Annotated in this window: 87 protein-coding genes and 1 pseudogene (1 of these 88 running past the window's edge); 33 read left to right on the plus strand and 55 right to left on the minus strand. The window is 62.3% G+C overall.

The annotated features are described in order from the left end of the window. The 3 genes from ABIB66_RS34890 to ABIB66_RS34900 form a co-directional block, all read left to right on the plus strand. On the plus strand, positions 1-117 hold the 3' portion of the coding sequence (locus ABIB66_RS34890; protein WP_354207447.1) for a L,D-transpeptidase family protein. 1,428 nt of this gene lie to the left of the window's left edge; the window shows 117 of its 1,545 coding nt (coding positions 1,429-1,545); its start codon lies beyond the left edge, outside the window; the stop codon is at positions 115-117. 148 nt (positions 118-265) lie between these two features. Then, positions 266-496: an AbrB/MazE/SpoVT family DNA-binding domain-containing protein gene (locus ABIB66_RS34895; protein ID WP_354207445.1), complete on the plus strand. Its 231-nt coding sequence runs from the start codon at positions 266-268 to the stop codon at positions 494-496. Further along, the gene (locus ABIB66_RS34900) at positions 493-906 is read left to right on the plus strand and encodes a PIN domain-containing protein (RefSeq protein WP_354063412.1); all 414 of its coding nucleotides are present in this window, start codon (positions 493-495) and stop codon (positions 904-906) included. The genes ABIB66_RS34895 and ABIB66_RS34900 overlap by 4 nt, the downstream gene beginning before the upstream one ends. Before the next feature lie 118 nt (positions 907-1,024). Here the strand turns inward: ABIB66_RS34900 and ABIB66_RS34905 are convergent, their stop codons facing one another. The 7 genes from ABIB66_RS34905 to ABIB66_RS34935 all read right to left on the minus strand — a co-directional run bounded on the left by ABIB66_RS34905 (position 1,025) and on the right by ABIB66_RS34935 (position 8,600). Next, positions 1,025-1,720, minus strand: a complete 696-nt coding sequence (locus ABIB66_RS34905) for a branched-chain amino acid ABC transporter ATP-binding protein (protein WP_007599215.1) — start codon at positions 1,718-1,720, stop codon at positions 1,025-1,027. Beyond that, a complete protein-coding gene (locus ABIB66_RS34910; RefSeq protein WP_007599214.1) occupies positions 1,713-2,447 on the minus strand; it encodes an ABC transporter ATP-binding protein in 735 nt (244 codons plus the stop codon). Before ABIB66_RS34910 ends, ABIB66_RS34905 begins: the two co-directional genes overlap by 8 nt. Then, the gene (locus ABIB66_RS34915) at positions 2,434-3,540 is read right to left on the minus strand and encodes a branched-chain amino acid ABC transporter permease (RefSeq protein WP_354207442.1); all 1,107 of its coding nucleotides are present in this window, start codon (positions 3,538-3,540) and stop codon (positions 2,434-2,436) included. Before ABIB66_RS34915 ends, ABIB66_RS34910 begins: the two co-directional genes overlap by 14 nt. 6 nt (positions 3,541-3,546) lie before the next feature. Next, entirely contained in the window at positions 3,547-4,764 is a 1,218-nt protein-coding gene (locus tag ABIB66_RS34920) for a substrate-binding protein (RefSeq protein ID WP_007599205.1), read from the minus strand. A 4-nt stretch (positions 4,765-4,768) separates the two neighbouring features. Then, positions 4,769-5,626, minus strand: a complete 858-nt coding sequence (locus ABIB66_RS34925) for a branched-chain amino acid ABC transporter permease (protein ID WP_275172720.1) — start codon at positions 5,624-5,626, stop codon at positions 4,769-4,771. A gap of 96 nt (positions 5,627-5,722) precedes the next feature. After that, entirely contained in the window at positions 5,723-7,237 is a 1,515-nt protein-coding gene (locus ABIB66_RS34930) for an amidase (protein ID WP_275172719.1), read from the minus strand. Between the two features lie 175 nt (positions 7,238-7,412). After that, complete coding sequence (locus ABIB66_RS34935; protein WP_275172718.1) at positions 7,413-8,600, minus strand: substrate-binding domain-containing protein; 1,188 nt, start codon at positions 8,598-8,600, stop codon at positions 7,413-7,415. A 178-nt stretch (positions 8,601-8,778) separates the two neighbouring features. Between ABIB66_RS34935 and ABIB66_RS34940 the strand changes: the two genes are divergently transcribed. Further along, positions 8,779-9,213 carry a MarR family winged helix-turn-helix transcriptional regulator gene (locus ABIB66_RS34940; protein ID WP_007599198.1) on the plus strand — a complete coding sequence of 145 codons (435 nt, stop codon included), beginning with the start codon at positions 8,779-8,781 and terminating at the stop codon, positions 9,211-9,213. A gap of 353 nt (positions 9,214-9,566) precedes the next feature. Here ABIB66_RS34940 and secA read toward each other — a convergent pair whose 3' ends face one another. Further along, positions 9,567-12,407: a preprotein translocase subunit SecA gene (gene secA / locus ABIB66_RS34945; RefSeq protein ID WP_354207438.1), complete on the minus strand. Its 2,841-nt coding sequence runs from the start codon at positions 12,405-12,407 to the stop codon at positions 9,567-9,569. A 361-nt stretch (positions 12,408-12,768) separates the two neighbouring features. Between secA and ABIB66_RS34950 the strand changes: the two genes are divergently transcribed. Together ABIB66_RS34950 and argJ are read left to right on the plus strand one after the other, a co-directional pair. Further along, positions 12,769-13,686 (plus strand): peptidylprolyl isomerase, encoded by a 918-nt coding sequence (locus tag ABIB66_RS34950; RefSeq protein ID WP_354207436.1) that lies wholly within the window; start codon positions 12,769-12,771, stop codon positions 13,684-13,686. 103 nt (positions 13,687-13,789) lie between these two features. Next, positions 13,790-15,031, plus strand: coding sequence for a bifunctional glutamate N-acetyltransferase/amino-acid acetyltransferase ArgJ (gene argJ, locus ABIB66_RS34955; RefSeq protein WP_354207434.1), 1,242 nt, complete (start codon positions 13,790-13,792; stop codon positions 15,029-15,031). Between the two features lie 93 nt (positions 15,032-15,124). Here the strand turns inward: argJ and ABIB66_RS34960 are convergent, their stop codons facing one another. After that, the gene (locus tag ABIB66_RS34960) at positions 15,125-16,480 is read right to left on the minus strand and encodes a TadE/TadG family type IV pilus assembly protein (protein ID WP_275172714.1); all 1,356 of its coding nucleotides are present in this window, start codon (positions 16,478-16,480) and stop codon (positions 15,125-15,127) included. A gap of 141 nt (positions 16,481-16,621) precedes the next feature. Here ABIB66_RS34960 and ABIB66_RS34965 point away from each other — a divergent pair, with 141 nt between their 5' ends. Next, positions 16,622-17,032, plus strand: a complete 411-nt coding sequence (locus tag ABIB66_RS34965; protein ID WP_354207431.1) for a (deoxy)nucleoside triphosphate pyrophosphohydrolase — start codon at positions 16,622-16,624, stop codon at positions 17,030-17,032. A 63-nt stretch (positions 17,033-17,095) separates the two neighbouring features. Here ABIB66_RS34965 and ABIB66_RS34970 read toward each other — a convergent pair whose 3' ends face one another. Further along, on the minus strand, positions 17,096-17,944 hold the full coding sequence (locus ABIB66_RS34970; RefSeq protein WP_354207919.1) for a methyltransferase domain-containing protein: 849 nt from the start codon (positions 17,942-17,944) through the stop codon (positions 17,096-17,098). Between the two features lie 64 nt (positions 17,945-18,008). On the opposite strand from ABIB66_RS34970, the gene ABIB66_RS34975 reads away from it, so the two are divergent. Genes ABIB66_RS34975 through ABIB66_RS34990 form a run of 4 tightly spaced genes read left to right on the plus strand, consistent with a single transcriptional unit; the run spans position 18,009 to position 20,486 of the window. After that, positions 18,009-18,806, plus strand: a complete 798-nt coding sequence (locus ABIB66_RS34975) for a ComF family protein (protein ID WP_354207429.1) — start codon at positions 18,009-18,011, stop codon at positions 18,804-18,806. Positions 18,807-18,853: 47 nt separating this feature from the next. Beyond that, positions 18,854-19,129, plus strand: a complete 276-nt coding sequence (gene grxC / locus ABIB66_RS34980) for a glutaredoxin 3 (protein ID WP_354063694.1) — start codon at positions 18,854-18,856, stop codon at positions 19,127-19,129. Beyond that, a complete protein-coding gene (locus tag ABIB66_RS34985) occupies positions 19,126-20,004 on the plus strand; it encodes a carbon-nitrogen hydrolase family protein (RefSeq protein WP_354207427.1) in 879 nt (292 codons plus the stop codon). Before grxC ends, ABIB66_RS34985 begins: the two co-directional genes overlap by 4 nt. After that, positions 20,001-20,486 (plus strand): DUF1178 family protein, encoded by a 486-nt coding sequence (locus ABIB66_RS34990; RefSeq protein WP_354207425.1) that lies wholly within the window; start codon positions 20,001-20,003, stop codon positions 20,484-20,486. Before ABIB66_RS34985 ends, ABIB66_RS34990 begins: the two co-directional genes overlap by 4 nt. Here the strand turns inward: ABIB66_RS34990 and ABIB66_RS34995 are convergent. The 4 genes from ABIB66_RS34995 to ABIB66_RS35010 all read right to left on the minus strand — a co-directional run bounded on the left by ABIB66_RS34995 (position 20,483) and on the right by ABIB66_RS35010 (position 23,294). Beyond that, a complete protein-coding gene (locus tag ABIB66_RS34995) occupies positions 20,483-21,382 on the minus strand; it encodes an EamA family transporter (RefSeq protein ID WP_275172709.1) in 900 nt (299 codons plus the stop codon). The genes ABIB66_RS34990 and ABIB66_RS34995 overlap by 4 nt on opposite strands. Positions 21,383-21,650: 268 nt before the next feature. Then, positions 21,651-21,932: a GIY-YIG nuclease family protein gene (locus ABIB66_RS35000; protein ID WP_354063384.1), complete on the minus strand. Its 282-nt coding sequence runs from the start codon at positions 21,930-21,932 to the stop codon at positions 21,651-21,653. A 106-nt stretch (positions 21,933-22,038) separates the two neighbouring features. Then, a complete protein-coding gene (gene ubiG, locus ABIB66_RS35005; RefSeq protein WP_354207422.1) occupies positions 22,039-22,812 on the minus strand; it encodes a bifunctional 2-polyprenyl-6-hydroxyphenol methylase/3-demethylubiquinol 3-O-methyltransferase UbiG in 774 nt (257 codons plus the stop codon). 14 nt (positions 22,813-22,826) lie between these two features. Then, on the minus strand, positions 22,827-23,294 hold the full coding sequence (locus ABIB66_RS35010) for a PH domain-containing protein (RefSeq protein WP_035973495.1): 468 nt from the start codon (positions 23,292-23,294) through the stop codon (positions 22,827-22,829). 149 nt (positions 23,295-23,443) lie between these two features. Here ABIB66_RS35010 and ABIB66_RS35015 point away from each other — a divergent pair, with 149 nt between their 5' ends. The 5 genes from ABIB66_RS35015 (at position 23,444) to ABIB66_RS35035 (ending at position 30,524) form a co-directional block, all read left to right on the plus strand. After that, positions 23,444-24,700 carry an aspartate kinase gene (locus ABIB66_RS35015; RefSeq protein ID WP_035973494.1) on the plus strand — a complete coding sequence of 419 codons (1,257 nt, stop codon included), beginning with the start codon at positions 23,444-23,446 and terminating at the stop codon, positions 24,698-24,700. A 269-nt stretch (positions 24,701-24,969) separates the two neighbouring features. Beyond that, entirely contained in the window at positions 24,970-27,237 is a 2,268-nt protein-coding gene (gene ptsP / locus ABIB66_RS35020) for a phosphoenolpyruvate--protein phosphotransferase (RefSeq protein WP_275172707.1), read from the plus strand. A gap of 58 nt (positions 27,238-27,295) precedes the next feature. Next, positions 27,296-28,381, plus strand: a complete 1,086-nt coding sequence (gene prfA / locus ABIB66_RS35025) for a peptide chain release factor 1 (protein WP_354257730.1) — start codon at positions 27,296-27,298, stop codon at positions 28,379-28,381. 7 nt (positions 28,382-28,388) lie between these two features. Beyond that, entirely contained in the window at positions 28,389-29,270 is an 882-nt protein-coding gene (gene prmC, locus ABIB66_RS35030) for a peptide chain release factor N(5)-glutamine methyltransferase (protein ID WP_354207419.1), read from the plus strand. A 462-nt stretch (positions 29,271-29,732) separates the two neighbouring features. Next, entirely contained in the window at positions 29,733-30,524 is a 792-nt protein-coding gene (locus tag ABIB66_RS35035; RefSeq protein WP_063992452.1) for a DUF4167 domain-containing protein, read from the plus strand. Positions 30,525-30,594: 70 nt separating this feature from the next. Here ABIB66_RS35035 and ABIB66_RS35040 read toward each other — a convergent pair whose 3' ends face one another. Then, entirely contained in the window at positions 30,595-31,341 is a 747-nt protein-coding gene (locus ABIB66_RS35040) for a class I SAM-dependent methyltransferase (protein ID WP_354063374.1), read from the minus strand. A 108-nt stretch (positions 31,342-31,449) separates the two neighbouring features. Here ABIB66_RS35040 and gloB point away from each other — a divergent pair, with 108 nt between their 5' ends. The 3 genes from gloB (at position 31,450) to ABIB66_RS35055 (ending at position 33,436) form a co-directional block, all read left to right on the plus strand. Next, the gene (gloB, locus tag ABIB66_RS35045) at positions 31,450-32,217 is read left to right on the plus strand and encodes a hydroxyacylglutathione hydrolase (protein WP_354207416.1); all 768 of its coding nucleotides are present in this window, start codon (positions 31,450-31,452) and stop codon (positions 32,215-32,217) included. A gap of 37 nt (positions 32,218-32,254) precedes the next feature. Further along, entirely contained in the window at positions 32,255-32,677 is a 423-nt protein-coding gene (locus ABIB66_RS35050; protein ID WP_354257733.1) for a cupin domain-containing protein, read from the plus strand. Positions 32,678-32,752: 75 nt separating this feature from the next. Continuing rightward, positions 32,753-33,436 (plus strand): flavin reductase family protein, encoded by a 684-nt coding sequence (locus ABIB66_RS35055; RefSeq protein ID WP_354207414.1) that lies wholly within the window; start codon positions 32,753-32,755, stop codon positions 33,434-33,436. 282 nt (positions 33,437-33,718) lie between these two features. Here ABIB66_RS35055 and yddG read toward each other — a convergent pair whose 3' ends face one another. From yddG to ABIB66_RS35070, 3 genes are all read right to left on the minus strand, one after another. Beyond that, positions 33,719-34,588: an aromatic amino acid exporter YddG gene (gene yddG / locus ABIB66_RS35060; RefSeq protein ID WP_354207412.1), complete on the minus strand. Its 870-nt coding sequence runs from the start codon at positions 34,586-34,588 to the stop codon at positions 33,719-33,721. 129 nt (positions 34,589-34,717) lie between these two features. Beyond that, positions 34,718-35,443, minus strand: coding sequence for an acetoacetyl-CoA reductase (phbB, locus tag ABIB66_RS35065; RefSeq protein ID WP_275172699.1), 726 nt, complete (start codon positions 35,441-35,443; stop codon positions 34,718-34,720). Between the two features lie 240 nt (positions 35,444-35,683). Next, positions 35,684-36,862, minus strand: coding sequence for an acetyl-CoA C-acetyltransferase (locus tag ABIB66_RS35070; RefSeq protein WP_275172698.1), 1,179 nt, complete (start codon positions 36,860-36,862; stop codon positions 35,684-35,686). A 304-nt stretch (positions 36,863-37,166) separates the two neighbouring features. Between ABIB66_RS35070 and phaR the strand changes: the two genes are divergently transcribed. Both phaR and ABIB66_RS35080 read left to right on the plus strand, forming a co-directional pair. Next, positions 37,167-37,763 carry a polyhydroxyalkanoate synthesis repressor PhaR gene (gene phaR / locus ABIB66_RS35075; protein ID WP_354063367.1) on the plus strand — a complete coding sequence of 199 codons (597 nt, stop codon included), beginning with the start codon at positions 37,167-37,169 and terminating at the stop codon, positions 37,761-37,763. A 42-nt stretch (positions 37,764-37,805) separates the two neighbouring features. Then, positions 37,806-38,423 carry a class I SAM-dependent methyltransferase gene (locus ABIB66_RS35080; protein WP_354207409.1) on the plus strand — a complete coding sequence of 206 codons (618 nt, stop codon included), beginning with the start codon at positions 37,806-37,808 and terminating at the stop codon, positions 38,421-38,423. Positions 38,424-38,435: 12 nt separating this feature from the next. Here ABIB66_RS35080 and ABIB66_RS35085 read toward each other — a convergent pair whose 3' ends face one another. Next, the gene (locus ABIB66_RS35085) at positions 38,436-39,323 is read right to left on the minus strand and encodes a branched-chain amino acid aminotransferase (RefSeq protein ID WP_354207407.1); all 888 of its coding nucleotides are present in this window, start codon (positions 39,321-39,323) and stop codon (positions 38,436-38,438) included. Between the two features lie 115 nt (positions 39,324-39,438). Here ABIB66_RS35085 and ABIB66_RS35090 point away from each other — a divergent pair, with 115 nt between their 5' ends. Continuing rightward, entirely contained in the window at positions 39,439-40,374 is a 936-nt protein-coding gene (locus tag ABIB66_RS35090) for an alpha/beta hydrolase (RefSeq protein ID WP_354207405.1), read from the plus strand. Between the two features lie 48 nt (positions 40,375-40,422). Here the strand turns inward: ABIB66_RS35090 and ABIB66_RS35095 are convergent, their stop codons facing one another. Next, on the minus strand, positions 40,423-40,668 hold the full coding sequence (locus ABIB66_RS35095) for a hypothetical protein (RefSeq protein ID WP_354207403.1): 246 nt from the start codon (positions 40,666-40,668) through the stop codon (positions 40,423-40,425). Positions 40,669-40,987: 319 nt separating this feature from the next. Between ABIB66_RS35095 and ABIB66_RS35100 the strand changes: the two genes are divergently transcribed. Beyond that, positions 40,988-42,571: a sensor domain-containing diguanylate cyclase gene (locus ABIB66_RS35100; RefSeq protein ID WP_354207401.1), complete on the plus strand. Its 1,584-nt coding sequence runs from the start codon at positions 40,988-40,990 to the stop codon at positions 42,569-42,571. A 13-nt stretch (positions 42,572-42,584) separates the two neighbouring features. Here the strand turns inward: ABIB66_RS35100 and ABIB66_RS35105 are convergent, their stop codons facing one another. From ABIB66_RS35105 to ABIB66_RS35115, 3 genes are all read right to left on the minus strand, one after another. Then, the gene (locus tag ABIB66_RS35105; protein WP_354063357.1) at positions 42,585-43,145 is read right to left on the minus strand and encodes a carboxymuconolactone decarboxylase family protein; all 561 of its coding nucleotides are present in this window, start codon (positions 43,143-43,145) and stop codon (positions 42,585-42,587) included. Between the two features lie 108 nt (positions 43,146-43,253). Next, positions 43,254-44,417: a PLP-dependent cysteine synthase family protein gene (locus ABIB66_RS35110; RefSeq protein WP_354207398.1), complete on the minus strand. Its 1,164-nt coding sequence runs from the start codon at positions 44,415-44,417 to the stop codon at positions 43,254-43,256. 45 nt (positions 44,418-44,462) lie between these two features. Beyond that, entirely contained in the window at positions 44,463-44,927 is a 465-nt protein-coding gene (locus ABIB66_RS35115; RefSeq protein ID WP_007599137.1) for an Lrp/AsnC family transcriptional regulator, read from the minus strand. Positions 44,928-45,090: 163 nt separating this feature from the next. Here ABIB66_RS35115 and ABIB66_RS35120 point away from each other — a divergent pair, with 163 nt between their 5' ends. Continuing rightward, positions 45,091-46,104, plus strand: coding sequence for a 1-aminocyclopropane-1-carboxylate deaminase (locus tag ABIB66_RS35120; RefSeq protein WP_354063352.1), 1,014 nt, complete (start codon positions 45,091-45,093; stop codon positions 46,102-46,104). Between the two features lie 228 nt (positions 46,105-46,332). Here ABIB66_RS35120 and recQ read toward each other — a convergent pair whose 3' ends face one another. From recQ to ABIB66_RS35155, 7 genes are all read right to left on the minus strand, one after another. Beyond that, positions 46,333-48,198 carry a DNA helicase RecQ gene (recQ, locus tag ABIB66_RS35125; protein WP_354207396.1) on the minus strand — a complete coding sequence of 622 codons (1,866 nt, stop codon included), beginning with the start codon at positions 48,196-48,198 and terminating at the stop codon, positions 46,333-46,335. 249 nt (positions 48,199-48,447) lie between these two features. Further along, a complete protein-coding gene (locus ABIB66_RS35130) occupies positions 48,448-49,191 on the minus strand; it encodes a polysaccharide deacetylase family protein (protein ID WP_354063348.1) in 744 nt (247 codons plus the stop codon). A 104-nt stretch (positions 49,192-49,295) separates the two neighbouring features. Next, a complete protein-coding gene (gene metA / locus ABIB66_RS35135; RefSeq protein ID WP_354063346.1) occupies positions 49,296-50,297 on the minus strand; it encodes a homoserine O-succinyltransferase MetA in 1,002 nt (333 codons plus the stop codon). Positions 50,298-50,309: 12 nt separating this feature from the next. Further along, positions 50,310-51,611 (minus strand): O-acetylhomoserine aminocarboxypropyltransferase/cysteine synthase family protein, encoded by a 1,302-nt coding sequence (locus ABIB66_RS35140; RefSeq protein WP_275172685.1) that lies wholly within the window; start codon positions 51,609-51,611, stop codon positions 50,310-50,312. Between the two features lie 363 nt (positions 51,612-51,974). Next, positions 51,975-53,549 carry an amidase family protein gene (locus tag ABIB66_RS35145; RefSeq protein ID WP_275172684.1) on the minus strand — a complete coding sequence of 525 codons (1,575 nt, stop codon included), beginning with the start codon at positions 53,547-53,549 and terminating at the stop codon, positions 51,975-51,977. A 620-nt stretch (positions 53,550-54,169) separates the two neighbouring features. Further along, positions 54,170-54,454 carry a hypothetical protein gene (locus tag ABIB66_RS35150; RefSeq protein WP_354257736.1) on the minus strand — a complete coding sequence of 95 codons (285 nt, stop codon included), beginning with the start codon at positions 54,452-54,454 and terminating at the stop codon, positions 54,170-54,172. Positions 54,455-54,552: 98 nt separating this feature from the next. Then, the gene (locus tag ABIB66_RS35155; protein ID WP_354257739.1) at positions 54,553-55,068 is read right to left on the minus strand and encodes a hypothetical protein; all 516 of its coding nucleotides are present in this window, start codon (positions 55,066-55,068) and stop codon (positions 54,553-54,555) included. Between the two features lie 570 nt (positions 55,069-55,638). On the opposite strand from ABIB66_RS35155, the gene ABIB66_RS35160 reads away from it, so the two are divergent. Continuing rightward, the gene (locus tag ABIB66_RS35160; protein ID WP_354257742.1) at positions 55,639-55,827 is read left to right on the plus strand and encodes a hypothetical protein; all 189 of its coding nucleotides are present in this window, start codon (positions 55,639-55,641) and stop codon (positions 55,825-55,827) included. 1,017 nt (positions 55,828-56,844) lie between these two features. On the opposite strand, the gene ABIB66_RS35165 is transcribed toward ABIB66_RS35160, so the two are convergent. Further along, the gene (locus ABIB66_RS35165) at positions 56,845-57,417 is read right to left on the minus strand and encodes a hypothetical protein (protein ID WP_354257745.1); all 573 of its coding nucleotides are present in this window, start codon (positions 57,415-57,417) and stop codon (positions 56,845-56,847) included. A 185-nt stretch (positions 57,418-57,602) separates the two neighbouring features. Between ABIB66_RS35165 and ABIB66_RS35170 the strand changes: the two genes are divergently transcribed. After that, complete coding sequence (locus ABIB66_RS35170; RefSeq protein WP_354257748.1) at positions 57,603-58,394, plus strand: helix-turn-helix domain-containing protein; 792 nt, start codon at positions 57,603-57,605, stop codon at positions 58,392-58,394. A gap of 215 nt (positions 58,395-58,609) precedes the next feature. Here the strand turns inward: ABIB66_RS35170 and ABIB66_RS35175 are convergent, their stop codons facing one another. Further along, positions 58,610-59,194, minus strand: coding sequence for a hypothetical protein (locus ABIB66_RS35175; RefSeq protein WP_354257751.1), 585 nt, complete (start codon positions 59,192-59,194; stop codon positions 58,610-58,612). A 476-nt stretch (positions 59,195-59,670) separates the two neighbouring features. On the opposite strand from ABIB66_RS35175, the gene ABIB66_RS35180 reads away from it, so the two are divergent. Together ABIB66_RS35180 and ABIB66_RS35185 are read left to right on the plus strand one after the other, a co-directional pair. Further along, positions 59,671-64,488 (plus strand): protein NO VEIN domain-containing protein, encoded by a 4,818-nt coding sequence (locus ABIB66_RS35180; protein WP_354257754.1) that lies wholly within the window; start codon positions 59,671-59,673, stop codon positions 64,486-64,488. A gap of 2 nt (positions 64,489-64,490) precedes the next feature. Beyond that, positions 64,491-66,227: an ATP-binding domain-containing protein gene (locus tag ABIB66_RS35185; protein ID WP_354257757.1), complete on the plus strand. Its 1,737-nt coding sequence runs from the start codon at positions 64,491-64,493 to the stop codon at positions 66,225-66,227. 39 nt (positions 66,228-66,266) lie between these two features. Here ABIB66_RS35185 and mobF read toward each other — a convergent pair whose 3' ends face one another. From mobF to ABIB66_RS35270, 17 genes and pseudogenes are all read right to left on the minus strand, one after another. Beyond that, on the minus strand, positions 66,267-69,155 hold the full coding sequence (mobF, locus tag ABIB66_RS35190) for a MobF family relaxase (RefSeq protein ID WP_354257760.1): 2,889 nt from the start codon (positions 69,153-69,155) through the stop codon (positions 66,267-66,269). Then, positions 69,152-69,436, minus strand: coding sequence for a hypothetical protein (locus ABIB66_RS35195; protein WP_354257763.1), 285 nt, complete (start codon positions 69,434-69,436; stop codon positions 69,152-69,154). Before ABIB66_RS35195 ends, mobF begins: the two co-directional genes overlap by 4 nt. A gap of 1,033 nt (positions 69,437-70,469) precedes the next feature. After that, a pseudogene (locus ABIB66_RS35200) lies at positions 70,470-70,630 on the minus strand (nitronate monooxygenase); the annotation flags it as partial. A gap of 58 nt (positions 70,631-70,688) precedes the next feature. Continuing rightward, the gene (gene moaA, locus ABIB66_RS35205) at positions 70,689-71,717 is read right to left on the minus strand and encodes a GTP 3',8-cyclase MoaA (protein WP_354257827.1); all 1,029 of its coding nucleotides are present in this window, start codon (positions 71,715-71,717) and stop codon (positions 70,689-70,691) included. A 59-nt stretch (positions 71,718-71,776) separates the two neighbouring features. After that, positions 71,777-72,958, minus strand: coding sequence for an HlyD family secretion protein (locus ABIB66_RS35210; RefSeq protein WP_354257766.1), 1,182 nt, complete (start codon positions 72,956-72,958; stop codon positions 71,777-71,779). A 7-nt stretch (positions 72,959-72,965) separates the two neighbouring features. Next, complete coding sequence (locus ABIB66_RS35215) at positions 72,966-73,169, minus strand: DUF1656 domain-containing protein (RefSeq protein ID WP_354257768.1); 204 nt, start codon at positions 73,167-73,169, stop codon at positions 72,966-72,968. Then, positions 73,166-75,217 carry an FUSC family protein gene (locus ABIB66_RS35220; protein ID WP_354257771.1) on the minus strand — a complete coding sequence of 684 codons (2,052 nt, stop codon included), beginning with the start codon at positions 75,215-75,217 and terminating at the stop codon, positions 73,166-73,168. Before ABIB66_RS35220 ends, ABIB66_RS35215 begins: the two co-directional genes overlap by 4 nt. 463 nt (positions 75,218-75,680) lie before the next feature. Further along, positions 75,681-76,664: a cytochrome d ubiquinol oxidase subunit II gene (gene cydB, locus ABIB66_RS35225; protein ID WP_354257831.1), complete on the minus strand. Its 984-nt coding sequence runs from the start codon at positions 76,662-76,664 to the stop codon at positions 75,681-75,683. Between the two features lie 4 nt (positions 76,665-76,668). Continuing rightward, complete coding sequence (locus ABIB66_RS35230; RefSeq protein WP_354257774.1) at positions 76,669-78,081, minus strand: cytochrome ubiquinol oxidase subunit I; 1,413 nt, start codon at positions 78,079-78,081, stop codon at positions 76,669-76,671. Between the two features lie 30 nt (positions 78,082-78,111). After that, a complete protein-coding gene (fdhD, locus tag ABIB66_RS35235) occupies positions 78,112-78,954 on the minus strand; it encodes a formate dehydrogenase accessory sulfurtransferase FdhD (RefSeq protein WP_354257776.1) in 843 nt (280 codons plus the stop codon). Beyond that, positions 78,951-81,377 carry an FdhF/YdeP family oxidoreductase gene (locus tag ABIB66_RS35240; RefSeq protein WP_354257778.1) on the minus strand — a complete coding sequence of 809 codons (2,427 nt, stop codon included), beginning with the start codon at positions 81,375-81,377 and terminating at the stop codon, positions 78,951-78,953. Before ABIB66_RS35240 ends, fdhD begins: the two co-directional genes overlap by 4 nt. A gap of 5 nt (positions 81,378-81,382) precedes the next feature. Then, a complete protein-coding gene (locus ABIB66_RS35245; RefSeq protein ID WP_354257781.1) occupies positions 81,383-81,586 on the minus strand; it encodes a thiamine pyrophosphate-binding protein in 204 nt (67 codons plus the stop codon). Between the two features lie 344 nt (positions 81,587-81,930). Beyond that, entirely contained in the window at positions 81,931-82,173 is a 243-nt protein-coding gene (locus ABIB66_RS35250) for a hypothetical protein (protein WP_354257783.1), read from the minus strand. Positions 82,174-82,550: 377 nt separating this feature from the next. Beyond that, positions 82,551-82,799: a hypothetical protein gene (locus ABIB66_RS35255; protein ID WP_354257785.1), complete on the minus strand. Its 249-nt coding sequence runs from the start codon at positions 82,797-82,799 to the stop codon at positions 82,551-82,553. A 74-nt stretch (positions 82,800-82,873) separates the two neighbouring features. Beyond that, positions 82,874-83,308 (minus strand): hypothetical protein, encoded by a 435-nt coding sequence (locus ABIB66_RS35260; protein ID WP_354257787.1) that lies wholly within the window; start codon positions 83,306-83,308, stop codon positions 82,874-82,876. Positions 83,309-83,455: 147 nt separating this feature from the next. Then, complete coding sequence (locus tag ABIB66_RS35265; protein ID WP_354257789.1) at positions 83,456-84,157, minus strand: winged helix-turn-helix domain-containing protein; 702 nt, start codon at positions 84,155-84,157, stop codon at positions 83,456-83,458. 725 nt (positions 84,158-84,882) lie between these two features. Beyond that, positions 84,883-85,509 (minus strand): response regulator transcription factor, encoded by a 627-nt coding sequence (locus tag ABIB66_RS35270; RefSeq protein WP_354257791.1) that lies wholly within the window; start codon positions 85,507-85,509, stop codon positions 84,883-84,885. 343 nt (positions 85,510-85,852) lie between these two features. Here ABIB66_RS35270 and ABIB66_RS35275 point away from each other — a divergent pair, with 343 nt between their 5' ends. From ABIB66_RS35275 to ABIB66_RS35295, 5 genes are all read left to right on the plus strand, one after another. Beyond that, positions 85,853-86,245 (plus strand): response regulator transcription factor, encoded by a 393-nt coding sequence (locus ABIB66_RS35275; RefSeq protein WP_354257794.1) that lies wholly within the window; start codon positions 85,853-85,855, stop codon positions 86,243-86,245. 199 nt (positions 86,246-86,444) lie between these two features. Next, entirely contained in the window at positions 86,445-89,105 is a 2,661-nt protein-coding gene (locus ABIB66_RS35280; RefSeq protein WP_354257797.1) for a PAS domain-containing sensor histidine kinase, read from the plus strand. Between the two features lie 840 nt (positions 89,106-89,945). After that, on the plus strand, positions 89,946-90,467 hold the full coding sequence (locus ABIB66_RS35285) for a hypothetical protein (protein WP_354257801.1): 522 nt from the start codon (positions 89,946-89,948) through the stop codon (positions 90,465-90,467). Next, positions 90,464-91,186, plus strand: coding sequence for a P-loop NTPase family protein (locus tag ABIB66_RS35290; protein WP_354257804.1), 723 nt, complete (start codon positions 90,464-90,466; stop codon positions 91,184-91,186). The genes ABIB66_RS35285 and ABIB66_RS35290 overlap by 4 nt, the downstream gene beginning before the upstream one ends. Next, the gene (locus ABIB66_RS35295; protein WP_354257806.1) at positions 91,183-91,935 is read left to right on the plus strand and encodes a hypothetical protein; all 753 of its coding nucleotides are present in this window, start codon (positions 91,183-91,185) and stop codon (positions 91,933-91,935) included. The genes ABIB66_RS35290 and ABIB66_RS35295 overlap by 4 nt, the downstream gene beginning before the upstream one ends. On the opposite strand, the gene ABIB66_RS35300 is transcribed toward ABIB66_RS35295, so the two are convergent. The 6 genes from ABIB66_RS35300 to ABIB66_RS35325 form a co-directional block, all read right to left on the minus strand. After that, a complete protein-coding gene (locus tag ABIB66_RS35300) occupies positions 91,872-93,530 on the minus strand; it encodes a type IV secretory system conjugative DNA transfer family protein (protein WP_354257809.1) in 1,659 nt (552 codons plus the stop codon). The two genes, ABIB66_RS35295 and ABIB66_RS35300, sit on opposite strands and share 64 nt — an antisense overlap. A 70-nt stretch (positions 93,531-93,600) precedes the next feature. After that, complete coding sequence (locus ABIB66_RS35305; protein ID WP_354257812.1) at positions 93,601-93,987, minus strand: hypothetical protein; 387 nt, start codon at positions 93,985-93,987, stop codon at positions 93,601-93,603. Between the two features lie 238 nt (positions 93,988-94,225). Then, the gene (locus ABIB66_RS35310; protein WP_354257815.1) at positions 94,226-94,429 is read right to left on the minus strand and encodes a hypothetical protein; all 204 of its coding nucleotides are present in this window, start codon (positions 94,427-94,429) and stop codon (positions 94,226-94,228) included. A 600-nt stretch (positions 94,430-95,029) separates the two neighbouring features. Continuing rightward, positions 95,030-95,932 (minus strand): ArdC family protein, encoded by a 903-nt coding sequence (locus ABIB66_RS35315; RefSeq protein ID WP_354257818.1) that lies wholly within the window; start codon positions 95,930-95,932, stop codon positions 95,030-95,032. 375 nt (positions 95,933-96,307) lie between these two features. Then, positions 96,308-97,225, minus strand: a complete 918-nt coding sequence (locus ABIB66_RS35320; protein WP_354257821.1) for a hypothetical protein — start codon at positions 97,223-97,225, stop codon at positions 96,308-96,310. 207 nt (positions 97,226-97,432) lie between these two features. Continuing rightward, complete coding sequence (locus ABIB66_RS35325) at positions 97,433-100,648, minus strand: UvrD-helicase domain-containing protein (RefSeq protein WP_354257824.1); 3,216 nt, start codon at positions 100,646-100,648, stop codon at positions 97,433-97,435. Positions 100,649-100,758: the final 110 nt, after the last annotated feature.

Below are 100,758 nucleotides of genomic sequence, written 5' to 3' on the forward strand. Positions count from 1 at the left end.
CGCCCTGCGCTCAAGCCGTCGGTGTCGGATGGCGCGGGTGAAGCAACCCAGATCATGGGAGCCGCGCCGGTCGTGCAGTCGAACTCGTTCGACAGCCGGTTTGGGGCCGTGAAGTAAACGGGCGGGAACCTCTCGCCCCTTCCCGATTCGTACCAAGCTGACGGCCGTCCCGGATGATCAGCGGCATTCCAGGACCTGAAGCCCTTGAATTGCGATGATATCCTATCCATGATATACAATAATCCTGTATATCATGGAGCAGTCCATGCTGGTCTCCAAATGGGGTAACAGCCTCGCAGTCCGTCTGCCTAAGGCACTCGTTGAGGCCTTGAACCTCGCCCCCGGTGACGAGCTCAACGTCGTAGAGGCTTCGACAGGCCAGATCAAAGTAGAGAAGGTCGACAGACGAGCGGAATTTCTCAAGCGAGCCGAGCAGTTCCGGATTCCCCTGCCCGAGGGTTACAAATTCGACCGCGACGAAGCGAACGAGAGATGAGCTCGTTCTTCGACAGCAACATCTTGGTCTATGCCTTTTCGGCCGACATCCGGCGCGAGCGCGCGCTGACCACAATTGCTGGCGGCGGCGTCATCAGTGCGCAGGTGCTGAACGAGTTCACCAACGTACTGCGCAAGAAGCAAAGACAGGACTGGTCCGTTATCGAGGCCGCGGTGCAAGCCATCCGATTTCGGTTTCCGGATATCGCACCGCTCACCGCCGACACGCACGCTACGGCGCTTGCGCTTGCGCGCGACCATACGCTTGCCTTCTACGATGCTCTGATCGTAGCGGCCGCGATCGAGGCTGGCTGCGAGACGCTGTATAGCGAGGACATGCAGCACGGCCGCAGCATCGGTGGGCTGTCCATCGTCAATCCATTTTTCGGAAGCACTTCGCCGTCACCCTGAGGTGTCCGCTTCTTCAGCCGCCCTCGAAGGGCGACGGCCCGGCTGGCAGCGCTACGCGAGTGCCTCCAGCGACAATGGCTTCGCCATTGCGCGGGGATGACGAACTGCCAGGGCTCTCCTACGGCGCCAGATAACGCAGCAACTCCGGATTGCCCCTCACTTCGCCTGCCTCGCCTTGCAGTGCGACGCGGCCGCGGTCCAGCACGTAGGCGTAATCGGCTACGCGGAGCGCGAGGTCGAGGTGCTGCTCGACGATGATGACGGCGATGGTTTTCGCGAGCTCGATCAGGCGCTCGGTGATCTCCTCGATGACACCGATCCAGACGCCTTCGGTTGGCTCGTCGAGCAGAAGCAGCTTGGGATCGCCCAGCATGGCGCGGCCGATGGCGAGCATCTTGCGCTCGCCGCCGGAAAGCGTGCCGGCGGGCTGGTCGAGGCGCTGGCCGAGCTTTGGGAAGATGGTCAGCACGTGGTCGACCGCGTCGGCTTTCCTGCTCGCGAGCGAGCCGACCGCGAGATTGTCGCGCACCGACAGGCGCGCGAACACCGAATGCTCCTGCGGCACGTAGCCGATGCCGGCGCGTACGCGCTCCTGGGTCGCGCGGCGGCTGATGTCGCGGCCATCGAAGGCGACCTCGCCCTTCCACGCCGGCAGCTCGCCGACGATGGTCTTCATCAGCGTGGTCTTGCCGGCGCCGTTGCGGCCCAGCACGGCGACACCGCCGCGCCAGGGAATGCCGAGGTTGACGTCGAACAGGACCTGGCTGCGGCCATAGCCGGCGTCGAGATGCTTGATGTCCAAAAATTCAGGCACGGCGCAAATAGATCTCCTGGACGGCCTTGTTGGCCTGGATCTCCGACACAGTGCCGGATGCCAGCACCTTGCCCTGGTCGAGCACGGTGAGGCGATCGCAGATGTCGCGGATGAAATCGAGATCGTGCTCGACGATGACCAGCGAGCAATGTTTTTTGATCGGCTGCAGCAATTCGCCGGTGACGCGGCGCTCCTCCAGGCTCATGCCGCCGGTGGGCTCGTCCAGCAGCAGAAGCTTCGGCTTGCCGGCCAGCGCCATCGCGATCTCCAGCCATTGCTGCTGGCCATGCGACAGCGCCGCCGCCGCGTCGAAAGCGCGGTCAGCGAGGCGGAACTGCGTCAGCATGGTCATGACCTGATCGTGCAGGAGCCCGCGCGTGCGCGAGAACACGAGATCGAACAGCGAGGACTGCGCCTGCAAGGCGAGCAGGATGTTGTCGTAGAGCGTCAGCGTCGGCAGCACGGACGTGATCTGGAATTTCAGGCTCATGCCGGCGCGGGCACGCTCCGTCGGCGTGAACGCGGTGATGTCGGTGTTGATGAAGCTCACCTTGCCCTGCGTCGGCACCTCGGCGCCGGCAATGCACTTCATCAGCGTGCTCTTGCCGGAGCCGTTGGGGCCGATCAGGCCGTGAAACTCGTTCTCGCCGACGGTCAGCGCGGCGCCATCGAGCGCGGTGAGCTTGCCGAAGATCTTCTTGACGCCGGTGGCTTCAAGGAGCGGCATCGCGCTTCTCCTTTTGGGTCTCCCTGGACTTGCCACCAAAGCTGCCGACCCGCTCGCGCTCGCCGAGCACAAAGCTGATCAGGCCGAGCGGCCGGAACAGGATCACGAGCAACAGCAGCACGCCAAGGATGATCGGCCAGACCTCGCGGTAATTGTCCGAGAGCCAGAAGCTGACGCCCTCGACGATGACAGCGCCGATGACGGCGCCGATCAGCGTGCCGGAGCCGCCAAACAGCACATAGAGCACGACTTGCGTCGAGACCACGACGCCGACCATGTTGGGCCAGACGAAACCTTCGTGGAAGGCGTAAAGGCTGCCGGCAAGACCTGCTACCGCGCCGCCGATCGCGAAGATAATCGCCTTCAGGTGCTGCGCCTTGTAGCCGAAGAAGGCGATGCGCTGCTCGTTCTCGCGCAGGCCGGCCAGCGCCAACCCGAACTGCGAGCGCACCAGAAAACGGCAAAGCAGGTAGACCACAACAAGAAGGCCAAGCACGAGATAATAGAACGGCGGCCCTTCCGAGAACTCGTAACTGCCGACCGTCATCGGCGCGATCGAGGGGATGCCGTTCTGGCCACCGAGATAGTACCAGCCGCGCGCCAGCCGGTCGGCGGCGTAGGATCCGGTCAGCGTGCCCAGCGAGACGAAGATCACACTGGAGGGATGCCGCCCCAGCAGCAGGAAGCCGCCGAGCAGCAGCGCGAAGGTGAGGCCGATGATGGTGCCCGCAGGCAGCACCAGGAAGATGTTGGTGATGTCGAGGTCGCGCGCGAGCAGCGCCACGCCATAGCCGGCTGAACCAAAAAACAGCGCCTGGCCGAAGCTCATGATGCCGGCATAGCCCCACACCAGGTCGAACGACAGCGCGAACAGCGCGAGGATGATCACCCGCGTCGCGAACACCGTGAGGTAGTCCTGCAGCACCAGCGGCGCGAACAGCGCCGCGACGAGCACGGCGCCCTCCACGATCGGCAAGACCTTTCGTCCCGGAGCGGCTTGCTTCGCTGATGCGTGTTCAGTCATCGCGCCGACCGCCTCCCCGCCGATCTCGGCGGGGATTGCCTGTTTCACTGCGCCCATCGACTTCAGCATTCCAGCTTAACACTCCTTGGGATCGACGAGCCCGTCGCTGCGTCCGACGATCTCGTAATTGCCGCCCTTGGCGACCGCGGTGTACATTTTCATCTTGCAGTGCCGCTTGCCCGGCACCATCTCGGCCGGTCCGCCCGGACCTTCGGCGATCTTGGCGTGGTCGAGCGTAGCCGCAACCGACTCGCGGTCGATCTTGCCGGCTTCCTTGACGGCGGCTTCCCACAGCTTCAGGCCGCGATAGGTGCCGGTGGCGGCGCTGCCGGCGGCGAACAGGAAGTTGCCCGGGAAATCCTTCTCGTAGGCCGCCTGGATTTTGGCGTCGAACGGGTTCTCCTTGGTCAGCACCTTGAAATAATCGAGACAGCTGGCGAGCCCCTCGATCTCGGCCGCCTGATTGATGTTGAGCGTGTTCTCGTCATAGTAGACGCAAGCCAGCCGTCCGCCATTCTTGAGGAAGCCGGCCTCATAGAGTTGCTTGAAGAACGGACCGACACCGGGCGGGATGACGGTGTTGAAGACGACGTCGACCTTGTTGGAGATGATGCGGTTGACGGTCGAGGAGAAATCGACCTGGTCGAGCGGATAATATTCCTCGAACACGACCTCGCCGCCGTTGGCCTCGATTACCTTGCGGGCATAGACGTTGAGCGTGTGCGGCCAGACGTAGTTGGCGCTCGGCAGCGCGAACTTCTTGCCGCCGTTCTTGATCAGCCAGGGAATGAACTCGTCGCACTGCTGCGCGGGCGTCGGCCCAGTGCAGAACAGATAGGGCGTGCACTCCTTGCCTTCGTAGAGCTGCGGATAGATGTAGAGCGTCTTGCCGCGCGCGACGATCGGGTCCTTGATCGCGTTGCGCATCGACGAGGTGATGCCGCCCAATACCATGTCGACCTTGTCGCGCTGGATCAGCTTGCGGACGTTGCCGACCGCGACGGATTCGTTCGAGGCGGTGTCCTCGATATAGAGCTCGAGCGGGCGGCCGAGCAGACCGCCGCCGGCGTTGATCTCCTTGATCACCATCTTCGCGACGTTGGCGTCGGCATTGCCGGCGTAGGCGATCGGCCCGGTGAGGTCAGTGGCGATGCCCACCTTGATCGGGGCTTCGGCCGCATTAGCCCAGGGCGCCGGAATCACCCAACTGCCGACGCCGGTGGCGACCGCGCCGGAGGCAAAGGCGAAATTCGAGAGGAAGCGGCGGCGGGAGAGCTGAGTGCGATCGGACATGTGACTAAACCCCTTTTCCAGCGATGAGGCCCTGCGGCCGGAATTTGATGAAGACGATGGCGAGAACAAAAACGAGGACATCGGCAACGACGGGCGCCATTACCCAGGGCAGCGCGGCACTGAGCGTGCCGATGAGCCCGGCGCCCGCGACCGGCCCGATGAAGGAGCCGACGCCGCCGACCATGACCGCGACAAAGCCCTGGATCAGGAAGCGCAGGCCGAGATCGGCGAACAGGCTGAACACCGGCACGATCAGAGCGCCGGCTAGGCCGGCAAGCGCCGCACCGAACGCAAAGGTGGCGCCATAGATCAGCGGCGTGGAGATTCCGGAGGCGCGCGCCAGCGAAGGATTTTCCAGCGTGGCGCGCACGCGCAGGCCGAAGCTGGTGCGCGCCAGCAGCAGATAGCAGCCACCCATCACCAGCGCCGTGATGACGATGATGGTGAAGCGCCAGGCCGAGATGTGCATGGCGCCGATGTCGATCGAGCCGCCGATCGGCTCCGGCACGGTGAGATAGAAGCCGCCGATCAGGCCGCGCACGGATTCGCGGATGATCAAGCCAAGCGCATAGGTGCCGAGCATGGCGACGATGGGTGCTGCGTAGAAGCGGCGGATGATCAGCGCCTCCAGCACGAAGCCGAGTGCGCCGACGACGAAGGGCGCGGCGACCATGCCGGCCCAGATCGGCAGGCCCTTGGCGTAGGCGAGATAGGTAATGTAGGCCCCGAGCAGGACGAACTCTCCCTGCGCGAAGTTGAAGATGCCCATCATGCTGGCGATGATCCCGAGCCCCAGCACGATCAGGACGATGATCGCGCCGAAGCTCAGGATCTCGAACGCCGCGACGAACGCGTTAGCCATATGATGGGTTCTTGTTTTGACGCGTTTTCTTGACGCGAACCGGTATCCACTTAGCTTGAAAACGCTCTGGTCCGTCCGTCTGCATAAGTCCCTCGCTCACATCTTCTTCCAGTCGCCGATCTGCTCGAACGCGTGCGCGGCGCGGTAGATGGTGGATTCCTCGAACATGCGTCCGACCAGCATCAGACCGACGGGCAGGCCGTCGACCATGCCGCAGGGCAGCGACATCGCGGGATGATGGGTGATGTCGAACGGCGCGGTGTTGGAGATCATTTCCAGCGCACGCGCGACATAGTCCTCGCGGCTGGCCGTGGGCTCCGGCAGCTTCGTCGCCTTCATCGGCGTGGTCGGCAGCAGCAGCAGATCGTAGTCTTTGAAGGCCTTGTCGTAGGCCGCCGTCAGGCGGCGGGAGATGTTGAGCGCCTTGCCGTAATAACGGGGACCGAAAGTATTGTTGATGTAGGTGCCGAGCAGCAGGAACAGCTTTGTGGTCTCGGACAGTGAATCCGCCTGCCGGCGCCAGCCGCGATGGAAGTCCATCAGCGTGGTCGAATAGAGGTCGGAGCGCGACAGGCCATAGCCGTCGCCATACATCATGGTCTGGGTCATGCCCTCGGTGCCGATCGGCGTCCAGATCGCGGGGCCGGCGAGATGCATCGGGATCGAAACCGTCTCGACCGTGGCGCCGAGATCCCTAAAACGCTTTGCGGCCTCCCGCACGCTCTCGTTCACGGCGGCTTCGGCATTCGCCTGCTCAAAACCTTCCTTGAGGATGCCGATCTTCATGCCCTTGACGCCCTGGCCGAGCGCCTTGGTGTACTCCTCGACCTTGGGCGCCTTGATGCGGGGATCGTAGCCGTCGTCGCCGGCGAGCACTTCGAGCAGCAGCGCGTTGTCGGCGACGGTCGCCGTCATCGGGCCGGTGTGATCGACGAACACCTCGATCGGCATGATGCCGGTGTAGGGCACGAGGCCCCAGGTCGGCTTCATGCCGTAGGTGCCGCAGAACGAGGACGGCATGCGGATCGAACCGCCCTGGTCGCCGCCGATCGCCATGTCGACCTCGCCGAGCGCGACGACGACGCCTGAGCCTGACGACGAGCCGCCGGCCGAATAGCCCATCTTGTGCGGATTGTGGACGGCGCCGACCGCATTGGTGTGGCTGCCGCCGGACATGCAGAAGGATTCGCAATGGACTTTGCCGGCGATCTCGGCGCCGGCATCGAGCATGCGCGTGACGATGGTGGCGTCGAAATCGGGGACGTAGCCTTCCAGCGTCGCCGAGCCGTTCATCATGGGAACGCCGGCGAGCATGATGTTGTCTTTGAGAGCGACCGTCTTGCCCTTGAGCTTGCCGCTCGCCGCACCCTTGACGGTCGACTTGCGATACCAGGCGTTGCGCGGGTTCTCTTCCGGCGAGGGCCGATAGCCCGGTGTGCGCGGATATTTGACCTCCGGCACCTCGTCCGGCATGGCGCCGACGAGATTGTAGGCTTCGATCGAGCCCTGCATCAGGCCGCGGAACGAGGCGACATCGTCGTCGGATAGCGAAAGGCCGCACTGGTCGGCGACACTGCGCAATTGGGCTGGCGTGGGAAGGACAACTGTCACGGCGCTCTCCTCAAAGGCTTCTTGATCCCTGGAATTGGAATCCCTGGCATTGGAGCCTCATGGGCGCACGTGTGCGGCGCGCGCCAATCGGCTTCACCTCGATATTACAGACGGAAATATTTTCCTTTTCAAGTATTATTTTGGAATCTGGCGTTTGCAGATGGCCGCGCCGGCATCAGATCGGTTTGATCAGCTTGAAGTCGAGGCCATCCGCCCCGGCCAGATACATTTGCATCCGGGTGTGACCGTTCCTGACGGTGACGGGGCCGCGCGCGCCGCCATAGACGATGTTGCGGCCGGCCGCGAGCATCGGGCCCATCGCCAACGTGCCCGCCTTGTTCGCGACTGCCTCGAGGAAGCGCAGTCCCTCATAGCTGGATTGACCGAGCGAGCCGATCGGAGGCCCGTTCGGCCCGAACATCGCGCGATAGCGGCTCTGGAAGTCGTCGTTGGCCCGCGATCCGATGCCGGGGAAATAGCCGGAGGCGCAGAACAGGTTCTCGCTGTTGTCGGCGCCGATTCCGAGCAACACGGTCTCGTCCATCGCCCCGGCCAGCCGCAGCGTCGTGGCGCCCAGGCCGCATTCGCCGAACGCGCGATTGAACGTGATGCTGTCGGTGCCGATCAACGAGATCAGCACGACGTCCGGCCTCGCGGCACGGATGCGCTCCAGATGCGGCTCGTGGTTGTCTTCGCCGAGGGGAACGAACTCTTCGCCGACGACATGGCCGCCGGCCTCCTTGATGTAGCGCTTCACCGCGCGGTGTGACTGCCAGGGCCAGACATAGTCGCTGCCGATCAGGTACCAGCGCGCCGCCTTCTTGACGTCGGCGAGCCAGTGAATGGAGGGGCGGCTCTGCCAGCGCGGCGTCTCGCCGATCGCCATGACGCCCGGTGTCTGCTCGCCGCCCTCGTAGACGGGTGTGTAGATGTAGGGGATGCGGTGGCGGGTGGTGACCTTGCGCAGCGCCACGCGCACCGCGCTGGTATGCAGTCCGACGATGAGGTCGATCTCATCCGAAGCGATCGCCTGCTCGGCGCGGCTCAGAATCTCGTCGAGCGGACCGCCAGCGTCATAGATCGAAAGCTCGATCTCGCGCCCGAGGATGCCGCCGCGCTTGTTGATCTCGGCGACCGCGAGCTGCGCGCTGCTTGTCGCGCACGGGCCCCAAACGCCGGGCGAGCCGGTGCAGCACATGAAGCCTCCGATGCGGAGCTTGTTGTGTGCACCGCGGCGCTTCATGAAATGCGCGTCAACCGGCGACAGGTCGAAATCCGCTGCCGCGGGCGACAGATTCCTGAACAGCAAGGACGGCGGTAAGGCCGGACCGCCGTGAGCCGGGAAGTTTACCGTCGCGCGCACGCCAACTCCTGTCTGACACCAGACTTGAAAGCTCATTCAGCAGGCGGCCGCGGCACCCGCCCTATTGTTGGGCAATATCCTATTTTGAAAATATTGAATATTCAAGAATTGAAGTGCATATAGATGCAGCATCGATTGCAAGACATTCACTCATTTGGGTCAAGACAAAGTCTTAGCCGTGGCAAAACCGAACACCCCGATCACCGAACACCTCGCCTACCTGCTCGCGCAAGCCAACCGGGAGATCAACCGGCAGCTCGAACTGCGGTTGAGCAAGGAAGGCGTCCCCGTCGAGCAGTGGCGCATCCTGAAAGTGCTGTCGGATGGCAACGGCCATTCGATGGGCGAGCTGGCGGATGCCGTGCTGCTCAACCATCCAACGCTGACCAAGATGATCGACCGCATGGTCTCTGACACGCTGGTCTACCGCGTGCAGGACCCGAACGATCGCCGCAAGGTCCTGATGTTCATCTCCGACCGCGGCAAGGTGCTGAGCAAGAAGCTCAACTCGCTCGCGGTCGACCAGGAAGAGCACATCCTGGAGAGCTACGGCGACAAGTCGACGAGCGAATTGAAGCGGCTGCTGGAGAGCTTGATCGACAGCTCGAATTGAGGGGTGCGTTTAGCGCGCTCTCTCAACGGTCATCCTGGACAAGCGCAGCGAAGCGGAGCGCCGATCCAGGACCCATTACCCCAGAACCCAGTTTGGCCGAAAACCCGCGCGGGTTAGCAGCTCGGGCCTTAACCTCTCACTGGGGTAATGGGTCCTGGCTTTCGCCAGGACGACGATGGAGATGGAGCTGCGCGCCACATACTCGCTGTCATCGCCCGATTTAATCGGGCGATCCAGTATTCCAGAGACTGATGTGATCTGAACCGAGAAGCCGCGGCGTACTGGGTCGCCCGGCTAAACCGGGCGACGACAGTGGAAAGCGAGGCGCCGACGTCGCACCTCACAGCTGATCGCTACGCATACCGCCCGTGGCAGTGCTTGTACTTCTTGCCTGAGCCGCACGGGCAATCCTCGTTGCGGCCGATCTTGCCCCAGCTGGCCGGGTTCTTGGGATCGCGCAACGCCGCGTCGGTGGCCTGCGCTCCGAGCGTGACGCTGGCGAGCGCCATTTCGTCCTCGCCGGTGTTCGGGTCGAACTTGTGCGCTTCCATCGGCGGCAGCGCCGGGGCTTCCTGCTCCGGCGGCACAATCTCGACCCGCATCAGCTGCGCAGTGACGGCCTCGCGCAGATGCGCGCTCATCTCCTGGAAGAGGTTGAACGCTTCGGTCTTGTACTCCTGCAACGGATCGCGCTGGCCGTAGCCGCGCAGGCCGATGACCTGGCGCAGATGGTCGAGCATGATCAGATGCTCGCGCCAGAGATGGTCGAGGGTCTGCAGCAGAATGGTCTTCTCGACGTAACGCATCACGTCGGGACCCCATTGCGCGACCTTTGCGGCCATGTGCTCGTCGGCGCGGGTCTCGATCCGCGTGAGCAGCTCCTCGTCGGCGATGCCCTCTTCCTTGGCCCAGTCCTCGACAGGCAAGTCGAGATCGAGCACGCGCTTGAGCTCTTCCTTCAGGCCCGCGACGTCCCACTGCTCGGCATAGGCATGCTCGGGCACGTGCTTGGCGACGAGGTCGTCGATGAAGGCGTGGCGCATGTCGGCGACGGTCTCGGCGACGCTGTCGTCCTTCATCAGGTCGACGCGCTGGTCGAAGATCACCTTGCGCTGGTCGTTCTGGACGTTGTCGAACTTGAGCAAATTCTTGCGGATGTCGAAGTTGCGCGCCTCGACCTTCTGCTGCGCCTTCTCCAACGCCTTGTTGATCCAGGGATGGATGATCGCCTCGCCCTCTTGCAGGCCGAGACGCTGCAGCATGCTGTCGAGGCGATCCGAGCCGAAGATGCGCATCAGATCGTCTTCCAGCGACAGGAAGAATTTCGAGCGGCCGGGGTCGCCCTGACGGCCGGAACGGCCGCGGAGCTGGTTGTCGATGCGGCGGGATTCGTGGCGTTCGGAGCCCATGATGTAGAGGCCGCCGGGCTTCTTCACGGTCTTGGCGGGCTTCGAACCCTTCGCCGGCTCGATCTCGACCTCTTCCTCGGCCTTCAGCACGATGTCGCGGAAGTGCTCGATGTCGGCCTTGATCTGCTCGATCTTCTTGGCCCTCTCGGCCTCGTCCTCGATCGAAGCGGCCTCCTGCTGGATGCGCATTTCCAGCGAGCCGCCGAGCTTGATGTCGGTGCCGCGGCCGGCCATGTTGGTCGCGATCGTGATCGCGCCGGGTACGCCGGCTTCCGCGACGATGTAGGCTTCCTGCTCGTGGAAGCGCGCGTTCAGCACCGCGAACAGCTTTGCCGGCTTGCCGGCGCGGGCCGCGGCGTACAGCTTCTGCATCGAATGTTCGCTGCCGAAATCGATCTGCCGATAGCCGTGCTTCTTGAGATATTCGGCGATCACTTCCGATTTTTCGATCGAGGCGGTGCCGACCAGCACCGGCTGCAGCCGCGCATTGGCGCGCTCGATCTCGGCCAGGATCGCGGCGTATTTCTCGTTCTGGGTGCGATAGACCTCGTCGTCCTCGTCGAGACGGGCGACCGGCAAATTGGTCGGGATTTCCACGACCTCGAGCTTGTAGATGTCGAACAGTTCGTCGGCTTCGGTCAGCGCCGTGCCGGTCATGCCGGCGAGCTTTTCGTACATCCGGAAATAGTTCTGGAAGGTGATCGAGGCCAGCGTCTGGTTTTCCGGCTGGACCTGCACGTGCTCCTTGGCTTCCAGCGCCTGATGCAGGCCTTCCGAATAGCGGCGGCCCTGCATCATGCGGCCGGTGAATTCGTCGATGATGACGACCTCGTCGTCGCGGACAATGTAGTCCTTGTCGCGCGTGAACAGCGTATGGGCGCGCAGCGCCTGGTTGATGTGGTGCACGACGGAGACGTTCTCGACGTCGTAGAGCGACTCGCCCTTGAGCTGGCCGGCATCGCGCAGCAGCGTCTCGATCTTCTCCATGCCGGCTTCGGTCAGCGTCACCGTGCGCTGCTTCTCGTCGACGTCGTAGTCGGACTTGTCGAGCTTGGGCAGGAAACCGTCGATGGTGTTGTAGAAGTCGGAACGGTCGTCGAGAGGGCCGGAGATGATCAGCGGCGTGCGCGCTTCGTCGATCAGGATGGAGTCGACTTCGTCGACGATGGCGTAGAAGTGCGGCCGCTGGACCATGTCCTCGAGCCGGTACTTCATGTTGTCGCGCAGATAGTCGAAGCCGTATTCGTTGTTGGTGCCGTAGGTGATGTCGCAGGCATAGGCCGTCTTGCGCTCGGAATCGTCGAGGCCGTGCACGATCACGCCGGTGGTCAGGCCGAGGAAGCCGTAGATCTGGCCCATCCAGCCGGAGTCGCGGCGGGCGAGGTAGTCGTTGACGGTGACGACGTGGACGCCCTTGCCGGCGAGCGCGTTGAGGTAGACCGCGAGCGTTGCGACCAGGGTCTTGCCTTCGCCGGTCTTCATCTCGGCGATGTCGCCCTCGTGCAGCACCATGCCACCGATCAGCTGGACATCGAAATGGCGCTGGCCGAGCGTGCGCTTGGCGGCTTCGCGGACCGTGGCGAAAGCGGGGACCAGCAGGTCGTCCAGGGTCTTGCCCTCGGCGAGCTGCTTCCTGAATTCGACAGTGCGGGCCTTGAGGGCCTCGTCGGAGAGTTTCGAGACCTCGGGCTCCAGCGCGTTGATCGCGTTGACGCGGGATTGATATCCCTTCACCCGCCGGTCGTTGGCGGAGCCGAAAAACTTGCGGGCGAGCGCGCCGATCATGCTTAGTTCCTGTGTTCGCGATTCAACCGCGTTCGCGTTGCAGCCAAGAGGTTGTCACCCGCCTGCCTATCAACTCACCGTGACGCCTGCTGGGCGCCGGAGCCCGGACTGCGGGGGGTCCATCCGCCATATGGGTGGGAGTTGGGCAAGTCTGGGTTCAACGGCCAAAAACGCAGCAAAATAAACGCCATCGCATGGACGCGACCGGGCAGAGATATGGCCCGGTCAGGGCCTTGTCAACGGCGGGTGCATTGCGGCTAATTCATCATTTTGACAGACTTTTCGCGTTGCCAAGGCCCCCTGAATTGGGCGAGTGTCCGCCCCGCTCGAGCAGCCCCCTGCTTCAACAAAAGGATTTTCCATGACCACCTCGTTCCCGGTTACCAAAACCGGCCTGCGCTTCGGCCTCGCCACCGCCCTGGTGGGCTGCCTTGCGCTGGCGCTGATCGCGGGGCCCGGCCGGGCTGCCGACGATCCGGTGCTGGCGAAGGTCAATGGCGCTGAAATCAAGAAGAGCGACGTCGCCATGGCCGAAGAGGAACTCGGGCCGAGCCTCGCCCAGATGGACCCGGCGACCAAGGACGAGAACGTCCTGTCCTTCCTGATCGACATGAAGATCGTCGGCAAGGCCGCCGAAGACAAGAAGCTCGCCGAGGGCGAGGAGTTCAAGAAGCGGCTGGCGTTCGCCCGCAACCGCCTGCTGATGGACAGCCTGCTCGCCGGCGAGGGCAAGGCCGCCACCACCCCGGACGCCATGAAGAAGGTCTATGAGGAGGCCTCCAAGCAGATCACCGGCGAGCAGGAAGTGCACGCCCGCCACATCCTGGTCGAGACCGAGGACGAGGCCAAGGCGGTGAAGGCCGAGCTCGACAAGGGCGCCGATTTCGCCGAGCTCGCCAAGAAGAAGTCCAAGGATCCGGGCTCGGCCGACGGCGGCGACCTCGGCTTCTTCACCAAGGAGCAGATGGTGCCGGAATTCTCGGCAATCGCCTTCGCGCTCGAGCCGGGCAAGATCTCCGACCCCGTGAAGTCGCAGTTCGGCTGGCACATCATCAAGGTCGAGGAAAAGCGCAGCCGCAAGGCGCCGGACTTCGAGCAGGTCAAGGCCCAGATCGAGCAGTATGTCACCCGCAAGGCCCAGGCCGACTATGTCGCCAAGCTGCGCGCGGAAGCCAAGGTCGAGCGGATGGACCAGCCGGCGGATGCGGCCAAGGACGCCAAGCCGGCCGATGCGGCCAAGCCTTCTGACAGCAAGATGGCGCCGCCCGCGAAGAAGTAAGAATTCGCTGTCACTTCGGTGACGTGAAGAGTATCTAACCCTCTGTGATGCCCGGCCCCCGCGCCGGGCATCTGCATATCCAGATCCCATCAAGGCGCCCGCGATGTCCTCCACCGTCTCTCCCCTCGCCCCGAAAAACGTTCCGAACATGCCCACCATTGCGGGGGTCCGTCTCGCGACGGCCGAGGCCGGCATCCGCTACAAGAACCGTACCGACGTGCTGCTGGCGGTGATGGACAAGGGCACCGCGGTCGCAGGCGTCTTCACCAAGTCGAAATGCCCCTCCGCGCCGGTGGAATGGTGTCGCGCCAAGCTCAAGGGCGGCAAGGCGCGCGCGCTGGTGGTCAATTCCGGCAACGCCAATGCCTTCACCGGCAAGACCGGTCGCAGCTCCACGGCACTGACTGCGAAGATCGCGGCCAAGGCCGTCGGATGCACCGAGGGCGAGATCTTCCTGGCCTCGACCGGCGTGATCGGCGAGCCGCTGGATGCGACCAAGTTCGACGGCGTGCTCGGTCGGCTCGCGCAAACCGCCGAGGCCGGCGATTATCTGGCCGCCGCCAAGGCGATCATGACCACCGACACCTTCCCGAAGGTCGCGACCGCGACCGTGAAGCTCGGCAAGGCCAAGGTCACCATCAACGGCATGGCCAAGGGTGCCGGCATGATCGCGCCCGATATGGCGACGATGCTGTCCTTCATCTTCACCGACGCACCGATCGCGCCTGCCGCGCTGCAGGCTTTGCTCAAGAGCGGCGTCGAGGACACGTTCAACGCGGTCACGATCGACGGCGACACCTCGACCTCGGACACGCTGCTGGCCTTCGCCACCGGTGCTGCTGCAGAACACGGTGCGCCAAGGATCAGCCGCGCCAGCGACCCGCGCCTGAAAGCCTTCGTCAAGGCCTTCAACCAGGTGCTCGCCAACCTTTCCGAGCAGGTGGCCCGCGACGGCGAAGGCGCGCGCAAGCTGGTCGAGATCACCGTCGAGGGCGCCAAGACCAAGGCCTCGGCGCGCAAGATCGCGATGTCGATCGCGAACTCGCCGCTGGTGAAGACCGCGATCGCCGGCGAGGACGCCAATTGGGGCCGCGTGGTGATGGCGGTCGGCAAGGCCGGCGAGCCGGCGGACCGCGACAAGCTCTCGATCTCGTTCAACGGCATCCGCGTCGCCAAGAGCGGCGCGCGCGATCCGTCCTATGACGAGGCGCAGGTGTCGGAGGCGATGAAGGCGCCGGAGATCGCGATCAAGGTCTCGCTCGGCCTCGGCAAGGGCCGCGACCGCGTGCTGACCTGCGACCTCACCAAGGAGTATGTCGCGATCAACGGGGACTACAGGTCGTAGTGTTCAGGACCACCGATAGCCGGGCCGTCGGCCTTCGAGGGCCGCTGAAGAAGCGGCCACCTCAGGCTGACAGTGAAAGAGCTTTGGTCCAACTCAACCCGCAATCCGCGCGTCCGCGATTGCCTTCTTGAACAGCGCGTTCATCGCTTCCGAAATGCCCTGGGTGGGGCTCACCTCGAAATAGAATCCCGGCGAAGCGCAGCTCTGCATGTTCTGCGCGATCTTGCTGTTCGGAGACGGCCCCCACGGCCCGGGGTTAAAGGGCGATATCCATGTGTTGTACCAGCCGTCAGTAGGCGGCTGGTATGTCGTGTACAGCACCGCGATCTTGATCCCGCGGTTCTTGATGGTCGTGCAGAGCGCCGGATTGATCGGCGACTGACAGCGGTTCGATGACGCGAGAGGATACGAAGAAGACGAGACACTACACATCGTCATGCCCGAGTTGGCTTCGTCAGCGACCCCATCGGATACAAAGAACAGATATTTCAGCGGTGACGCGGACGTACCTGCTCCAGGCGCGGCGATTGCGGTATTGATTGCGGGAAAAATAGTGGTGAAGGGAGTATCTTTGTCGATAGTATACACGTCATTCTGACCGGCAACCGCCATCAGGTCGATGTTTCCCGCCGCCGTCTTGGCGGAGCTCAAGCTCGACGAGAGCGCGAACAGATTTCTCAATCCGATCGTCGCTGACGAAGCGCCGAAATCGTAGATCGCCATTCTGAACTGGTTCGAATAGGTCTGCGTGCTCTGGGCTGTGTCCATCAAGTTCGCGCTCGCCTGGCGCACCACGTCAATTCGGGTCGTGATGCCATTTGCTTTGGCGATGTCGTAGTTGCTTGTGCCGGCCGCCTTGGTGGTGTCGTGACAGGCGAATGCACATCCGCCCGTCTTTCCCTGCAAACTCGTTATGTCGGCCGGTGTCGCTGCGACGCCCATCGACGGAGAATTGTCCAGCAGGAGATAGAAGTCGACATAGAGCGGCATGTTGGCCGTCGACGCTGACGTGCCGCTCATGGTCAGTGTGGTCTTGCCGATCAGGCCGAGAAACATGGTGTTGATGGTGGCGGTGAACGAGACGGTCGAGTTGATGGTCGAGCCGGTCTTGACGACTGTCGGGGTGACGCTGTTGAGCGTATAGCCGGTCAGGTTGGCGCGATTGGCATCGAAGATCTTCTGAGCATCGGTGACGCCGACCGTGATCGAACCATCCGTGGTCATCGAGCCCGCGGCAGCAAACCCCGGCGAGGCTTTGGCGATCGCACCGACGCTGGCCGCGTCGGCCGCGCCCTGAAGCTTCGCCCGGACCTGCGTCGCGCGGGAGTAGTCGATCGCACTGCCGACGAACGTGATCAGGGGAACGCAGCAGATTGCGAAGATCACCGCAACATTGCCGCGCCGGTCGCGACGGAAGCGGCGGAAGACGGTACGAAACTCAGCGCGCATGGATCTGGCCCGGAATGGTTTCAGCGTTTCCACCCTAGGATCCGTGGATTAAATATGACTTATGGTGACCTCGGAAACACCGGCCCTAACAGGGTTAACCAACCGTTGCGGATGATCTTTTCAGGGAGCGACATTCCAGGCATGGCTGATCTCAAACTGGCGCTCGTGGTGGCCTGCGCGCTGGTCGACGCCGACAAGCGCGTCTTGATCGCGCAGCGCCCCGAGGGCAAGACGCTGGCGGGCCTCTGGGAATTTCCCGGCGGCAAGTGTGAACCCGGAGAGCGACCGGAGCAAAGCCTGATCCGCGAACTCCACGAAGAGCTCGGCATCACCGTCGCCGAGCCGTGCCTGGCGCCGCTGACGTTCGCGAGCTACGGCTACGAGACCTTTCACCTCCTGATGCCGCTCTACATCTGCCGGCGCTGGGAAGGGCAAGTCATGCCGCGCGAAGGCCAGACCCTGGCCTGGGTCCGCGCCAACAAGCTGCGCGACTACCCCATGCCGCCCGCGGACATTCCGCTGATCCCGCATTTGATTGATTTGTTGATGTGAGTTGCGCGTGCCCCGGACGCAGCGCAGCGCTCTTGCGGTGCGCTGCAGCGCGTCCGGGACACGTCACTCTTTCCGCGCCTTCTGCACCGCCTCCGCGAGGCTCGCCTTCGCCGATCCCGGCTTCAGCGGCTGCTGCTGGCTCGCATGCGGCGCCCAACCGGAGAGCCAGATGATATCGAATGTCGCACGGATGCGGCCGTCGGCATCGGCAAAGCGTTCCGCGTAAATTTCCGCCATCCGCAGCAGCGTCGATCGCCGGCTCGGGGTGCGCCGCCGTTCGATCAGCACATTGGCAGCGCCCATGCGCCTGATATCCTGCATCAGCGCGAACGCGTTGGCGTAGCGCACCACGACACGGTCGACATCGGTGACCGGCAGCGCAAATCCTGCTCGCTGCAACAGCGCACCAACGTCGCGCAGATCGGCAAACGGTGCGACGCGCGGCGACACGCCGCCCTCGCATTCGGCCTCGGCGGCGGCAAAAGCCTGGCGCAGCTCGGTCAGGCTGTCGCCGCCGATCATCGCCGCCAGCAGCAGCCCGTCCGGCCTCAGCGCGCGACGGATTTGCGCGAGCACCCCCGGCAGATCGTTGACAAATTGCAGCGCCAGCGCCGAGACCACAAGATCGAGGCTTTCGGACGCAAAGGGCAGCTTCTCCGCACCCGACGTATCGAGCTCAATGCGCGCGATCGAGGGCAGTCGCGCGCGCAGCACCGCGAGACCCTCGCCGGGCGTCCAGAGATCGGCCGCTGTGTGAAACTCCCGCATCACCGCGGCCAGCCGGTCGGACATGTCCTCGGCGACCCGATCCAACAGGAAGCTCACGGCACCTTGCGCCTGCGCGCGGCGCTGTCGCGCGTGCAGCAAAGCACGGTCGAACAAAGCAGGCGGGGTTTGCGGGTCTTGAGCCATGCCGCTGGTTACGCCCATCGCGACGGTTCTGGCAATCCGGTGCGTGCGGCGCTAGCTTTCGGCCATGGCATCCGACGCCGGCCCTTCTCGTTCCTTTGCCGCCCCCCTGCGTGCCGCATGGACGGCCGGCCTCCACGTGCTGTCACGTGCGGCACGGCTTGCGCTCGACATCGCGCTGCCGACGCTGTGCGTGTCCTGCCGCGAGCCGGTCGACGGCGAGGGCGTTTGCGCGGCGTGCTGGGCGCGGCTGTCGTTCATCGAACGGCCCTACTGCCCGCGGCTCGGCATTCCTTTTGTGTACGATCCCGGCCCCGACATGCTGTCGATGGAGGCGATCGCGAGCCCGCCCGCCTACCAGCGGGCGCGCGCCGCCGTGCGTTATGACGACGTCGCGCGCACCCTGGTGCATGCGCTGAAATACCAGGACCGCACGGATTTGGCGCCCGCCATGGGTCGCTGGATGGCGCGCGCGGGCGGCGAGCTGCTCACCGAGGCCGACATGCTGGTGCCCGTTCCCCTGCACTGGCGAAGGGCCTGGCGCCGCCGCTACAACCAGTCCGGGGCGCTGGCGCGGATCATCGAGCGGCAGAGCGGGGTGAAAGCGAAGGCTGAGGTGCTACGGCGGGTACGCGCGACCGAGCAGCAGATCGGCCTGTCGCGGGCCCAGCGCGCCACCAATGTGCAGGGCGCATTCCAGGTATCCCCGGACCGTCAGGCGGACGTCCAGGGTCGGCGCATTGTCCTCATCGACGACGTCCTGACGTCGGGTGCGACACTGGATGCCTGTGCGCGGGCCCTGCTCCGGGCCAAGGCGGCGCAAGTGGACGTGCTGGTCTTTGCCCGGGTTGTCGAGAGCCGGTGAAGTCCCATATAATTCAATGAATTCATGACATGAAAGCGCCAGACAAGATGACCGCTGCTGTCGAGATCTACACGAGGCCGGGCTGCGGCTATTGTTCCGCCGCCAAGTCGCTGCTGACCCGCAAGAAGGCGACCTTCACGGAGTTCGATATCGCGAAGAACCCGTCCTGGCGCCAGGAGATGTACGATCGCGCCGGCGACGGCTCGACCTTCCCGCAGATCTGGATCGGCGGAACCCATGTCGGGGGCTGCGACGAGCTCTACGCACTCGATCGCGAAGGCAAGCTCGACGGCATGCTCGAAAGCGTCAAGGCGGAGTCATGAGCGACACCAGGACCTTCACTGCGGCGATGGTGCAGATGCGCACCGGCCTGATGCCCGAGCCGAGCCTCGAGCAGGCCACCAGGCTGATCCGCCAGGCTGCGGCCAATGGCGCCGACTATGTGCAGACGCCCGAAGTCAGCAACATGATGCAGCTCAACCGAAAGGCCCTGTTCGAGCACCTCCAGAGCCAGGATGACGACAACTCGCTGAAGGCGTACCGGGCGCTCGCGGCGGAACTGAATATCCACATCCATGTCGGCTCGCTGGCGCTGCGCTTTTCGGACGAGAAAGCGGTCAACCGCTCCTTCCTGATCGGGCCCGAGGGCAATGTGCTCGCCAGCTACGACAAGATCCACATGTTCGACATCGAGCTGCCGGACGGCGAGAGCTATCGCGAATCCGCCAATTACCAGCCGGGCGAGACGGCCGTGATCTCCGACCTGCCCTGGGGCCGCGTCGGGCTGACGATCTGTTATGACGTGCGCTTCCCCGCGCTCTACCGCGCGCTGGCCGAAAGCGGCGCGTACTTCATCACGGTGCCCTCGGCCTTCACCCGCAAGACCGGCGAGGCGCATTGGCACGTGCTGTTGCGTGCGCGCGCGATCGAGACCGGTTGCTTCATCTTCGCCGCGGCGCAGGCAGGCCTGCACGAGAACAAGCGCGAGACCTATGGCCATTCGCTGATCATCGATCCCTGGGGCGAAATCCTCGCCGAAGGCGATGTCGAGCCCGGCATCATCATGGCAAAGATCGATCCGGCCAAGGTCGAGACCGCGCGCCGCGCGATCCCCTCGCTCCAGCACGGCCGCCGCTTCGGCGTCGCCGACCCCAAGGCGGGGCCGGACCATCTGCACCTCGTGCGGGGATCGGCATGATCCGCTACGCGCTCCGCTGCGACCGGAGCCACGACTTCGAGAGTTGGTTCCAGAGCTCGGCCGCGTACGACCAGCAGGTGAAGCGCAAGCTCGTGACCTGTCCGATCTGCGGCTCGGCCAAGGTCGACAAGGCGATCATGGCGCCGCGCATCGTCGGCAAGAAGGGCCGCGGACGCGCCACGCCGCCGCCTGAGCCCACCGCCACGACGACCGCGCCTGAGCCTGCGCAATCCGCACCGACCTCGCTGTTGATGGCGCAGGAGCGCGAGCTGCGTGCCAAGCTCAAGGAGCTGCGCGACCACATCGTGAAGAACGCCGACAATGTCGGTGAGCGATTCGCCAATGAAGCCCGCGCGATGCATTACGGCGACAAGGAGCACCGTCCGATCTACGGCGAGGCCTCGCCCGACGAGGCAAAGTCGCTGATCGACGAAGGCATCGAGGTGTCTCCGCTCCCGACGCTGCCGGAAGACCGGAACTAGACTCCCACCAGCACGGCCACGCCGATCACGATCAGCGCGATGCCAATAATCTCGCGCGGCGCGATCGGCTGCTTGAACGAGTAGTAGGCCACGCCTTGCGCGAACAGCACCTCGATCAGAGCGAGCGTGCGGACATTGGCAGCGGCCGTCAGCGCGAATGCCAGGAACCAGAACTGCGAGGCGAAGGCGCCCATGAAGCCGGCGAGCAGCGACGGCTTCCAAAGCTTCAGGATCGCCTGAAGCACCTTCGGCGCGCGCCAGAGCAGATAGATCGTCAGGATCAGCGTCTGCACGAACAGGCCGAGAACCAGCGTGAATGATGCCGCCGTCACGAACGAGACATCAGGCACGTTGATGATGGCGCCGCGGAAGCCGACCGCTGACAACGCGAACGCTGCCGCCGCGACCAGACCGGTGATCGTCGGCTTCAATTCGGCAAAGCTCTTCTCGCCGCCGGGCCGCAGCGCGGTGATGACGACGCCGATTGTCGCGATCACGATCGCCAGCACCTTGAGCCATGTGAGGTGATCGCCGAGGAAGACGAAGCCGAAGATGGCGGTCTGGATCGCCTCGGTTTTCAAATAGGCCGTCGTCACCACGAAGGAGCGGTCGTTCATGGCGAGCAGCATCAGGCCGGTCGCGACGATCTGGCTGAGCGCGCCCAGCAGCAGCCACGGCCAGAATACGCCAGGCGGCATGCCGAGATGATCGCCGGTTGCGACCAGCACCACCGCGAGAAACAGCAGCGAGAACGGAAAGCCGAACAGGAAGCGGATATTGGTTGCGCCCCAGGTCCCCAGCGGCTTCGTCAGCGACCGCTGCATCGCATTGCGCGCGACCTGGCCGAGCGCGGCAATGACGGTGAAAGGAATCCAGAGGCTGGCGATGGTGAACATAGGTGGGGCGGCGGTGGGAGGGAGAAGAAGTTGAGACCAACGTGCCGCTCGCGCTCAAGCAGGTCAATCACGCGGATGTCATGGGTGCGATGCTCTCGCAACAAGCACCCTGTCGTCCCTGCGAACGCAGGGACCCATAACCCCAGAGAGCAGTTTTGCGAAAGGTGACAACCCGCGCATCTAACACCATCCTCCTCCGATAGATTCCGCTGTATGGGTCCCTGCGTTCGCAGGGACGACAGTGGGAGGCTTGACCGCGTCCTTCCCTTCAAATCAGGAGATCGCTCAGATCGCGCCATTCCAGGTTTTCGCGCTCTATCAACTCGATCTTCCAGTCGCGCTTCCAGCGCTTCAGCTGCTTTTCACGGGCGATCGCGTCTTCTGCCCGCTCAAAGGTCTCGGTGTAGACGAGCCGGTGCACCCCGTAGCGCTTGACGAATTTCGAGCCCTTGCCGCTCCGGTGCTCTTCCAAGCGCCTCTGGAGCGAGTTGGTGATCCCGATATAGAGTGTTCCGTGATGACCGCTGGCGAGGATGTAGACGTAATACATGCTCGGAACGCCTGTCTTGGCTAACGGCTCAGCCTGTGGTTATGGGTCCCTGCGTTCGCAGGGACGACACCGTTCGAAGGGCACGAGCTCGCACTTTACTCCCCCCTCACACCATGCCTTCCGCCACCACCATGTAGTTCACGTCCATGTCTGACGAGAGGGTCCATTTGTCGGCGAAGGGGCTGTAGACGACGCCGGTCTGCTCGGTGATGACGAGGCGGTTGTCGAGGAGATATTTCGTCAGCTCGTCGGGGGTGACGAACTTGTTCCATTCGTGGGTGCCGCGCGGCAGCCAGCGCAGGACGTATTCGGCGCCGACGATGGCGAGCGCAAAGCTCTTCCAGTTCCTGTTCAGCGTCGAGACCACCATCAGGCCGTTCGGCTTCAGCATCGCGGCGCAGCGCTTCAGGAAAACGCCGACGTCGACGACGTGCTCGACCACCTCCATCGCCAGCACGATGTCGAAGCGCTCGCGCGGGTCGATCTCCTCAACCGTAGTGCAGCGATAGTCGATCGCAAGATGGGCCTTGTCGGCATGCAGCTTGGCGGCCGCGATGTTGCTGACCGACGGATCGACGCCGATGACCTGCGCACCCAGGCGCGACAGCGGCTCGCAGAGCAGGCCGGCGCCGCAGCCGATGTCGAGCACGCGCAGACCGCCGAGGCAGTTGAGGCTGCGCACATTGCGCTCGAACTTGCGGCAGGCGGCGTCGCGGATGTAGCCGAGCCGCAGCGGGTTGATCCGGTGCAGCGGCGCCATCTTGCCGTTGGGATCCCACCACTCGGCCGAAAGTTTTGAGAATTTCGCGATCTCGGCGGCGTCGACGGTCGAGCCCGGCTGCGGGCTTGCGGTAGCGGAAGTATTTTGCTGCATGCTCATGGTGACGCGCGGTCCTACCGCGTGGTGATCGAACTGCGGAAGGCGAGCGGCGAGGCGATGGTCCGGATGGTTTCGCGACCTTCCCCCACGCCATTGATGGTCACGTCGCCATAGTTGAGAATACGTCCAAGAATGGTCTGATTCACATCGACGCTCTCGACCTTGTCCAGCGCCATCTCGAAGGTGCGGCGCTTGATGAAGCCGGTCTTGTGCACGATCCGCAAATTGGTCACGTCGGTCTCGGTGGTAAAGCGATGGAACCAGCCCTTCACGGTCCAGTACAGCGCCGCCAGAGCCACCAGGCCGGCCGCGACGAGGCAGAGCAGCACGAGCCCCTCGACGATGGTTTGCCGGGACAGGACGAACAGGGCCAGCGCCACGATCCAGGCCAGGATCGCCGGCAAATAGAAGATCCAGTGCGCATTGGTCGAATACAGCACCCGCTCGCCCGGTTGCAGGATCTCGTCGATATAACGCGCCATGACCTCGATTAACCCATTGCCCGGATTGGCCTGCGCAGGAACCCGCTTGCCCCCGGCCCCGCCCGTCTGTATACGCGCGGTCGGTATCGCAGGCACCCGTCCAGCGCGGGTCACCATACTTATCCTTATGAGGGAATGCACGCGTCGTCATGAGCCGCCTCGTGATGAAATTCGGCGGCACATCCGTCGCCAACATCGAACGTATCCGCAACGTCGCACGCCATGTGAAGCGTGAGGTCGACGCCGGCCATGAAGTGGCCGTGGTCGTCTCGGCGATGTCGGGGAAAACCAACGAGCTGGTGGCCTGGTGCACCGAGGCCTCGCCGATGCACGACGCGCGCGAATACGACGCCGTCGTCGCCTCGGGCGAACAGGTGACGTCCGGCCTGCTTGCCATCGTGCTTCAGGGCATGGGCATCCAGGCCCGCTCCTGGCAGGGCTGGCAGATCCCGATCAAGACCAGCGACGCCCATGCCTCGGCCCGGATCGAGGGCATCGACGGCAGCGAGATCATCAAGCGCTTCAGGGAGCGCAAGGAAGTCGCCGTGATCGCCGGCTTCCAGGGCATCAACCCCGAGACCAACCGCATCACCACGCTCGGCCGCGGCGGCTCCGACACCTCGGCCGTGGCGATCGCCGCCGCCGTCAAGGCGGACCGCTGCGACATCTACACCGACGTCGACGGTGTCTACACCACCGATCCGCGAATCGTGCCGAAGGCGCGCCGGCTCGACAAGATCGCGTTCGAAGACATGCTGGAGCTGGCCTCCCAGGGCGCCAAGGTGCTCCAGGTCCGCTCGGTGGAACTCGGCATGGTCCACAACATGCCGATTTTCGTCCGCTCGAGCTTCGACAAGCCCGAGGATATCGACCCGCATGCCAACCAGCCGCCCGGCACGCTGATCTGCAGCGAGGAGGAGATCATGGAAAGCCACGTCGTCACCGGCATCGCCTTTTCGAAGGACGAGGCCCAGATCTCGGTACGCCAGATCGAGGACAAGCCCGGCGTGGCAGCGTCGATCTTCGGCCCGCTCGCCGATGCCAACATCAACGTCGACATGATCGTGCAGAACGTCTCCGAGGACGGCAAGACCACCGATCTCACTTTCACGGTCCCGGCCGCCGACTACACGAGGGCCAAGGAGACGATCACCGCGGCCAAGAGCCAGATCAATTATGCCCGGCTCGACACCGCGACCGACGTCGCCAAGATCTCGGTGATCGGCAGCGGCATGCGCAGCCATGCCGGCGTTGCCGCCCAGGCGTTCTCGGCCCTCGCAGGACGGAATATCAACATCCGGGCCATTACAACCTCCGAGATCAAATTCTCGGTCCTGATCGACACCGCCTATACCGAGCTTGCGGTGCGCACGCTGCACACGCTCTACGGTCTCGATCAAGCTTAGGCTAATTTTCTCTTAGCGGTCGCAGCAAACGCTGAGGTCTCCACACTTTCGCGTTTGGCAGGCGTTTTGCTTGGCAAAACAAGCCCCAATTCGCTATACGGCGAACAGGGTGGGCTGCCGGAAACTGTGCCCCAGTTGAGGCGGTGCTGATTCGGCCCAGGCAACCGTCGGGGCCGGGGCCGGACGAGCAAATTTGTTGTTTTTCTGGATTTCTGGGCGAGCCGCCGCGGGTCCTTTCGGCCCCGGCAGACGGAGGAGATTGACGGTTCATGCGGAGCGCGTCGGGAGGTCCCCGCGTCTTGTTGAGACGGCTCCGCGAAACCATGGCGGAGCAGGTCTCGGCCCAGGAGCGGCTCGACAAGATCGTGGTGCTGATCGCGGCCAACATGGTGGCCGAGGTGTGCTCGGTCTATGTGCTGCGCGTCGACAACACGCTCGAGCTCTATGCCACCGAAGGCCTCAACCGCGAGGCGGTGCACCACACCGTGCTCAGCGCCCATGAAGGCCTTGTCGGCCTGGTCGCCAGCGAGGCAACCCCTCTCAATCTGAGCGATGCGCAGAGCCATCCGGCCTTCTCGTTCCGCCCGGAAACCGGCGAAGAAATCTACCACTCCTTCCTCGGCGTGCCGATCCTGCGCGCCGGCAACACGCTCGGCGTGCTGGTGGTGCAGAACCGCGCCAAGCGCAACTATGTCGAGGAGGAGCTCGAGGCGCTTCAGACCACAGCGATGGTGCTGGCGGAGCTGATCGCCTCCGGCGAGCTGTCTGCGCTGGCCCAGCCGGGCCATGAGCCCGCGGCGCGTCATTCGGCGCAGAAGGTCGGCGCCATCCTGTCGGAAGGCATCGCACTCGGCCATGTCGTGCTGCACGAGCCGCGCGTCGTCATCAAGGACTACATCGCCGAGGACCTGCCGAAGGAGATCAAGCGGCTCGACACCGCGCTCGCCAAGCTGCGCGCCGATCTCGATCGCATGCTGGAGCGCGGCGACGTGGCGGAAGGCGGCGAGCATCGCGAGGTGCTGGAAGCCTACCGCATGTTCGCCAACGACCAGGGCTGGTCGCACAAGCTGCACGAGGCGGTCGCCACCGGCCTCACGGCGGAAGCCGCCGTCGAGCGTGTGCAATCCGACACCCGCGCGCGCATGCTGCGCTCGACCGATCCCTATTTGCGTGACCGGCTGCATGATCTCGAGGATCTCGGCTATCGCCTGATGCGGCAGCTGGTCGGCCAGGATCACGCGCCTTCACGCGAACAATTGCCCGACAACGCCATCGTCATCGCGCGCGCGATGGGCCCGGCGGCGCTGCTCGACTATGACCGCAAGCGCCTGCGCGGCATCATCTTGGAGGAAGGCACCGCCAACTCCCACGTCTCGATCGTGGCGCGCGCGCTCGGCATTCCCGCGGTCGGCGAGGTCCCGAACGCGCCTGGTATTGCTGATCCCGGCGACGCCGTCATCGTCGACGGCACCTCCGGCATGATCTATGTGCGCCCATCGCAGGAGGTCGAGGCGGCCTTTGCGGAGCGCGTGCGCTTCCGCGCCCGCCGCCAGGCGCAGTATCTGGCGCTGCGCGACCTGCCCTGCGTCACCAAAGACGGCCAGAAGGTCGAGCTGATGATCAATGCGGGTCTCGCGATCGACCTGCCGCACATCGAAGACACCGGCAGCGCCGGCATCGGCCTGTTCCGCACCGAGCTGCAATTCATGGTCGGCCAGAGCCTGCCGCGCACCAGCGACCAGCTCGCGCTCTATCGCACCGTGCTGGATGCCGCCGGCACGAAGCCGGTCACCTTCCGCACCCTCGACATCGGCGGCGACAAGGCGCTGCCTTATATGGAAGCGGTGATCGAGGAGAATCCCGCGCTCGGATGGCGCGCGATCCGACTCGGGCTCGACCGTCCCGGCCTGCTGCGCGGCCAGATCCGCGCATTGCTGCGTGCCGGCGGCGGCCGCGCCCTGCGCATCATGTTCCCGATGATCTCCGAGGTGGGTGAATTCGATTCGGCGAAGGCGCTGGTCGAACGCGAGCTGACCTATCTGCGCCAGCACGGCCACACGCTGCCTGAAAGAATCGACATCGGCACCATGGTCGAGGTGCCGGCGCTGCTCTATCAGCTCGACGAGCTCCTGAAGAAGGTCGACTTCATCTCGGTCGGCTCCAACGATCTGTTCCAGTTCCTGTTCGCGGTCGACCGCGGCAACGCAAAAGTCTCCGAGCGCTTTGACACCATGTCGGCGCCGATCCTGCGCGCGCTTCGCGACATTGCGCGCAAGACGCAAGCCGCGAAGAAATCGCTGTCGCTCTGCGGCGAGATGGCCTCGAAGCCGATCGGCGCACTCGCCCTGATCGCGATGGGCTATCGCTCGCTGTCGCTCTCGGCCACCGCGCTCGGCCCGGTCAAGGCGATGGTGATCGATCTCGACGCCAAGAAGGCCGAAGCGATGCTCGGTCCGTTGCTGGACGCGCCCGCCGGCAGCGTCTCGATCCGGCAGAAGCTGACGGAATTTGCCGAGGCCGAAGGCCTGGCGTTGTAGCGGGCCTGTCGCCCCTTCCCGCCGCCTCGCCCTTTTCCGCATTTTTGAGACTGAACCGATGTCGTCACTCCCCGAAGCCAAACTGGACGTCCTGCTCGCGCATCACGCCTCGCTGGAGGCCGAATCGCTCGGTCAGCTCGCCTCCGAACGCTATGTGCAGATCACCCGTGAGCTCGCCGAGCTCACGCCGCTGATCGAAGCGGTCAAAGCCTATCGCTCGGCCGTCAAGGAGCTCGCCGACACCGAGGCGCTGATCGCCGACCCCGCGACCGATGCGGAGATGCGCGGCATGGCGGAAGCCGAGCGCGACGAGCTGACGCCCAAGATCGAGGAGCTGGTCCAGAAGATCCGCGTCGCGCTGCTGCCGAAGGACGCCATGGACGACCGCAACGTGGTGCTGGAAATCCGCGCCGGAACCGGCGGCGACGAGGCTTCGCTGTTCGCCGGCGATTTGTTCCGGATGTACGAGCGCTTCGCGGCCCTGCAGGGCTGGAAGGTCGAGGTGATCTCGGCAAGCGAGGGCAGCGTCGGCGGCTATAAGGAAATCATCGCCGAGGTGCAGGGCCGCGGCGCGTTCTCGAAGCTGAAATTCGAGTCCGGCGTGCACCGGGTGCAGCGCGTACCGGACACCGAGACGCAGGGGCGCATCCACACATCCGCCGCCACCGTCGCCGTGATGCCCGAGGTCGAGGAGGTCGACGTCGAGATCAGGAACGATGATTTGCGTATCGAGACGATGCGCGCCGGAGGCGCCGGCGGCCAGCACGTCAACAAGACGGAATCGGCGATCCGCATCACCCACATCCCGACCGGCATCGTGGTGATGATGCAGGACAGCCGCTCGCAGCACAGGAATCGCGCTTCCGCCATGAACATCCTGCGTTCGCGCATCTACGACGCCGAGCAGCAACGCCTCGACGCGGCGCGCTCGGCCGAGCGCAAGGAGAAGGTCGGCTCCGGCGATCGCAGCGAGCGCATCCGCACCTATAATTTCCCGCAAGGACGCGTCACCGATCACCGCATCAATTTGACGCTCTACAAGCTGCCGCAGGTGATGGCGGGCGAAGCGCTGGGCGAACTGACCGACGCGCTGACCACCGAGCACCAGGCCGCGCAGCTCGCCGCCCAGGGCGCGGCGGCGTGACCGGCGCGTGAGCAATCCCTTCACCCGATTATCCGTTGAGAGCGCGCGGCGCGCGCTGGCCGCGCAACTGAGATCGGCGCAGCTCGAAGAAGCCGAGCTCGACGCGCGTATCCTGCTCGGCGCGGCACTCGGACTTGATCTCACAGGCCTCATCGCGCAGGCCGCCCGCCTGCTCGCGGAAGCCGAAACGTCGCGGCTCGCGCAATATGCCGGGCGCCGCATCGCCGGCGAGCCGGTCGCCCGCATTCTCGGCACACGTGAATTCTGGGGCCTGCCGTTTCGTCTGTCGGAAGCAACGCTGGTGCCGCGTCCCGATACCGAGACCGTGGTCGAACTCGCGCTCGAAATCTTTCGCGAGCGGCAAGCCTCCCATCAGATCCGCATTGCTGATATCGGCACCGGATCCGGCGCCATCCTGCTCGCGCTGCTGCACGAAATTCCCGGCGCCTTCGGCGTCGGCACCGATCTCAGTCTGACCGCGATCAAGACCGCCAGAGACAACGCCGCGGCTCTGGGCCTCGCCGACCGCGCCAGCTTCGTCGCCTGCTCCTACGCAGCCGCGCTCCGCGGCCCGTTCGATCTCATCGTGTCGAACCCGCCCTACATCCCGTCGGCCGAAATTCCGAAACTGAGCATCGAGGTGCGCGAGCACGATCCGCATCTGGCGCTCGACGGCGGCAATGACGGTTACGACGCCTATCGGGCCCTGATCCCGCAGGGGGCTGAACGTCTCGCCCCCGGCGGAGCCCTGATCGTCGAGGCCGGACAGGGCCAGGCCCGGAATATTGAAACCTTGATGACGGCTGCCGCGTTGGTCGTGGACAGGCCGCCCAAGGCCGATCTGACGGGCATCCCGCGGGCGGTTTCGGCCCGGAAAATGCCCCCATAAAAGCCGGATTGGTCTGCAAAAAACCTCTTGGAATATCCCTTGGGAACGACTACCTTCCGATCAACACATCGGTGCCGGCCCCGTAGACCTACGGGCGAAAGCCGGGCTCTCGGGCGAGAGCTTACTGATAATGGTTCCAAGCCGCAGGTCCTGTTGAGCGCGATGGCCATTTGAGCTGCGCTGCTTACCGACCGCAACGTGAACGAAAGCCTGATATTGCGCTTGAAGACTTACGCAACAAAGCAGGGCTTGTTTCGGCAGGCGATATGAATGGGTTCGCTGGCGATGGATGCTGGCGGTGGGGAACGCGTCTTTTGTTGAACGCGACGGTCGACGAACATCGGCAGGGATCAATCCGCTCTTGCGTGCGGTTGCGCGCAAGCGATGTGAACCGCTGTCACCAGGTCACTCTCGGCAATCAGTAATGCGTGCAACCTTTAGGGCTGGAATTAAAGGCAGGACATGAGAAACGGTCAGAACAAGCAGCGGATGCGCAACCGCAACAATAATAATAACAATAACAACAATAATAACCGGCGCGGCCAGAACCCGATGACCCGGGTCTACGAGTCCAACGGACCCGACATCAAGATCCGCGGCACGGCTTCGCATATTGCTGAAAAGTATCTCCAGCTCGCGCGCGACGCGCGCTCCTCTGGAGACCCCGTTGCGGCCGAGAACTACTACCAGCATGCCGAGCATTATTTTCGCCTGATCGCGACGGCTCAGGAACAGTTCCGGCAGAACCAGCAGCCGCGCGGCGATGAGCCCATCAGCAACAGCAGCGGCGACGACGGCGAGGACGACGGCGAGAATTTCTCGAATTTCGGCCAGGAGCCGGGCTTTGTCCCACAGCCGCCGCCGCAGCCCTTCACGCGCGACCGCGACGGCCCGCGCGATCATCAACCGCGTGATCATCAGCCCCGCGACAACCACTATCAGCGCGACAACCAGCAGCCGCGCGAGCATCGCGAACGCGACCATCGTCCGCAGCCGCAATATCAGCCCCAGCCGCAACCGCTGCCGCTGAACCAGCCCCAGCCCGTCGTCGCCGACGCTGTCAGCGTCGATCGGCTGCCCTCTTTCATCACCGGCCCGCAACCGCAGGTGAGCGGTGGCGCGCCCGGCCAGGCCGGCTTCGAGGGTGGTGGTGGCGAGCGCTTTCCGCGGCGGCGCCGCCGGCCGAATGGCCCGCGCCCCGAGCGCGAAGCCGCTCCGGCCGCCTCGAGCGACGAAGTGGCCCCCGGCGAGTAAACCTTTCGCCGGACATCTTGCGCCAGATACCCTGACCTGAATCGTCCCGGCATGTCCGGGACGATTTTTTTTAGCTGCGCGTCGCCGTCGTCGAGGACGGTACCAGCACCGGCTTCGCCAGCGAGGGAATCAGCCGCGCCCGCTCGCGCTTGGCGGGGATCGCGCGGTAGACCTGCTTGGTCGCCTCGACGATGTGCACGCCGGCGAAGGGCAGCGACAGCGCGGCGCCGGCGCGCTCCCACATCTGCGCGGATTTCAGCACCCAGCCGCCGGCATAAGGCGGCATGAACAGCGCCTCGCCCCAGGTGGTCGGGGTGAACCAGGTCTGGCGCAACAGGTCGGTGATCTGCGAGCGCGAATAGGGCCGGCCGTGACCGAACGGCGTGCTGTCGGTGCGGGTCCACACCCCGCGCCGGTTCGGGATGACCGCAATCATGCGGCCGGACGGCGACAGCACGCGCCACACCTCGCGCAGCAGCGCGGCGGGATCGTCCGACATTTCCAATGCATGGACCAGCAGGATGCGATCGACCGCGGCGTCGGGAAGCGGCAGCGAGAACTCATCCACCAGCGAGGCGAGCGCCGGCCGTCCCGTCGGCCATTTCAGGACGCCCTGGGCCGACGGCATGAAGGCAATGCAGCGCTCCGCGTCCTCGCGGAACAACCCGAGATAGGGTGTGGGATAACCGAAGCCGAGCACCCGCTGGCCGTCGACGCGCGGCCAGCGCTCCCGAATGCCGCGATTGATCATTTGCCGCGCCACAATCCCGAGGCGACGGGAGTAGAACTCGCGGAGGTCGACGACATCAATGGTCATGACCGCAATGTAACATGCACGAGGCGGCCCCTGCGCGCGGAATATTGCATTGCCTGCGCAACGTTAACGCCATATTTGTCTGACGGAGCTGAGCGCGATGGAGATGACATGGCCGCCGAAATTCGTACTTTTACCTGTTTAAACGACAATTTCGGTTATCTGATCCACGATGTGGAAACCAAGGCGACGGCGTCGATCGACGCGCCGGAGGCCGGCCCCATCGTGAAGGCGCTCGAGCGCGAGGGCTGGCAGCTCACCGACATCCTAATCACCCATCATCATGGCGATCATGTCGGCGGGGTCGCCGAACTCAAGCAGAAATACAATTGCCGCGTCGTCGCGCCGCATGACAAGACGACGGAGATCGCAGACGTCGACCTGCGCGTCGCCAATGCCGAAATCGTCAAGGTCGGCAGCTTGCTGGGGCGTGTACTGGAGACGCCCGGCCACACGCTCGACCACATCTCCTACGTGTTCGACACCGAGAAAGCGCTGTTCGCCGCCGACACGCTGTTCTCGATCGGCTGCGGCCGCGTGTTCGAGGGCACCTATCCGATGATGTGGGATTCGCTTCTGAAGCTGCGTGCCCTGCCCGACGACTTCAATCTCTATTGCGGCCATGAATATACGGCATCCAACGTCAAGTTCGCGCTGACCGTCGATCCCGACAATGCGGCGCTGCAGGCGCGCGCGGCGGAGGTGGCGAGGCTGCGGGCCGAGAACAAGCCGACCATTCCCTCGCTGCTTGGTGATGAGAAGCGGACAAACGTGTTCCTGCGCGCCGATGAACCGTCGATCGCAGCCAGGCTGCACATGAAGGGCGCGGATGCCACCGCGGTGTTCGGAGAGCTGCGCGAGCGCAAGAACAAATCTTGAAGAACAAGTCTTGAAGAACAAATCCTGACGGGAATCGATGCCGACCGCAGCCGAGATCATCGCGCGCCTCGAACTCCGCCCACATCCCGAAGGCGGGCATTACCGCGAGACGTTTCGCGACCAAACCACGGACGCCAACGGCCGCGCGCGCTCGACCCTGATCTATTTCCTGCTGGCGCGCGGCGAGCGCTCGCACTGGCATCGCATCGATGCTGTCGAGAGCTGGCACTATTACGCCGGCAGCCCGCTGACGCTGCGCATCGCCCACGACGGCTGCTCCCAGCACGAGGTGCGGCTCGGCACGGATCTGTTGAACGGCGAGCGGCCACAGGCGATCGTGCCGGCCGATGCGTGGCAGACGGCGGAGACCACCGGCGAGTGGACCCTGGTCGGCTGCACCGTGGCACCCGCCTTCGAGTTCGCCAAGTTCGAGCTCGCGCCGAAGGGGTGGGAGCCCTGAATCTCAATCTGGAATCGGGTGGGTTCGGTCCGCGTCACGCCTTAGGACAGCGCTTCCAGCGAACAGGAGCGCACGATGCACGGAATACTCGGCCCCGCCGCCGTCCAGATCGACCCGGCCATTTTGTATTTCGGCACGCCCGTCGTCCTCATCGGCTCAACCAATGAAGACGGCACTTCCAATCTCGCGCCGATGTCGTCGGCATGGTGGGTCGGGTGGCGCTGCATGCTGGGACTGGCCCGGAATTCCAAGACCACCGAGAACATGATTCGCACGGGCGAATGCGTGCTCAATCTGCCGTCCGCCGATCTCGTAGCCGCGGTCGATCGCCTCGCACGGACCACGGGATCGGCTCCGGTGCCGCCCGGCAAACTCTATCGCGGCTATCGGCACGAAAAGGACAAGTTCAGCGTTTGCGGATTGACAGCGCTGGCAGGCGAAACGGTCGGCGCACCACGCGCGGCCGAGTGCCCCGTGCAGATGGAAGCCAAGGTCGCGCATATGCACGAGATGGCGCAGGACGATCAGGTCTTTCGCGGCCATCTGGCCGCGATCGAGGTCCGCATTACCCGCGTGCATGCGCATCCCAACATCATGATGGACGGTGCAAGCAACCGCATCGATCCGGACAAATGGCGGCCGCTGATCCTCAGCTTCCAGGAGTTCTACGGCCTAATGCCACAACGCTTGCAGCGCTCCGAACTCGGACAGATTCCGGAGGCGATGTATCGGCCGCCGGGTTGGCAGCCGGCGCTTTAGCTGCGGATCAATCCTGGTCGGCTGGAGTGGGCTTCCGCACGGGTATTCGACGAACAAACCTCGCCGGAAGCCTCTCATAGGCCGGCCGATAACCACCGGCTCGATAATCTTCCTCTGTCAATTCAATGAAGGATTTTCCATCGCTTATCGTAACGGTCTCGGGCCGGCCATTCGCGTGCTCGTTCCGATAAACGCCGGTGAATGTTTCGGGCGCCGCGCTGACTTGCGCCACGGCGCCCGGAGCTGGGAGCATCGAGATCAGCAGTATGGCGAACGAGCGCCTCATCGCTTCCGCAGCACCATGTCCTTCGCCGCGATCAGGCCGCCGCCGGCGATCAGGATCGCGGCGATGGTGATATTGGCACTCGCCTTCGCAAAGCCAGCGGCGATGAGGAAGCCGGTCGAGAGCAGCGGCGTCGCATAGGAGGCGGCGCCCAGCACGCGGATGTCGCCGCGCTTCATGCCGATGTCCCAGGCGTAGAACGCAGCACCGACGGGACCGATGCCGAGCGCGATGACGGAAAGCCATTGCAGCGTGGTGTCCGGCCATACGGTGGTTTCAAGCAGTCCATGCATCAGCGCGGCAAGCACCGCGGTGGCGAGGCAGAATCCGGCGACCGCATCGGTCGGCACTGCCTTCAAGCGCCGCGACAGCACCGAATAGGTTGCCCAAACGAACGCTGCGATGAAGGCCGCGGCCAATCCCGGCAATTGCTCCGGCGTGAAGCCCAAGGTGTTGCCGGCGAACAGCAGCACGGTGCCGACGAGGCCGAGCATGGCGCCGACGATGTGATGCGCGGCCAGCCGCTCGCCCGGCAGAAACGACGAGAACAGCACGATCAGGAGTGGCCACAGATAATTCAGCAGGCCGGCTTCAGCCGGTGGCGCAAAGCGCAACGCGAGGAAATACAGCGCGTGATAGCCGAACAGTCCGCCGACACCGACGGTCCACACGACCAGCGGCTGACGCAGGCTTTTGGCCGCCTCGCCGCGGCCGATCCAAGTGAGCAGGCCGACCAGACCGCCGATCGCGAACGTCATCGCGGCGAGCTGGAACGCCGGGATTTTTCCGGTCGCCACCGTCATTACTGACAGCAGCGACCACATCAGGATCGCGGTCAATCCGATCAGCGTTGCCGTGCGGGGAGTCATCGATCAAAAGGCTCTGAGGACGTTTATGCCCGGCACAAGGCCGGGCATTTTCGTCTTCACTATCGCCTTGTCGCGCCTGAAGCTACAGGCATTTGGCTCAGCGACGTCCAGCCGAGAGAATTGGCGTCATCAGGCTTGGTATTGGCCGCCGTTGATGGTCAGCGTCGAGCCGGTCATGAAGCCGGCCTCGTCCGCCGCCAGGAACACGACCGCGCGCGCGATCTCTTCCGGTTCACCGAGCCGGTTCACCGGGATCTGCGGGATCACGTTCTTTTCCAGGACGTCCTTTGGCACGGCCTGCACCATTTCGGTGTTGATGTAGCCGGGACAGATCGCGTTGACGGTGATGCCGCCCTTGGCGTTCTCGAGCGCGAGCGCCTTGGTGAAGCCGATGTCACCGGCCTTCGCCGCGGAATAGTTGACCTGGCCGAACTGTCCCTTTTGGCCGTTGATCGACGAGATCGAGATGATGCGACCGAACTTGCGCGCACGCATGCCTTCGATGATTGGACGCGTCATGTTGAACAGCGAACCGAGGTTGGTATTGATGACGGCGTTCCACTGCTCGAGGGTCATCTTGTGGAAGGCGGTGTCGCGGGTGATGCCGGCATTGTTGACGAGCACGTCGATCGGGCCGACCTCGGCCTCGACCTTCTTCACGCCCTCGGCGCAGGCATCGAAATTGCTGACGTCCCATTTGTAGACCGCGATGCCGGTCTCGGCCTTGAACTTCTCCGCCGCCGCATCGTTGCCGGCATAGCTCGCCGCAACCTTGTAGCCAGCCGCCTTCAGCGCCTTGCTGATTGCAGCTCCGATGCCCCGCGTACCACCCGTCACCAATGCAACACGTGCCATATCGTATTTCCTTCCCTTGGACTCTTCGGACGTTTCTGAGTGATCGTTTTTAAGTGCGGATTATGGGGGACGTTTGACGGACATCAAGAACAAAACGCCCGGCGTCGAGCCGGGCGTTTCTCTTTAATTGAGGCTTGTACGGTTGCGAAGAATATTTGATTTGCAACCGCTGCCTTTTTAATCGCGTGCAACGCACTCAGCAACGCGTGCAGCGCACGCGCAAATGATGCGTCAACTATCTCAGTCGCGCGCCACACACATCGCGATACCCATGCCGCCGCCGATGCACAGCGTGGCGAGGCCCTTCTTCGAATCGCGCTTCTGCATTTCATGCAGCAGCGTCACCAGAACGCGCGCGCCGGAGGCGCCGACCGGATGGCCGATCGCGATCGCGCCGCCGTTGACGTTGACCTTGGAAGTATCCCAGCCGAGATCCTTATTGACGGCACAAGCCTGCGCCGCGAAGGCTTCGTTGGCCTCGATCAGGTCGAGATCGCCGACATTCCAGCCGGCCTTCTTCAGCGCGGCGCGCGAGGCCGGGATCGGGCCAGAGCCCATGATCTTCGGATCGACGCCCGCCTGCGCCCAGGACACGATGCGCGCGAGCGGCTTCTTGCCTTCCTTGGCGGCTTGCCTGGCGGTCATCAGCACCACGGCGGCAGCGCCGTCATTGATGCCGGACGCAGAGCCCGCGGTGACCGTGCCGTCCTTCTCGAAGGCGGGACGGAGCTTCGCCATCGCGTCGACCGTTGCGCCATGGCGCGGATATTCGTCGGCGCTGACGACGACATCGCCCTTGCGTCCCTTGATGGTGACGGGAACGATTTCGTCGTTGAATTTACCGGCCTTCTGCGCGGCCTCGGCCTTCTGCTGCGAGGCGACCGCGAACTCGTCCTGCTGGGCGCGGGTGATCTGCCACTGCCGCGCGACGTTCTCGGCGGTGTTGCCCATGTGATAGCCGTTGAAGGCGTCCCACAGGCCGTCCTTGATCATGGTGTCGATGAATTCGACTGCACCCATCTTTACGCCGCCACGCAGGTACTGGGCGTGCGGAGCCATGCTCATGGATTCCTGCCCGCCGGCGACCACGATCTCGGAATCGCCGTTGAGCAGCGCCTGATAGCCGAGCGCAACGGTGCGCAGACCCGAGCCGCAGAGCTGGTTGACGCCCCAGGCCGGGCTCTCGACCGGAATGCCGGCATTGATCGAAGCCTGACGGGCCGGGTTCTGGCCTTGGGCGGCGGTCAGGATCTGGCCCATGATGACTTCGGAGACCCGGCCGGGCTCGATGCCGCCGCGCTCCAGCGCGGCCTTGATGGCGATGGCCCCGAGATCATGGGCGGGAAGGGTTGCGAACGCTCCGTTGAAGCTTCCGACCGGGGTGCGGGCGGCGCTGACGATGACGACATCGTCTGACATGGGCATCTCCTGGGTTGTATGGGGGCAGACGGGGCTGGGGAAACGGCTCGCCAGTCTCGGACGGCATCCTGTTAACGTCGTTGAGGCATGTCAATCGGCCGGCGGCCGAATTCATCCCGCAGCGCATTCAAAATAGCGTTCTTGGCGCTTTCGCAAGCACGTTTTTGCTGCCCGATTAACCGTGGCGCACAAAACGGTAGCGTGACCCCTTTGAAAATGCTTATTTTGTTGCGTTGCGTACTCTTCCCGCCCTGCGGCATAGCCCGACAGGTTCCCGTTCTCCGCGTCTTGCAAGTGAGAGCCCATGGCGAAATCAGACCAACCCACCACGATCAAGAAATACGCGAACCGCCGGCTCTATAACACCGGAACGAGCACTTACGTGACGCTGGAAGACCTCGCCGCCATGGTCAAGGACGGCGAAGATTTCCTAGTCTACGACGCCAAGACCGGCGACGACATCACCCGCTCCGTGCTCGCCCAGATCATCTTCGAGCAGGAGAACAAGGCCGGCCAGAACCTGCTGCCGACCACCTTCCTGCGCCAGCTGATCCGCTTCTACGGCGACAGCATGCAGATGGTGGTGCCGAAATATCTGGAACAGGCCATCGCGTCGCTCACTCAGGAGCAGGAGAAGTTCCGCAAGCAGATCGCCACCTCCCTGTCCGGAACCCCGTTTGCGCCGCTGGAGGAACAGGTCCGCCGCAACATGGAGCTGTTCCAGCAGACCTTCTCGATGTTCAAGCCTTTCGCGCCCGGCGCGGCACGCCCCGCAGGCTCCGCGGAGCCGGCCCCGGAGGCGACCGCCGAGGCGCCGAAGGACAGCAACATCGACGATCTGCGCCAGCAGATGAAGGACATGCAGGAACGCCTCGAGCGGATGTCGAAGAAGGACGAGTAGATCGTCCCTCTGCGCCGGCTCCCGGCAAGCCGGAGGACGCGCATGTCCGACCGAAGCACCCATTGGGACAATGTTTACGCCACCAAGGGCGAAGCCGAGGTCAGCTGGTTTCAGAACAGTCCGGCGACTTCGCTCGCGATGATCCGGGCGGCCAATCCGGACCGCGCGGCCGCGATCATCGACATCGGCGGCGGCGCATCGCGACTTGTCGATGCTCTCCTGCTGGACGGATATCGCGACGTCGCCGTGCTGGATCTCTCAGCCAATGCGCTTGATGCTGCAAAGAAGCGAATTGGCACAGCCGCTTCGAGGGTCGACTGGATCGTTGCCGACGCCACGACATGGCGCCCGACAAAGGCATACGATCTATGGCACGATCGGGCGGCGTTTCACTTCCTGACCGACTCCCGCGACAGGACCGGATACATCGAGCGGCTGCGGTCGGCGGTTGCGCCCGGCGGCCACGTCATCATTGCGACGTTTGCACTCGACGGCCCCGAGAAATGCAGCGGCCTGCCGGTGCAGCGTCATGACAGCGCGAGTCTTGCGGCTGAGCTCGGGCCGGGGTTCGAGCTGGTCGAAACGCGCAACGAGGCGCACCACACGCCGTGGAATTCGACGCAGGCCTTTCAGTTCAGCCGGTTCAAGCGACACAGCTAAGGGCAGCGCGAATCAAGCCGCCAGCTTCACCGCGTGGGCAAAGTCCCAATAGAGCTTCCGCGCGCGAATGTAGAGCGGGCCCGGCTTCAGCTCGCGGTCGTCGATACGGATCACCGGCGCGACTTTTGCGAAATTGCCGGTCGAAAAGATCTCGTCGGCGGCGAGGAAGTCGGCATAGCGTAGCGTCTTCTCGAACACGGTGACGCCATCGGCGCGAAGCAGGCTGATGACGCGCTGGCGGGTGATGCCGTTGAGAAAGGTGCCGTTCGGCACCGGCGTGTAGACCACGCCGTCCTTGGCCATGAACACGTTGGAATTGCCGAACTCCGCGACGTTGCCGAGCATGTCGAGCATCAGCGCGTTCTGGAAGCCGCGCGAGGCGGCCTCTGCAAGCGCGCGCGAATTGTTCGGATAGAGACAGGCGGCCTTGGCCTCGACTGGAGCGCATTCGGCGGTGGGCCTGCGGAACGGCGACAGCGTGATCGCGCTGCCGACGGGTTTCGGCATCGGCGCCTCGTAGATGCACAGGCACCAATCGGTGGTCTCGGGATCGAACAGCACGCCGCCGCCCGAGCCGTTCCGTGCCCAGTACATCGGACGGACGTAGAGCTCGGCATTCGGCGCGAAGCGCGCGATGCCCTCGTTTGCGAGCGTCATCCAGGTTCCGGTATCGACCACCGGCTTCAGGCCGAAGTTGATCGCGGATTGATTGGCGCGGGCGACGTGGCGGTCGAGATCGGGCGCGACGCCTTCGAACGCACGCGCGCCGTCGAACACGACCGAGCCGAGCCAGGCCGCATGCGTGCGCGGACCCATGATCGGCACATTGCCGTCATGCCATTTGCCCTCGAAGAAGGTCCAGCTCGGTGAATATGCGATGGGCTTTTTGATCTCGGCCATGACCGGCCTCCCCTTGGCGTGGTGCCGCATTATAGCGCCACTATTGGGCGCAATTTCTAAATGATTCCCTGCGGGAGAATGGTGAGTTACCCTCCCGGAAGGGAAAGGAAGTCCCATGCCGCTCGATCCGCTCGCAAAGCGCTTGTTGACCATGATGGCTGCGGCTGCGCCGCAGGCACGGAGCCGGCCCAGCGTGGAGGCACGCCGGCAATCATTGGCAAAACTGATGCAGTTTGCGCGCGCCGATGCGCCTGACGTGACGTCGTCCGACGGCGTGCTGCCTGGTCCCGGCGGCGCGCTGCCCTATCGCCTCTATTCACCCGCAGGCGCCGATGATCGCGCGCCCGGCTTCGTGTTCTTTCACGGCGGCGGCCTCGTTGCCGGCAGCATTGCCACGCATGACCGCATCGCGGCGGCATTGGCACATGCGACCGGCTGCCGTCTCGTCTCGGTCGATTACCGGCTGGCGCCCGAGCACAAATTCCCCGCCGCCGTGGACGATGCGATCGCAGCCACCGAATGGGTGGCGCGCGAGGCCGCATCGCTCGGCATCGACGCCGGGCGTCTGGTGCTCGGCGGCGATTCCGCGGGTGCAACGCTCGCTGCGATCGTGTGCCAGGAGGCGGCGCAGAGCGCAGGCCTTTCCATCGTCGCGCAATGCCTGATCTGCCCGGTGCTGGATTTCGAGGAGGCCTCACCTTCGCGCGAGGCGTTCGCCGAGGGCCACCTGATCGATCGCATCACGATCGAAGCCGATCTCGCCGACTATCTGCCCGAGGCCCTGGATGCCGCCGATCCCCGCATCTCGCCCTTGCGCGCGACGCGGCTTGCGGGCCTGCCGACCGCAATCATCCACACCGCCGAGTTCGACCCGATGCGAGACGAGGGCAATGCCTATGCGCGCAAGCTGCTCGCCGCGGGCGTCGCCGTCGAGCACGTCTGCCACGAGGGCATGGTCCACAATTTCCACGCCATGGGCGCAATTCTGCCGCAGGCGCAGCTCGTGCTGTCGCAGATCGGTGAGCAGGTCAGGCGGGCGGTAGGGACGTGAAACACCTCGTTTTGCCATCTCCAAAGACAGGAGAGGGAAGAGAATGCCTCACGCTCTCGCCTCGATGACGGAACGCGCTGCCGCGACGTAGTTTGGCCAATACGTGTCCGCATAACGCTCGGCTTGTCGCGCGCAGGTGACGTCGGGCGCATGGGCAGCCGCAATCATGCGCGCAAAGCGCTCTTCAGCGACCGTCACATCATCGGACGCGGCCGAGGCCGCGGCTCCTGCGGCGGTCGGCGCAACGGCGAGTCCCGCCAGTCCGGCGAGCAGGATGCGGCGTGACGTGTCCATGGCTGTCGTTCTCCATTGTCCGGCCTGCACTCTGGCGGGGGACTGTGTCGGTGCGGTCACGGCAAGGTACCTGCGTGCATTCGCACCGTCCACCGATTGCGGACACCGCGTGACCACACGGGCGATCACAATCCAGCAGGCAGTTCCGCCATCAGACGCGTCGGATTGTCACGACAGCGGCCGCTCCCCTCATCGTTGAGGTAGACGACGGCCGGATGCGTGAACCAATTATTAGCCCTCTCGCAAAATCGCGCACCAGCTTACCCTTCTGCAAGTAAGCTTCGGGCAAACTGGGCCGCTTTCGCCTGGGAGGTTGGGAATGCCCCGCTTGGTATCGGAACGAACGTTCCTCGCCGGCCAGATCTTCTTCAACTTCGGCCAGTCGACGATCGATTGCGTCGTGCGCCGGATGTCCGAAGACGGCGCGATGCTGGAGATGCAGAGCAGCCTCGGCGTGCCCGATCGGTTCCAGCTCCGGCTCGCAGGCCAGGAGGTCTTCTCCTGCCGTGTGCTCTGGCGGTCGGACCGTCAGGTCGGGGTTGCGCTCGGAGCGGAAAATCATATCGAGCCGAAGGCCGTCGACGAGCAGGAGCGGCGAACCGATTCGCTGATACGTGGACAGATGCTAGCGCTTCGCGCGGCTCTCGATTTCGTTCCGCTGGGCATCGTGCTGCTGGACGCCAATCTCCGCGCGCAGTTGATCAATCGGGCGTTCCGGCAGATGTGGCTCCTGCCGGAGGAAGTCGCCAACAGCAACCCGTCATTTGCGACGCTGATGCATCATGGCCGCGATACGCTCGCCTACGAGATTCCGCCGGCCGAGCTGGAGTCTTATGTCGCCGAGCGCGTCCGTCAAATACAGGCAGGCGATGCGTCGCCGCGCGACCTGCGCCGTACCGGCGGCGACGTCGTTCGGATGCAATGCACGCCTCTGCCCGACGGCGGGCGAATGCTGACCTATACGCCGGTCACCGACATCGTGCGCTATTCCGACGAACTGAAATTGCTGCGCGATGCCCTCGAGAATGTCGAGGACGGCGTGCTGCTGCTCGACCGCGATCTCAACGCCAGCTTCATGAACCGGCGGATGCGGCGGTTCTGGGACGTGAGCGAACAGGAAGCCGCCGCCCGCCCGACCTATGCATCGTTGGTGAGCCGGGTGCACCGTGCGAGCGCGCCCGATCTTCCGGCTAACGAACTGGCGAAATTTCCCGTCAAGCGCATCGCCGAGGTCAAGGCGGGCGATCATGTGCGCGACCTCCAGACACCGGATGCTCGGCGGATCAGGGCCCACTGCACCACGATGTCGAACGGCGGCCGCATGCTGACCTATGTCGACATTACCGATCTCACCAACAAGGCCAACATGCTGGAGCGTCTGGCCACCACCGACCCGCTCACGGGCCTCTATAACCGCCGCCATTTGCTCGGCTCGCTCGAGGCCGAATGGAGCCGCTTCCAGCGCTACTATCGCTCTGTTTCGGTCCTGATGCTCGACATCGACCATTTCAAGTCGGTCAACGATCGCTATGGTCACGCGGTCGGAGACGAGGCGATCAAGGCCGTGTCGGCCGCATGCCTCGATGGCAAGCGCAAATCGGACGTCGTCGGCCGCTTCGGTGGCGAGGAGTTCGCGATTCTGCTGCCGGAGACCAGCCTGTCGCGTGCAAGGATCGTCGCCGAGAGAATCCGCAAGCGCGTAATGAGCTCGCAGATCGTTGCCAATCAGGTTCAGTTCGGCGTCACCGTGAGCATCGGCATTGCGGAAGCCAGTGTCAGCATGTCCGGCATCGACGCCTTGATGAGCGCGGCCGATCACGCGCTCTACCAGGCGAAGGCCGACGGTCGCAACCGCTGTATTGCCTGGTCGCCCCCGCCGCCCATGAACAAGGCGGCGGAGTGATCGCACCGCAGATCTATTCCGGCACCGGCACGTCGAACGTGTTCAGCGTGACCGACACCATGCAGTAAACGCCGACGAGATAGGACAGTTCGGCCGCGCCGTGCTCGCCGAATTCCTTGACCGCGGCTCGATAAGTCAGTTCCGGCAGCACGCCGCCGCTGACCAATGCGGACGCCACGTCGTAGGCGACCGCCTCCTGCTTTGTGAGATCCACCGGGCGCTGTCCGGCGACGATGGTCGCGAGCTTCTCGTCGGAGAGGCCGCGCTGCTCGGCGACCAGCACATGCGCATAGAGCTCGTAGCCGGAGCGGAAATGCGAGCCGGTGACGAGTATCGCGACCTCACGCACCGGCGCCGGCAGCAGCGGGTTCGCCGCGATCGCCTTGACCAGCTCCCACACGGGCTTGCCGAAGCGCGGCTCACGGATCCAGGGATTCCAGGGACCGAGCAGCGCGCCATCGTCGCGCATGTTCACAAAGCCCTTGAAGTGGTCCTTGATGCCGGCTCGCATGTCGTCATAGAGCGGCTTCTGTTCGGCACTCAGGTCTTTCGGATCGAGAATGGGAAGGCGCACGGCAGAGTCTCCTCGTTGAGAGGCGCGAGGCTCGCCCGCGCGACGGCGCAAGGCAAGTGAAGTTGCCGTGACGGCCGTGCAATTTTGTAAATGGCAGGGAGGCGCCAGCTATAAGGCCTCAGGATTTCGCAAGTTCTGCGGATTTGTTACGTCTTCGAACTCAAGCGCCAGTGGTTGCGCTGTGTCGAGGAACGACGACAGGGCCGCCTCGAACGGCGCTGGATCGAGACCGCGCGCTTTCAGCCAGGCGGGCTCATAATAGGTCTGCCGGTAGCGCTCGCCGGAATCGCAGATCAGCGTCACCAGCGACCCCGTCTGATTCGTCTTTCGCATCTCCGAGGCGAGCCGGCACAGCGCCAGGAAATTGGTGCCCGTAGAGCCTCCCACCGGGCGGCGCAGCCGGCGCGACAGCACGTTCATCGCCGCGATCGTCGCCGCATCGGGGATCTTCATCATGCGGTCGACCACGCCCGGCACGAAGGAGGGTTCGCAGCGCGGCCGGCCGACACCTTCAATCAGCGAGGGGCGGTCGCAAATATGGGAGCGGTCCTGCGAGCTGAAGCAGTCGAAGAAAGCGGAATGCTCGACGTCGGCGACGCACAGCCGCGTCGGATATTGGCGGTAACGCAAATAGCGTCCGATGGTGGCCGAGGTGCCGCCGGTGCCCGCGCCCATCACGATCCAGTCCGGCAGCGGGCGCGGCTCGCCCTGCAATTGGGTGAAGATGGATTCGGCGATGTTGTTGTTGCCGCGCCAGTCGGTGGCGCGCTCGGCGAAGGTGAACTGGTCCATGTAGTGGCCGCCCAGCCGCTTGGCCAGCGCGCCGGCCTCCGCATACAGCGCACGGCCGTCGTCGATCAGATGGCAATTACCGCCGTAATGCTCGATCGCGGCGATCTTCTCCGCCGAGGTCGTGCGCGGCATCACGGCATAGAAGGGCACGCCGATCATCTGTGCAAAATAGGCTTCCGACACCGCGGTCGATCCCGACGAGGCCTCGACGACAGGCGTACCTTCGCGGATGTGGCCGTTGCAGAGCGCGTAAAGGAAGAGCGAGCGCGCGAGCCGGTGCTTCAGGCTGCCGGTCGGATGCGTCGACTCATCCTTCAGATAGATGTCGATGCCTGATAGCGCCGGCACGATCAGCCGGATCAGATGCGTGTCGGCCGTGCGGCACTGGTCGGCCTCGATCGCGGCGACGGCTTCGTCGACCCATCCGCGCCGATAGGCCGGTCCGGCCGGATTGAGATGCCGGAAGGGAAATGTCTGCATCGGCTGAATCTCTCATGATGCGGATCGCGCATCAATAGCTCCCGCTCAAAACTCCAGCGGCGCGTTGTCGACGACTTCCTTCATCACGAAGAAGGTGCGGGTCTGGCGCACGCCGGGCAGCGCGATCAGCTGCTCGCCGTGGATACGGTTGAAGTCTTCCATGTCGCCGACGCGGATCTTGAGGAAATAGTCGAAGTCGCCGGCGACGAGGTGACAGTCGAGCACGAATTTCAGCCTGGTGATCGCCTGCTCGAAGATCGCAAAGCTCTCCGGCGTCGAACGGTCGAGCACGACGCCGACCATCACCAGCGTGCCCTTTGCCACCTTCTTCGGCGCGACCATGGCGCGGACGGCGGCGATGAAGCCGTGCTCGAACAGGCGCTGGGTGCGGCGATGGCAGGTGGCGGGACTGATGGCGACGGTTTCGGCCAGCTCCGCGTTGCTGAGGCGGCCGTTATTTTGCAGCAATCGCAACATCTTAAGGTCGATACGATCGAGACGAGCGGACATGGAAGAAGCTTCCGTGATTAGCATCTAATCCGAAAGGAATAGCACAGCTTCACGCCATTTTCGTAAGATCACGCGCAACAGAGGCGCAATATTTGAAAGCACCTTTTTGCAGCCCGATGCTAGCGTTTTCGCAGACATTAACGCCAATCAGGATGACCTGACGATGCTCGAAAAATTCGCGCGCTATCCGCTGACCTTTGGTCCGACACCCATCGAGAAGCTGGAGCGGCTGTCAAAGCATCTCGGCGGCAATGTCGAGGTCTATGCCAAGCGCGAGGACTGCAATTCCGGCCTCGCCTACGGCGGCAACAAGCTGCGCAAGCTCGAATACATCATCCCCGACGCGATCGCGTCCAACGCCGACACGCTGGTCTCGATCGGCGGCGTGCAGTCCAACCACACCCGCATGATCGCGGCGGTGGCGGCCAAGATCGGCATGAAGTGCCGCCTGGTGCAGGAGGCCTGGGTGCCGCACGAGGACGCCGTCTATGACCGCGTCGGCAACATCATGCTCTCCCGCATCATGGGCGCCGACGTGCGCCTGGTCGACGACGGCTTCGACATCGGCATCCGCAAGAGCTGGGAGGAGGCGATAGAGGAGGTGAAGGCGGCGGGCGGCAAGCCCTATGCGATTCCCGCCGGCGCCTCCGTGCACAAATTCGGCGGGCTCGGCTATGTCGGCTTCGCCGAAGAAGTGCGCAAGCAGGAAGCTGAGCTCGGCTTCAAGTTCGACTACATCGTGGTCTGCACCGTCACCGGCTCGACCCATGCCGGCATGCTGGTCGGCTTCGCCGCCGATGGCCGCGCGCGAAAGGTGATCGGCATCGACGCCTCCTTCACCCCGGCGCAGACCAAGGCGCAGGTGCTCTCGATCGCACAGAACACGGCCAAGCTCGTCGAGCTCGGCAAGGATCTCGTCGCCGACGACGTCGTGCTGATCGAGGATTACGCGTATCCCGCCTATGGCGTGCCGTCGGAAGAGACCAAGGAGGCGATCCGCCTCACCGCGCGTCTCGAAGCCATGATCACCGACCCCGTCTACGAGGGAAAGTCGATGCAGGGCCTGATCGACCTTACGCAAAAGGGCTATTTCGAGAAGGGCGCCAAGATCCTCTACGCCCATCTCGGCGGCGCGCCGGCGCTGAACGGCTACGGGTATGCGTTCAGGAACGGCTGAGGTAGGCCGCACCTCGCGCCTCATTTACCGCTGTCGTCCCGGCCTAGTGCGCAATTGCGCACGGGGGCCGGGACCCATAACCCCGGGAGCAGTTTGGCGAGGAGCGTCGTCGCGCGTGCCCCAAGACAAATCACGCGGTATGGATCCCGGATCTGCGCTCCGCTTCGCTGCGCTTGTCTGGGATGACGATGTGGAGAGAGTTGGCGCGCTAACAACCGCCACCGCGCCCTACCGCGTCCTGACGATCTGCAGCAGCTCGTCGCCGTAATGCTCGAGCTTCTTGTCGCCGATGCCGGGCACGTTGCGCAGCTCGTCCAGCGTGGTCGGCCATGCGCGAACGATGCCGTCGATGGTGGCGTCGTGCAGCACGACATAGGCCGGAACGCCACGTTCGCGGGCAATATCCGAGCGCCACGCTCGTAGCCGCGTACGCAATTCAGGATCGACATCGCCCTGCGGCGCGCCGGGCGCCGGCGCCAGATCACCGCGGCGGGACTTGGCGCGGCTCGAACGGATCCGGGCGCCGGGCGCTTCCTCGCGCAGCCACACTTCCGTTTCGCCCCGCAGCACGCCGCGCGACGAATCCGTCAGCTTCAGCGCGCCGAACGCTTCGCTGTCACTCTGCAAATGTCCCATCGCCACGAGCTGCCGCAGCACCGTGCGCCACTGCTTCTCGTTGAGCTCGCGTCCGATGCCGAACACCGTCAGCTTGTCGTGGCCGAACTGCGTCACCTTCTCGGTCAGGCGTCCGATCAGCACGTCGATGAGATGCATCGCGCCGAAACGCTGCCCGGTGCGATAGGCACAGGATAGCAGTTTTTGCGCCAGCACCTTGCCGTCGCGCATTTTCGGCGGCGTCAGGCAATTGTCGCAATTGCCGCAGCCCTCGCCCATCACGATCTCGCCGAAATAGGCGAGCAGCCGCCGACGCCGGCAGTGCGGCGTTTCGGCAAGGCCAACGAGCGCATCGAGCTTGCCGATCGAGACCCGCTTGAATTCCTCGGAGCCGCTCGACTCGTCGATCATGCGGCGCTGCTGCACGATGTCCGAGAGACCGTAGGCCATCCAGGCCGCCGACGGCTTGCCGTCACGGCCGGCGCGTCCTGTCTCCTGGTAATAGGCCTCGATGCTCTTGGGCAGATCGAGATGCGCGACGAAGCGCACGTCGGGCTTGTCGATGCCCATGCCGAAGGCAATGGTCGCGACGATGACAATGCCGTCCTCGTTGAGGAAGCGGTCCTGGTTGCGCGAGCGCACGCTGCTGTCGAGCCCGGCGTGATAGGGCAACGCCGCAATGCCGGCGTCGTCGAGCGCGGCAGCGACCTCCTCCACGCGTTTGCGGGACAGGCAATAGACGACGCCCGCATCGCCCGCGTGACGATCCCGAATGAAATCCTTGAGCTGCGACACCGCATTGCGCTTGTCGACGATCTCATAACGGATGTTGGGACGATCGAAGCTGGAGACGAAGTGCGGACTGTCTGCAAGCTGAAGCCGCTCGACGATTTCCTTGCGGGTCAACTCGTCGGCCGTCGCAGTCAGCGCGATGCGCGGCACGTCGGGAAAGCGCTCGGCGATGATCGACAGGCCGACATATTCGGGGCGGAAATCATGCCCCCATTGCGAGACGCAATGCGCCTCGTCGATCGCGAACAGCGCCACCTTCGCCCGCGCCAGCAGCGCCAGGCAGCGCGGCGTCACCAGTCTCTCCGGCGCGACATAGAGCAGGTCTAGATCACCCGCGATCAGGCGCCGCTCGATATCGGAGGCTTCCTGCGGGGTCAGCGACGAGTTCAGCGCGGCGGCGTTGACGCCTGCTTCGAGCATGGCGGCGACCTGGTCGCGCATCAGTGCAATCAAGGGCGACACTACGACACCGCAGCCTTCGCGCAGCAGCGCCGGCAGTTGATAGCACAGCGACTTGCCTCCGCCGGTCGGCATCAGCACCAGGCAATTGCCGCCGTCGGTGACGTGCCGGATGATCTCGCCCTGCGCGCCGCGGAACCCGGGCAGGCCGAACACCGAACGCAGCACCGACAGCGCATCGCGGCCGTTTTGGAGCGCAGGAAGCGGAGCGGTGGAAGGAGGGGACATGGAGTGGCGGACCTGGGATTCGTCCCAAGGCCAGTCGCATGACCGCGCAGGCGTGGCAAGACTGTTTGCGGAGCGAGACGCGAGTCTTCCCCTCTCCCCCTGTGGGAGAGGGTGGCTCGTCGCGTAGCGGCGAGACGGGTGAGGGGTACCTCTCCGCGCGTGAGCCTGCTGCAGTTGAATTCGCGGAAACAACCCCTCATCCGGCGCTTCGCGCCACCTTCTCCCACAAGGGGAGAAGGGAAGAAGTCGCTACGCCCCTATCCTTCGCAACGCTTCCGCGACCGTCACGATTGGCATGTCGCGCTTCCCGGCGGCCTGCAGCGCATGGCGCATCAGGTGCGGCGTGCAGCCATACGGGCTCGCCGCGTTGGCGACGTCATGACCGTAGAAGATCAGCCATCCGCCGCTCTCGACCGCCTCGTCGAAATAGCGATCGACACCGGCAATATCGATCTCGCAATCGACCAGGGGCGAGGCCCTCAGGAACTGGAGATCGATGACGTCGCGATTGACGCCGGGAAGGATGCCGCGCGCCGAGCGGAAGGTCTTGGCGAGCTGCGGCTTGCGCCACACCGACGCGATGCCATAGGGGTAAGCGAAATTTTCCAGCGTGATCGAGGAATCGATGGCGCGAAAATGGCTGCGGTTTCGCTCGATCTCGCGGGCCATGGCGGCCTCGTCGAGATTGACCGCACTCAGGTGCGAGAAAGTATGGCAGGCAATCTCGTGTCCGGCCCGGTGAAGCCGCACCACGGCGTCGTTTGACAGCCCGTGCCAGTGGTCCGAGGGACGATCGACCAGGCTGCCGGCGAGATAGAACGTGCCGCGGCCGCCATGCTGCTCCAGAAGCCCGGCCCCCTCGCCTGCGGCGCTATCGGGGGCATCGTCGAAGGTAAAGCTCACCATGGGCGCATGCGCGGGCAGCCGGTGCGGCGCGGCGCGGAAATGCCGGGCCAGCCGATTGCTCACGCGTCCCTGGAGTGCCGACCACACGACTCGCATTTCCTGTCTGCCCCGCCCCTCACTGAAGCATTCGTGCGCTGCTCGAGGCAAGCTTCACACTTCGTTAGTCCTAACGTCGACCCCGCCGTCCTGACCTATCGTGCAAGCACCGACGCGTCGGTCTCCGCACCGAGATATTGCAGCCAGTTCCGGAACAATGCCGCCGCGGCGCTGCCCGCGGCGATATCGGCACGCAAATTCAGCGCCGGCAGTTCGTTGCTGAGCGCGGGGTGGCGCTGGTGCCTTGCCTGCTTCTCGAAGCGCACCAGCTTCTCTTCGCTCGCAGCGTCAAAATAGCTCACGGGCAAATGCGGATAATTGTCGCGCTCACGCGCGAGGTAACGGCCGACGTCGCGCAGATATTCACGCTGAAGCGACAGCGCGTCATATTCCGGATGGCCCTGGAAGAACACGAAGCGGCTGGCATATTGCCGGACGAAGATGTCGACGCCGGCCTTTGCCGAGCGCGTCAGCACCTGGTAGCCGGCCTGCGCGAGGTCGCTCTCGGCGATCTCGTTGAGACGCGAATGCGGGACCTTGAGCGGCGCAGGCGCGGCCCGCGTCAGCGGATCGCTGGTCACGGCCTCGCAGTCGAAAATGCCGTGACATTTGGCCGACAGCGGCCGCCTTTCGATGCGGTCGAGATGCAGCACCGCGGCATGGGCAGCGAGGCACGACCAGATCGTGGAGCGCGTGTTGACCTTGGCCCAGTCGATCAGCTCGGTGAGGTCGCGCCAGTACGGTTCCTGGTCGAGCTCGGGCGCGATCGGCTCGGCGCCGGTCACGATCAGACCGTCGAACTTGTGGCGCCTGAGTTCGGTGAGTTCCGAATATTCGCTCTCGACATGCCATCTCGCTTCCGGCGAGCGCTTGACCGAGGGCAGCGAGAAGCATTGAAAGCGGACGCGGCGCGGACCTGCTGCGGCTTGCAGCAGCTTCATGAACTGCCGCTCGGTCGCCTTCAGCGCGGGATCCGGCATGTTGTTGATCAGGCCAATGGTGAGCTCGGTGCCGCCGGGCTCGCGCGCCAGATCACCCGCTCGCGGCACCAGCGTCGGGCTCGATATGGCTTGATCCCTGTCGATCAGGATCGTCATCGGCGCGGCCGCCTACTCCGCGGCCTGGAGGCGCGCGGACGGGCAGGCCTTTTCCAGCGCCTGGTCGAGGTCCTCGATGATGTCCTGGCAATGCTCGATACCGATCGACAAGCGGATCGTTTCCGGCAAAACACCGGCGACCCGCTGCTGCTCCGCCGACATCTGCCGGTGCGTCGTCGAGGCCGGATGGCAGGCCAGCGACTTGGCATCGCCGATATTGACGAGACGCGTGATCAGCTTCAGCGCATCATAGAAGGACTTGCCGGCTTCCATGCCGCCCTTGATGCCGAAGGTGAACAGCGACGACGCGTTGCCGTCGAGATATTTCTGCACCAGCGGATAATAGGGGCTATGCGGGAAACCGGTGTAGTTGACCCAGGCGACGCGCGGATCCTTGCGCAGGAATTCGGCGACCTTGCGGGCATTCTCGCAGTGGCGCTCCATGCGCAGCGCGACGGTCTCGATGCCCTGGAGCAGCAGGAAGGCGTTGAACGGCGACAGCACCGAACCCATGGTGCGCTGATAGATGCTGCGCGCGCGTTCGATATAGGCCGTCTTGCCGAAGCGCTCGGCATAGACCAGGCCATGGTAGGAGGCGTCCGGCTTGTTGTAGCCCGGGAAGCGATCGGCGTGCTTGGCCCAGGGGAAATTTCCGGAATCGACGATGGCGCCGCCGAGCGTGGTGCCGTGGCCGCCCAAAAACTTGGTCAGCGAATGCACGGCGATGTCGGCGCCGTAATCGAACGGCTTGAGCAGGATGGGGGTTGCAACGGTATTGTCGACGATCAGCGGCACGCCATGCGCATGCGCGATCTTCGCCAGTGCTTCGATGTCGCAGACATTGCCGGCGGGATTGCCGATGGTTTCGGCGAACACGGCGCGGGTGTTCTCGTCGATCAGCTTTTCGATCGCCTCGGGCTTGTCGCTCTCGGCGAAGCGGCCGGTGATGCCCTGCCGCGGCAGGATGTGCGAGAGCAGCGTGTGCGTGGTGCCGTAGAGCTGCGGCACGGAAACGATGTTGCCGCCGTGATCGGCGACATTGACGAAGGCGAAATGCAGCGCGGCCTGCCCGGTCGCGACCGCAAGCGCGCCGACGCCGCCCTCGAGCTCGGCGATACGTTTCTCCAGCACCGCGCTGGTCGGATTGGCGATGCGGCTATAGCGATAGCCTTCGGTCTCGAGATTGAAGAGCGCCGCGCCGTGATCGGCGCTATCGAAGGCGTAGGCCGCGGTCTGGTAGATCGGCACGGCAACCGCGTGCGTGGTGGCTTCGGGCTCGTAGCCGGCGTGAATAGCGATCGTCTCGTTGCGCATCGTGCCACCTCCGCGTGGAGCGGGCCGCACTTATTGGCCTGTATGAGGCATGTGCGTTGTCCGCCGTCCCTCTGTTAGAGGCGGGTGGTAAAGCGGACAATAATTCGTCTAGAGATCGAGGAAGTAACCCTAACACTTGTTGGGGAATTGGCTAAAATTCAAGTCAAATTGTTAATGAAGGCAGCGACCACGCTGCACTCCCTTCTCCCCTTGTGGGAGAAGGTGGCGCGAAGCGCCGGATGAGGGGTCTCTATCCATACGGCCAAGCTTGCGTTAGCGGAGAGAGACCCCTCACCCGTCTCGCCGCTGCGCGGCGAGCCACCCTCTCCCACAAGGGGAGAGGGAAACAACTTCGCTGCCCTGTCAGTCCATCTGTTCCCACAGCCGATGGGCGAGCACGCCGGCGCGTTTCTCGATCGCGGTCGCCGCATCGAGCGCGAGGTCCTCGCGATAGCGCCCGGCAATGAGCTGCACGCCGATCGGCTTGCCGTCGTGCAGCGCCACCGGCACCACGGCGCCGGGCAAGCCCAGCACGTTGATCGCGGAGATGAAGCGGATTTCGCCCCAGAAAATCTCGCGCACGCGCTCGGGGCTGACAGTATCCTCGCGCGGGCCCGGAATCGGCTTCACCGTGGTCGGTGCCAGCACCACCGGATACTCCTCGAAGAACAGCTGCCAGGCGCGGATATGGCCGTTGCGCGCGGCGGTCGCCTGCATCCAGGCTTTGAGGTCGAGCACGTTGGCCTTGGCTTTCATGCCGCCCCACGCCTTGTGAAAGTCTTCGGACGTCACCTTCAACATGCCCGCTTCCTGCATCACCATCGTCTCGTTGGTGATGATGTCGCACCAGGTCTGCCAGACGCCGTCGATGTCGGGCACCTCGACCTCGCTGACCCGATAGCCGGAACGCTCCAGATGATCGGCGGCCTGGCGCAACGCCGCCGCGACGTGCGGATCGACGTCCATGTCTTCAGGAATCCTGGCGAGCGCGACCTTGATCGGCCCCTTCGGCTTCGGTCCGACCAGCGGCGCCGGCACCCACCAGGGATCGCGTGGATCGCGCTGGCTCATCACCTCCAGCCCGAGCCTGACGTCGGCGACGTGGCGGGCGAGCGGCCCCTGCGCCGACATCAGATGCGCCAGCATCGGCCGTTCGGCGGTTGCGCTTGCGTTGAACGCCGGGATACGCCCCTGCGTCGGCTTGATGGTCGCAACCCCGTTGCAATGCGCCGGCCAGCGCAGCGAGCCGCCGATGTCGTTGCCGTGCGCGATGGTGCCGATGCCGGCGGCGACCGCCGAACCCGCACCGCCCGAGGAGCCACCGCAGGTGATATCCGGATCCCAGGGATTGAGCGTCAGCCCGTGCAATGGATTGTCGGTGAACCCGCGGAAGGAGAATTCCGGCGTGTTGGTGAGGCCGATGACAATCGCGCCAGCTCTCTTCAGGTTGCGCACCACCGGCGAATCCGACGGCGCGATGAGGTCCTTGTTCGCCGGCACGCCGTTGAAATTCGGACGGCCTTCGTAATCGACATTCTCCTTGATCGTGATCGGTACGCCATGCAGAAGGCCGAGCTCGCCGCCCTTCGCGCGCCGCTTGTCGGCCGCATGCGCCGCAGCCAGCGCCTCCTCCGAGAGATCGACGACGACGGCGTTCAGCCTCGGGTTGACGGCACGCATCCGATCGAGATGCGCCTCGACGGTCTCGACCGCGGAGATGGCGCCGGAGCGGATTGCGGCTGCGGTCTCGACCGCCGACCATTGCCAGGCCGGGCCCTTGGGACGGCGCGGTGCGGACGATTTGCGCGGGGCTGCCTGCTTGACCGGCTTCGTTGCAGCCTTCGCAGCCTTGCCCTTGCGAACGGCGGTTTTCTTGCTGGAGGTCTTCGCTGCTTTCTTCGCAGCAGTTTTCTTCCTGATCGCAGTCTTCTTCGCCACGTCGCATCTCCTCACATTGCGCCGCGGAAGTTATGGAGGTCACGCGACCGTGTACAGGCGCGTTTCTGCATGGCGAGCCGTCGCGACGCATTGTGGCGGCCGAAGCACGCGGCAGCGCTCATGCACCTTTGGTTCTTTTCCAACGACGCATGTACTGGTTGAATGATGGAATAAACTGCCGCCAGATTGCCGCATCGCGCCCGGGTTTTGACGCCGCCATTTGGACAGCGACAATTGGAGCATTTGCCTGCAGCTGCATAGCATCGCCATGTCAGCAGCGATCGCCGATGGAAGGGTGTTGCGGACGGGCGAGAGGGACGCAAGGTATAGATTGGCCGGACGGGGCTGATGGCGGAGAGAGTGGGAGCGAACCCCATTCCCGTAGTTAACTCATTGAAATCGCGAAAATTTTAGAGACCTGCAGCCAATTTCGGATACCATCTTGTGTACGTTGAGACCGCTTCGTGGTCAACGAGTTGAGGCAATGGAGCTCCGTGACCTGAGAACGGTCATGCGTAGGTCGGGTCGCAATGTTGTTCGGTCCGACGGTTCGAAATGCGCGAGCGAGCGATAGACACTGCTTCTCGTCCTCGGACGGGCGCGAGGTCGATTTAGACCCGTCAATAGCGAACGATAACGGCCTGGTCCGCCGGATCGACTTCGTAGGGGCGCTTCTTGGCCACGATCTCGACCGCGATCTCGTGAGGCAGTCCCCAGCACGACGCGATTACGTTGGCGATGCGGTCGGTGTCGGGCTTGTGCCAGCCGTGGGCGACAGCCCAGGCGAAGATCGAGGGGGCATGGATGCCGGCGGTGACGTACTCGCGGCCTTCGGCGTCGACGCCCTCCTCACCGCCCACCTTCGATAAGGAGCGTCGGGCGTGGCTATCGGTCTTAGTGGTCATGGTGATCCTCCTCCGCGCCGTGACTACGACGCCTCTGACGCCTCGAGCCCGGTGGCCATTTTCGGCGCCGGGCGACGATAGATGTTCTGCCTCGCAAGCTAGGCGAACGGGCGCACGGTACGGGCCCAGGGATCGAAGGCTTCCGGATTCCCCTCGATCATCTCGCCGTACACGTCGACCACGGCGTTCGCGAACTGCGCTCCGATGAGCTTCATGCCCCTCACGTCCGAATTCGTGCAGATAACGGCGACGTCCCCTTTGATGCAGCCGAGGAATTCATCGGCCGCACCGCAAAGAAAGCTCACATTTTTCGGCTTCTTTTCGAGCAAAAACTGCGCGAACGTCATCGACCAGAGCGGATTGGCCTCGATGCAGTAGACGCGCTGCGCTATCGCCCCCATGGCAACCGACAGCATGCCGATTCCGCCGCCGATCTCGATGACGGTCTTGCCCAGAATCCTCGGCGCGAGCCGATCTGCGATCATCGTAGCCGTCTCGAAATCGGTCACGGTGAGATAGGGCAGAGCCCGGATATTGTGGCTTTCGGCAAACCGCTCGTAAGATGCGGTATCTTCACTATTGGTCGGCCTGGGAATATGATCGCAAACCGGCACGGGAAGACTCCTTTCTAAGACTTTCGATGCCTGATCATGACGTGACGGGGCGTGGCCTGTCGACCTCTTTCGCATGTGACGGCAAGGCCGCCACGTTTAGCGAATGCCGCAATTTCCGCACTGAAGCGTGATGGCTTTCTCGTCGGCAGAAAGCGCCGCTAGAAGCTCGCGACGACACTCCCTCGACAGATTTTTCATGAACAGCCAATCTCGGTCCCAGACCACCCAAGGTTCGACGTTAGGCCTATTCAACGATCAGGCTTTTGATTGTGGACAACCAAAGGGACATTCTCGGACAAAATCCGCGATCGCAGGCCGCGAAGCTCGCTGTATCAATTCTGGACAGCAGTAGGCGGAAGGGCGCGCCAGACCAGAACATAAGTAGGGCTGCAATCCAGGAGCGAATCGTAGGCTGGTCACTATAGGCTGGTTGTCGCGAAGAAAAGTTAGCTTCCCCATTTCGGGTTTTCCACGCCTTCGAGACGGTCGAATTCGGAATCTTCTCGCTTATGTCGACTTTGCCTGCAAACACTACCGGCGTGTTCCAGACCCATGAGATCGAGAGACAGCATGACAAAACGCAGCATGGCGAAACCGCGCAAGGAGGATACGTATACGATGACATCGCTCACCCCGAGAGGCGTCCGCATCACGTTGCCCAAGACTGACTATATTTCACCGTTGTATTCGCGCAAGCAGGTGCGGGCCATTATCGCCGATCTCCTGGATGCCCTCGATAACGATTTGTTCTACGCCTAAGATTTCGGGATTTCCCAGTGAAATCCTCCCATCCGCGTCGGCAGCTGCGTCTCCAGGAAGCGTCGTGGGGTGCCGTAGGTATCGGCAGCGAACGTCGGCTCGCGCAGTGTAGAGGCGCGGCGCTTAACGCGCTAATTCCAGCCCCGCATGAGCACAAAGTTTGCGGGCTAGGTCTCCTCGGTAATGGAGAAGCCGAGATGGTAGAAAGTCCGCGAAAATCTCGGACGGAGCGGCACTGGATGATCCGGCGGGTAGAGATTGGCTGCCGAAATCGACCTGTCGAAGAGGGGCTCCAGTCTACTGATCCATTTCGCGCACTGCTTGGCGTAGTGGACCGATTGAAACGTGTGACAGGACAGGGTGTTTAGCGCTGATATCGCGACCGAGCGGGCAGCCGCTCCTCGGAAAGGCGACATCGTCGTGCGCTGACCATGGGCGCAAACGTTCGGCGCTCTCGTGGTCGAACACTTCATGGCCAAAGATCGCAACGACGTGGAATTGTCACCATGGACTTCGGCGAAGATCAAGTCGTTCGTCCGGTCGACATGTCCGCGCGAAGGGATCGTCTGGCAGGGGTGGAAGTGATGATACCTCATCGAGTTCAGCACGAAGTCGTTGTCGGACCAGCGGTCGGTCGGGGGGAGCGTTCGGAGCGCGAGCCGCCGCTGCATATGCTTTGGTGTGGGGCGCGGCGTGCGTCCGATCTTCATCGCGACGTAGGTTTCGAGATCTAGACCGGCGCGGTCGGCTCGACGCTGCTCGTACTTGCGGCGCGCCGGAGAAAGGCCGGCGATCGGCGCAGGCGGCAAAAATGAGCCAGCCCCGCGCAATCAAAAGTTCAGCAAAAAAAGCGGTAGCGCCAAAGCAATAGCGCTACCGCCTTCGCCGGGGTTGTCAACAAGGTGTGGTCCTTGCCCTTCGCTCTTTAGCGAGTGCCTGGACATACAACGAAAGACCCCGGAAAGCGTAGACACCCCTTCGGCTTTTGGCCGAAAGGGTGTGCACGGCTAGACGTCTCTAAAACTTGAAGAGGCCGCCCAGCGTGACGATCTTGCGCGCCTCGGAGTTGGGACCACCCAGCGGGCCGTACTGTTGAATGTCGCGCGGGCTCACACCAGTGAAAGTCCGGACCGCCGCTGCGCCGGGGTCATATTCGCGCCCCGCCGACTGCGCATTAGCATTCACCCGGCCCGCCGCCCAAGGTGCGAAGGGTGCCGTGTACGGATTGCTCATCAGCACACGGCCTGTCGCAGCACCCGCGTAGGGCCCCACACCGCTCAGATCGACACCCATACCTTCATTGCCAGCGGGAGCACCGTAGCCGGGATCAACCTGCTGCGGATAGGCCTGCTGGGGATAGGCCTGCTGGGGATAGTAAGGGCCGGCGTTCATCGGAATCATAACGGGCGGCCCCATCATTGGACGCACCATCATCGGGCGCGGTCCCATGTAACCGCCGGGCGGACCCATCATCGGACGGGCGTACGGAGCCGGATAGGGACGCGGACCATAATACTGGGCCGATGCAGTTGAGATGGTTGCGACCAAGGCGGCCGAGGCGGCCAAGGCAATCTTGCAGATCGTTTTCATGAGTAGTCTCCACGGGTTAGCTCGGTCAGTCCCGTTGACAGCGGGAGCAAATCCGAGATCGACGTTGTCGATGACCCGTATCTATTCGATGCAACCTGCAGGGGCGAGAACCCCCAACAACGTGAACACTGTTCAGAATGCGCTTCCCATCGGTCATGGTTAATGAAATGCTGCCGCCGCATTGAATGGCATTTTTGGACATTCTCAGTGTGGGCGGGCGCCTCAAAATGCTGACGGATGCTGATAAGGAACGCGAGTTTAGACGCCGACGGGGCGCTAAAATCGAAAAAGCGATGATTAGCCTGTCTTGGACACGGGCGCAGCTTGCGGCGAAGAGCGGGCGAGACATCCGAGTCGTTCGCGATCTAATTAATGGCGAAGCGACGGTACAGGCGCAAAGCATTCAGGATATCTGTCAGGCACTGAAAATTGAGCCCGAGCTATATCCTTCTACGGCTGCAATTGAAGTTGCAGACTTCAAATATGGTGCGTACGCACGCGGTCCATATAAGCAGTACGAAGGCGGCTATTTCGCGTACACAAGAAGTTTTTCAGTTCCAAGCCTCTTCGTAAGAACAATCTTCGAGATCAAGTGGGACGATGCGGTCCGAGTGTTAGCTTTTCGAGAGGTGTTGCCTCACCAAGTCGACACCACCAGAACGATTGATGGCGAACTTTACATTAGCCAAGAAACCGATTTGATCCACCTAATGTCGGTAAACGAAGGGTCGGTTCGCACGATAATGCTAAGGAAGTTGCGCGATGGGATCATGCGAGGATGTATTCTATGGCAAACTGATCGCGAGACATACTTCCAGCCGGCATTTTCGGCCATCTACTTAGAAAAACTTTTCGGATTCGATTTTGAATCTCAGAAGCATCTAGTTGGCCTTCTGCGGGCGGAGGATGCAGGCTACGACAGGGTTTCTAAAGAGGTAGCTCTGGTCGAAAAAAACTGGGTAGCGATCGCGAAGTAAGTTTCCGCACGTGCCACGAATAGCGCGCGTCCAATCCGCACATGGAGGAGGACGGCAAGCACCATGCGTCAACTATCCGTTGAGTGGAGAATTACGCTCGGAGTTTGGGCGTCGACGTATTCCCTCGGATTGCGCTGGAAGCGCTCGGCCATGTTCGATTCCTTCTCGGGAGATCCGCCGGTGGGAGCGCCGCGGGCCGGGTATTCGTTTGGTAATTAAGACGGCAGCCGGAGACGCGGATTGGTCCCGTATTTCTTCTCGGCCCACTTGCAAACCCGATTGGTGATCTTGCTCATGTTCTCGGTGCAGTCTCCGATGACCTCGGCACCCGAGTTCCAATTGACGATGTAAATCCAAGCGATGCGTTCGCACTTGCCGACTTGATAGACGTACATGTCGATTTCATCAACGTCATCGAGCATTGACAGCAGCTTCTCGCGTCCGCCTTTGCGGCTGACGTAGTCTTCGACTCCGCGATCGGAAAGCGAGATTTCGTAACCTGCCGCGAGCAGGTCATCGACGAGCCGCGCGCGGACTTCGTAGTTGACCCGCAGGCGCCAGTCCTTGACGATCGGAACGAGCCTGCAGTTGCTGCGGATATCGTAGGCGGAGGCGTCTAGCCAGACAATGTGCTCTTTGTCGCCGCCGTGGGTGCTGAAAATCGCAGGGAACGGCTTGTTGTCGAACGCCTTCTGATTTTGGGCGACCTGATCGGGGATAGTCACGATCTGCTCTTCCTTGCTGGTGTGGGCGATGTACTTCGCCGGCGCCTTACGTTCGAACGTGAATTCCGGCTTCATGTTTCGAGTCCTTCGGGTGTCGTGGTTGCTATGTCAAAGGCAGCAATCCGCACTTTGGTCATTCCGGCGCACGGATGTTTGCTTGTTCTTCGTTCCGTTTGAAGGCCAACAGCGGAGGAACATTAAGCCGAGGAAGGTAAGCAGTTTGCAAACTAAACGTTTGAGTTGCTCGGCGCTCTCCTCATCTTTTTTACAGCAAACTTCAATTGGTTAACGCAGAACGGAAGCTAACTGCTTCCCTTGGACACGCGTTTACTGACTTCCCGAAACACTCGTCTGCGAATCCATTCGCAGCAGGCGTCGATGGATTCCAGAAGTTCGGTGCAATCAACCTGCACGATTGGCTCGCTAGGGGCGATCGTGCCCGTACAATTTTTCCTTGAATGCGGACGAATCCACACGCTATCTTCGCGGAGGAGGACGTACATGCTAGAGCAAACTGGATTATCGATGCCTGCGGATGGCGATCATCTCGCATGAGCAACCCCGCCATCATGCCCGCGCCAGAGCCGATCGACCTTAGCTATGAAGCCGACTTACTCGGCAACATTCAGCAGGCGCTGGCGGGACTTCAAGGCTTCGACGTGATGGCGCTTGAGCTTATCCAGAACGCTGACGATGCCGGCGCCGGAACGCTGAGCTTCGATGTGCGCGATGACGCTCTTGTCGTGTGGAACGACGGCCAGTTCTCGAATTGCGGTTTGGGGGCAAAGCGCTGTCCGTGGGAGGAGAATGGCGATCCTGACGGAATCTCTCGCTCGTGCAATTTTCACGCGATCTCCAGGGTGGGGAGCCGCAACAAGATCCACGCCAGTGGGCAGATAGGCCGCTTTGGGATTGGCTTCGTGTCGGTCTACCAGATCACGGATATCCCTATCGTCCGTTCGGTCGGCATTGAGATGCAGCTCGATCCCCTGAGGGGTGCGGCGCCGACGACAAGAGTGCCTGATGGCGGAGGGACCGAGTTCGAGTTGCCTTGGGCGTCGATGCCTTCACCGACCCGGCAGGCGCTGAACGCCTCACCGACCCCGAACAACGTGGCAACATTGCTCGTCGAGGCCATCGGCAATGTTATGGGGAGTGGACTCTTTTTCCTGCGGCACCTTCGGCGCGTTGACTTGAGACGAAACGGGACACTTGACCGGTCGGTCACCATCCGTCGCGACGGCGGATTGGTGACACTCGAAATAGCTCCTGATGAGCGGGTCGAGCGATGGAAGATTCTAACGCGCGATGCAGGAAACCTTGCTGCTGAGCGGGATATCTATACCGACTATCCAACACTCGCGCAGCTCGACCGCTCCCTCAGCGTCCAAGTCGCTGTTCCGCTGGCTGGCGACCCTATTGAGGGTTTGCTCTACGCCTATTTGCCGACAGAGCAAAAATCCGGCATGCCGCTTCACGTCAACGGCGACTTCTTTCCTCATCCGAACCGCCGGTCGATCGTGCTTAGCGGTGAGCAGCACGAGCGCTATTGGAACGAACTTCTGCTCGATACTGCGGCGCATGCTATCGGCGAGGCGTTCGAGGAGCTACGCGACCTTCTTGGCGGTCTCCGACTATGGGAGCTCGGCAACAATGCCTTCGCGTTGCGCCACACAAGGGGCTTCTCCGAATTCTGGAACGTTTTCAGCGAATTTGCCAAGGCTAAGCTCTCTGTTTGGTGCGTAGGGGATAAATGGTGCTGTCCGGCGGGGTGCCATTTGCCGCCCGAGCAGATGGCCAACGCCGAACTAGCTGCGCTGGCGAATCTAGGCTTGCAGCTACTACATCCCGACCTGCGCTCGTTGTGGACTGTGTTTTCATCAGTGGGCGTCACGCCGCTCAGGCTGTCGACCATCGTCGACGCGCTTGAGGCTCGCGGGGAACGCCCTGAGGTAACGCTGGACGACCCACACTTGCGACCGCTCTGGACCGCGATCGACATCATGATCGACCAGGGCCGGTCCGCTAAAGGCTTCGACGCTGTGCTTGCGCGGCTAAAGGCGGCAGCCTTCCTCCTGGACGCAGAAGGGGAACCCGCCACCATTGACGAACTCTGGCGTCCCCCGAGCGGCGTTCAGGCCGAAGAGATCAGAAATTATGTCGCTGACTGCCCGATGGTTCACCGCGAGGTCGCCAACCACTCTCAGCTCTGGAATGCGATTGACGTTTATGGATTCGACGATCTCGCCGGCCATCTGGCCAAAACGATAATCGACGTCTCTTCCGCCGCCACAGTGATCGGCACCGATGGTCCCAGCGTCCGCAGATTCTATGACTTGGTGACGGCCTTCGAAATCGATCCCCGAACGCCGCGGGCGGGCGCGATCCTGGCCGAGGTACCCATGCTTCGGACCCTTGACGGGTTCGTTTCGCCATCTCGCGGCCGACTTCCGGGGGGATTCGCGGACCCTATCGGATACTTCGAGCTGGTTGACATGGCGCTAATCAGCGAGCGCATGGATCAGCTCGCCCGCACTGTCCTCGGAGTTCAGGTTCTCTCATTCAAAGAGTACGTCGAGGACCATCTTGAAGATATCCTGGCGGCAGATCTAGACCGCGGTCAGTATGCCGCACTGATCCTTGCAATCGTTGAGCACCAGGCGGAGCTTGATGCGGAAGGTGGCCTTGAACCGCTTGCGGAGCAAGCGTTCATTCGAACGAGGGCCGGTAGCTATGCGCGACCGCGCGATTGCTACTATTGGTCGGCCGCTCTTGAGGTCCTGTTAGGGGACCATGGTGATCACTGGGTCGATGAGGGGTGGATGCCGGCTGGCCGTGCCGGCGGTCGGTTCAGTGACCTGCTGAATAATAGGCTTGGGATGCGCGCGACGGTGTCAACTAAGCACATCGTCGATCGCGTAGGTGAGATCGCGAAGGCAGGTGCAATTGACGAAATTGCCGACAGGACCGCGCCGATCGTGCGTCACATTCTCGAACGATGGTCGCGGCTAAGCCCTAGCGACCGTCGCCAGTTGGAGAAACTTCGCGAGATAGCCTTTCTCCCTGCAGCCGTTAGCGGCGAGCGCGTAGCAGGCAAGCGATATCAGCCGAGCAACGTATATCGAGCGTTCCGCGCTACCGGCTTCTCGTCGCAAGTTCCAATCGTCGATCTGCTGCCACTGCGGCAAGGCGGTGGCGCGCTCCCCGATTTTCTTGACTTCCTAGGCATGCCAGGGGAGCCGCCAACCGAAAAGGTCGTGGCTCATCTCGAGTACTGTATGGCTAAGGGAATACAAGCACCAGACACGACCTACGCGATCCTGAACGAACGTCTCGAGACGACTGACGTTGAGTGCATCGATCGCCTAATCGGTACTGATTTCATCTACGATGGCGAGCTAGAGCGCTACCTGCCGGCAGATAAGGTGTTCTGGATTCCACCACCCTTCGGCGGCCATTGGCACGCTGCTTCCTCTCGCATGAGGCAGCGCGACCCCCTCTACCGCCGCCTTGGAGTAGCGGATATCCCCGCAGCCGCAAACTATGCCAACTTGCTCAAGGAAATTGCCCGTCAAGCGCATCCTTCGGCCAAGGACGCCGATGTCCATGCGCGCTGCGTCGCCTGGCTCGCCGACGCCCTAGACCAGGGATCCGACGAGGCGGAGCGGGCTATTGACGGTCTCCATGGGGAATATGCCCTTCTCAACCTCAATGGCGCGCCCGTCTGGACAGTGGACGCCGTTTGGGCCGACTCTGATTGGTTGGCTGAGCCGTTTGGCAACACGCTGGACGAGCGGTTGGTGGCTCAACCGTTAGGAGTCCATCGCACCGCCGCTGCAAGGTTCTTCAGGCAGATGAGCGTGGTGCCATTGTCAGAAATCGCTCGTCTTCGGCTCTCCTCGGAGCCAGACCAGCGACTCGGGATCGAGGCAACTCGCCTCCTGCGGGAACGAGCTGACCTACTTCTGTGGCTCGCGCCGAACCAAGAGTTCCGCAGGGCATTGAGCGAAATCCTTTCGTGTATCGAAATCCGATTCACCGATAATCTGCAACTGCACGCTGAAATCCTCGAATTCGCCCCTCCCGTACGGTCTCCGGTCAGTTTAGCCGCCTCGTTTTATGACCCTGAGTCCAATATCTTGCACGTTCGAGCACAAGAAGGGCAGTCGGTGAACTGGGCTGCTGCCTTCCGAGGGTTGATTGCGCAGCTTGAGAGGCACACTCAGAGCATTGACATGCGACCAGTAGTCATGACCGCAACGTTCGTGATGTCCCTATCCACGTGGAGCGCGGCAGAGCAGGAACTAAGGAACTCGGGGTTCTCACCCTTTGAGGAAGCTGTAGACGAATTGCCCCTGGGCGGGCAGTTGGGCGATACGCCGGCGGATCCGGTAGAAGATGATTTGCTCGAAGGCCACCAATCCGACTCCACAGATCAGGGACTAACCAGCAGGAAATCCGACGAGGATGACGAGGAGGAGTCGGCTGACGGCGAATGCGACGACATCGTGGACGGGCGGCGCGAGGAGAATGGCGCTGAGTCGCCCACGCCCCCAAACCGTGATGTATTCAAATCAAAGGACGCCAACGGTACTTTCGGCGCTGATCCCAAGAACGCTTCGGTTGGAGAGAGCCTGCGCGGCAGTGAAGTCATCGGCAGACATGGTTCAACCGCTCCCTCCAGCGGGTTGGGCGCCAAGGACGGGTCGCGGCACCAAGATACCAAGAGAGAGCGGCAGACCCGGCGCTCTCGAATGCTGGCGTACGTCAGCACAGGCGCGGACCGGTCCGACCCGACCCGACGGGTCGGTGACGACGACGACACCTCGGATATTATCGACATCGCAGCGATCACTGCTGTGCTGAAATACGAGCAGACGCGGGACCGTTTACCTGAAGAGCAACCGCATTCCAATCACGGCTACGACATTATCTCTAGAACTGCCGACGGCACCTCCCGACGTCTCATCGAGGTCAAAGGTCTCGAAGGTGAATGGACGGAGCGGGGCATCAAGCTATCCCACGTTCAATACGGCATGGCAGAAACGCACCCTGAGGATTTCTGGATCTATGTGGTGGAGAACGCGCGCGATCTCCAGCGCCAGCGTGTAAGCGCGATCGCCAATCCCTTCTCCAAGGTTGAGGAATATTGGTTCGATGACAAATGGAGGCTTCTTGCCGAGGAAACAGCAACCGCCCAGGACATCAGCATCAAAATCGGTGCTAAGATCGCGCACGAGATATGGGGACCGGGACAAATTATTGCGGTCGAAAAGCGTGGAGTCGCGCACTTCGTCACCGTGGATTTCGGATCAATCCAGGGCCGTCGTTACATTCCATACAGTTCCAATCTTAAATTCGTGGACTGAAAGTGGCGATCTGCATCCCGGCACCAGAGATCGTCATTGCTACCTCCGCGGCTGAGATGCGTCTCTTCTCGGCGTTGGCGGACCAGCTCGACGACAATTATCTCGTACTACAATCGGTCGCATGGATATCGAAACCGGGCGGACAGGGCCCCCGTGACGGCGAGAGCGATCTACTCATTTGCCATCCTCAACACGGCGTCTTGGTTATCGAAGTCAAAGGCGGTCGGATCGATCTCGACTATCGCAAGCTCCGCTGGACCTCGACCGATCGCAATGATGCAGTGCATTTAATTAAGAACCCATTCGAGCAGGCGAAGCGGGGGAAATATGGCATCTTGGAGAAGCTAAACGAGAATCCTGCGTGGCAACTCTTGCGCATCGGCCGCTTCACGCTTGGCCATGCCGCATTTTTTCCGGACGTCAGCGACAGCGTACGTCTCAAGGGACCCGACGCGCCGTCCGAGATCATGGGCGATCGCAGCGATATTGAAGCCCTCACCGCATGGACGACACGAACTTTTTCTTACTGGCGCGATGAGAACTCGCGCGGCCGGCGAGCGGTCGCGATCGGGAGCCGCGGTGTCGATACGATCCGCCACATATTCGCGCGCGTCGCGACGACCCGGCCGCTTATCTCCGCCCGGCTGCATGACGAAGAGCACGAACGTATTGAGCTCACGCGTAGGCAGGCAACCGTTCTCGACTTCCTGGCACGCCAGCGGCGCGTGATGATCGCTGGCGGTGCTGGCACCGGCAAGACCCTAATTGCCCGCCAGAAAGCAGAAAGGCTCGCCGAAGAAGGGCTTCGAACCTTACTAGTCTGTTACAACCGCGGGCTCGCTGATCATCTTCGCGAGCAGTGCAGCGACATCAAGGATCTCGAAGTGGCAAGCTTCCACCAAGTTTGTCACCGGTGGATCGCCCGAGCGCAGGGGGAGCTTGGACGCGACCTAATGGCAGAATGTCGTAGAGATTATCCGGGTGGTGACATCTACGACCATCACCAGCCCATCGCACTTGCAATGGCGGTCGACGCCCTCGGCCCCGCCTACGAAGCAATTGTCGTCGACGAGGCGCAAGACTTTGGCGATGAATTCTGGATGCCCATCGAGATGTTACTGACCCGCCCCGACGAGGCCCTACTCTACGTCTTCCTCGACGAGAATCAGGACATCTATGGTCGGTCTGCCGCCATCCCTATCAAGGGCGAGCCGATCGTCCTAGACCGGAACTGCCGCAATACCGGATCCATCCACGCAGCCGCATACCGCTACTATCGGGGCGCGACGGTCGAGGCACCAAGCATACCTGGCATTGAACCGGAGCTCATCACTGCGATCGGTGTCGACAAACAGGCACGCGCCATTTCGGCCCTCGTCACTCGGCTAGTGGCCGAGGAGAAGGTGGCACCACACGACATCGCCGTGCTCTTATGCCAGACCACGGACCGCGACATCAAGGAGCGCGCGCTCACCACCAATCCGATACCAGCTAACGCGAAGTTTGACAGGCTCGAAGCCTACCGGCCCGGATCGATCACTGTCGACAGCGTCGCGCGGTTCAAGGGTCTGGAACGCGCCGTCGTCATCCTTTGGGCGCTCGATGGTTGCTCGCCCGTTCGCGATCGGGAGACGCTTTACGTTGGAATGTCGCGCGCTAAGTCGCTGCTCTACCTCTGCGGCACGCAAGAAGCTTGCGAACTCGCCATCCACGGTGGGAAGACGGATGCTCCCTCGTAACGACACTGACCTAACACTGATTGTTAGCCTGGGGCCCTATTATCTTTCGTATTCATAAGCAACAAACCTTTTTTGTAGATGAAGCTTGGGCTTCGACTGGCGGTGCGCATACGATTGCACCTTAGTCAGAATTGACCTGACGCTTGCCGGCATTTTTCGATCTGGCAAAAAGCTAGTTACAAATTGTCTTAGGTAGGCCGCAAGGTCATGCGCACGTCCGCTGACTGAACATGCGACCTCTTCAAGCCGGCGTGACGTATTGAAAGCGGCCAGGATATTAAGAATACCTTTTGATTTGGGTCCCCACAAGGCACCCTTTTCTATGAACTCAAGTCGATCCGCCGCGAAATCCACGACATTAGCTTTTTCGTGATATCGACCAGCTTCATCGAACAGCCGTTCGAGCATTGCTGACCTCGCCGCCGGATTTCGAGGATCCGCTTGGTGCCCGCGACAAGCAGCATCGAGCCGCTGGCTCTCGACCACGATCCGGGCATCATGACGGTGGCGGGTCAAAGCGACATAGGTCTCGCGAGCGTCCGTGGCACTCCCGATATAGTGCACAGTGGCCGATGCGGTCCGACCTTGTGCAGAATACGCGGAGCCCGCGATAGCGTGAACTACTTTCGGAACGCCTGAATTGCGACGTCGACGTTGGTCGACAAAGCCGGACCAGGGGCCTTGGATGAGACGGCCATCTTCAAGCCGGATTCCAATGTGAGCAAAGCCGTCGCCGCTCCGCCAGCATTTCTCTATCGTCCCGCGGGTGCCGTTTCGAATTCCGTGTTGGCGCAGTGTTTCCCCGAAACGGAGCTTATCCCCGATTGCAAGCAAGAAGGGACCCGGGACATCATCGCGATCGACGGCTCGCACCCTGAGATCATCACCTCGAATTTGGCCATCCTGACGCAAAATGTCGCGAGCGATGAGATTAAGTGCCACAGCATCTCGGTTGCGGCGGGTAACGATAAGAACATCATCGCCGTGAGACCGCCTGAATTCCTGCCAGGCCTCGATAGCCCGTTCCAGCGCAGCCTTCCTGCCCGCAATTAGATCGAGAGAGCCATGCTCGGCGTAAGTCCGCAGGCCAGCCTGCGAATCGCCTTGGGCCATCACAACTGATGCGGCCCGTTGCCAATCGACGGACTGTCGCAGGACCCTACTCAGCGTTGCCTTGCGTCCGATAATATCGGAAACGGCCTTCATCGCGCTGCCGCCACCCACCGACGCCAGTTGCCTGCGATCTCCGGAAAGTAGGATTTTCGGGGAGCGGTTAAGTTCGCCGGGCGAGGATCCGATCGTCGCAGCCTCAAAAATAGCCGCCATGTCTCGCGTCCCGACCATTCCGGCTTCGTCCACGATAATGACCGTATTCGCGTCTGGGATGGAGCGTTGGCCCGACGCCAGTTCGTGGCGAAACCGAGCGATCGCGACTGCCTCGATGCCTGCCGAGCATGAAAGTTCATCAGCCGCGACCCAGGACGGCGCGAGACCTATGACTTTCAGGTCCGATCGCCTAGCGGCGTCGACCGCGCCTTTGATCAAAGTCGTCTTACCAGTCCCCGCACCCGCCTCCAATAGGCAAACCGGATCGGTGGACGCTGCCAGCCGAATGGCCTGGCGCTGTTCTTCGGATAGACGCGGGGCGGCCGACAGCGCAGCCTCGACCGCCTCGGATTTGAACCAGGATCCGGGTACGCGCTGCGCGACTAGACGAAGCAATTTTGCTTCTTCCGCAGCGATTGCAGGTGTCGTCCAATGTTGGCCAGCTTGGCTTTGATCTAGGCGAACGAGTTTTTCTGCCGCTTCCAGGTTCGCTATCTCATTGTAGACCGTCTCGATACTATGGCCATGCAAGGCAGCCTCGACAAACGAGCGGTGCAGCAAGGCCTTACGCGTAAGTACACTCTCGGTACGAAGGAGGGTTGATGCCGCTGTCGCAACACAAGTGATACCTGGAATTTCCGGCGGATCAAAATCGGGAGTGATCTCCGGACTCTGCTGTAGGCGCGGCGCCCGCCCGGCCTCAAGAACGGCCGTCCACGGGTCAATGTCGAACGTTGCAAATTCCCGCTTCCACCGTTCCTCGAGCTCCATTTCAGTTGGCACCGTCACCTTGCTGCGGCGAGTCGAGAGATTTGCGATCTCCTTCTCGGCCGCGGACGCATCGTTCCCTACGCAGGCCTTGATTTGCTGTGAACGCCTCGAGAAATGCTTGATCATTGCCTCGGGAATTCCTGCGATTTCGAATTGATCGCGGCCCGCGGGCCTGAGCGCGCATCCAATCTCGCACAGTTTTTGCGCCAATGCTGTTCTGAAGGCTGAACCCAAGACGAGCTGCCACCGATAGGTCCGTTTGGGCTCAACCGTCAGAACTCTCTTCCCGTGGCTTGCCAAATTTAACAACACGGAATGTGTGTGGCAGGCGGGGTCCCCTTCCCGCGAGGTAAAGTGCGGGAATTTTGCAACCGAGATATCGGCCGGCGCCTCTCGCGACCGGCCCCCGGCGCCGAGCCTCACTTCGACAAGACGTTCGCTTACCATGAACTGAAGCGCCTGATCGACGGCCTCCTGTTGAATGCGCTCCAACACGGCGCGCTGTTGAGGCGTGCCGGCGGCCCAAAGGATGCCGAAGGTCTTTGGCGTCGAAAACGTTATATCCCACCCAGCTCGATGCTGCTGACCGGCACCCCGCACCAACGGCTTGCCAGTCCGAGGGTCAACCCCCGCGCAAAGGTCGCGGAACGTTTCTGTATCGACCGGCGCACCGTTCCTGACAATGGTTGAGCCTCTTGACCACCATGTCCCACTGCCACCCTGTGAATAGTAGTTGTCACGGGTCCGTGGCCGGGCTTCGCGGTTGGGATCGTCGGTATAATAGGCACCGGCGCTGCGGCCGCAGCCAAGTGCATGTAATGTTGCGGTCACTTCGTGTCCGCGGGTCGGTAGCGGCATAAGCCCGTCGACGGCTGATTTGCTCCGGCGCTCAGGCGCCCGACGAGGCGCGCGAGCTCCAATAAAGCCTCGTCGACATCATTCTGACGTTGGATGAGTACCCGATGACGCAGAGCGGTTTCGAACTGCTGACCAATGCATTCGGTGATCATGGCCTCGGCAGTCATTCCGGCCTCGGCTGCCGCCCTCGACACCGCAACAGCAAGATCGGCTGGCACGTCGATATTAAACCGCATCGTCTTAACGTTGCTCATGCTGCCTTTCCGCGCGACTGAACCTGGCTGTTAGCTAGGGATGGCGTTGATGAGAGGCAATGATATCCGGCCGCGGCCGCCTTCAGGCGCTCTGCTGCCAACTTGCAGCTTTAGTGCGTGGGGTGTGACAAGAAATCTCTTTGGCCTTCTGTTGGCCTACAATCAGGTCTTATTAGTAAGGGTTGGTCGTCGTTGGCCTTGTTGGGGAAGAACATTCACAGACAAGACTTGACTGAGGAGGTGCGTGGCGCAGAGAGCATCCTCCTGGGAGCAACTGCAGATTTCTGAGGCGGGAAGCTCTCAAATCTTGTCTGGCTGCGCTGTAGCCTCATGCAGGGAGATTCTTGCAATACCCGCTGAATGGTACTCGGCCAATGATATGGGTACTGTTGCCGCCCTGGGCGCCTCTAGCGCGTTCCATCCCATGACGATGCCCCCGTGAGTGACCCCTTTGCGCCAGAAGCCGTCGTTCGATATGCGTTCATTCCGCAAACTCCACTTGGCGTCGGCCATGCGGGACGAAATCAAACCCTCTCGGGAGTATCCACAGTCGCAGACCACACCAACGAGCGTTTAGTACGGTGTTCGCGTTGGCTACCTCTAGATTGTTTGACTCTCGGGAGACATCGTGCCACGCCGCGCGCTAACTATTTGAAGACTTGACCTCTCGCTCCTCAGGCGAAAACCCACCATTCGAGCTACGGACGAGACCGGCATTTCGCCACCAATCTTTTCATGGAATCCATCGTGGCTCATCCAAGTACTGGCCCAACCCTTCAATTCCCTTCGGTGGTGGACAGCGGGGTTGGTTGGCGTTTGCCCTCCGCAGGCAAAGGTCACACGCTCGAATCGTGTCGGGTGCGCCCATTTTCCCCGGTTTCACACAATGATGCGTACGCTATGGCTACATTTATTCTCCCTCCGGAATTGTGCGAGCAAACTGGCTGCGCTTTTCGTATCGTGATCGTCGCTGCTGAGCGAATCGCCCACGGCGCTCCGAGGCAATCGCGCGAGTTAATTTGGTACCGAGAGGGCCATCAAGGAAGCCGGTCAGCCGTCCCCGGATGATCTGTTCGGCCTCGCTGATGATGCGATCGATCAGCTCTTTGACTCTCGAGATGTCGCAGATCAGGCCGACCACCATGCCGAGTTCTATGCGCCGGCATCCATCCGACCGTCGATCATCACCTTGGGTAGGCGTAAGGTCGCCCGCATTTCCAGATAGATAGAGGTTGCCATGCAACCCCGCGAGTCAGCCGCCCGTCACACTCATGTGGCGGGCGAGCGCGGGGCGCTGATGTCGCCGGTCGATGATGAACTCATGTCCCTTGGGCTTGCGCGCGATGGCATCCTCGATGGCGCGGTCGAGCAGCCCAGTACCCTCCGATGCGCGCAAGGCAGAACGCAGGTCGGTGGCGGCTTCCTGGCCAAGGCAAGTGTACAATGTGCCGGTACAGGTCAAGCGCACGCGATTGCAGGACTCGCAGAAATTGTGCGTGAGCGGCGTAATGAAGCCCAGTCGGCCACCCGTCTCAGCCACGCGCATATAGCGGGCAGGGCCGCCAGTCCGGTAGCCGATATCTTGCAGCGTGAATTGGTCGGCAAGCCGTGCGCGCACGAGCGAAAGCGGCAGATACTGGTCAAGCCGACCTCCGCCGACGTCGCCAAGCGGCATGACCTCGATCAGCGTGAGGCCCATTCCGCGGCCATGCGCCCAGCGCACCAGGTCGCTAAGCTCGTTCTCGTTGATACCCTTGAGCGCCACCGTGTTGATCTTGACCTCGAGGCCCGCGGCCTGCGCAGCATCGATGCCGGCCAAAACCTTGTCCAACTCGCCCCAGCGCGTCACCGCGTGGAATTTTTCCGGATCAAGCGTGTCCAGCGAGACGTTGATGCGCTTGATCCCCAGGGCGGCAAGCTCGTGGGCGTATTTCGCCAGCTGGGAGCCGTTCGTCGTCAGCGTCAGTTCCTCCAGCGCGCCCGAGCGCAAGTGCCGGGCAAGCGAGCCGAAAAGCGTCATGATCCCACGCCGCACCAGCGGCTCGCCACCGGTCAAGCGAAGCTTGCGCACGCCACGTTCTATGAACGCGCTGCACAAGCGATCGAGCTCTTCGCGACTAAGAAGGTCGGCCTTTGGCAGGAACGTCATGTTCTCGGCCATGCAATAGACGCAGCGGAAATCGCACCGGTCCGTCACCGAGACGCGCAGATAAGTGATCGCACGCGCGAACGGATCAACCAGCGGCCGCACCGGTCGGCCGGCGCCCGCGAGGGCATCCATTTCAAGCGTTTGCCCGTGCTCGGTCATGGCTGTTTGCACGGGCACAATGACTCGTTTTCTCATCGTATGACCTCACTCGTTTGCGAAGATTTGTCTGGCACGCGAGATCGATCGTCTACCTGAACGGTAGCGGTCATGCCGGCTGCAAGAACGACGCCAGACGGCACGTCGTCGATATGGATGCGAACCGGGATGCGCTGGGCCAAGCGCACCCATGTGAAAATCGGGTTGACAGTAGCTACCCCCTGATTGTTTGGCTGCGCGTTCGCGACGTTGATTGCGCGGGCGACGCTATCGACGTGACCGTGTACGATCTGATCGTGGCCCATCAGCTTGATTTGCGCCGGATCTCCCACCCGGATCGGCGCAAGGTTCGTCTCCTCAAAATACCCATCAACCCAAAACGAATTGGCATCGACAAGGGAAATGGTGTTCACGCCGACATTGACGTAGTCGCCAAGCTGCGCCATCAGGTTCGTCACATAGCCATCGACCGGTGAAAGAATGCGCGTGCGCTCGAGGTTCACTCGCGCCTGGTTCAGCTGGGCTTTGGCTTGCGCGAGACCCGCCTCGGCGCTCAGGCGCTGCGCTTTCAGCGTCGCGACCTGCCGCAGCGTCTGATTGAGGCTGTCCTGTGCCGACTGCACCGACGCTTCCTGCTGCCGCAGCTGGGAGGTAAACTGCTGGGCATTCTGAACTGTGCCATAGCCGTCCTTCGCCAGCTTTTGGTAACGTTCGGCCTGTTGTTGTGCAAACACGAGTGCGGCTCGCCCCAGCCGTAGTTGGGCCTCGCTGGCATCGATCTGCGCTTGCTGGACGTTCATTTGAGCGTCGATACCCTGCACGTTCGCCTGCCCCTGCTGCACCGCCGCCTCAGCCTGGCTGACCGCAATAGTGAAGTTGGTTGGATCGATCACCAGCAGCAGATCGCCTTTACGCACGTATTTGTTGTCGGCCACATGCAGCTCGACGATGCGCCCCGCGACCTCGGGAGCCGTCGTGACGACATAGGCGCGCACGGTGCCGTCGCGCGTCCACGGTGTCCCCATGTAGGCGCCCCATGTCGCCCAACTGAGCAGCCCGGCAAGTGCAACCGCTGCCAGCGTGATCAGAAATGGACGTATCTCCATTCTGCTGCTGGTCGCAGTGCGGGATTCCGGCGGAGGCGACGGCGACGAGACGGGTTCGCTGCGGTCGTCCACCGTTTCGCGGCGCGTGGATGTAACGTCAGTAGCAGTCATGACGAACTCATTTGGCAATGATCAGGATGAAGGATGAAAGAACCATGATGTACACTGCAGACACGAACAGGGCCGGATGCCAGACGTATCGCAGCAATCCGGAGCGGCTGGCGAAGCGACGCAGCGCGATCGTGACGAGCCAAGCGCCGACCATCATGAGCGAGATGGGCGCAACATAAACCCCGAACAGGTCGATCTCAGCGAATCTCATGCAATCGCCCTTGCGTCGAAGTAGGATGCATGCTCGGCAACCGCCTCGGTGATGACCAGGATGCGACTGCGCGCGCGAAGTGCGATGGAAGGCTCCGGTGTATCGGGGTTGGAAGCAATGCGCTGGTCAAGCTGATGCAGTCGCGCGATGGCGACCGCACTGTTTCCCTGCGCCAAGGCCTCGAGCGCGGTGTTGAATTCCGTCATCAGCCGAAGGAGCGGAGCCGCGTGGCGAAGATTGATGATCGCTCTGCCGACTGAAAGCGCGGCGAGCAGTCGCGCGTGCTGCAAGGGTTCGGCTTCGCTGGGCAATGCGGCCAATCGGCCGTATACGCGGCTCTCCCAGTCCTCCAATCTCGGAAGCAGCGAGGCCGTCGCGAAACGGCGCAGGTCGCGCAAGGTGAGGGCGAGCAACCGGCGCGTCCGGAGCGCCGTCGACAGCGGCGGCAGCAGCTGAAACGACAGCACAGCGACACCACAACCAACGAAAACGGCCACCGCGACGTTGTAGAACTGCGCCGTGTCATACGTCATCTGATTGGTTGGTGAGACGAGGGACATGAAACTGGATGTCATGGTGCTCAACACTGCCATCGAGGCCGGCGTGCGCCACCGGGCCACGCTAAAGCCGGCAGGAATGAGAAAAAGACCGAGGGCCAAACAAAGGGCCGGGAAACTCTGCAACGATGGCAGCACGGCGAATTTGATCGTCGCTGCGCAAATAATGCTGGCGGTCACGCCAATCGTTACCGCCAGCGCGCCAGCGGGGGCAAGGTCGCCTTTCGGCGATAGCAGCAGCAGCACGATAGCGGCAATGAGGATCGCGAAGGCACCATCCGGCCACCCTGTAGCTACCCAAATCAGCTCGACCATACTGATCGCCAGAGACGCGCGTCCCGCATTGACGAGAGCAGGGATCCAATCAGGTACGCTGAGCCGGAGGCCGCGATGGCCAGCAAAAGCTCGGTAAGGAGCATCAACGAGCAGCGCCACTCCATCGAGCACGTCTAAGATGCCAACCAGAACCTTGGCGCTCTCGTCGGCGAGCAGCCGCAGCGATGGCGTTTCGGCCGGCAGCGCCAGCAGCGTGCGCACTGCGCCTTCGCAACCACTGCGCAGGGGCATAGGATCAGCAATCCAGCGTTCCGACGAGCCTGGGTTCCCCGCGGATTGCAACTCGGGCGGAATAATGCGCAGGATGGTTCCCGCCTCCCGTCTTTCGGCTTCCGGCAAGCGGCTCAGACGCGTCGCGACCCCGTGCCAACCAACGAGCGCCCTGAACAGGCCGAAGACAGCAGTTTGCAACAACAGCGACTGATAGCGCAGGTGGCTGGATTCGCCGAGCGCCTCATCGATCATCGGGTCGAGTGCGAGCACGCGCCGAGCGAGCTCCCGTCGCTCGGCCTGCGTATCGGGCAACAGCTGCTCCGCGAGGCCAAGCATGCGCGTAAATCGGCCAGCAATCTCGACCACCAAATCGGCCAATGCCCCGGCCAGCCGCCGTTGAGCGCCGCCTAGATCTGTCCCGGCGAGGACAACGCCTGCACACACGATACCGATGCAGATCTCGCTGGCGCGCGTGACCGCAAGCATGAAGATGTCCGGACTCGCTCCTCCGGTCGCGCCGAGGTTTTCGGCGGCGATGATCACCGCCGTATAGCCGGCAAGCGACGCCGCGTAGGACACGAAGTTGCGGGACCCCGTAGCGGCGAAAGCGCAGACACCACCCCACAGTGCCAAGACCCCGAGAAAGGCAATCCGATCCTGCGGAAAGCACGCAGTCAGCACCACGACTGTTGTAGCGCCGAGCACAGTGCCAACCATTCGAAACCAGCCCTTGCGCAGCGACGCCCCGAGCTGCGGCTGGCATACGACTGCCGCCGACGTGCCGGCCCAAAATGGATTGTCGAGCTCGAGCCAGAACGCCAGGAATAGCGCGAGACAGACGGAAGCCCACAGCCGCACTGCGTGAAGAAGCGGTGGGGCCGCACCGGTTGGCGTATCCGTCCAAACCCCGCCGAGGCGTGGCGATGCGGTCGTCGTCTGCATGCGACTGCGCTCCTAAGCCACCTACTCCGGCCAATGCTGCATGTGCAGATTTATCAGCTCGGCTCGTAGCATCATGTTCTCTTAGACTCGATCCCGAGTGAACCGGCGACCACCAGGAACACAATAAGCACACCAAACGCGAGCGCCAGCAGGGCCCATTGATGATGTGCAGGGAGAAGACCGGTGAACCCGCATCTGAGCGATAGCTCGAGGAGCTTCTCCCCCAACACTGAACCAAGCTGAGAGCCGCAGCTGACCTGACGGGTTAGGAACAAATGGTCGCCCGCATCGTCGCGTACTGAGCAATCTGCCCGAGCCTGACGTGTGCAATGTCCGCGCTGGCGGAAAGCCGGCAGCGGCCTCGGCAACGCTCAAGGTGTTAGTTTCCATGCTCTTAGCAGTCATGTGAACCTCTTTGCTTGCTTGTCTGTTTGCCGGATGACCGCTGCGATGAAATTGCTGATCAGTAGTGCGCTGGCGTGTTGTCGACTCTACCGCGGAAGACTCGATAGCCGACCAGCGTGTAGAGCAGCATCAGTGGGAACACAAAGATCGCCCCCCACGACATGAACGCTAGACTGGACTCTGGTGCCGCTGCCTGCTGGATCGTGATTTGGAACGGGATCATGTACGGCCAGAACGACAGCGCGAGCGTGCCGAACGCCGATAGAAAAATCAGCGCAACCATATGGAAAGGCCAGTAGTCGTTGTGACGCACGACGCTGACGCCGAGCACACCTGCCGCGATCACCCCAATTGCCGGGAAGACGAATAGATAGGGCAGCTCGATCCAGCGATGCAGGATCGCAAGGTGCTCGACGAGAGCGTGGCCGAAGACCCACAGCAGGAACGCGAGCAGGCCAAGCGAAAGCGTTTGGATCCGGCGTCGTGCGATGTCGCGCACCTCGCCCTCGCACTTGCGCACGAGCCAGCATGCGCCGAGCAGCGAATACCCGATGCAGAGACCCACGCCGCAAGACAGCGCGAACGGCGTGAACCAGTGGAACTCGCCACCGGCGTATTCGCCCTGCACGAACGGTAGGCCTTCCACGAGCGAGCCCACCATCGTTCCCTGCATGAAGGCAGCGACGAGCGAGCCGGCACTGAAGCTCACATCCCAGACCCACTGCAGGCGCTGCGTCTTGTTGCGGAATTCGAACGCGACGCCGCGCAGGATCAGCCCGAGCAGCATGAAGATGACCGGCAGATAGAAGGCAGAGAGCAGCGCCGCATAAACCGGCGGGAAGGCGCCCCACAGGGTGACGCCGGCGACAACCAGCCAGGTTTCGTTGCCATCCCACACGGGGGCGACCGCTGCCAGCATGGCGCGGCGTTCGCTCTCCTCGCGCGTCAACCCAAACAGAATGCCGACGCCGAGATCGAAGCCATCGAGCAGCACGTACATAAGAATGCTGATCGTGAGAAGCGCAACCCAAAACATTATCATGACACTATTCTCCAGCGCCGACGTAGGCGCGCCCGCTGACGGGGATTTCGTCACCGATTGAGATGGGCCGGTTCGGCGCCGGATCGTACGGTGCCTGGTTGATTGGCGCGGCGGGGCCGGCGCGAAGCAGGCGATAGATGTAGAACATGCCGAACAGGAAGATGAATAGATATACGACCCCGAAGAGGGCGAGCGTGATCGACACGCTGCGCGCGGTGAGGAACGGTGTCATGGCATCCGCAGTGCGCAGCACACCGTAGACGACCCAGGGCTGCCTACCGACTTCCGCCGTGTACCAGCCGGTCAGAATCGCGATGAACGGCAACGGAAAGCTCAGGAAAACCCCGATGAGTAGCAGGCGGTTTTGCATGACGCGATTCCTGATCGCGGAGTACGAGCCGTACCAGGCGAGGAACAGCATGATCAGGCCGCATCCGACCATAATGCGGAACGTGAAGAAGGGGATAACCACCGACGGACGATCCTGCGGCGGGAACGAGGTGAGGCCGACTTCCTTCGAAGTCAGGCTCGAACTCGCGATGATGCTTCCCAGTAACGGAATCTTCAGCTCGAAGCGGTTCGACTGCCTCTTCTCGTCCGGCATCGCGATGAGGACTTCGCTTGCCGGCTGCTCGTCGTGCCAGCGTGCCTCGATCGCGGCGAACTTCGCCGGCTGATACTTGTGCACGTAGTCTCCGACCAGATGCCCGAAAAACAGCTGGGTCGGAATGAGAACCGCGGCGAGGAACAGTCCCATGCGCAGCATGATCCGGGCCTCAGCGTAATACACATCGCGCAGCATGTACCAAGCGCCTGTCGCGGCTACGCAGAATGCGCCGGTGAGGTAAGCGCTGAGCAACATATGCGGGAAACGCACCCACACCACCGGATTGAAGATGATCGTGGTCCAGCTCGTCGGCACAAAGACGCCATTCTCGACCACGTAGCCGACCGGCACCTGCATCCAGCTGTTGTTGACCATGATCCAGAACGCCGACAATGTCGTGCCAACGGCGACCATCGCGGTCGAGAATAGGTAGAACCACGGCGGCACGCGTGAGCGGCCGAAGATCAGCACGCCGAAGAAGCCTGCTTCCAGCATGAAGGCCGTGAAGGTCTCATAGGCGAGCAGCGGCCCCTGGACCGGCCCGGACATTTTCGACAACACGCTCCAGTTCGTGCCGAATTGAAAGCCCATGACCACGCCCGAAACCACACCAAGGCCGAAAGCCACACCGAAGATCTTGAGCCAGAACTCAAATAATGTCTGATAGACGGCGCGGCCGGTCTTCAGATGCAGCGTTTCAAGCACCGTGAGCCAGGCTGCGAGCCCAATCGTGAACGCCGGGAAGATGATATGGAACGAGATTGTGAAGCCGAACTGAATGCGAGACAGCAGGAGAGCGAGTTCATGCATCGGGGTGCCCCATGGTGGCCTGAATACTTGTCAGTTCCGCACGGTCTGCGGTCTGACTCGTTCGGCGTGGGTAAAGATCTCGAAATCGCGGTCACGCGCGATTCCAACGAGCGTCATGCCGCAGGCTTTCGCCGCACGCACCGCGAGGGCAGTCGGCGCCGACACAGCGATCAGAATAGGGGCGCCGAGAGCCGCGGTCTTCTGAACAAGCTCCACCGAGACGCGACTGGTCATAACCACTACGCCGGTCGCGCCACCGATTGCACTCAGCGCCAGCGCGCCGACAAGCTTGTCCAGCGCGTTATGGCGGCCGACGTCCTCGCGGATCGCGACGATGCCCTTGCGCGGCTGCCAGAACGCGGCTGCGTGTAGGGCGCGCGACTCCCGATTGAGAATCTGTTTCGCCGAGAGCTGTGCGATCGCCGCGACGATCGCCTCCGGCGTGACCTGCAAGGGCCCGCCGACGGGCTGAGCCGGGCGCGCGGCCTCGGCCAAGCTTTCAATGCCGCAAAGTCCGCACCCGGTCGGGCCGGCACTCGCGCGACGGCGTGCCGCGTAGGGCGTCATGCGGTCTTTCGCAATCCACATCCGCAGCTCGGCGCCGAGTTCGCCGTGCACGATTTCAAGCTCGGCGATGTCCTCGGAGACCGCGATGACGCCCTCGGTGAGGCTCAGTCCGACCGCGAAGTCCTCCAGATCGCAAGGCGTCGCCATCATGACAGCATGCGAGTGGCCGTTATACGTGAATGCGACCGCCGTCTCTTCCGGGATTGTCCGCTCGCCCGGCGCAAGCCGGCCCGCGCGCGAAACAACGCAAGCGTTGCGCGTCACAGGAGCGGGCAGACCAAGGGCTTCGATGTCCAGGAATGTCATGGGACAGTCACTTTCGGAACGATGCCGGTGGGATCCTGCGGGCTGGTCCGCTGATGCTCGGGGGGTTCTTCGCGTTGATCGGCGTCGGGCACATGCGGCGTCACAAGAACAGGGATCGACTTCGCCGCCGGGCACTTGCTCTGCGCGTCGTGGTGGGAGAGCGGGAGCAGCGGGTTTGTTTCGGGGTAGTAGGCGCCGACGGAGCCGCGCGGAATTTGGTAGGGCTTGACCTTGAAGCCGCGCACAACGCGTTTTTGTCCGTCATCGGAAACAGCCTCAATGTCGACGAGAGACTCGGCCGTGATAGCCCGGTCAGCCATGTCGCCGTCGTTCATGAATACGACCATCCGGCCGCCGAACACGCCGCGATAGCGGTCGTCCAGATTGTAGATCGTCGTGTTGTACTGGTTGTGGCTTCGCAACGTCGCGAGCAGCAGCACCGACTTGTTGGCAACCCGCGGATCTTCGGCGACACCTTCGAACATTAGAAAATTCGCGCGCCCGGTCGGGGTGTTCCAGATCCGGTCGCGCGGGGGGGTTGTCAGGTGGAAGCCGCCTGGCTTGCGGACGCGGTGATTGTAGTCGGCAAACAGGGCCGGAAAGACGTCCTCGATCCGGTCGCGGATCAGATCATAGTCTGCTTCGAATCCATCCCAGTCGATGCCGCTATTGGGAAGCGTCGCGCGCGCGATGCCGCAGACGATCGATACTTCGGACTTCAGATGCTTGCTCGGCGCGTGCACGAGGCCGGAGGAGGCATGCACCATGGACATGCTGTCTTCGACCGTAATGGCCTGACGTCCCGTCGCCTGCATGTCAATGTCAGTGCGTGCAAGGCAAGGGAGGATCAACGCTTGCTTGCCGTGAACCACGTGACCGCGGTTCAGCTTGGTGGAGATCGCGACCGTCAGGTCTACGTTCCGTATCGCCGCTTCGGCGACCAGCTTGTCGGGCACCGCCGCGATGAAGTTGCCGCCGAGTCCCATGAAGTATTTGCACTGCCCGTCTCTCATGGCAGCAATCGTGTCGATCACGGAACGCCCGTGGTTTCGCGGCGGCTCGAAGCCGAAAACCTTCTTCATCGAGTCGAGGAAGGTTGCGCTCGGCTTCTCGTCGATGCCGACCGTACGATTGCCCTGCACATTGGAATGGCCACGCACGGGGCAGATGCCGGCGCCCGGACGGCCAAAGTTGCCGCGCAGCATCAGGAGGTTGGCGATCTGCTGTGCGTTCTCCGAGCCGTGCCGATGCTGGGTGATCCCCATGCCGTAGCAAATGATCACGGATTTGGCGTGCAGGTAGACGTGCGCCATGCGCTCGATCTCGTCGAGCGTGAGCCCCGAGACGCGTATGATGTCGCCCCAGCTTGTGCGCCGCATGTCCTCGACGAGTGCGTCGAAGCCATGCGTGTGTTGTTCGATGAAAAGGAGGTCGAGGACCGGATCCTCGCCAGCCGCGACGGCCGCTTCGTGCACTTCGAGCACTCGCTTCATGATGCCCTTCAGCGCCGCGACATCGCCACCAACTTTGACCTGGCAATATTGGCTCGCAATGCGCGTGGAGGAGAACGTCGCCATCTCGATGGGGCTCTGCGGAGCCGCGAACCGCTCCAGCGCCCGCTCTCGCAGCGGATTCATAACGACAATCGGCGCGCCGCGGCGCGAAGCATTCCACAGCTCTGTGAGCATGCGCGGGCTATTCGTGCCGGGGTTCTGCCCGATGATGAAGATCGCGTCCGCGTGCGCGAAGTCCTCCAGCAAGACCGTCCCCTTGCCGATGCCGATGCTCTCGGGAAGGCCTACGCTGGTGGGCTCGTGGCACATGTTCGAGCAGTCGGGAAAGTTGTTCGTGCCGAACCGGCGCACGAAAAGCTGGTAGAGAAACGCGGCCTCGTTCGACGCGCGGCCGGAGGTGTAGAAGTCCGCATGGTCCGGGCTTTCAAGCGCCCGCAGCTCACGGCCGATGAGCGCGAAGGCGTCTTCCCATGCGATCGGTACGTAGCGGTCGGTCTCGGCGTCGTAACGCATCGGGTCCATCAGCCTGCCCTGCTGTTCCAACCAATAGTCCGAGTGCCCGTTCAGTTCTCTGACGGTGTGAGACGCAAAGAACTCACGCGTAACGCGGTGACTGGTCAGTTCGAAGGCGACGGCCTTTGCGCCGTTCTCGCAGAACTCAAACGAACTCGTGTGCTTGGGGTCCGGCCAAGCACAACCTGGACAATCGAAACCATCAGGCTGGTTCATCTTGTGCAGCAAATCGCTGCCCTTAAGCACTACGCTCTGCTCGCGCAGCGCCCGTGCGGTCGCGAAAACCGCGTCCCAGCTGCCGGCTGGATGGTCATACGTCTCGAAGACCGGAATCCCGTCATCCGGCACGTCGATTTCCGAGGCGAGCTTGGCGTCAGCGGTTTCAGGCGTGCTCATTCCAATCACCAAATGGTTTGCGTGATCGTAAGGACTGCAGTGGACGCGAAAGCGGCGACCTCTTCGTGCCGCACATGTATCCACTCGATCTTGCCTTGCCGGCGAATAGCGTCGGTCAGGCCGTTCAGGCTGTCGCTCACAATTCGATAGATTCGCTTGACGCCAGCGGCAGCAGGGATGGCAGCGAATTGATCCGGGACGGTTGTCATGAAAGTCGCTCCGAAGTTAGACGCGTCGACTGACAGATTTTGGCATCCCGCGGACGGCGAAGAAGACTTCGCGGCGTACGCCGCCCAAATCCTTGAGACGCAACTTGATGATTTTGCTTGCTGCGATCTATTGCACGCTGGTCACGCGGGATACGTTGATGATTTACTGCCTTGCACCTTCGTTTACCTATTCGGCTCCTGGAGCACTTTCATTCAAGTTGCCGCAATGCTGTGTGGCAGCGGGAGAGTAACGAAGAGCGTTGCGTGTAGTCGCCGAGTGGATAACGATGGGAGTCGGCGTCTGCCGTTGCCGGGAAAGCAGCGACTGCGGTATGAGCGCGTGCTCAGAAAGCCTCGAGAGCTTGCAATTCGGCGCGGCATTCCTCGCTGAAGGCGCGCAGCGGATCTATCGCACGAGTGGCCATTAGGTCTCGCACCTCAGGTAAGGGCTTGTTGCGTGCAAAGTACGCGTCGACGATCATTCGAGTGGCCGCCTCCGCTTCTTCGACCACGGCAGGGCTCGGCAGAAGGCGCAATCGGCTGATCAGCCGTAGATCCTGACAGGAGCCGAAACCTTGCTTCGTCACGTCCTAGAGCGTCGGCGTGCAGCTTCGAAGCCTCATCGATGAACCACTTATAGAGCTTTTGCCGCCTAACTGTGTTCCCCCGGGGCTCCTGTGGCCCGGTCCAGGCGACGCAAAAGAGCCATGCTGATGTGAATGACTTCAGTCCACCGTTTCAGACCCTACCAATGCTGTAAGAGCAGGAAGGTAGGCGGAACCCATGAGGCTAGGGTCGCTCACCGGCCAAGCCACCCGCTCTAGGCGGCTTCGGGATCAATCGCGAGCTGCGCTGCCGAGTGAAATAGGGCCAGGCCCCACTGGATTATCACCCGCCACTCTGCGGCTGGGGAAGGGATCGACACGCATCGGCGATCGCGCGGTTCAAGGTAATGGAGCACGTTTCAACAAGCGCTCAGCGCAAGCTTTTCCTGAATCAGATCATCGTTCAAATATCCGCAAGGCACCCACTGCCTGATTCGAACATCGAGGAGACGTTGCGTTTGCCTGGAAGCGGCCGCTTCGCCGGCGTAGACAGCAAGTTTTTCCGAGACTTCCTCCGTCTTCTCGAGCGCCTCGACGAGAATTCGGTCGCAGTTCGGGGCGAGAGGTACGCCGGTCGACGCTTTGGCCGCTTGAAGAGACGGCGGCAATTTGGCGACTTCTGCGCACTCTAATGTCACCGCCGAAGATCGACGGCGAGCAGGTGATATACCGGCCTGAGTGTTCAGATTGCATCCAATTCCTGGCGGCACGCCTGACTAAAGTCGCGCAAAGGATCGAAGCTCTCGCTATCGACTAGATGCTGCACCTCGACCAATGAGCGATTGGGTTCGGAGTACGTATCAACAATCGTCTTTACGACGGCCGACGCCTGATTCAACACTGCATCGCTCGATTGAATCCGCATGCGGCCAATCAGGGCATAAATGCTGACGAGTATCGCCGCATCAAAGCTGGACTTCACAAGTGCATCGACATAGAGCCCCGATGCCTCCTCAATGAAGCGCCTATAGATCTTCTGTCGCTTTGCTTTTTCAGACAGTTTCTTTCTAGCGCTTTCCCTTCGATTTTGAGTGAACCACGCCGCGACGAACGATGCAGACCCAGCAACCAGCGATCCACCGAAGGCAACTAGTGCATGAACGTAAATGGGTCCCATCCGGCTCTCCTTGATCTGCTCAACCCGAAGTCGGCCCCGGGAGTCGACCGCAGAATCGTAAAACCCTGCAGCATTCTCCAGTTTCCTGCCCCCGACCTGGCCAGTTGTCGACAATCACGAGAAGCTTTCGCGAACGAACGAGATCGATCAGCTCCAGATCAGGATCTTCGCTTTGAGTGCAAGTCCCAGGGATGTCGCAACGGCCCCCGCAACATGATGCGGATCGGTAAGGCATTCCAGGTCAACAAAACAGACTTCGCCGCCGAACTCCTCGGCAGCGGCGCGGGCAACCGCCAGGGCAACGGTCGTCTTGCCAATTCCGCCAGGGCCGAGCAGCGTTACGAACTGCTCATGTCGAAGCTTGTCGCTGACCTCGCTGATGACTTCGTCGCGACCTATCATCGTGAGCGGTCGCACAAGGAGCCGGCCTTGGTGCCGGGATTTGTCGTTTCCGTTCTCCGTACCGCCCGCGATAGGGGCGACGGTGCCGACGAACGAGTAGCCACGCCCCTTGATGGTTGCGATGTAACGGTTGCCGAATTGGTCGCCGCCAAGCACCTTACGGATCGCGGCCACGTGGACCCGGAGGCTCCCCTCCTCGACGGTTACATCCGACCAGACATGGTCGATGAGTTCTTTCTTTGTGATGACCTCACCGGGGCGCTCGGCAAGATAGATCAGGATGTCGAAGGCCCTGCTGCCAAGAGGCAGGTTCACACCGTCGCACCGAAGCACCCTCTCCCTGCTCGCAAGCTCAAAGGGGCCAAACTGCAGTTTTATGTGAACATCATCGTCAGCCATGGCCTTGGGGGTGGCGTTAGTCTGCTTTTCGGCAGTTCCGTTAACCATGCGAAATCCCAGCTTGCGGTTCTGATAGACATGAGCTTGCTTCGGCTCTCTGTGTTGATCGATATATCGCGCGCACCGGAGTGCGATTGAGTCGACTTCTGCGTCCGCTCACTTAGTGCTGAAGAGCGCCGACTTGCCCATATGGGCTCCTTGCCACGATCATGTGTGATTAGTGGCTGGCACAAGCGCTCGACGGTTCCGGCTGAATTGACGTGCGCTGATCATGACTGACCCTGCGTTCAGGTCCGGGCGGCTGCGCGCTCCGACCACAGTGCTGAAATCTTACGAGCGAGAAGCTGCTGTTGCGATCATGTTGCTTTCACGGACTTCAATTAAACCTACCTGCCGATGACCGGTATCACTGCAACCAACATGGTTGGCTTCGGTGGCGCGGTCTATCGCACGTGAGTATTGCGGGATGCGAATGTGGTTGAGCTGACTAAGCCTGAGTGTACGCGTCCAGCGCTGATCCTGGTTAGTTCGTTTGCCCGATTGGGCTTAAACGGAGGAGGGATGCTCTGAGAACGCCAGTTCCAAGGTCGTGAATGCGCTTGGCGAGTGATCCGGCAAGCGGGAAAATGGCACGTCGGCAAGCCACGCTTCTTGATCGATGTCGTTGAGCTTGGCCGCGGCAAGGAGGATGTCGATGGCAGCGGTAGGGAGGGGTGGATCGCAGATACCGCGGACAAAAAAGCGGGGACGAGGGATACTCCAGCTCAGGTATCTTACGACTTCTCGGGTACCAGGCCGAGCTTGGCCACCATTCTCCCGAATTCGGGAAGCGAACGGGCGTTCATCTTCCGCATCGCGCGGCTGCGGTGGACCTTCACCGTAGGCTCGCTGATACCAATATCGCCGGCAATCTGCTTGCTAAGACGACCCTGTGCGACGTGAATCATGATTTCACGCTCCCTGGGGCTTAGCGATCCGAAGCGCTCCTTAAGCGCGCCCAGAGCCTTCCCGTTCTCCTGGCGAGCACGATCGCGATCGAGACCCAGGTGAATGGCGTCGAGCAGTTCCTCATCACGGAGCGGCTTGGTAAGGAATTCGATGGCACCATCCTTCATCGCTTGTACCGACATCCGGATGTCGCCATGCCCCGTGATGAAGACGATTGGGACTTCCCTATTCGCCGCCGCGAGCTCGCGCTGTAAATTAAGACCGCTTTGCCCCGGCAATCGCACGTCGAGCACCAGGCAGGTCGGGCCATCCGGCGCATCGGATTCGAGAAACTCGGAAACGGAGCCGAATAGCTGGGCATGAAGGCCGACCGACCGCAAAAGTCGCCCGAGCGAATTGCGAAGCTCGACATCGTCCTCTATGACCAAGACAGTTGAGACCTTCTCCTGCATGTCTGCTGCTCACGTTAACACGGAAATGATCCTCTGTCGCCGTCCGCTAAGCCGTCGTGCGGTTCGCAGCATATTCCCAATCCGCGGGCGAGAAAAGCACCATCGTAGGACTTGTTGTAGACCAAGGCTTACGCGCACAAACCGTTGAGCTGCTGTGAACAACTGCATTCTTGATGCGCGGTTCGGAATTCACGGTTGTAGCCTAAACCAAGATTTACGGGGCATCGGCATTACTCAGTGGTACACTTTTTGCGCTGGTTGCGGTTATCGACTTTACCTCGGCGCGTGACAGCAAGTAGTCGTCGCCTGTACGGCGGGTTCGATCGAGGTGCTGGAAATCCGTATGCCGAAACCGACTTTGGTCGCGGTCGTCGAGGATGATCGGTTCTTTCGCGGGTCGATGAGAAGGCTCATAAGGTCGCGAGGCTACCGCGTTGAGGCGTTTCCGTCGGCCGCTGATTTCCTCGCGTCTCCGCATTTCAGCGAAACCGCCTGCGTGATCGCGGATGTTCAGATGCCTGGGATGACCGGACCCGATCTTTACCGACATCTCCTCGCTTCAGGGCACCAGATTCCGACGATCCTCGTGACGGCCTACGCCGATGATCAGGTCCGGGCCCGCGCTTTGAAGGATGGGGTGGTTTGCTACCTTCCGAAGCCGGTCGATGAGGAGCTTCTGCTGAAGTGTCTTGATGCGGCTCTTCGCTTTGGCGCGTCGACCAGAAATACTTCATGAGTTTCTTTTTTTCGCCGTAAATTTAGCCCGGAAACTCTACGAGTTGCCGGATGGTGCCGCACTCGATGAACGGCGCGTACTCGGACGTGGCTCTCACGCAGTTTTTGCGATAAGATTCCCTGACGAAGTTGTGAAAGTGAAGGAGTTAGCCATCGCGGCCGCTACGGCTCGATCGATGCACAAAACCAGCAGGCGGAAGATGACTGTCGAGGTTGATGAAGGCAAGAAGCCCGAAGAACAGTCCAGATTCTTGGCACGGCTGCAAGCCACTCTAAATCTGGTCCCCGCGCATACCTGGTACGCGGCTTCGTCCGGCGGACTCACCTTCGTGAATAAACGAACTGCGGATTACCTTGGTCTTCCGAACGATCATCCCCTACGCTTCGGCATAGACGTTGGCGCCCAGTGGGACTCCCATATCCCGTTGCTGCACCCGGACGATCATCAAGAAACACGCAAAGTCTGGTCAACCTGTCTGCGCACGGGCGAGGCCGCTGAGGCGAACTTTCGAGTTTGTAACGCTCAAGGAGGCTACCGCTGGTATCGCAGTCGCGCCGAACCGCTTCGGGCGAGCGATGGAACTTTGCTGCAGTGGATCGGGGTGAACGTCGACATTGAAGAGCTGAAGTGTGCAGAGGACGCGTTGCGGGAGAGCGAGCAAAACCTGCGAATGATCATCGATACGATACCAGCCCATGTCGTGCGTTATAGGCCGGATGGTTTAGCCGATTTCATGAACCAGACCTTTAGCGACTTCGTCGGTCCAGGGATCGGCTTCGACAACTTGAGAAGCGCGGTGCATCCGGAAGATTACCCGGAACGCTCGCGTGACTGGGACACACACGTTGCCGCGGGAAAACCGTACGACATCGAAATGCGGGTGCGCCGCGCCGACGGCGTTTATCGCTGGCATCGCAGCAGGCGCGTGCCGCTGCGCGACGCGAACGGCGCGATCGTGAACTGGTATGGCGCCGGTCACGACATCGATGACCAGAAGCGGGCCGAGCAAGCGTTACGCCGCAGCGAAGCCTATTTGGCGGAAGCACAGAGGGTGAGCCACACCGGTTCGTCGGCCTATAACGCGACGGAGATTGTTTATTGGTCCGAGGAGGCTTCCCGCATCTGGGGGGTTGATCCGGTGCAGGGCATTCCGAGCCGCGAAGAGGTGTGGCAACGGATCCATCCAGACGACCTAGACAGGGTGAACGAAAATATCGAGCGCGGAGTGCGAGAAAGGAGAAACTTTGCGAACGAGTTCAGAATCGTGCTGCCCGGCGGGGCGGTCAAACACATCGAAGCAACTAACAATCCTGTGTTCTCGGCCAGCGGAGAGTTTCTAGAGATTGTTGTCACGGGCATCGACGTGACGGAGCGCAAGCGGGCCGAAGAGGCCTTACGGGAGAGCGAGGCCAAGTTCCGCGACTACGCCGAGACCGCCTCGGATTGGTTCTGGGAAATCGGCGCGGATTACAAATTCACGCTGTTGACCCAGAATCCGTTTAGTGGACAAGCGGCCCAGCGACTCGGCATGGCGTGGTGGGATCGCGCTCTCGACCTTGAGACGGAACCCGGGAAGTGGCGGCTTATCCAGGCAACCCTCGATTCACGCCAGCCGTTCCGGGACTTCGTATATCGCGGGTTGGGCAGCAACGGTTCTCCGATGTACGTGAGGGCCAGCGGCAAGGCCGTGTTTGACGCCAACGGTGAATTCCGTGGCTATCGCGGCACCGCCGCCGATGTGACAGCAATCATGCGCGCGCAGGAGGCGTTGCGTGAGAGCGAACGAAGTTCACGATTGGCACTTGATGGGATACCCGGTCTCGTTGCGGTAATGGCTCCGAACGGTGAACTCGAAGCCGCCAATCGCCAATGCCTCGAATATTTTGGCCGATCGTTGGAATGGCTAAAGGACTGGGGAACAAACGATGCGGTGTATCCTGAAGATCTTCCCCGTGTTGTTGAAGCTTTTGGCAGGGCTATAGCCTCCGGGCTTCCCTACCAAGTCGACTCGCGCCTGCGGGGGATCGACGGCGAATATCGGTGGTTTGAAGCCCGGGGCGTCCCAGTTCGCGATGGCTCCGGGCACATCGCGCGCTGGTACATCCTATTGACCGATATCGACGATCGTACACAAGCGTTGGCACGATTGGAGCAGATGCAATCGGATTTGGCCCACATGAACCGCGTGAGCATGATGGGAGAATTGGCCGCCTCGTTGTCTCACGAAATCAAGCAACCGATCGCCAGCGCCCGCAACAATGCCCGTGCGGCGCAGAATTTTCTGGACATGCGACCGCCGGAATTGGGCGAGGTCAGGGAGGCACTTAGCTGCGTCGTGGACGATGCCGATCGCGCCGGAGACATCATCGACCGGATCCGTGATCACCTAAAGAAAGCGCCTCCGCGAACAGAGCAATTTGACCTTAACGATGCGATCAAAGAGGTAATTGGATTGGGGCGAAGCGCGATAATCAAAAATCGCGTTTGGGTCCAGACCCGGCTTTCTGAGGGATTATTTCCCGTTCACGGCGATCGCATTCAATTGCAGCAGGTGGTCCTGAACCTGCTTCTGAACGCGGTCGAAGCAATGGGCTCGGTTGAGGCAGCGCCGCGAGAGCTGTCGATCAGCACCGAGCAAGACCACACAGGTGTTCTTGTGGCAGTGCGTGATTCCGGGCCGGGCCTCGATCCGCCCCATCTTGAGCGCGTGTTCGATGCATTTTACACGACGAAGTCCAGCGGCATGGGGATGGGGCTGCCGATTTGCCGGTCAATCATCGACGCCCATGGGGGCCAGTTGTGGGCAGAGGCGAATGAACCTCGCGGTGCTATATTTCAATTCACTTTGCCCGCCGCGTAGTCGCCTCAGAGCGATGGCGCCTTGGTAAGCACGACTTGTCTTCGTGGATCAGCATCGCATGCAGCATCCAGTAGAAACACTCCGTTTTTGCGGCGAGATATGCGTGTCCAGAGTGAAACTTCCGCTCTGCATCATTCAATTGCATAAGGGGCTGGATGGAAAATAGTAAGCCAAGTAGAGGGGTCGCGAAGCGGGCCGCTTCGACGCGACAATGTGTACAAATGCGCTACCCAGGAAGCCCGTTATGACGATCGCGCCGAATACGGTCCGGGACCACGGCGGGCGCAATGGCGACGGGACCCATGCAGCTATCACGGTTGGGTTAGCGCCACGGCCTAGCGAAGCGCCGATCCCGCAGACGGCCGCTTTGCGCCAGAATCGGCCGGCCGAGAACGACGCCGCCTACTCCGGAGTGCGACTCTCAGTCATCTTTTAGATGGTGCTTTCAGATTATCGGGTAATGGCCCGTGCTGTCGTCACACCTCGCCCCTGGTCCGTGCAACTCGCACGAATTCCGACAGCCTGACAATCTGTCGGCCTTGGTTGGAACGATCGGCTTAATCAGTTCCGGTACCCCTCTCGCAGAAACGTTGGCCCTTGTTGGCATCTGGCCATCGGGTCTGACCGCGCCACCGCGACAACGGTTAAGCAAAAAAATATATCGGTGATCGCCTGACGGCGCTCGGCCCTTCTACAGAGGGTCGCTTCGGCTGCGCCAAAGATCTCGCGTTAGCGCACTGATAGCGCCTGGCGGGCTCCCTAGCGGGTCCAGATGGTGGACTTCGCGCCGGACCAGAGCGACCACCATTTGCGCTGCGACCGAACGAACGGCGAGATTTGGTGGCGTTGGCCCGGCTGGCATTTCTGAATCGCGATCCCCACCTCGCGAATATGTCGATCGATTCAAAACGTCTGACGAAGGACTGCGCCAACGCTCAAGCGACGCTGGCAGCAAACGGCCGAGCGCTTCGACGCACCGGTGCGACTGCTATCATTGAACCCATTTTGCCGCTGATCCGCGAATTGCGTGTACGAAAGCATAGTTGGGCAGCAATCGCAGCCGCGCTGGCCAAGCAGGGCGTCATCCAGGGCGTCAATCGCGAGCCGATCACGCCGCGCCGCTTGACCGCCCTCATTTCAGCGATCGACAAGCGCGAGCGGCGCCAAGAAGTCCGCTTGGCCGGCCGTGCCAAGCGCGGCGATCTCGCACCATTGCCGGCGAACTCTCACGGCCTGTCGCTGTCAACAGATCTGCAGCGCGCGGACTTCGCGACTGCCATCGCGAGCGATAGCGAAGAGACCATCCGTCATCAAGAGTTCGAGGACCGCGTGCGGTCACTACTGAAAAAGGATTCGACATGACCAGGGTACTGGGGATTTTCCAGGACAAGGGCGGTGTAGGCAAGTCGGTCACTTGCCGTGGACTGGCGGAGGTTGTCCCCGGTGCACCAGTGATCGAAATCGATTCAAGTCCGCGGTTATTCGAGCTTGGAAAACGCGTGACATTCTTTCAGACGCGTGCCGATCGCGAGGCGATTGAGCTTTCCGGCGGCGCCGCGTCGCGCGCAGAGTTCGACCAGGTTATCGACGCCATCGCCTCGGCAACGCTCCCGACCGTCATCGATGTCGGTGCAAACACCGGCGCTTCCTTGATGACGGTGATCGCCGGCCTGAGGGAGGACTTCGCTGCTGCCGGCATCGAGTTCGGAGTGCTCGTGGTCACTACGGCAGAGCCGGGCGCGCTTGCAGAGGTGCCGAAACTCCTTTCGGTCGCGGCGCCCTGGGCAGCGGCGCGCTTCGTGATCGAAAACCGCGTCAAGGGCCAAGTCGACCCGAAATTGCTGCTCAAGATCGCATCTGGCGCAACGGTGTCCTGCCTGCTGAATCAGGTGATGGATGAGAAGGCGGCCGCGATCATGCAGGCTGGCGGGTTGGCTTCGATCGCGAAGCTCGACGCGAAGGCGCTGCACACCAAGTTTGGCATCGCCCAGGGCAGCCGTATCCGCCGCGACCTCACCCGCGTGCGGCTGGAGGTGATGCAGGCGGTGCGTCCGGCCGCAGAATGGCTGATTGCGAAATGAAATTCCTTCTCAATCTGTTTAGGAGCCCGCGAAAACAGCAAGCGGCCATTAATCGCCGCGCCGGCCAGCCTGCCCGGCCGGTTCCGCGGTCGACACGATCGGGCGTGAGCACCGTTGCAAGGAGACCAGCGGCCGCGGCCCCCGTCGACCCGCTCGAAGAGGCCCGGCGGGATGCCGCGCATGCCGCCAACGACGTGACCGAAATCAGCCGCGCGCACCTGGCCACGCTTATAGCGCTCCCTCCCCGCGCTCGGATTGCACATCTGACCGATCCGGAGCTGACGCCGTTGCATCAAGCCGAGCTTGAAGCGTCAGTACAGACTGCTCTGCCGCGAACCGCCCCGGCCAGACCAGCACCGCCTAGGTTGTCCTCATCACGCCGGCGGTTCTTGCAGGCCTGGGGGTATCGATGTGTCCTGACCATCGTGGTGCTCGCCACGGCTGGCCTGCTCGCCGGCATTGCCCGGCGCAACACCGGCGAGCGCCTGCTTGCCTCGAACGAGACATGGATCATCGATTGGAGGCTCCCCGACGGCTCAACCTGGCATGGGGCCTGGAGAACCGGGTTGCCGGCTGTCGCGATGCATCCGCGGAACGGAAGGGTCGTCCTACGCTACTGGTTGGCAGGTCGTGGCTACGCCACAACAGAAGTCGACCAAGGCTGGCTAATCGCAAACAGCTTTGACTATGTCGTCGCGCCGACGGGCGCGACCGGCGTGGTCAGCCCGGCAAAACGCGCATCGTCATGACGAGTCTTGCGTAGTCGAACCGCGCGCTTCGCATAGCGGTCGCTGTTCGGAAACAGAATGAGATCGGAGGACGGCAATCTCCCCAATTCCTCTGCGGTCATCAGCCTGACACCGCGTGGCGCCTGAGAACTGCTCGTCCGCGCGCCCTGCACCGACTTGTCGTTGACCTTCGTTTCTTCCAGAACCGTGAAATCGCTGAGTGCGCGCGACCAGAATTCACGTTCATCTGGATCGACCATTGCGGGATCCGAAACTGTGACGAACTCCGACGTACGCAACAATGTCGCTCCGTTTTCAGCGCCGTAGCAGGCCATTATCTGGGATCTATCTTGCCAGAAAGTCCAGAGTGATGCTCCCGCACCGGGCAGCTCTCCGGCTGCGGTAATCAGCTCTCGACAGTTCCCGAGCGTCCTCGTTTCATCAACAAAGATGATCAGCCTTTCGGCTACGCGATTGCGCCGAATGGTCGCAAAGAGATCGGCCAAAAGCCACCGAAGAAACGGCGCGAGCGCTTCAAGGTTTTCCGTCGGCAGAGTGACGAACAGATCTGTGTCGCCAGCGCAGAGGTCGGTGAGCGCGAACGTACTATCTGACGTTAGCGCCTGCATCCTTTCGTCATCGCACCATTGGAAAGCCTGCTGCGCGGTCGACAGGATCGGATCTCGGGTCTTTGCGTCCATGGTCAGGAACTGTCGCACGCGGTTCGCCGTGGTGCCGGCAACACCCTTCAGGGCGTCAGCGAGTTGATCCGGGTTGGACAGGAAATCAGACACCGCCAGCGGCGTTGCATTTCCCAGGTGCTGCGCGGCTTGGAAAGCGGCGACGATCACATCGGCGGCCTTGTTCTGAAAATACGCATTCTCTTCCGACACCGCCGACGGCAGCAACGTCCTCGCGACCCGCTGCAGGTAAGCCGTGTCCGCCGGATTCATGGTCGTGAGCGGGTTCCACCGGTCGGTGCCACCACAGATAGCCATGGGATCGAGACATCGGACGGTCTTGCCGAGAGCCTGCCGCCGCTCTACCACCGCGCGATAGACTTGGCCCTTCGGATCCAGCACAACTGCCGGGCCGTTCCAGGCCGCCTTATCGGCCGCGACAAGATTCGGAATGATCAGACCGCTGGTTTTACGGCGCCTCGGAGGTGCAATGGTCAAAATGTTGCCCTCGACCGCCACGCGAATGGGCTTGCCGGTCTCGCAATCGCGGCCAAATTCCAGGCCCTTCTTCATGGTGGAACGCTCGCCCTTGGTTGCCCAGCGGGCATCCCCTTGCAATGCGTCCGGATCCCGGCGCGGCCCTCGTTTTGGCGATGGCAACATCGCCATGAACGCGATCGGGACCGAGCAAATGGCGAATATCTGCAGCAGACCACCGCCGGCAAACGCAGGCGAATGACCCGTTGCCATTTCCAGCAGCGCTGCGGCATTTGGCAGGGCATAAAACGACAAAAAGCCCTGGAGCCATTGGTCAGGGGACATCACGGCGGGAGGCCACGCCGCTGGATTGAGGCCGTGCGCCACCGCGGCGGCACAGGGATAACCAAGCACAAATGCGAAGGCTCCGACGAAAACGAATACTACGGCATTCAACATTGATGACCCCTATCTTGTTTCGATCTGACAGACTCCACAAACGTCTCGCGCCCTGCTGACGCCGATCCCGTCACCAAGTCTTGGAGGCGCGCTTCTGCCAGCGTCGTTCGATTTCGAGCGGAAAGCCGATCGGCGCCGCAATCAAGGCTCGCCGCGCAATGTTCGATGCGCAGGCATACCGTTCGTTGGTCTCAAAATTATTCATCATCCAGCCGATCCGAGCCTCGATCGTCCACGAATTCAGCAATTCGACCATGATGGGTGCCGAGCCGATCGCTAGGTCGTGCTCCCGCTGGCTCTCCAACACGGAGGCGTACGGTCCCTCAATTTGAGTAGATGGCGTCGGCGCACGACCTTCCATGATAAAGTCGGACGCCGCCGCAACAACGGCTGCTGCCGTCTCGCGAATTGCGTAATTCATTCTGTTATCCCATCCCGTATCTGCGCGGCAGGACACCGCTCTCGCCTCAGGTGGCAATCGCGGATGACTCGCGCAAGAGTCCCAAGGGATCGAACCGCGACTCGCACTAACGATCGTCGCTGAATTCAGTAGGAAGCAACTTGTTGCCGCAACCGACGCGCGTTCGAGGCGAACACGGTGTTCTAGGAAAGCTGTTGGTATCATTGGTAAGCTTCCAAAGGACCATCCGTTGTGTGCAAGGAAGAGAGGGCCGCCCGAGGGCGGCCCTCTTGACTCAGTCGGCTGCCGTTGCATCGACCTCGTCGCTCTTGGGCTTGCGAATGACGATCTCCGCGCCGTTGAGCGGGAGGTAATCGAGCTTCACGTTGAAGCCCCAGCCATCGCTGTGGACCCAGGCAGCGCCTATTGCGTTCCAGAAATTGCGCTCGCCGGTTTTCGTTACGGCGTAGACGCGGTGGGTCGGGCGGTTGTTGCTCATGGTAGATCCTCTCGTTAAGGAAGCCATGCACCTTGCGCGGCTTCGTGGGGTCCTAAGGCCCGCGCGCTAGAGTGCCGTGGTTCAAAGTCTGCCCCACAGGGCACCGCCACGCGGCGCGGAGTTGCACAAGCCCCGGCCCTTCACCGGGGCGCGGAAGCGAGCGGCCTTGAACTGCGACGCGCGCGCGGGCATACCCCCGAAATTCGAAGCCGCTGGTGACTGACTTGCTTATCGAAGGATCATCCGAAAATGAGCGGCCAACGCTCTTGGCGCACGTCGAAACATCGAACCGCGGGCGAACGGCTGCGAGCGCGTGCGAAGGACAATGCGTGGTAGGGCGAGTCGGAAGTGAATTCGCGACCATCCCGACCTTTTCCGGGAGGGTGATCATGTCTGCAGAAGGGTCGCCTCGGCGTAGCGGCCGACGGCGGTCGCTCGGTTTCCGGGCGGCAATCGTCCTTTAGCTCGAACGAGGCAAGCTGCCGTAACTGCGCGGCCTTCCATGCCTGAGGCTGTTGGCGGAGGAGTTGGCGAATCTCCTGCCCGCGATAGGCGTGACCGCCAATAAGTATGATGTCCGGGCTTCGCCATGGCGAGCGCTCACGCGGCGTCCGCCTGGATGGAAGCGGATTTCTGCAGGCCGTGCAGGAAGTCCGCCGCGCGCTGCGCATGGGATGCAGCGGTGAAAATCGCCCGCTTGTCGTCTTTCAGCACCTTGATCCATGACGCGATATAGGAGCCGTGATCCCCGCGAAGCTCCGGCGTCAGGTCGAGGTCGGCTGACAGAAACGCGGAGCCCAATTCGGCGACAAGCTCTTCCATCGCATAGCCTTCGTCGCCGAAGCGCTTGCGGCCAAAATCGCGATCAAGGCGCGATTCGTGGCGGGTCCAGTGGACTGTCTCATGGGCAAGCGTGCTGTAAAATGACTCCGCGTCGCGGAAGGCCTCGAACGGAGGCATCTGCACGAAATCTTGCGAGACACTATAGAAGGCCATCGTGCCGCCGTGCCGGAGAGCGGCGCCGGTGCCCGCGAAAAACGCCTCCGCCCGGTCGATCCGCGGCATCGTGTCCAACGGTGGCTCAGGCTTGGCGTAGTAATGCTGCGGCAAACCGTCGATCTGCTCTACATTGAAAACCGTGTAGCCCTTCATGAACGGAATCGCGCGTTCGGCCTCCTCGCCGGTGACGGTGTCGGCCTCGGTACGGATGATTTTGTCGGCATAAACAACGAGGCTGCCGTGTTCGCCCGTGCGGACGTTGGCTTTCAACTCTCTTGCCTGCTTGAAGGTCATCCAGACCGGCGCGGCATAACCCTTCTCCATCGCTGCCGACCACAACATCAGGACATTGATACCCTGATAGGGAATTCCGCTCCCGCGCAGGGGCCGGGTGATACGCCCGGCAGCATGCTCGGCATTCCACGGCCTGAGCCATGGCCTCACGCCTTTCTCAAGCTCGCCGACGATTTGATCGGTGATGCGCTGATAGATATCCGCTTTCATTGCCTGTTCCTCCCTTGGCTTACGGGTTCGCATGAACCACGACTAGCCACGCGGCAATGAGCGGGGGCTGGGCCGTCACAGGCCAAAAAATGTGGGGTGGCGCGGGCCGGAGCCCGGGCTTGATCCGGGCGACAACACGGCCTGCGTTTTTTGCCCATCGGGCCTGGCCTTGACGGCCAGGGGGTCGCAGACCCCGTCTTCCAAAAAGAATGCGGCCTTAGGCCGCCATCACAGGAAAGTGGCGTATGGTCGAAAACACCGTGCAGATGTATCAAACAAGGTTGACCCCGAACGGCTCGTGGCAGCTCGCGCGTCGCTGGAAACCAAAATCGCGACGTGGGTCTGAGTTTTTTTGTGGAAGTCCTCGAATAAAGGCTACTTGGATTGCATGATCCGACTAAATGCCGACAGCGAATAGGCGGCCGCGAGCACCTGTTCGAGGTCCTCGATTTGTTCGGCGATAGCGCGCTCCATATCTAGTTTCGGCACGATCTTTCGCAACACCGTCGATCCGCCGCGTTGAAGAGGCATAATGTCCTCTGGCCACTCGGCCCTGACGGCAAGCAGGTTGTTTAGTAATGTTCGATTAAAGGTCAGATCAACGCAACCTTGGTCGTTCTTGTGGTCGATGGATACACCTTTAGGCATGTCATGTGTCTTGAGGATTATCCAATCAGATTTGGAGCCTTTTTCCTTGGGCTCACGCATCATCAGTTTCGGATGCTTTCGCTGAAGATACTCCCAATAGTTTCGGTGAAAGGCGGACTTATTCGTGTTCACAACCATTACATAGCCGCGCCGGCCTTGCTCAATCGCTTCGGACATAATGCGACGACGCCAGACCGAGCGCGGATCGTCAAATTGCGCATACCAATCGCGAATGGCTTCATAGGAGATGCGCCGTTCATAAAGGCTGTTCGCTCTCAACCCCGCCAAGTAAGCGGACGGTGCGCACATGCAAGTAATGTAGACGTCGAATAGTCCAGCGTCACGGGAGCGAGCCCCACGAATATGGTACCGCTCGTCTTGGCGGCTTTGCTCTGGCGCCGCCACCTTGTTTTCAATCAGTATTGCTGTCCGCGTGCCGCCGGAGACAACGCGCAGCAGGAGGTCAGTCTCTCCGTCAGTGTCTGACACGCTGTGCCAAGCGCCGGCGAATGTCGCGTCACCGACTCTTACCTGGACTGCGAACCAACTCACGAACGCCGGTGAGACGTGGAATTCTTCCATCAGCAATAGGTCGATGTCGCGCTCTTCCACCGTTAGCAGATAGCGCCCAAAATCTTCTTCCACGTTTCCTCCGAAAGCAGCGGCGCGCGCTGATCAGTCTGACAAGGCTGATCCTGCTCGCTTCATCTTGTAGCAAAGACAAAACTGCCATGAAAACCCTGCCATCAACGCTCGCTGCCCGGGCGGGCTCTCACGACGCTTTGCCGCTGCTGGCGGGTGGATTGCCGCGACGGCGTGAGCCTCGGTTCGTGGGTTATTTCGTCGACGTGATCAAGCGACATCGACGACTTGCCCCGTGGTCATGAACACCAGCAGCGCCCGCTTGGCCTTGGTCTGCATGCGGTAGTCGCCGATTTGCTGCCGGTAGTGGCGGATGCTCGACGGTTCCGGTGCCACGTCGCTCTTCCAGTCGACCACGACGTCGATGGCGCCGGTCTCGCCGAACGCGACCGCATCCGCTTGGCCCGAGAGCAGGATCTCCTCGCCGTCGCGCGTTTCGCTCCCGAACACCGGCAGTTCGGGAAATAGCCGTTGGCGCAGCGCCGCGACGTCGGCAAGCGCAAGCGTCCGCAGCACCGCGCCGGCCAATTCCGCCGCGCAGATGCCCATCTTGGGGTCCGCTGCCGGCTCCTGCCCCATCTGCCGGATCAGGTCGGCGGCCCTGGCTTCCAGGTCCGCTTTCGCGTCTTCGGCCTCACCGGTCAGCACCTCCTCGATCAGCTTGTGAAGGATGGTGCCGCGGGTCGAACTGCCGAGGACGGCGGCCGGGGCAATCTCGGTCGCTTCCGGAATTTCGGCGCTTTCGATCTTGGCTTCACCTTCGCCGACCTTATCGAGTTCGCTTCGGCTCGGACGGCGCCAGGTCACGGTCTGGCGGCCGGCGAATATCGCGGCGGACTCGGCGGCGAAGATCTCCTGGGTCTGGCCGTTTTCCTGCGGCGATACCGTTCGCTCCTTCGCGGCGCCGATGTCCTGCAGCTTGATCGGCGGCAGATCGGTAACGCCGAGATCGACGAGCTTCGCCCAGCACTTGTCCGACAGAGCGGCGGAATGCCTGGGTAGGATCAGCAGGTCGCGTGCGCGGGTCGCGGCCACGTACCAAAGCCGCACACGCTCGCGCCGCTGCTCCTCCTCGGCGCGGGCCTCGATGCCAGCATAGTCAGCGGGGCAGTTGCCGAGGATCGGGATCGAGAACAGGTTCTTCGAGCGATCCTGCACCAGGCCGGATTCGGACTTCGGCGTGCCGGTCATGTTGATCGGGATCGCTATCGGCCACTCTAGCCCCTTGGCAGCATGCACAGTGATCAGAGAGACCGCCTCCTGCTCGGCATCTGGCCGGCCCTCGACCTGACGGACGGCCTCCTCCCAGTTGGCCCGCATGTCGCCGGCAAAAGCCCGCAATCCGCGCACGTCGTAGGCTCGCGCCATTTCGAGGAAGAGATCAACGTTAGCGACCGCCCGCTCGGCACCGGCCTTGAAGCGCTGTCGGATCTGCGGGCGAACATGAAGAGCCGCAATCGCATCGGCCAGCAGCGCGTACGGCGTCGTAGCCCGGGCGCGCCGGCGCAGCGAAGAAAGCTTCGTCAGCACATCCTTGGCGACCGGATGGTTTACGCTTGCCGGATCCGTCCGGAGCGTGAGCATCGGCAGGCCCTGCCGTTCCGGATCAACCGGCAGAGCTTCCGAGAGATCCAGCAGTTCAGTCTCGGTCAGGGCGACCAGCGGCCCACGCAGCAGCGCGCCGAACGCGAGCGTGTCGCGGGGGTCGGCGAGACTGCGGGTCAACGCGATCAGGTCCTGGATCTCCTGGCGGCGGAAGAAGCCCTTGCCGGCCTGAGTGGAAACCGGGATCGCCAACTCCTCCAGCGCCTCCTCGAACCGCCAAAGCTCGGTGCCGACCGGCGCGAGCAGCGCGATGTCGCCGAAACGACATGCCCTCATCTCGCCGGTGTGATAGTCGCGGACCTGCAGGTTGCCGACGAGCCTGTTGCAGAGATCGGCCACCGCCAGCGCTTCGCCGTCGCGCATAGCGGCTGCTTTCGACTTCTCGCCCTCGACAACCACATCCAGCGCGCAGACGCCCGGCTTCGAACCGATCGCGGGATGGATCGGCGACAACTCGGAGAAGCCGGGCTGCCCGTCAGCCGACAGCACCGGCTCGAACCGCTTGTTGACAAATGCGAGGATCGGTTCGACGGACCGGAAGTTGGCCGTGATCTTGATCTGGGAGCCGGCGTCGATCGCCGACCGCGCGGCGATGTAAGCGTTCACGTCGGCGCCGCGGAAACGGTAGATCGCCTGCTTGGGGTCGCCCACCATGAACAGACCACCGGGGCGCAGCGGACGTGCAAGCGCGTCGCTTCCTTCGCAGTCCTCCCCGCAGATCAGCCACAGGATCTCGATCTGCAGCGGATCGGTGTCCTGGAATTCGTCGACCATGACGTGACGGAAGCGCTGCGACAGCGCCCGCCGCACCTCCTCGTGGTCCCGAAGCAGGTTGCGCGCGGTGTAGAGCAGGTCGTCGAAATCCAATAGCGCCGCGGCCCGCTTGTAGTCGCGCCAGTCGTCGCGAAGGCTCTGCATCTCGTTGCGCAGACGAGACAGCAGCTCGCCCGCGATGGCGCCGAGCAAGGCTTCCAGGGCCTCGTGGCATGCCTTGTACCGGGGGACGATCGCGTCGAAGGCCGCTTTTCCGTTGGACTTGGAATGGCCCGCCTTGGCGGCGGCGTCTTGCCATTTTCCGCTGGTCTGAAGCGCTCTCGCACTGCCCGTCTGGGTGAAGCAGGTCTCGTCGCGCTCGAAGTTCAGCGCCGCGATCAGGGCGGCGTTGCTGGGCGTCGCGTCGGCGAGCTTGTGGCCGTCGAGCAGATCGGCGAGATCGCGCAGCACTCCGCAGGCGGCCGAGGTCTTCTCCTCCTGATAGCCGTAACGGCCGAGCTCGGCCTCGAACTGCTTTGCCGCCGCGATCAGGTCGGTCATGGCCTTAGGCGACCACGCAATCTGCGCGCACTCGGCGTCGCGATTTTTCCGCAGGAACTGGGCCACGTCTTCGACGAGCTTCAATCCGGCGGACTCGCTCGCGAGGATGAGCTGGGCGATCAAACCGTCGCCCCTGTCTCCGGAGAGCCGATCCTTCAGCCAGGCGTCGTATCGCTCCTTGAACGCCAGGTCGGCCTCGGTGGGGTCGACGATGTTCGCCCCCGGATCGATGCCTGCCTCGGCCGGATAGGGCTTGATCAGCGCCTGGGCGAAGCCATGGATAGTGCTGCAGGTCAGTTGGTCGAAAGTCTCGCAAGCCCGATAGACGTTGGCCTTCTGCGCCTCGGGGACGCCGTCCGGAAACGCCTGTTTGAGGTCCCGAGGCACCTCACCCCTGGAAAGCGGCGTCGTGAACCGCTCGATCCGGAGCCGGAGCTCGCTGGCGGCGAATTCGGTGAAGGTGATCGCGGCGATGTGCCTCGGTTCAACGCCGCCGGCGAAAAGCACGGCGACGCGTCCGGCCTGTCATTCGGCTTGCAATATTGACCCCCTAAGCCGGGGGATCGGCGTCCAAAATTGACCCCCTATAGGTTGGTCTGTTGCGCTGCCTGCTTCGT

Source organism: Bradyrhizobium sp. F1.13.3 (assembly GCF_040548265.1).
Lineage (GTDB): Bacteria > Pseudomonadota > Alphaproteobacteria > Rhizobiales > Xanthobacteraceae > Bradyrhizobium.

What these genes read in the sequence shown, in the direction of transcription:
- ABIB66_RS34895 (WP_354207445.1), top strand. Translation starts at nt 266, where the DNA reads ATGCTGGTCTCCAAATGGGGTAACAGCCTCGCAGTCCGTCTGCCTAAG.
- ABIB66_RS34900 (WP_354063412.1), top strand. Translation starts at nt 493, where the DNA reads ATGAGCTCGTTCTTCGACAGCAACATCTTGGTCTATGCCTTTTCGGCC.
- ABIB66_RS34910 (WP_007599214.1), bottom strand. Translation starts at nt 2,447, where the DNA reads ATGCCGCTCCTTGAAGCCACCGGCGTCAAGAAGATCTTCGGCAAGCTC.
- ABIB66_RS34915 (WP_354207442.1), bottom strand. Translation starts at nt 3,540, where the DNA reads ATGCTGAAGTCGATGGGCGCAGTGAAACAGGCAATCCCCGCCGAGATC.
- ABIB66_RS34920 (WP_007599205.1), bottom strand. Translation starts at nt 4,764, where the DNA reads ATGTCCGATCGCACTCAGCTCTCCCGCCGCCGCTTCCTCTCGAATTTC.
- ABIB66_RS34925 (WP_275172720.1), bottom strand. Translation starts at nt 5,626, where the DNA reads ATGGCTAACGCGTTCGTCGCGGCGTTCGAGATCCTGAGCTTCGGCGCG.
- secA (WP_354207438.1), bottom strand. Translation starts at nt 12,407, where the DNA reads ATGATCGGCGCGCTCGCCCGCAAGTTTTTCGGCTCCGCCAACGACCGG.
- ABIB66_RS34950 (WP_354207436.1), top strand. Translation starts at nt 12,769, where the DNA reads ATGACCACCTCGTTCCCGGTTACCAAAACCGGCCTGCGCTTCGGCCTC.
- argJ (WP_354207434.1), top strand. Translation starts at nt 13,790, where the DNA reads ATGTCCTCCACCGTCTCTCCCCTCGCCCCGAAAAACGTTCCGAACATG.
- ABIB66_RS34960 (WP_275172714.1), bottom strand. Translation starts at nt 16,480, where the DNA reads ATGCGCGCTGAGTTTCGTACCGTCTTCCGCCGCTTCCGTCGCGACCGG.
- ABIB66_RS34965 (WP_354207431.1), top strand. Translation starts at nt 16,622, where the DNA reads ATGGCTGATCTCAAACTGGCGCTCGTGGTGGCCTGCGCGCTGGTCGAC.
- ABIB66_RS34970 (WP_354207919.1), bottom strand. Translation starts at nt 17,944, where the DNA reads ATGGCTCAAGACCCGCAAACCCCGCCTGCTTTGTTCGACCGTGCTTTG.
- ABIB66_RS34975 (WP_354207429.1), top strand. Translation starts at nt 18,009, where the DNA reads ATGGCATCCGACGCCGGCCCTTCTCGTTCCTTTGCCGCCCCCCTGCGT.
- grxC (WP_354063694.1), top strand. Translation starts at nt 18,854, where the DNA reads ATGACCGCTGCTGTCGAGATCTACACGAGGCCGGGCTGCGGCTATTGT.
- ABIB66_RS34985 (WP_354207427.1), top strand. Translation starts at nt 19,126, where the DNA reads ATGAGCGACACCAGGACCTTCACTGCGGCGATGGTGCAGATGCGCACC.
- ABIB66_RS34990 (WP_354207425.1), top strand. Translation starts at nt 20,001, where the DNA reads ATGATCCGCTACGCGCTCCGCTGCGACCGGAGCCACGACTTCGAGAGT.
- ABIB66_RS34995 (WP_275172709.1), bottom strand. Translation starts at nt 21,382, where the DNA reads ATGTTCACCATCGCCAGCCTCTGGATTCCTTTCACCGTCATTGCCGCG.
- ABIB66_RS35000 (WP_354063384.1), bottom strand. Translation starts at nt 21,932, where the DNA reads ATGTATTACGTCTACATCCTCGCCAGCGGTCATCACGGAACACTCTAT.
- ubiG (WP_354207422.1), bottom strand. Translation starts at nt 22,812, where the DNA reads ATGAGCATGCAGCAAAATACTTCCGCTACCGCAAGCCCGCAGCCGGGC.
- ABIB66_RS35010 (WP_035973495.1), bottom strand. Translation starts at nt 23,294, where the DNA reads ATGGCGCGTTATATCGACGAGATCCTGCAACCGGGCGAGCGGGTGCTG.
- ABIB66_RS35015 (WP_035973494.1), top strand. Translation starts at nt 23,444, where the DNA reads ATGAGCCGCCTCGTGATGAAATTCGGCGGCACATCCGTCGCCAACATC.
- ptsP (WP_275172707.1), top strand. Translation starts at nt 24,970, where the DNA reads ATGCGGAGCGCGTCGGGAGGTCCCCGCGTCTTGTTGAGACGGCTCCGC.
- prfA (WP_354257730.1), top strand. Translation starts at nt 27,296, where the DNA reads ATGTCGTCACTCCCCGAAGCCAAACTGGACGTCCTGCTCGCGCATCAC.
- ABIB66_RS35035 (WP_063992452.1), top strand. Translation starts at nt 29,733, where the DNA reads ATGAGAAACGGTCAGAACAAGCAGCGGATGCGCAACCGCAACAATAAT.
- ABIB66_RS35040 (WP_354063374.1), bottom strand. Translation starts at nt 31,341, where the DNA reads ATGACCATTGATGTCGTCGACCTCCGCGAGTTCTACTCCCGTCGCCTC.
- gloB (WP_354207416.1), top strand. Translation starts at nt 31,450, where the DNA reads ATGGCCGCCGAAATTCGTACTTTTACCTGTTTAAACGACAATTTCGGT.
- ABIB66_RS35050 (WP_354257733.1), top strand. Translation starts at nt 32,255, where the DNA reads ATGCCGACCGCAGCCGAGATCATCGCGCGCCTCGAACTCCGCCCACAT.
- ABIB66_RS35055 (WP_354207414.1), top strand. Translation starts at nt 32,753, where the DNA reads ATGCACGGAATACTCGGCCCCGCCGCCGTCCAGATCGACCCGGCCATT.
- yddG (WP_354207412.1), bottom strand. Translation starts at nt 34,588, where the DNA reads ATGACTCCCCGCACGGCAACGCTGATCGGATTGACCGCGATCCTGATG.
- phbB (WP_275172699.1), bottom strand. Translation starts at nt 35,443, where the DNA reads ATGGCACGTGTTGCATTGGTGACGGGTGGTACGCGGGGCATCGGAGCT.
- ABIB66_RS35070 (WP_275172698.1), bottom strand. Translation starts at nt 36,862, where the DNA reads ATGTCAGACGATGTCGTCATCGTCAGCGCCGCCCGCACCCCGGTCGGA.
- phaR (WP_354063367.1), top strand. Translation starts at nt 37,167, where the DNA reads ATGGCGAAATCAGACCAACCCACCACGATCAAGAAATACGCGAACCGC.
- ABIB66_RS35080 (WP_354207409.1), top strand. Translation starts at nt 37,806, where the DNA reads ATGTCCGACCGAAGCACCCATTGGGACAATGTTTACGCCACCAAGGGC.
- ABIB66_RS35085 (WP_354207407.1), bottom strand. Translation starts at nt 39,323, where the DNA reads ATGGCCGAGATCAAAAAGCCCATCGCATATTCACCGAGCTGGACCTTC.
- ABIB66_RS35090 (WP_354207405.1), top strand. Translation starts at nt 39,439, where the DNA reads ATGCCGCTCGATCCGCTCGCAAAGCGCTTGTTGACCATGATGGCTGCG.
- ABIB66_RS35095 (WP_354207403.1), bottom strand. Translation starts at nt 40,668, where the DNA reads ATGGACACGTCACGCCGCATCCTGCTCGCCGGACTGGCGGGACTCGCC.
- ABIB66_RS35100 (WP_354207401.1), top strand. Translation starts at nt 40,988, where the DNA reads ATGCCCCGCTTGGTATCGGAACGAACGTTCCTCGCCGGCCAGATCTTC.
- ABIB66_RS35110 (WP_354207398.1), bottom strand. Translation starts at nt 44,417, where the DNA reads ATGCAGACATTTCCCTTCCGGCATCTCAATCCGGCCGGACCGGCCTAT.
- ABIB66_RS35115 (WP_007599137.1), bottom strand. Translation starts at nt 44,927, where the DNA reads ATGTCCGCTCGTCTCGATCGTATCGACCTTAAGATGTTGCGATTGCTG.
- ABIB66_RS35120 (WP_354063352.1), top strand. Translation starts at nt 45,091, where the DNA reads ATGCTCGAAAAATTCGCGCGCTATCCGCTGACCTTTGGTCCGACACCC.
- recQ (WP_354207396.1), bottom strand. Translation starts at nt 48,198, where the DNA reads ATGTCCCCTCCTTCCACCGCTCCGCTTCCTGCGCTCCAAAACGGCCGC.
- metA (WP_354063346.1), bottom strand. Translation starts at nt 50,297, where the DNA reads ATGACGATCCTGATCGACAGGGATCAAGCCATATCGAGCCCGACGCTG.
- ABIB66_RS35140 (WP_275172685.1), bottom strand. Translation starts at nt 51,611, where the DNA reads ATGCGCAACGAGACGATCGCTATTCACGCCGGCTACGAGCCCGAAGCC.
- ABIB66_RS35150 (WP_354257736.1), bottom strand. Translation starts at nt 54,454, where the DNA reads ATGACCACTAAGACCGATAGCCACGCCCGACGCTCCTTATCGAAGGTG.
- ABIB66_RS35160 (WP_354257742.1), top strand. Translation starts at nt 55,639, where the DNA reads ATGACAAAACGCAGCATGGCGAAACCGCGCAAGGAGGATACGTATACG.
- ABIB66_RS35165 (WP_354257745.1), bottom strand. Translation starts at nt 57,417, where the DNA reads ATGAAAACGATCTGCAAGATTGCCTTGGCCGCCTCGGCCGCCTTGGTC.
- ABIB66_RS35170 (WP_354257748.1), top strand. Translation starts at nt 57,603, where the DNA reads ATGGCATTTTTGGACATTCTCAGTGTGGGCGGGCGCCTCAAAATGCTG.
- ABIB66_RS35175 (WP_354257751.1), bottom strand. Translation starts at nt 59,194, where the DNA reads ATGAAGCCGGAATTCACGTTCGAACGTAAGGCGCCGGCGAAGTACATC.
- ABIB66_RS35180 (WP_354257754.1), top strand. Translation starts at nt 59,671, where the DNA reads ATGAGCAACCCCGCCATCATGCCCGCGCCAGAGCCGATCGACCTTAGC.
- ABIB66_RS35195 (WP_354257763.1), bottom strand. Translation starts at nt 69,436, where the DNA reads ATGAGCAACGTTAAGACGATGCGGTTTAATATCGACGTGCCAGCCGAT.
- moaA (WP_354257827.1), bottom strand. Translation starts at nt 71,717, where the DNA reads ATGGATGCCCTCGCGGGCGCCGGCCGACCGGTGCGGCCGCTGGTTGAT.
- ABIB66_RS35210 (WP_354257766.1), bottom strand. Translation starts at nt 72,958, where the DNA reads ATGACTGCTACTGACGTTACATCCACGCGCCGCGAAACGGTGGACGAC.
- ABIB66_RS35215 (WP_354257768.1), bottom strand. Translation starts at nt 73,169, where the DNA reads ATGAGATTCGCTGAGATCGACCTGTTCGGGGTTTATGTTGCGCCCATC.
- ABIB66_RS35220 (WP_354257771.1), bottom strand. Translation starts at nt 75,217, where the DNA reads ATGCAGACGACGACCGCATCGCCACGCCTCGGCGGGGTTTGGACGGAT.
- cydB (WP_354257831.1), bottom strand. Translation starts at nt 76,664, where the DNA reads ATGATAATGTTTTGGGTTGCGCTTCTCACGATCAGCATTCTTATGTAC.
- ABIB66_RS35230 (WP_354257774.1), bottom strand. Translation starts at nt 78,081, where the DNA reads ATGCATGAACTCGCTCTCCTGCTGTCTCGCATTCAGTTCGGCTTCACA.
- fdhD (WP_354257776.1), bottom strand. Translation starts at nt 78,954, where the DNA reads ATGACATTCCTGGACATCGAAGCCCTTGGTCTGCCCGCTCCTGTGACG.
- ABIB66_RS35240 (WP_354257778.1), bottom strand. Translation starts at nt 81,377, where the DNA reads ATGAGCACGCCTGAAACCGCTGACGCCAAGCTCGCCTCGGAAATCGAC.
- ABIB66_RS35245 (WP_354257781.1), bottom strand. Translation starts at nt 81,586, where the DNA reads ATGACAACCGTCCCGGATCAATTCGCTGCCATCCCTGCTGCCGCTGGC.
- ABIB66_RS35260 (WP_354257787.1), bottom strand. Translation starts at nt 83,308, where the DNA reads ATGGGACCCATTTACGTTCATGCACTAGTTGCCTTCGGTGGATCGCTG.
- ABIB66_RS35265 (WP_354257789.1), bottom strand. Translation starts at nt 84,157, where the DNA reads ATGGTTAACGGAACTGCCGAAAAGCAGACTAACGCCACCCCCAAGGCC.
- ABIB66_RS35270 (WP_354257791.1), bottom strand. Translation starts at nt 85,509, where the DNA reads ATGCAGGAGAAGGTCTCAACTGTCTTGGTCATAGAGGACGATGTCGAG.
- ABIB66_RS35275 (WP_354257794.1), top strand. Translation starts at nt 85,853, where the DNA reads ATGCCGAAACCGACTTTGGTCGCGGTCGTCGAGGATGATCGGTTCTTT.
- ABIB66_RS35280 (WP_354257797.1), top strand. Translation starts at nt 86,445, where the DNA reads ATGACTGTCGAGGTTGATGAAGGCAAGAAGCCCGAAGAACAGTCCAGA.
- ABIB66_RS35290 (WP_354257804.1), top strand. Translation starts at nt 90,464, where the DNA reads ATGACCAGGGTACTGGGGATTTTCCAGGACAAGGGCGGTGTAGGCAAG.
- ABIB66_RS35295 (WP_354257806.1), top strand. Translation starts at nt 91,183, where the DNA reads ATGAAATTCCTTCTCAATCTGTTTAGGAGCCCGCGAAAACAGCAAGCG.
- ABIB66_RS35300 (WP_354257809.1), bottom strand. Translation starts at nt 93,530, where the DNA reads ATGTTGAATGCCGTAGTATTCGTTTTCGTCGGAGCCTTCGCATTTGTG.
- ABIB66_RS35310 (WP_354257815.1), bottom strand. Translation starts at nt 94,429, where the DNA reads ATGAGCAACAACCGCCCGACCCACCGCGTCTACGCCGTAACGAAAACC.
- ABIB66_RS35315 (WP_354257818.1), bottom strand. Translation starts at nt 95,932, where the DNA reads ATGAAAGCGGATATCTATCAGCGCATCACCGATCAAATCGTCGGCGAG.